This is a genomic window from Methylobacterium sp. GXF4, from assembly GCF_000272495.1.
Lineage (GTDB): Bacteria > Pseudomonadota > Alphaproteobacteria > Rhizobiales > Beijerinckiaceae > Methylobacterium > Methylobacterium brachiatum.
The window spans coordinates 1-111417 of the sequence record NZ_AKFK01000065.1; the positions used below are offsets into that span (position 1 = coordinate 1).

The 111417-nt window shown below is 70.9% G+C and carries 107 protein-coding genes, 1 pseudogene and 1 riboswitch (1 of these 109 only partly in view); of the genes and pseudogenes, 52 read left to right on the plus strand and 56 right to left on the minus strand.

Annotation, left to right across the window (positions count from 1 at the left end; translation table 11 throughout):
• The 7 genes and pseudogenes from WYO_RS29060 to WYO_RS16835 form a co-directional block, all read right to left on the minus strand.
• A pseudogene (locus WYO_RS29060) lies at positions 1–1669 on the minus strand (methyl-accepting chemotaxis protein); the annotation flags it as partial.
• A 356-nt stretch (positions 1670–2025) separates the two neighbouring features.
• A complete protein-coding gene (locus WYO_RS16810) occupies positions 2026–3240 on the minus strand; it encodes a carbohydrate porin (protein ID WP_007564638.1) in 1215 nt (404 codons plus the stop codon).
• A 632-nt stretch (positions 3241–3872) separates the two neighbouring features.
• Complete coding sequence (gene coaBC / locus WYO_RS16815; protein WP_007564640.1) at positions 3873–5141, minus strand: bifunctional phosphopantothenoylcysteine decarboxylase/phosphopantothenate--cysteine ligase CoaBC; 1269 nt, start codon at positions 5139–5141, stop codon at positions 3873–3875.
• Positions 5142–5192: 51 nt separating this feature from the next.
• Positions 5193–5915, minus strand: coding sequence for a di-trans,poly-cis-decaprenylcistransferase (locus tag WYO_RS16820; protein ID WP_007564642.1), 723 nt, complete (start codon positions 5913–5915; stop codon positions 5193–5195).
• Between the two features lie 77 nt (positions 5916–5992).
• Complete coding sequence (locus WYO_RS16825; protein ID WP_007564651.1) at positions 5993–6382, minus strand: transcriptional regulator; 390 nt, start codon at positions 6380–6382, stop codon at positions 5993–5995.
• On the minus strand, positions 6369–6986 hold the full coding sequence (locus WYO_RS16830) for a hypothetical protein (protein WP_007564652.1): 618 nt from the start codon (positions 6984–6986) through the stop codon (positions 6369–6371). Before WYO_RS16830 ends, WYO_RS16825 begins: the two co-directional genes overlap by 14 nt.
• A gap of 158 nt (positions 6987–7144) precedes the next feature.
• Positions 7145–7630 carry a VOC family protein gene (locus WYO_RS16835; protein ID WP_007564654.1) on the minus strand — a complete coding sequence of 162 codons (486 nt, stop codon included), beginning with the start codon at positions 7628–7630 and terminating at the stop codon, positions 7145–7147.
• An 81-nt stretch (positions 7631–7711) separates the two neighbouring features.
• Here WYO_RS16835 and uvrB point away from each other — a divergent pair, with 81 nt between their 5' ends.
• The gene (uvrB, locus tag WYO_RS16840; protein ID WP_007564656.1) at positions 7712–10453 is read left to right on the plus strand and encodes an excinuclease ABC subunit UvrB; all 2742 of its coding nucleotides are present in this window, start codon (positions 7712–7714) and stop codon (positions 10451–10453) included.
• A gap of 11 nt (positions 10454–10464) precedes the next feature.
• On the opposite strand, the gene WYO_RS16845 is transcribed toward uvrB, so the two are convergent.
• Positions 10465–10683 carry a hypothetical protein gene (locus tag WYO_RS16845; RefSeq protein ID WP_007564657.1) on the minus strand — a complete coding sequence of 73 codons (219 nt, stop codon included), beginning with the start codon at positions 10681–10683 and terminating at the stop codon, positions 10465–10467.
• 140 nt (positions 10684–10823) lie between these two features.
• On the opposite strand from WYO_RS16845, the gene WYO_RS16850 reads away from it, so the two are divergent.
• A complete protein-coding gene (locus tag WYO_RS16850) occupies positions 10824–11357 on the plus strand; it encodes an ankyrin repeat domain-containing protein (protein ID WP_007564659.1) in 534 nt (177 codons plus the stop codon).
• Positions 11358–11360: 3 nt separating this feature from the next.
• Here WYO_RS16850 and WYO_RS16855 read toward each other — a convergent pair whose 3' ends face one another.
• Together WYO_RS16855 and WYO_RS30000 are read right to left on the minus strand one after the other, a co-directional pair.
• A complete protein-coding gene (locus tag WYO_RS16855; protein WP_007564660.1) occupies positions 11361–11672 on the minus strand; it encodes an addiction module antidote protein in 312 nt (103 codons plus the stop codon).
• Positions 11673–11683: 11 nt separating this feature from the next.
• Positions 11684–11977, minus strand: a complete 294-nt coding sequence (locus WYO_RS30000) for a type II toxin-antitoxin system RelE/ParE family toxin (protein ID WP_047170856.1) — start codon at positions 11975–11977, stop codon at positions 11684–11686.
• Positions 11978–12138: 161 nt separating this feature from the next.
• Between WYO_RS30000 and WYO_RS16865 the strand changes: the two genes are divergently transcribed.
• Positions 12139–13857, plus strand: a complete 1719-nt coding sequence (locus tag WYO_RS16865; RefSeq protein WP_085985804.1) for a PQQ-binding-like beta-propeller repeat protein — start codon at positions 12139–12141, stop codon at positions 13855–13857.
• A 59-nt stretch (positions 13858–13916) separates the two neighbouring features.
• On the plus strand, positions 13917–14348 hold the full coding sequence (locus WYO_RS16870) for an acyl-CoA thioesterase (protein WP_007564665.1): 432 nt from the start codon (positions 13917–13919) through the stop codon (positions 14346–14348).
• 73 nt (positions 14349–14421) lie between these two features.
• Here WYO_RS16870 and WYO_RS16875 read toward each other — a convergent pair whose 3' ends face one another.
• A complete protein-coding gene (locus WYO_RS16875) occupies positions 14422–15459 on the minus strand; it encodes an aldo/keto reductase (protein WP_007564667.1) in 1038 nt (345 codons plus the stop codon).
• Between the two features lie 127 nt (positions 15460–15586).
• Here WYO_RS16875 and WYO_RS16880 point away from each other — a divergent pair, with 127 nt between their 5' ends.
• Positions 15587–16492: a LysR family transcriptional regulator gene (locus tag WYO_RS16880; RefSeq protein WP_007564668.1), complete on the plus strand. Its 906-nt coding sequence runs from the start codon at positions 15587–15589 to the stop codon at positions 16490–16492.
• 12 nt (positions 16493–16504) lie between these two features.
• On the opposite strand, the gene WYO_RS16885 is transcribed toward WYO_RS16880, so the two are convergent.
• Entirely contained in the window at positions 16505–17824 is a 1320-nt protein-coding gene (locus WYO_RS16885) for an O-antigen ligase family protein (RefSeq protein ID WP_007564669.1), read from the minus strand.
• A gap of 209 nt (positions 17825–18033) precedes the next feature.
• Here WYO_RS16885 and WYO_RS16890 point away from each other — a divergent pair, with 209 nt between their 5' ends.
• The 4 genes from WYO_RS16890 (at position 18034) to WYO_RS16905 (ending at position 20508) form a co-directional block, all read left to right on the plus strand.
• The gene (locus WYO_RS16890) at positions 18034–18276 is read left to right on the plus strand and encodes an AbrB/MazE/SpoVT family DNA-binding domain-containing protein (protein WP_007564671.1); all 243 of its coding nucleotides are present in this window, start codon (positions 18034–18036) and stop codon (positions 18274–18276) included.
• A complete protein-coding gene (locus tag WYO_RS16895; protein WP_007564672.1) occupies positions 18273–18662 on the plus strand; it encodes a type II toxin-antitoxin system VapC family toxin in 390 nt (129 codons plus the stop codon). Before WYO_RS16890 ends, WYO_RS16895 begins: the two co-directional genes overlap by 4 nt.
• A 151-nt stretch (positions 18663–18813) precedes the next feature.
• On the plus strand, positions 18814–19833 hold the full coding sequence (locus WYO_RS16900; protein ID WP_007564674.1) for an NAD(P)-dependent alcohol dehydrogenase: 1020 nt from the start codon (positions 18814–18816) through the stop codon (positions 19831–19833).
• A 54-nt stretch (positions 19834–19887) separates the two neighbouring features.
• A complete protein-coding gene (locus WYO_RS16905) occupies positions 19888–20508 on the plus strand; it encodes a GNAT family N-acetyltransferase (RefSeq protein WP_007564675.1) in 621 nt (206 codons plus the stop codon).
• Positions 20509–20530: 22 nt separating this feature from the next.
• Here the strand turns inward: WYO_RS16905 and WYO_RS16910 are convergent, their stop codons facing one another.
• Positions 20531–21433 carry an alpha/beta hydrolase gene (locus WYO_RS16910; protein ID WP_007564677.1) on the minus strand — a complete coding sequence of 301 codons (903 nt, stop codon included), beginning with the start codon at positions 21431–21433 and terminating at the stop codon, positions 20531–20533.
• 134 nt (positions 21434–21567) lie between these two features.
• Positions 21568–22539 (minus strand): lytic transglycosylase domain-containing protein, encoded by a 972-nt coding sequence (locus tag WYO_RS16915; protein ID WP_193375357.1) that lies wholly within the window; start codon positions 22537–22539, stop codon positions 21568–21570.
• A 435-nt stretch (positions 22540–22974) separates the two neighbouring features.
• Between WYO_RS16915 and WYO_RS16920 the strand changes: the two genes are divergently transcribed.
• From WYO_RS16920 to WYO_RS16930, 3 genes are read left to right on the plus strand one after another with little or no spacing between them, the layout of a single operon-like run.
• The gene (locus WYO_RS16920; protein ID WP_039903210.1) at positions 22975–24570 is read left to right on the plus strand and encodes a flavin monoamine oxidase family protein; all 1596 of its coding nucleotides are present in this window, start codon (positions 22975–22977) and stop codon (positions 24568–24570) included.
• Entirely contained in the window at positions 24567–24992 is a 426-nt protein-coding gene (locus tag WYO_RS16925) for a cytochrome c (protein WP_007564682.1), read from the plus strand. Before WYO_RS16920 ends, WYO_RS16925 begins: the two co-directional genes overlap by 4 nt.
• Complete coding sequence (locus tag WYO_RS16930) at positions 24989–25498, plus strand: RidA family protein (protein ID WP_007564684.1); 510 nt, start codon at positions 24989–24991, stop codon at positions 25496–25498. Before WYO_RS16925 ends, WYO_RS16930 begins: the two co-directional genes overlap by 4 nt.
• 134 nt (positions 25499–25632) lie before the next feature.
• On the opposite strand, the gene WYO_RS16935 is transcribed toward WYO_RS16930, so the two are convergent.
• The 3 genes from WYO_RS16935 to WYO_RS16945 all read right to left on the minus strand — a co-directional run bounded on the left by WYO_RS16935 (position 25633) and on the right by WYO_RS16945 (position 31847).
• Positions 25633–27417 (minus strand): EAL domain-containing protein, encoded by a 1785-nt coding sequence (locus tag WYO_RS16935; RefSeq protein ID WP_007564685.1) that lies wholly within the window; start codon positions 27415–27417, stop codon positions 25633–25635.
• A gap of 399 nt (positions 27418–27816) precedes the next feature.
• Positions 27817–30201, minus strand: a complete 2385-nt coding sequence (locus tag WYO_RS29065) for a hybrid sensor histidine kinase/response regulator (protein ID WP_007564686.1) — start codon at positions 30199–30201, stop codon at positions 27817–27819.
• Between the two features lie 260 nt (positions 30202–30461).
• Positions 30462–31847 carry a CoA transferase gene (locus WYO_RS16945; protein ID WP_007564687.1) on the minus strand — a complete coding sequence of 462 codons (1386 nt, stop codon included), beginning with the start codon at positions 31845–31847 and terminating at the stop codon, positions 30462–30464.
• Positions 31848–31933: 86 nt separating this feature from the next.
• Between WYO_RS16945 and WYO_RS16950 the strand changes: the two genes are divergently transcribed.
• The 5 genes from WYO_RS16950 (at position 31934) to WYO_RS29375 (ending at position 37232) form a co-directional block, all read left to right on the plus strand.
• Entirely contained in the window at positions 31934–33571 is a 1638-nt protein-coding gene (locus tag WYO_RS16950; protein WP_007564688.1) for an ABC transporter ATP-binding protein, read from the plus strand.
• Between the two features lies 1 nt (position 33572).
• Entirely contained in the window at positions 33573–34793 is a 1221-nt protein-coding gene (locus WYO_RS16955) for a phosphopentomutase (protein WP_007564689.1), read from the plus strand.
• A gap of 11 nt (positions 34794–34804) precedes the next feature.
• Positions 34805–34996, plus strand: coding sequence for a DUF1192 domain-containing protein (locus WYO_RS16960; protein WP_007564690.1), 192 nt, complete (start codon positions 34805–34807; stop codon positions 34994–34996).
• A 5-nt stretch (positions 34997–35001) separates the two neighbouring features.
• Positions 35002–36300 (plus strand): leucine-rich repeat-containing protein kinase family protein, encoded by a 1299-nt coding sequence (locus WYO_RS16965; protein ID WP_007564691.1) that lies wholly within the window; start codon positions 35002–35004, stop codon positions 36298–36300.
• Between the two features lie 98 nt (positions 36301–36398).
• Positions 36399–37232, plus strand: a complete 834-nt coding sequence (locus WYO_RS29375; protein WP_007564692.1) for a class I SAM-dependent methyltransferase — start codon at positions 36399–36401, stop codon at positions 37230–37232.
• A gap of 116 nt (positions 37233–37348) precedes the next feature.
• Here WYO_RS29375 and WYO_RS16975 read toward each other — a convergent pair whose 3' ends face one another.
• From WYO_RS16975 to fliL, 5 genes are all read right to left on the minus strand, one after another.
• On the minus strand, positions 37349–38179 hold the full coding sequence (locus WYO_RS16975) for an FkbM family methyltransferase (protein WP_007564693.1): 831 nt from the start codon (positions 38177–38179) through the stop codon (positions 37349–37351).
• Positions 38180–38486: 307 nt separating this feature from the next.
• Positions 38487–39386 (minus strand): hypothetical protein, encoded by a 900-nt coding sequence (locus WYO_RS16980; RefSeq protein WP_007564695.1) that lies wholly within the window; start codon positions 39384–39386, stop codon positions 38487–38489.
• Positions 39383–39892, minus strand: coding sequence for a DUF6468 domain-containing protein (locus WYO_RS16985; RefSeq protein ID WP_007564696.1), 510 nt, complete (start codon positions 39890–39892; stop codon positions 39383–39385). Before WYO_RS16985 ends, WYO_RS16980 begins: the two co-directional genes overlap by 4 nt.
• Positions 39893–39911: 19 nt before the next feature.
• Entirely contained in the window at positions 39912–41129 is a 1218-nt protein-coding gene (gene fliM, locus WYO_RS16990) for a flagellar motor switch protein FliM (RefSeq protein ID WP_085985802.1), read from the minus strand.
• Between the two features lie 52 nt (positions 41130–41181).
• A complete protein-coding gene (fliL, locus tag WYO_RS16995; RefSeq protein WP_007564698.1) occupies positions 41182–41748 on the minus strand; it encodes a flagellar basal body-associated protein FliL in 567 nt (188 codons plus the stop codon).
• Positions 41749–42005: 257 nt separating this feature from the next.
• Here fliL and flgF point away from each other — a divergent pair, with 257 nt between their 5' ends.
• Genes flgF through flgH form a run of 4 tightly spaced genes read left to right on the plus strand, consistent with a single transcriptional unit; the run spans position 42006 to position 45525 of the window.
• Positions 42006–42746, plus strand: a complete 741-nt coding sequence (gene flgF, locus WYO_RS17000; protein WP_007564700.1) for a flagellar basal-body rod protein FlgF — start codon at positions 42006–42008, stop codon at positions 42744–42746.
• 13 nt (positions 42747–42759) lie between these two features.
• Positions 42760–43551, plus strand: a complete 792-nt coding sequence (flgG, locus tag WYO_RS17005) for a flagellar basal-body rod protein FlgG (RefSeq protein WP_007564701.1) — start codon at positions 42760–42762, stop codon at positions 43549–43551.
• Positions 43552–43585: 34 nt separating this feature from the next.
• A complete protein-coding gene (gene flgA / locus WYO_RS17010; protein ID WP_007564702.1) occupies positions 43586–44743 on the plus strand; it encodes a flagellar basal body P-ring formation chaperone FlgA in 1158 nt (385 codons plus the stop codon).
• A 32-nt stretch (positions 44744–44775) separates the two neighbouring features.
• Positions 44776–45525, plus strand: a complete 750-nt coding sequence (gene flgH, locus WYO_RS17015; RefSeq protein ID WP_007564703.1) for a flagellar basal body L-ring protein FlgH — start codon at positions 44776–44778, stop codon at positions 45523–45525.
• Positions 45526–45531: 6 nt separating this feature from the next.
• On the opposite strand, the gene WYO_RS17020 is transcribed toward flgH, so the two are convergent.
• From WYO_RS17020 to WYO_RS17040, 5 genes are all read right to left on the minus strand, one after another.
• On the minus strand, positions 45532–46830 hold the full coding sequence (locus WYO_RS17020) for a Gfo/Idh/MocA family oxidoreductase (protein ID WP_007564704.1): 1299 nt from the start codon (positions 46828–46830) through the stop codon (positions 45532–45534).
• An 83-nt stretch (positions 46831–46913) separates the two neighbouring features.
• Complete coding sequence (locus tag WYO_RS17025) at positions 46914–47282, minus strand: PilZ domain-containing protein (RefSeq protein ID WP_039903186.1); 369 nt, start codon at positions 47280–47282, stop codon at positions 46914–46916.
• Positions 47283–47381: 99 nt separating this feature from the next.
• Positions 47382–48140 (minus strand): phosphatase PAP2 family protein, encoded by a 759-nt coding sequence (locus tag WYO_RS17030; RefSeq protein ID WP_007564707.1) that lies wholly within the window; start codon positions 48138–48140, stop codon positions 47382–47384.
• A 31-nt stretch (positions 48141–48171) separates the two neighbouring features.
• Positions 48172–48690, minus strand: coding sequence for a 2'-5' RNA ligase family protein (locus WYO_RS17035; RefSeq protein ID WP_039903188.1), 519 nt, complete (start codon positions 48688–48690; stop codon positions 48172–48174).
• Between the two features lie 27 nt (positions 48691–48717).
• Complete coding sequence (locus WYO_RS17040) at positions 48718–49824, minus strand: spore photoproduct lyase family protein (RefSeq protein ID WP_007564711.1); 1107 nt, start codon at positions 49822–49824, stop codon at positions 48718–48720.
• Positions 49825–50015: 191 nt separating this feature from the next.
• On the opposite strand from WYO_RS17040, the gene WYO_RS17045 reads away from it, so the two are divergent.
• Positions 50016–50966 (plus strand): hypothetical protein, encoded by a 951-nt coding sequence (locus WYO_RS17045; RefSeq protein ID WP_007564712.1) that lies wholly within the window; start codon positions 50016–50018, stop codon positions 50964–50966.
• On the opposite strand, the gene WYO_RS17050 is transcribed toward WYO_RS17045, so the two are convergent.
• On the minus strand, positions 50960–51184 hold the full coding sequence (locus WYO_RS17050) for a hypothetical protein (RefSeq protein ID WP_007564713.1): 225 nt from the start codon (positions 51182–51184) through the stop codon (positions 50960–50962). The genes WYO_RS17045 and WYO_RS17050 overlap by 7 nt on opposite strands.
• Positions 51185–51419: 235 nt before the next feature.
• Between WYO_RS17050 and WYO_RS17055 the strand changes: the two genes are divergently transcribed.
• From WYO_RS17055 to WYO_RS17080, 6 genes are all read left to right on the plus strand, one after another.
• Positions 51420–52394: a glutathione S-transferase family protein gene (locus WYO_RS17055; protein WP_007564714.1), complete on the plus strand. Its 975-nt coding sequence runs from the start codon at positions 51420–51422 to the stop codon at positions 52392–52394.
• 93 nt (positions 52395–52487) lie between these two features.
• A complete protein-coding gene (locus WYO_RS17060; protein ID WP_007564715.1) occupies positions 52488–52955 on the plus strand; it encodes a hypothetical protein in 468 nt (155 codons plus the stop codon).
• A 72-nt stretch (positions 52956–53027) separates the two neighbouring features.
• Positions 53028–53942 (plus strand): thioredoxin, encoded by a 915-nt coding sequence (trxA, locus tag WYO_RS17065; protein WP_007564716.1) that lies wholly within the window; start codon positions 53028–53030, stop codon positions 53940–53942.
• A 61-nt stretch (positions 53943–54003) separates the two neighbouring features.
• The gene (locus WYO_RS17070) at positions 54004–54669 is read left to right on the plus strand and encodes an LON peptidase substrate-binding domain-containing protein (RefSeq protein WP_007564717.1); all 666 of its coding nucleotides are present in this window, start codon (positions 54004–54006) and stop codon (positions 54667–54669) included.
• Positions 54670–54682: 13 nt separating this feature from the next.
• The gene (locus WYO_RS17075) at positions 54683–54889 is read left to right on the plus strand and encodes a Trm112 family protein (RefSeq protein ID WP_007564718.1); all 207 of its coding nucleotides are present in this window, start codon (positions 54683–54685) and stop codon (positions 54887–54889) included.
• A 434-nt stretch (positions 54890–55323) separates the two neighbouring features.
• The gene (locus WYO_RS17080; protein ID WP_007564719.1) at positions 55324–55713 is read left to right on the plus strand and encodes a hypothetical protein; all 390 of its coding nucleotides are present in this window, start codon (positions 55324–55326) and stop codon (positions 55711–55713) included.
• An 8-nt stretch (positions 55714–55721) separates the two neighbouring features.
• Here the strand turns inward: WYO_RS17080 and WYO_RS17085 are convergent, their stop codons facing one another.
• From WYO_RS17085 to WYO_RS17095, 3 genes are all read right to left on the minus strand, one after another.
• Positions 55722–56084 carry an STAS/SEC14 domain-containing protein gene (locus WYO_RS17085; protein WP_007564720.1) on the minus strand — a complete coding sequence of 121 codons (363 nt, stop codon included), beginning with the start codon at positions 56082–56084 and terminating at the stop codon, positions 55722–55724.
• Positions 56085–56160: 76 nt separating this feature from the next.
• Complete coding sequence (locus WYO_RS17090) at positions 56161–58347, minus strand: primosomal protein N' (RefSeq protein ID WP_007564721.1); 2187 nt, start codon at positions 58345–58347, stop codon at positions 56161–56163.
• Positions 58348–58412: 65 nt separating this feature from the next.
• Positions 58413–59579, minus strand: a complete 1167-nt coding sequence (locus WYO_RS17095; protein ID WP_007564722.1) for an MFS transporter — start codon at positions 59577–59579, stop codon at positions 58413–58415.
• A 243-nt stretch (positions 59580–59822) separates the two neighbouring features.
• On the opposite strand from WYO_RS17095, the gene WYO_RS17100 reads away from it, so the two are divergent.
• Positions 59823–60092: a hypothetical protein gene (locus tag WYO_RS17100; protein ID WP_128755030.1), complete on the plus strand. Its 270-nt coding sequence runs from the start codon at positions 59823–59825 to the stop codon at positions 60090–60092.
• Positions 60093–60256: 164 nt separating this feature from the next.
• Here WYO_RS17100 and WYO_RS17105 read toward each other — a convergent pair whose 3' ends face one another.
• The 4 genes from WYO_RS17105 to WYO_RS17120 all read right to left on the minus strand — a co-directional run bounded on the left by WYO_RS17105 (position 60257) and on the right by WYO_RS17120 (position 63741).
• Positions 60257–60514 (minus strand): hypothetical protein, encoded by a 258-nt coding sequence (locus WYO_RS17105; RefSeq protein ID WP_007564724.1) that lies wholly within the window; start codon positions 60512–60514, stop codon positions 60257–60259.
• 151 nt (positions 60515–60665) lie between these two features.
• Positions 60666–61766, minus strand: a complete 1101-nt coding sequence (locus WYO_RS17110) for an alpha/beta hydrolase (RefSeq protein WP_007564725.1) — start codon at positions 61764–61766, stop codon at positions 60666–60668.
• A 264-nt stretch (positions 61767–62030) separates the two neighbouring features.
• Complete coding sequence (locus WYO_RS17115) at positions 62031–63320, minus strand: phosphatase domain-containing protein (protein ID WP_007564726.1); 1290 nt, start codon at positions 63318–63320, stop codon at positions 62031–62033.
• Positions 63321–63342: 22 nt separating this feature from the next.
• Positions 63343–63741 carry a DUF3775 domain-containing protein gene (locus WYO_RS17120; protein WP_007564729.1) on the minus strand — a complete coding sequence of 133 codons (399 nt, stop codon included), beginning with the start codon at positions 63739–63741 and terminating at the stop codon, positions 63343–63345.
• A 228-nt stretch (positions 63742–63969) separates the two neighbouring features.
• Between WYO_RS17120 and WYO_RS17125 the strand changes: the two genes are divergently transcribed.
• Both WYO_RS17125 and WYO_RS17130 read left to right on the plus strand, forming a co-directional pair.
• Positions 63970–65511: a hypothetical protein gene (locus WYO_RS17125; RefSeq protein ID WP_244424205.1), complete on the plus strand. Its 1542-nt coding sequence runs from the start codon at positions 63970–63972 to the stop codon at positions 65509–65511.
• A gap of 60 nt (positions 65512–65571) precedes the next feature.
• Entirely contained in the window at positions 65572–66894 is a 1323-nt protein-coding gene (locus tag WYO_RS17130) for an HlyC/CorC family transporter (protein WP_007564732.1), read from the plus strand.
• 165 nt (positions 66895–67059) lie between these two features.
• Here the strand turns inward: WYO_RS17130 and WYO_RS17135 are convergent, their stop codons facing one another.
• On the minus strand, positions 67060–68448 hold the full coding sequence (locus WYO_RS17135) for an aminotransferase (protein ID WP_007564734.1): 1389 nt from the start codon (positions 68446–68448) through the stop codon (positions 67060–67062).
• 133 nt (positions 68449–68581) lie between these two features.
• Between WYO_RS17135 and WYO_RS17140 the strand changes: the two genes are divergently transcribed.
• Both WYO_RS17140 and WYO_RS17145 read left to right on the plus strand, forming a co-directional pair.
• On the plus strand, positions 68582–69142 hold the full coding sequence (locus WYO_RS17140) for a hypothetical protein (protein WP_039903197.1): 561 nt from the start codon (positions 68582–68584) through the stop codon (positions 69140–69142).
• A gap of 40 nt (positions 69143–69182) precedes the next feature.
• Entirely contained in the window at positions 69183–69677 is a 495-nt protein-coding gene (locus WYO_RS17145; protein WP_007564737.1) for a glutathione peroxidase, read from the plus strand.
• A 12-nt stretch (positions 69678–69689) separates the two neighbouring features.
• Here the strand turns inward: WYO_RS17145 and WYO_RS17150 are convergent, their stop codons facing one another.
• The 4 genes from WYO_RS17150 to WYO_RS17165 all read right to left on the minus strand — a co-directional run bounded on the left by WYO_RS17150 (position 69690) and on the right by WYO_RS17165 (position 72207).
• A complete protein-coding gene (locus WYO_RS17150) occupies positions 69690–69989 on the minus strand; it encodes a hypothetical protein (protein WP_007564738.1) in 300 nt (99 codons plus the stop codon).
• A gap of 146 nt (positions 69990–70135) precedes the next feature.
• Positions 70136–70924, minus strand: coding sequence for an ATP12 family protein (locus tag WYO_RS17155; RefSeq protein WP_007564740.1), 789 nt, complete (start codon positions 70922–70924; stop codon positions 70136–70138).
• A gap of 124 nt (positions 70925–71048) precedes the next feature.
• Positions 71049–71738, minus strand: a complete 690-nt coding sequence (locus tag WYO_RS17160) for an HAD-IA family hydrolase (protein ID WP_039903202.1) — start codon at positions 71736–71738, stop codon at positions 71049–71051.
• A gap of 31 nt (positions 71739–71769) precedes the next feature.
• On the minus strand, positions 71770–72207 hold the full coding sequence (locus tag WYO_RS17165; RefSeq protein ID WP_007564750.1) for a hypothetical protein: 438 nt from the start codon (positions 72205–72207) through the stop codon (positions 71770–71772).
• Between the two features lie 166 nt (positions 72208–72373).
• Between WYO_RS17165 and WYO_RS17170 the strand changes: the two genes are divergently transcribed.
• Positions 72374–73087, plus strand: coding sequence for an alpha/beta hydrolase (locus WYO_RS17170; protein WP_007564752.1), 714 nt, complete (start codon positions 72374–72376; stop codon positions 73085–73087).
• Here WYO_RS17170 and WYO_RS17175 read toward each other — a convergent pair.
• From WYO_RS17175 to WYO_RS29070, 4 genes are all read right to left on the minus strand, one after another.
• Positions 73054–74463: an RluA family pseudouridine synthase gene (locus WYO_RS17175; RefSeq protein ID WP_007564754.1), complete on the minus strand. Its 1410-nt coding sequence runs from the start codon at positions 74461–74463 to the stop codon at positions 73054–73056. The two genes, WYO_RS17170 and WYO_RS17175, sit on opposite strands and share 34 nt — an antisense overlap.
• 147 nt (positions 74464–74610) lie before the next feature.
• Entirely contained in the window at positions 74611–75573 is a 963-nt protein-coding gene (locus tag WYO_RS17180; protein WP_007564762.1) for a cysteine synthase family protein, read from the minus strand.
• A 68-nt stretch (positions 75574–75641) separates the two neighbouring features.
• Positions 75642–76070, minus strand: a complete 429-nt coding sequence (locus WYO_RS17185) for an NUDIX domain-containing protein (protein ID WP_244424207.1) — start codon at positions 76068–76070, stop codon at positions 75642–75644.
• Positions 76071–76323: 253 nt separating this feature from the next.
• Entirely contained in the window at positions 76324–76683 is a 360-nt protein-coding gene (locus WYO_RS29070) for a HigA family addiction module antitoxin (RefSeq protein WP_007564764.1), read from the minus strand.
• A 407-nt stretch (positions 76684–77090) separates the two neighbouring features.
• Positions 77091–77287: riboswitch (cobalamin riboswitch) on the plus strand.
• Positions 77288–77575: 288 nt separating this feature from the next.
• Here WYO_RS29070 and WYO_RS17195 point away from each other — a divergent pair.
• Entirely contained in the window at positions 77576–79759 is a 2184-nt protein-coding gene (locus tag WYO_RS17195) for a TonB-dependent siderophore receptor (RefSeq protein WP_007564765.1), read from the plus strand.
• On the plus strand, positions 79756–81216 hold the full coding sequence (locus WYO_RS17200; RefSeq protein WP_007564766.1) for a hypothetical protein: 1461 nt from the start codon (positions 79756–79758) through the stop codon (positions 81214–81216). The genes WYO_RS17195 and WYO_RS17200 overlap by 4 nt, the downstream gene beginning before the upstream one ends.
• A gap of 143 nt (positions 81217–81359) precedes the next feature.
• Here WYO_RS17200 and WYO_RS31630 read toward each other — a convergent pair whose 3' ends face one another.
• Complete coding sequence (locus WYO_RS31630) at positions 81360–81518, minus strand: hypothetical protein (protein ID WP_165486562.1); 159 nt, start codon at positions 81516–81518, stop codon at positions 81360–81362.
• A gap of 26 nt (positions 81519–81544) precedes the next feature.
• Here WYO_RS31630 and WYO_RS17205 point away from each other — a divergent pair, with 26 nt between their 5' ends.
• Positions 81545–82705, plus strand: a complete 1161-nt coding sequence (locus WYO_RS17205; protein WP_007564767.1) for a M20 family metallopeptidase — start codon at positions 81545–81547, stop codon at positions 82703–82705.
• 23 nt (positions 82706–82728) lie between these two features.
• On the opposite strand, the gene WYO_RS17210 is transcribed toward WYO_RS17205, so the two are convergent.
• A complete protein-coding gene (locus WYO_RS17210; RefSeq protein WP_007564768.1) occupies positions 82729–83724 on the minus strand; it encodes an aldo/keto reductase in 996 nt (331 codons plus the stop codon).
• Between the two features lie 107 nt (positions 83725–83831).
• Here WYO_RS17210 and WYO_RS17215 point away from each other — a divergent pair, with 107 nt between their 5' ends.
• Both WYO_RS17215 and WYO_RS30990 read left to right on the plus strand, forming a co-directional pair.
• Complete coding sequence (locus WYO_RS17215; RefSeq protein ID WP_007564769.1) at positions 83832–84752, plus strand: LysR family transcriptional regulator; 921 nt, start codon at positions 83832–83834, stop codon at positions 84750–84752.
• Positions 84753–84775: 23 nt separating this feature from the next.
• Entirely contained in the window at positions 84776–85267 is a 492-nt protein-coding gene (locus WYO_RS30990; protein WP_165486563.1) for a lasso peptide biosynthesis protein, read from the plus strand.
• 139 nt (positions 85268–85406) lie between these two features.
• On the opposite strand, the gene WYO_RS17225 is transcribed toward WYO_RS30990, so the two are convergent.
• Positions 85407–86195: an SDR family oxidoreductase gene (locus tag WYO_RS17225; protein WP_007564771.1), complete on the minus strand. Its 789-nt coding sequence runs from the start codon at positions 86193–86195 to the stop codon at positions 85407–85409.
• A gap of 108 nt (positions 86196–86303) precedes the next feature.
• On the opposite strand from WYO_RS17225, the gene WYO_RS17230 reads away from it, so the two are divergent.
• Positions 86304–86861 (plus strand): TetR/AcrR family transcriptional regulator, encoded by a 558-nt coding sequence (locus WYO_RS17230; RefSeq protein ID WP_039903222.1) that lies wholly within the window; start codon positions 86304–86306, stop codon positions 86859–86861.
• Between the two features lie 138 nt (positions 86862–86999).
• Positions 87000–87659 carry a response regulator transcription factor gene (locus tag WYO_RS17235; protein ID WP_007564773.1) on the plus strand — a complete coding sequence of 220 codons (660 nt, stop codon included), beginning with the start codon at positions 87000–87002 and terminating at the stop codon, positions 87657–87659.
• A 33-nt stretch (positions 87660–87692) separates the two neighbouring features.
• Here the strand turns inward: WYO_RS17235 and WYO_RS17240 are convergent, their stop codons facing one another.
• Complete coding sequence (locus tag WYO_RS17240; protein ID WP_007564774.1) at positions 87693–88247, minus strand: TetR family transcriptional regulator; 555 nt, start codon at positions 88245–88247, stop codon at positions 87693–87695.
• Between the two features lie 169 nt (positions 88248–88416).
• Here WYO_RS17240 and WYO_RS17245 point away from each other — a divergent pair, with 169 nt between their 5' ends.
• The 6 genes from WYO_RS17245 to WYO_RS17270 all read left to right on the plus strand — a co-directional run bounded on the left by WYO_RS17245 (position 88417) and on the right by WYO_RS17270 (position 93289).
• Positions 88417–89004, plus strand: coding sequence for a sugar O-acetyltransferase (locus tag WYO_RS17245; protein WP_007564775.1), 588 nt, complete (start codon positions 88417–88419; stop codon positions 89002–89004).
• 308 nt (positions 89005–89312) lie between these two features.
• Positions 89313–89798, plus strand: coding sequence for a MarR family transcriptional regulator (locus tag WYO_RS17250; protein ID WP_007564776.1), 486 nt, complete (start codon positions 89313–89315; stop codon positions 89796–89798).
• Positions 89795–91831 (plus strand): FUSC family protein, encoded by a 2037-nt coding sequence (locus WYO_RS17255; protein WP_007564778.1) that lies wholly within the window; start codon positions 89795–89797, stop codon positions 91829–91831. Before WYO_RS17250 ends, WYO_RS17255 begins: the two co-directional genes overlap by 4 nt.
• Positions 91828–92037, plus strand: a complete 210-nt coding sequence (locus WYO_RS17260) for a DUF1656 domain-containing protein (protein WP_007564780.1) — start codon at positions 91828–91830, stop codon at positions 92035–92037. Before WYO_RS17255 ends, WYO_RS17260 begins: the two co-directional genes overlap by 4 nt.
• Positions 92034–92966, plus strand: coding sequence for an HlyD family secretion protein (locus WYO_RS17265; RefSeq protein ID WP_007564782.1), 933 nt, complete (start codon positions 92034–92036; stop codon positions 92964–92966). Before WYO_RS17260 ends, WYO_RS17265 begins: the two co-directional genes overlap by 4 nt.
• Before the next feature lie 65 nt (positions 92967–93031).
• Positions 93032–93289, plus strand: coding sequence for a hypothetical protein (locus WYO_RS17270; RefSeq protein ID WP_007564790.1), 258 nt, complete (start codon positions 93032–93034; stop codon positions 93287–93289).
• Between the two features lie 46 nt (positions 93290–93335).
• Here WYO_RS17270 and WYO_RS17275 read toward each other — a convergent pair whose 3' ends face one another.
• The 6 genes from WYO_RS17275 to WYO_RS17300 all read right to left on the minus strand — a co-directional run bounded on the left by WYO_RS17275 (position 93336) and on the right by WYO_RS17300 (position 102131).
• A complete protein-coding gene (locus WYO_RS17275; protein ID WP_007564792.1) occupies positions 93336–94808 on the minus strand; it encodes an NAD-dependent succinate-semialdehyde dehydrogenase in 1473 nt (490 codons plus the stop codon).
• The gene (locus WYO_RS17280) at positions 94801–96813 is read right to left on the minus strand and encodes an acyl CoA:acetate/3-ketoacid CoA transferase (protein WP_007564793.1); all 2013 of its coding nucleotides are present in this window, start codon (positions 96811–96813) and stop codon (positions 94801–94803) included. The genes WYO_RS17275 and WYO_RS17280 overlap by 8 nt, the downstream gene beginning before the upstream one ends.
• 291 nt (positions 96814–97104) lie before the next feature.
• Positions 97105–98175, minus strand: coding sequence for a class III poly(R)-hydroxyalkanoic acid synthase subunit PhaC (gene phaC, locus WYO_RS17285; protein ID WP_047170865.1), 1071 nt, complete (start codon positions 98173–98175; stop codon positions 97105–97107).
• Between the two features lie 82 nt (positions 98176–98257).
• Entirely contained in the window at positions 98258–99085 is an 828-nt protein-coding gene (locus WYO_RS17290; protein ID WP_007564795.1) for a poly(R)-hydroxyalkanoic acid synthase subunit PhaE, read from the minus strand.
• Positions 99086–99260: 175 nt separating this feature from the next.
• Entirely contained in the window at positions 99261–100436 is a 1176-nt protein-coding gene (locus WYO_RS17295) for an iron-containing alcohol dehydrogenase (protein WP_007564796.1), read from the minus strand.
• A gap of 42 nt (positions 100437–100478) precedes the next feature.
• On the minus strand, positions 100479–102131 hold the full coding sequence (locus tag WYO_RS17300; RefSeq protein WP_007564797.1) for an acetolactate synthase large subunit: 1653 nt from the start codon (positions 102129–102131) through the stop codon (positions 100479–100481).
• A gap of 272 nt (positions 102132–102403) precedes the next feature.
• Between WYO_RS17300 and WYO_RS17305 the strand changes: the two genes are divergently transcribed.
• Entirely contained in the window at positions 102404–103894 is a 1491-nt protein-coding gene (locus tag WYO_RS17305) for a DUF2252 domain-containing protein (RefSeq protein WP_007564798.1), read from the plus strand.
• A gap of 317 nt (positions 103895–104211) precedes the next feature.
• On the opposite strand, the gene WYO_RS17310 is transcribed toward WYO_RS17305, so the two are convergent.
• Both WYO_RS17310 and WYO_RS17315 read right to left on the minus strand, forming a co-directional pair.
• A complete protein-coding gene (locus WYO_RS17310; protein ID WP_007564799.1) occupies positions 104212–105150 on the minus strand; it encodes a LysR family transcriptional regulator in 939 nt (312 codons plus the stop codon).
• A gap of 152 nt (positions 105151–105302) precedes the next feature.
• Entirely contained in the window at positions 105303–106946 is a 1644-nt protein-coding gene (locus WYO_RS17315) for a GMC family oxidoreductase (RefSeq protein ID WP_007564800.1), read from the minus strand.
• A gap of 191 nt (positions 106947–107137) precedes the next feature.
• Here WYO_RS17315 and WYO_RS17320 point away from each other — a divergent pair, with 191 nt between their 5' ends.
• The 4 genes from WYO_RS17320 to WYO_RS17335 all read left to right on the plus strand — a co-directional run.
• The gene (locus WYO_RS17320) at positions 107138–109174 is read left to right on the plus strand and encodes an ATP-binding protein (protein ID WP_007564801.1); all 2037 of its coding nucleotides are present in this window, start codon (positions 107138–107140) and stop codon (positions 109172–109174) included.
• Positions 109175–109326: 152 nt separating this feature from the next.
• Positions 109327–109608 carry a hypothetical protein gene (locus tag WYO_RS17325; RefSeq protein ID WP_007564802.1) on the plus strand — a complete coding sequence of 94 codons (282 nt, stop codon included), beginning with the start codon at positions 109327–109329 and terminating at the stop codon, positions 109606–109608.
• The gene (gluQRS, locus tag WYO_RS17330; RefSeq protein ID WP_007564803.1) at positions 109605–110468 is read left to right on the plus strand and encodes a tRNA glutamyl-Q(34) synthetase GluQRS; all 864 of its coding nucleotides are present in this window, start codon (positions 109605–109607) and stop codon (positions 110466–110468) included. Before WYO_RS17325 ends, gluQRS begins: the two co-directional genes overlap by 4 nt.
• A gap of 63 nt (positions 110469–110531) precedes the next feature.
• On the plus strand, positions 110532–111417 hold the 5' portion of the coding sequence (locus WYO_RS17335) for a methyltransferase domain-containing protein (RefSeq protein ID WP_007564804.1). Its footprint extends 38 nt past the window's final position; only the first 886 of its 924 coding nucleotides appear in the window; the start codon lies at positions 110532–110534; its stop codon lies beyond the right edge, outside the window.

The following is a 111417-nucleotide window of genomic DNA, read 5'->3' on the forward strand; positions in this document are numbered from 1 at the left end:
CGGGCCGCCTCGATGGTCGCGTTGAGCGCCAGCAGGTTGGTCTGCCCGGCGATGTTCGAGATCAGCCCGACCACGTCGCCGATCCGGCCGACCGCCGTGCTCAGCTCCTGAACCAGGGTTCCGGTCTGCCCGGCCTCGGCAGCCGCACCCACAGCCAGCTTGGCGGACCCGTCGACCTGCCGGCCGATCTCCTGAACCGACACGCCCAGCTCCTCGGCGGCCGCCGCCACGGTGTTGACGTTGCTGGCCGCCTGCTCGGCCGCGGCCGCCACCGTGGTGGATTGGCTGGCGGTCTGCGAGGCGGTCGCGGTCATCGCCTGGGCGGTGACCTCTCGGTCGCCGAGGACGACACCTGACCGATGATGCCGCCGACCGCCTGCTCGAACGCCTCGGCCATCTGGCGCATGCCGGCCTTGCGCTGTTCCTCGGCGGCGCGCCGCGCCCGGGCGGTCTCTTCCTCCAGGGTCCGGGCGCGGATCAGGTTGTCCTTGAACACTTGCACCGTCCGCGCCATCGCGCCGATCTCGTTGCCGCGATCGCGCAGGGGCACCTCCACCGATGCGTCCCCGTCAGCCAGGGCCTGCATGGTCCCGGTCATGGTCCGGATCGGCTGCAGCACGAAGCGGAACAGGGCGACCAAAGCGAGAGCGACGAGCAGGCCGGAGACCAACAGGGCCGCAACGTTGCGGATCAGGACGCTGCGCGCCTCCTGGGACAGGGCCTCGGCGCGCGCGATCATCTCATCGAGGGCGGCGCTGGCGAGGTCGACGATGGTGGCCTGTTCCGGCGTGTCGAGCTTGCGCGCCTCCTGCAGCGTGATCCGCGGCGGCTCGTTCCGGGCCAGCGCGTTGGAGACGGCGAGACGCCGGGCGAGGGGCGCCCCTTCGAAATTGCTGGCGCGGGCCTTCTCGAACGCGGCTCGGACCTTGGAAGACAGATTGGACGCGGTCTCCGTGGCCGCGTTCCACGTGGCGTCGAGCCGTCCGCGCTCCTCGGCGGCCGCTACGGTCTCGGCGGGCGACCAGGGGGTGCCGGCCGACAGGGAGGTCTGGATCCGCAGGGCGACGGCGCCGAGCGCCATCCGGGTTGCCCAGGCCGAGCGCTTGAGAGCGAGGTTACGCTCGAGGACGAGGTCCGTGCGCGGGATCGCGGCATCGACCGCGTCGGTGGTCGCCGTCAGGGTGTCGAGCATGGCCTGGAGGGCCGTCTGCGCCTCCGGAACGGTGCCGGCGTCGCGCTGGGCCTTGGACACCCGCAGGGCCGCATCGACCCGGGGGCGGAGACGTTCCACGCGCTCGCGGGCCGCCTGGAGCGGACCGAGCGTCGCCTTCACGGAGGGCAGATCCAGGTCGTCCACCAGGGCCGCCGCCTCGGCGATGCCGGCCACCGCCCGCTGCCGCTCCGCGTAGAGTCCCGACAGGGTGTCGGCATCCAGGGGTTGGTCGGCGGCGAGGAATTGCAGGCTGGCGCCCCGCTCAAGCCGCGTCGCGTACAAGGTCTGAAGCAGCGCCCGGCTCGCCCGCACCAGGGAGATGCCGGCCTCGGCCTGAACCGCCTCCGTCCGCGCCGCGATGAGCGCGTTTGTCGCATAGGTGAAGATGATCAGGCCCAAGACGAAGAACACGACGCTCATCGTCGTTCGGATTGAAATATTTTGCAGGCGGATCATCGCACAACTCCAACGGCCTGGTGATAGCGCGGTGATGTCTTATACGACCGCATTTGTCGATCGTTGTGACACGCGACCTGTTTGATCTGCATCTAAACTGCGCCGAACGCGATGTTTTGCTTGGCGCATTTGCCGAATTCAAGGCGTCATCGCCAGAGTTTTTTGCCGGCTTTGTTTCAGGCCAAAGCGATTTAACGCGGCCTTTACCTTCACGAGTCGACGGGTCACTGATCATCGCGCTGACAGACCGCGTGACGCCCGGCCAACGACAACAACGTCGCGGATGTCCGGTCCGCGACGATGCCTCGTGGGGTCGATCGCCCCGCGCGCCGGCGGGCGGCTTGCGGGGCGACGGGTCAGAAGGTGATGAGCGAGGTCAGGCCGAACACCACGACGTCGGGCTTGTGCTCCGGCGTCGCGCGCCGGGTGATGTACTGGATGTTGGGCCGCACGACGACGTTGTCGGTCACGGCGATGCTGTAGAAGGCCTCGACGAAGCGTTCCTGCGCCGGCATCCGGCGGTTGGTCCGGTTGATCAGGTTGCCCTGCTCGATGGCCTCGACCGCCCGGGGATTCGGGGTCGTCTGGCCGACGCCGAGCCCGATCCAGTCGTTCGGCCGCTCCGCGCACCAGCCCTTGTAGACGAGCCCGCTCGTCACCTGGGCGGAATACACCGACGTGTCCCGGTCGCTGGCGACGGCCCGGACGAAGGCCGAGACGTTGCGGACGGTGTTGGCGGGATCCGGGCGGTAGACCTCCTGGACGCCGACGACATACAGGCCGTTCCGGCCGTCATGGTGCAGCGGCTGGCCGCGATACTGGGCGAAGGGCAGGCGCCGGTCGTTCAGGTAGACGTCGTTGCCGCCGCTGGTCTCGTACCAGCCGCCGACCTTGTAGCTGCCGGCGTAGCCCGAGCCCCCGAATTTCGGGAACCATCCGGCCTCGGACAGGATCAGCGCGCCGGTGCCCTTGCTAAAGTTGAAGCTGAAGCCGTCGACGAGGTTGTCCGGATTGACCTGGTAGGCGCCGACCTGGACGTAGGCGGTGTCCGCCGTGCCGACGCGCAGGCGGGTCGCCCATTGGCTGACCGGGAAGTTGTAGATGTAGTTGCCGGCGATCTTGCCGGTCGGGGCGCCGCACAGGGCGTTGAGCTGGAACTCGCAGGCGAAGCCGGCGAAATCGTCGCCCGACGGCATCCGGCCGATCTTCAGGTCGATCCACGGGCCGAACTTCTGATCGTACCAGAACTGGCTCAACCGCCAGATGCGGCTGCGGCCGTAGATCTCCTCGACGCTGGTCTGCGTGCCGAGATGCGCGTCGAGAGTCAGGTCGCGGCCATGCCGCTGGCTCAGCGTGACCACACCCGAGCCGCCCTCCAGGCCGAACATCTTCTCGAAATCGAACAGGCCCTTGGCGGTGAACTGGGCGGCCCCGCGCGCCAGGGTGCGAGTCCCGCCGGCCGCGTTCGTGGCGCCCTCGTAGACGTAGCCGAGGTTGAGCAGGATCCCGTGCTCCCAGAGCGTGTCGCGGACGCCGCCGAGATTGCCGAGCAGGCCGAATTTCGGGCTCACGCTCCGCGGATCCGTAGACCCCACGGCGGGCTGCGTGGTCGGCGCGGGCGTCGACGGTCGATCGAGGGGCAGCCGCTGGGGTGCGTTCGGCTCCGGTATGATCGTTGATTCGTCCGCGTTTTGGGGTGCCGAAGGCTGTGCTTGAGCCAGTCCGATACACGGACTTGCACCGATGACCAGCAAAGCGGCTGCCCATCCCGAAAGAAGTCTACGGTTCATGATCCATAACGCCCCCGAGCCGACAGTTTTCTGTTCGGCGCCATGGGCTTACAGCCTCGTAAAACCGCAGATTTCAAGCCTTTACTATCGACTTATCTTCGATCGACAAAGCATTTGAATTCGATGTCGTGCTCTTATTTGGGAAGACTGGCAGATTTTGCGCACAGACAAACGGGTTTCAATACGATTTCTTCCATCAATACGGAGCTCGCACGACCCGATAGAGATGCGAGACGATCATTCGCCCGCGACAATGCCGGCCGTGACCGCATTCGCATCGGACATCGCCCGCACCGCCCCGATCGGCAGCCGGCTTTACAAAGCCCGAAGAGCCTCGCAACAAGCGAGGACTCGCAGCAACACCGGCGGCGAAATCGACGGCGATCGGTGCGTTCGGCGGGTCCGATTCCGGCTCAGCGCGTCAGCATGCCGGCTAAATGCGCGACGAGCCGGCGCGCGACCTCGTCCTTGCCGAGGCGCGGCCAGGTCTCCATCGCGCCGTCGCGATGGATCAGGTGGACCGTGTTGTCGGTCCCGCCCATGACGCCGCCCGCGGCGGACACGTCGTTGGCGACGATCAGGTCGCAGCCCTTGCGGGCGATCTTGGCCCGGGCATGGTCCAGCACCGTGTCGGTCTCGGCGGCGAAGCCGACCACCAGGGGCGGGCGCCCGGCCTCCAGATGCGACACGGTGGACAGGATGTCGGGATTCTCGACCAGGGGCAGCGGCGCCGGGCCGGTGCCGTCCTTCTTGATCTTCTTCGAGCCGGCCTCGACCTCCGGGCGCCAGTCGGCCACCGCGGCGGCGAAGACCGCGATGTCGACGGGCAGGGCCGCCTCGACGGCGACCAGCATCTCCCGGGCGGTCTCGACCCGGACGACGCGGACGCCCGCGGGATCGGGGATCGCGACCGGCCCGGAGACCAGCGTCACGGTCGCGCCGGCCTCGGCGGCGGCGGCCGCGATGGCGTGGCCCTGGCGGCCGGAGGAGCGGTTGGCGAGGTAGCGCACCGGGTCGATCGGCTCGTGGGTCGGCCCGGAGGTCACGAGCACGCGCCGGCCGGCGAGCGGGCGCGCCGCCGTACCCGGGCGGCCCGACAGGAAGCCGAGACCCGGCGCCTCGGCGCCGGCCTCCTCCAGCATCCGCTCGAGGGCGTCGGCGATCTCCTTGGGCTCGGCCATGCGGCCGGGACCGGTCTCCGCCTCGGCCATCTTGCCGGCATTGGGCCCGACGAGGCGCACGCCGTCGCCCTCCAGGATGGCGCGGTTGCGGCGGGTCGCCGGATGCGCCCACATCTGCACGTTCATGGCCGGGGCGATCAGGATCGGCAGGGTGGTCGCCAGCAGGATCGTGGTGGCGAGATCGGCGGCGTGGCCGCCGGCCATGCGGGCCATCAGGTTGGCGGTGGCCGGCGCCACCACGACGGCATCCGCCTGCCGGGCCAGCTTGATATGGCCGATATCGGCCTCCTCGGCCCGGTCGAACAGGTCGGTATGGGCCCGCTCACCGGCGAGCGCCGCGGCGGCCAGGGGCGTGACGAATTCCTGCGCGCCCGCGGTCAGCACCGGGCAGACGCTGGCGCCGCGCTCGCGCAGGCGCCGGATCAGGTCGAGGGCCTTGTAGGCCGCGATGCCGCCGCCGATGACGAGCAGGATGCGGCGGCGGGCGAGGGTCTCGGTCATGGCGGGAAGCCTCTGCCTGAGGCAACGCGCCCGTCAAGCGGGCGCGGGGGATCAGGCTGCCGCCGGGACCGCCGCGGTCTTCAGGCCGCCGAAGCGCCGATCCCGGCGGGCGAAGTCGGCCACGGCGGCGGCGAGATCGTCCGGTCCGAAATCGGGCCACATCCGGTCGGTGAAGTGGAGCTCGGCATAGGCCGCCTCCCAGAGCAGGAAGTCCGAGAGGCGCTGCTCGCCGCCGGTGCGGATCACGAGATCGACGTCCACCGGCGAGCCGTGCATCTGTCCGGCGACCAGGGCGCCGAAACTCTCGCGGGTGGCGTCGGCACCCTGGAGCGCCTGTGCGGCCGCGATGATCGCGTCCCGGGCGGAATAGTCGACGCAGATCCGCAGGTGCAGGCGGGTGCCGGCTGCCGTGGCTTCCTCGGCGGCGGCGATCGCCTCCGGGATGCCCCGGGGCAGGCGGTCGCGCCGGCCGACCACGCTCAGCCGGGTGCCGGTGCGCGCGAGCCGCTGGGTCTCGTTGCGCAGGTAGGAGCGCAGCAGGCGCATCAGGCCGCCGACCTCGTCGTCCGGCCGCTGCCAGTTGTCGGCCGAGAAGGCGTAGAGCGTGAGCGTGCCGATGCCGAGATCCGGGCAGGCCTCGGCGGTGCGCCGGATCGCCTCGACGCCGCGATGATGACCGGCGAGACGCGGCAGGCCGCGCTGCGTCGCCCAGCGCCCGTTGCCGTCCATGATGATCGCGGCGTGCAGCCCCCCCGGCCCCGCTTCGCTTTGCATCGTAAAGTCTCCCGGCATGGGCGTATCGCTGAGGTTTATTCGGTTTGCGTTGACAATCTCTGCGCGATCCGGCGGTCTCAGGCCGGTTTCGTGGCCGGATCGAGGCCGCGCACCCCGCCCTCGGGACTTCGCTCCGCCGCGGAGGCGGCGTCGCGAACGACCTGCTCGAGCACGCCGAGATAGCCAATGAAACGCCTGCGCCCGGTTGGCGTCATGCGGCAGATTGTCTGTGTGCGGTTGAGGGCGAAGCCCTTCTCCAGGCTCACCAGGTCGGCCTCGCTGAGCACCGCGAGGTGCCGGCTGAGATTGCCGTCGGTCAGCCCGCACAGGCGCTTGAGGTCGGGGAAGGGCAGGCCCTTGGGATGGGCCACCAGGGAGGTCAGCACGCTGAGCCGGGCCCGCTCGTGGATGATCCGGTCGAGCCCCTCGTAGGAGAAGCGGCCGTCGTCGCGGTCAGAGGTCATCATCGAAGGCCCGGGCGCCGCGATGGATGATGCCGGCCAGCCAGATCTGGCCGACCACGAAGGGAAGCCCCATGGCCCAGGGCGACAGGGCATGGCTCTCGGCCGAGACGGCGAGCACGGCCAGGCCGGTGAGGAGGTACCAGGCGCCGACCCCCTGGACCGCCCGGGGCAGGATCCGCGCCGAGGCGAACAGGCCGAGGCCGACCAGGACCTGCCAGAGGCCGGGCAGCATCCAGATCTCGGCCGGCGCGAAGCGGGCGATGACCAGGGCGAGGCAAGCCCCGGCGCCGGCGGCGGGCAGGAACACCTCGATGGCGTTCCAGACCATCGCGTCGGCGAGGCCGGAATGCAGCCGGCGGCTGCGCCGGACCGCCTCGACCCCGATCAGCGCGAAGGCCACCAGGGCGGCGGCGATCCAGAGGCCGAAGAACAGGACCGGCCGCACGGAAGGGTCGCCGAGCCAGAGGGCCTGGCCGACCGCGCAGGCCAGCGCCAGGCCGCCCGTCCCGGCGACGGTGGCGGCTCCTAACCCGCGGAACGCCGTGTCGCGGGCGATCTGCGAGCGGATCGCCACGATGTCGGCCAACGCCTTGTCCAGGTCCTGCATGAGCTCCAGCCCCCGCGCTGCATCATGCTTTGCACTGCAAAGTACCGGTGGGCCCCGGCCACCGCAAGCCAATTCGCCGGGTGATGATACCGTTTTTTCTCAGCATCGGACCGCCTGGTCGAGGCCAATGCCGGGTGAATTCTACCTAAGAGTTGTAATCACCCAATTTCGCGGCGGAGAGCATCGAGATCGAGCCGCGCCGTGACCATCCGCAGGGCGCCGTCCGGATCCCGCGGCCAGTCCGCCTCCGGCCGGTCCCGGTACAGCTCGACGCCGTTGCCGTCGGGATCGCGCAGGTACAGGGCCTCGCTGACGCCGTGGTCGCTGGCGCCCTCGAGCAGGATGCCGGCCGCCTCGATCCGGCGAAGGGCGTCCGCCAGGGCGGCCCGGGTCGGGTAGAGCAGGGCGAGATGGTACAGGCCGGTGGTGCCCGGCGCCGGCGGCGACCCGCCGAGGCTCTCCCAGGTGTTGAGCCCGATATGATGGTGGTAGCCCCCGGCGGCCACGAAGGCGGCGCGCTCGCCGTAGCGCTGGGTCAGGCCGAGGCCGAGCACGCCGCAATAGAAGCCCAGCGCCCGGTCGAGGTCGGCGACCTTGAGGTGGACATGCCCGATGCGGGTCTCCGGATGGATCGGTGCGGTCATCGGCGGTCCCGTCCGTGAAAGCTTGAAAACTCCGCGCCGCAGAGGGTTTCTCGCGGGACGTGCGGGGCCCATATTGATCGCATGCCCGCTCCGAAGAAACCGCGCGCCGCTTCCGTCTCGGCCTCCTCCGCCAAGGCGTCAAAGCCCGAGCTGAAGCCGCTCGATACCTATCTGGCCGCGTTGCTGAACCCGGCGCTGAACCGCAACCGGCCGCCGCCGATCGCGCCGGAGCCCGAGAAGCCGCGGCCGGGCAAGCCGAAAGGCCGGCCCGCCAAGGAGTCGATCAGCAAGGCCGCCACCCGCAAGGTCGAGATCGCCCGCGACGGCTTCGCCGAGGCGCCGCAGGCCGGCTACGCGCTCGGCGACGCGGCCGATGTCGATCCGCGCCTCGCCCAAGCCCTCGGGCTGACCCCGCCCGAGGACGGGCCCGTGCCCGAGGGCGCCGAGCTGCCGGATCCGGGCGGCGACGGCGGCGCCTCGGCGACCGTGACGGCCCTGGAGCGGCTGCTCACCGAGGGCAATCCGCTGTTCAAGGACGGCCAGACCTGGGTGCCGCACCGGCCGGACCGGCCGCAGAAATCCGAGGGCGGCCTCCGGTTCACCCTGAAATCCGAGTTCGAGCCGGCGGGCGACCAGCCCACCGCCATCGCCGAGCTGGTGAAGGGCGTGCAGGCCCACGAGCGCGACCAGGTGCTGCTCGGCGTCACCGGCTCGGGCAAGACCTTCACGATGGCCAAGATCATCGAGGAGACCCAGCGGCCGGCCCTGATCCTGGCGCCGAACAAGACGCTGGCCGCGCAGCTCTACGGGGAGTTCAAGGCGTTCTTCCCCGACAACGCCGTCGAGTATTTCGTCTCCTACTACGATTACTACCAGCCCGAGGCCTACGTCCCGCGCTCGGACACGTTCATCGAGAAGGAATCCTCGATCAACGAGCAGATCGACCGGATGCGCCACTCCGCCACCCGCGCCCTGCTGGAGCGGGACGACGTGATCATCGTGGCCTCGGTCTCGTGCATCTACGGTATCGGCTCGGTCGAGACCTACACGGCGATGTCGTTCACCGTGACGTTGGGCGAGAAGATCGAGCAGCGCCAGCTCGTGGCCGACCTCGTGGCCCTCCAGTACAAACGGATCCAGGCGGATTTCGCCCGCGGCACCTTCCGGGTGCGCGGCGATTCGATCGAGCTCTGGCCGGCCCACCTGGAGGATCGCGGCTGGCGGATCGGGATGTTCGGCGACGAGATCGAGTCGATCGTCGAGTTCGACCCGCTCACCGGCAAGAAGATCGCCGAGCTGAAATTCGTGAAGGTCTACGCCAATTCCCACTACGTCACGCCGCGGCCGACGCTGCAGCAGGCGATCAAGGGGATCAAGAATGAGCTGAACGCCCGCATCGAGGAGCTGACCAAGATGGGCCGGCTGATCGAGGCCCAGCGCATCGACCAGCGCTGCACCTTCGATATCGAGATGATCGAGGCCACCGGCGCCTGCAACGGCATCGAGAACTATTCGCGCTACCTCACCGGCCGCCGGCCCGGCGAGCCGCCGCCGACCCTGTTCGAGTACCTGCCCGACAACGCCCTGGTCTTCACCGACGAGAGCCACGTCACCGTGCCCCAGATCGGCGGCATGTACCGGGGCGACTTCCGCCGGAAGGCGACGCTGGCCGAGTACGGCTTCCGCCTGCCGTCCTGCCTGGACAACCGGCCGCTGCGCTTCGAGGAATGGGACGCGATGCGGCCGCAGACGGTCCACGTCTCGGCCACGCCCGGCAAGTGGGAGATGGAGCGCACCGGCGGCGTCTTCGCCGAGCAGGTGATCCGCCCCACCGGCCTGGTCGACCCGGTGATCGAGGTCCGCCCGGCCCGCGCCCAGGTCGACGACCTGCTGGGCGAGGTCAAGGCGGTCTCCCAGGCCGGCTACCGGACGCTGGTGACCACGCTGACCAAGCGCATGGCCGAGGACCTCACCGAGTACCTGCACGAGAACGGCGTGCGGGTGCGCTACATGCACTCCGACATCGACACGCTGGAGCGGATCGAGATCATCCGCGACCTGCGGCTCGGCGCCTTCGACGTGCTCATCGGCATCAACCTCCTCCGGGAAGGCCTCGACATTCCGGAATGCGCCCTGGTGGCGATCCTCGACGCCGACAAGGAGGGGTTCCTGCGCTCCGAGACCTCCCTGGTCCAGACCATCGGCCGGGCGGCCCGGAACGCCGACGCGCGCTGCATCCTGTACGCGGATTCCATCACCGGCTCGATGGAGCGGGCGATGGCCGAGACCGAGCGGCGGCGCACGAAGCAGCTCGCCTACAACGAGAAGCACGGCATCACGCCCCAGAGCGTGAAGCGCGGGATCAGCGACATCCTCAACAGCGTCTACGAGCGCGACCACGTCCAGGTCGATACCGGCCTGGCCAAGGACGCGATCACGGTGGGCCACAATCTCAAGGCGGTGCTGGCCGACCTGGAGAAGCGGATGCGCGCGGCCGCGGCCGACCTCGACTTCGAGGAGGCGGCGCGCCTGCGCGACGAGCTTAAGCGGCTCCAGGCCACGGAGTTGCTGGTCTCGGACGATCCCATGGCCCGGCAGGGCGATGTCGAGCGCGAGGCCGGCAAGTACGGCCGCAAGGCGCCCCGGGGCGCCGGCCCCACCCGGATCTCAAAGCCCGACCTCGACAATATGGGCCCGGGCACCGACCGCGAGATGCCGGCCGGTGCCGTACCGTGGCAGGAGCGGCCCAAGCCGCGCTCGACCCAGGGCCTCGGCGGCCAGAAGCCGAAATACAAGGGCGGGGGCGGCCGCAAGCGCGGCTGAGCGCTTCGGCTTCAGGCGGCCCGGTCGTCCCGCCCGGCATAGCGGCTCGCCACCGCCTCGCCCTCGTCCACGATCGCCTCGGCGATCCGGAGGGCGAGGGCGTTGCAGGCCTCGTCATAGGCGTGGGGATCCGCCTGGACGGCCGCCCGCGTCACCGCGCCGACCCGGTCGCGGACGATCTCACGGGCGATGCGCAGGGCATCGGCAAACGGCTCATAGGGGCGCGGCATGGTCGTCGCTCCGGCGGCATCGGGCCATGATGGCCCGGGTGGCGGCTGCAACGGCCTTGCGGGCGAAAGTGTTCCCGCCGACGCTGGACAGGGCCGCGACCGCGTCCCAGATCGGCTTCGGTTGAAGCAGGCGAGCGACGATGACTTCCGAGACGAACCCACCGCCGGTCCTCGACGACGAGACCCTGGCCTTTGCCGGCCGGGTCTTCCAGTATGCCCGGATGGGCCATGCCGATGAGCTGGCCGAGCTGTTCGGGCAGGGACTTCCGGCGAACCTGCGCAACGACAAGGGCGACAGCCTGCTGATGCTCGCCGCCTATAACGGCCAGACGGAGGCGACCCGGGTGATCCTGGAGGCCGGGGGCGACCCCGAACTCGCCAACGACCGCGGCCAGACCCCGCTGGCCGGCGCAGCCTTCAAGAACGACCTCGCCGTCGCCCGGCTGCTGCTCCAGCACGGCGCCGCGGTGGACGGGACCGGCACCGGCAGCCGCACGGCCCTGATGACCGCGGCGATGTTCGACCGTACCGAGATGGTGACGCTGCTCCTCGAGCACGGCGCCGACCCGGATTTTCGCGACGCCGCCGGCCAGAGCGCCGCCGACATGGCCCGGGCCATGGGCGCCCAGGCGACCCCGGGCCAGCTCGACGCGGCGGCGCGGAAGGCGGGGTGAGGGTCAGGAGTTTTCGGCGGGCGCTACGGGGAGGACCGCGAGGGTCAGCCCGAGGGCCGAGACCACGCGCTGAACCGTGTCGAGGCTCGGATTCCCGGTCTGCGAGAGTGCTTTGTACAGGCTCTCGCGGCCGAGGCCGCTGGCCTCGGCGACGGCCGCCATGCTTCGGGCGCGTGCCACGTCACCCAAGGCCCGCCGGAACGCGGCGGGATCGTTCTCCTCCAGGGCGGCGGACAGGTAGGCGGCAGCATCTTCGGGCGTGCGCAGATACGTCGCCACGTCGAAGGGCCGGGTGGATGTCTCGGAACCAGCCATAGGCGGTCTCCTCAAACCGTCAGCGCGAGTTTGTGAGCACGAGCGATGTCCCGGACCTGTGAGCTCTTGTCGCCACCACACAACAGGATCACGATCGCACCGTTGGCGCGTTCGACAAAATAGACGCGGTATCCAGGCCCGGTATCGATCTTCATCTCGCTGACCCCGCCGCCGACGGATGCCAGATGGCCGGGATTTCCCTCCTGAAGGCGCACGATCCGGCGAAGGATATGGGCGCGACCTGCAACGTCGCGCAGACCAACGATCCACCGATCGAACAGCTCCGTTGTGGAAACGTCGGGCACAGCTTCTGTATCCCATAAGATACAAATCGTCGCAAGCGCCTGCGATCGTCTTGCCAAACCGTCCCCATCACCGGATCGGGTGATCTCAAACGTTCGGGAGCCGAAACGCCGTGCCGCAATCGACTTGGATCGACAGAGGATTTCGCCTTGCTTGCGCGGCGCTGGTTGCGGCGGCGCCTTTCCCAACCATCGCCGCCGAGACCCCCTGGCCGGCCTTCGGGCACGATCACAGCAACCGCAACTTCTCCGACCTCACCCAGATCGATCGCGCCAGCGTCGGGCGGCTGCGGCCGGCCTTTCTGTTCCAGACCGGGGTGACGGGCTATTTCCAGGCGCAGCCGGTGATGGTCGACGGCGCGCTATACCTCTCCACGACCCAGAACAACGTCGCGGCGCTCGATGCCCGGACCGGCCGGCCGCTCTGGACCTACACGCACAGGCCGCGCACGGAAAAGATCTTCGGCCCGCCCTCCAACCGTGGGGTCGCGGTATCGGACGGCCTCGTGTTCGAGGCGACCATGGACGGGCGCCTGATCGCGCTCGATGCCAAGACCGGCCGGGTGGTCTGGGACAAGGAGGCGGTGCGCCCGGAGGAGGGCGAGAGCGAGACCGCCTCGGATCTCGCGGGCAAGCTCGGCGGCAAGGCGGTGCAGGGCTCGAGCCGGCTCGGCTTCAAGATGCCGCCCCTGGTGGCCGAGGGGCTGGTGATCGTCGGGGTCACCGGGGCGGGCTACGGCCTGCATGTCGAGGACGAGGCCGGCGGCCTCGATGGCGGCGCCGTGGTCGGGATCGAGGGCGGCTACGGCCGGCGCGGCTGGCTCGCGGCCTACGACGCCAAGACCGGCGCGGAGCGCTGGCGCTGGTACGTCACCCCGTCGGAGGGCTGGGAGGGCGGCTTCGTCGCGCAGACCGTGGACGGCGTGCCGCTCCAGCGGGACATCGCCGCCGAGAAGGCGGCGGCGCCGGCCAACCGCGAGGCCTGGCGGGTCGGCGGCGGCTCCCTCTGGATGACCCCGGCCTACGACCCGGATCTCGGCCTGATCTTCCTCGGCACCGGCAACCCGGCGCCGCAGAATTTCGGCCTCTCGCGCCCGGGGGACAACCTCTACACGATGTGCCTCGTGGCCCTCGACGTCCGCACTGGGCAGCTGCGCTGGTATTCCCAGCAGGTGCCGCATGACGAGTGGGGCTACGATGTCGCCGCGCCGCCCTTCCTGCTCGATGGGCCGAACGGCGCCAAGGCCGTGGCCTCGGCCAGCAAGACCGGCTGGATCTACGTCCACGACCGCGCGACCGGGAAGCTGCTCACCCGCTCGGCCCCGCTGATCGAGCAGAAGAACCTGTTCGCGCCGCCGACCCCGCAGGGCACCGTGGTGGCGCCGGGGCCGCTCGGCGCCGTCTCGTGGCCGCCCACCGCCTATGACGGGCGCCTCGCCTACGTGCAGGTCCGCCACGGCGCGACCACCTACACGGTCAAGACCGTGCCGGCAGCCGGGGACCGGCCGGAGATCCGCTACACCGAGACCGGCGAGGCTAAGGGAGAGCCGTCCTTCAGCACCCTGACGGCGGTCGACCTGGCGGATGGCGGCAAGATCGCCTGGACGATGCGCTCGGGCAGCCGGCTCTCCGGCGGCACGCTGGCGACGGCGGGCGGGCTGGTCTTCTCCGGCGAGGAGGATGGGCATCTCGACGCCCACGATTCCCGCGACGGGACGCTGCTGTGGCGCTTCCAATGCGGTGCCGGCATCAGCGGCCCGGCCATGACCTACGCGCTCGACGGCAAGCAGTACCTGGCGGTGGCGGCGGGCGGCGCGTCCTTCACCAAGGCTTCCGGGTTCGGCACCGGCGACGCACTGCTGGTCTTCGCGCTGCCCGATTGACGCCCACCGAGCTTGACTGGAGGAGTTCCAGCCTTTGGCGGCGGGGATTCGTCCGGACGATGACGCACGAGCAGGGCAGGGACGGCGGGATTGCGGATGGCCAGCCGACCCACCGCGGGGCGCCGGTGATCCGGACCATCGCGATGCCGGCCGACACCAACCCGGCGGGCGACATCTTCGGCGGCTGGCTGATGGCCCAGATGGATCTGGCCGCCGGCAACGTCGCGGCGCGGCGCTCGCGCGGGCGCTGCGCCACCATCGCGGTCGACGCGATCACCTTCCACCACCCGGTCTTCGTCGGCGACGAGGTCAGCCTCTACGCCTGGCTGATCAAGGTCGGGCGCTCGTCCCTGCGCATCCAGGTCGAGGTCTGGCGGCGGGAGCGGGCGAGCGAGACCACCATGAAGGTCACCGAGGCGACCTTCACCTTCGTGGCGATCGGCGACGACCGCCGCCCGCGACCGGTGCCGCCGGAGGCGGGCGGGATGTGACGCGCCTGCGCGGCGCGTCAGGGCTTTACGATGCCGGGGACGTGCTGCCGGGGCGGGGCGCCGGCATGACGGTCTACGCTACGAGCGGCGGGTTCAGGCGGGCGAACCCCTCCTGCCGGTAATACGGACAGTGCGGATAGGGCGCGGTGACGGCGCTGGCAGCGTCGAGCGCGGCGCTCTGCTCGGCGGTGAGCGTCCACCCGATTGCGCCGAGATTGTCGCGAAGCTGCGCCTCGTCGCGGGCACCGATGATGACCGAGGACACCGTCGGCCGCTGGATCAGCCAGTTGAGCGCCACCTGCGGCACGGTCCTGCCGGTCTCGGCGGCGACCCGGTCCAGCGCCGCGACCACGCGGTAGAGATGCTCGTCATCGACCGGGGGCCCGAAACGCGCCGTCTCGTGTAGCCGGCTGCCTTTGGGCAGCTCCGAGCCCCGCCGGATCTTCCCGGTCAGGCGGCCCCAACCGAGCGGGCTCCAGACCAGGGCTCCGAGGCCCTGGTCGGCTCCGAGCGGCATCAGATCCCATTCGTAGTCCCGACCGACCAGCGCGTAATAGACCTGGTTGGCGACGTAGCGGGGCCAGCCGTGGCGATCGGCGGCCGCCAGGGCCTTCATGATCTGCCAGCCCGAAAAGTTCGACACGCCGACGTAACGAACCTTGCCGCTGCGCACGAGTCCGTCGAGCGTGGACAACACCTCTTCCACGGGCGTCGCCGCGTCGAAGGCGTGCAATTGCAGCAGGTCGATGTAATCGGTGCCGAGCCGCCGCAGCGCGTCCTCGACCGCGCGGATCAACCGGAGGCGCGAGGTGCCGGACTCGTTCGGGCCGTCGCCCATCGGAAGCCCGGTCTTGGTGGAAATCAGCGCTCGGTCGCGCCGTCCCTGGAGCGCGGCGCCGAGAATCTCTTCGGACGCGCCGCCCGAATAGACATCCGCCGTGTCGAACAGGGTAATGCCGGCCTCCAAGCAGATATCGACAAGGCGGCACGCCTGCGCGACATCGGTGTTGCCCCAAGCGCCAAAGAGCGGCCCCGAACCCCCGAAGGTGCCCGCACCGAAGCTCAGGACGGGGACTTTGAGGCCGGATCGACCGAGAGACCGGTATTCCATGGGATCGTCCTTTTCCGGCGAAAGCCGCCCTCCGCGGCCCGCCTTCGCTCACGGGGTCTCGGGATAGACGGCGCCCGCAGAGCGACATAGCGTGCCGGAGCGAACATCATTTGTGACGTGAACGACCATGGCCCGCGCCGAGACCAACCGCTCCGGCGAGATGGAAGTGTTCGTCCAGGTGGTCGAACACGGCGGATTCTCGGCCGCCGCCAGGGCCGGCCGCATGACCCCGTCGGCGGTCAGCAAGCTCGTGGCGCGGCTGGAATCCCGGCTCGGCGCCCGCCTGGTCAACCGCTCGACCCGGGCGTTCCAGCTCACGCCGGAGGGCTGCGGGTTCTACGAACGGGCGACGCGTATTTTGGCGGATATCGCGGATGCGGAGCGGAGCGCGGGGGCCGGCGAGCACCCGGTCGGCCGCATCCGGCTCAACACCAGCGCGTCCTACGCAGCCCATATCCTAGCGGGGATCCTGCCGGATTTTCTGGAGCGGTATCCCCAGGTTGCGGTCGACCTGATGCAGACCGACCGGGTCGTCGACCTGCTTTCGGAACGGACCGACGTGGCGATCCGCGCCGGGCCGCTGAAGAACTCACGCCTCGTCGCCCGCAAGCTCGGTGAGACCGCGATGGTCATCGTCGGCGCCCCGGGATACCTCGAACGCTTCGGGATCCCGGCGACCCGCGAGGACTTGGACCGCCATACCCGGCTCAGCTTCGGCTATGCGCGCGCGGTCGATGGCTGGCCGGTGACGGAGGCTGGGGCCAGGACGGTCGTGGCGCCGGTCGGACGCGTGCAGGCGAGCGATGGCGAAGCGCTTCGCCACCTGGCGCTCGGCGGCAACGGGCTCGCGCGTCTCGCCGCCTTCACCGTGCAGGCGGATATCGCGGCGGGCCGCCTGGTGCCGGTTCTGGAACGCCTGAATCCCGGCGATCGGGAGGCTTTCCACGCCATCCATCTCGGTCAGGGCGGCCCGCTGCCGTCGCGGGTGCGGGCGCTGCTGGACTTCCTCGCGGAGCGCGGCCGGGTCTCGTAGGGTGTCCCGACCTCACCCCCGCGCGATCGCGTAGCGCGTCCGCAACCGCAGGCCGAACACCGCCATCATGAACATGCAGCAGGTGGCGTTGTTGCCGTTGTAGAGCACGGTCTCGAACGAGGCCGAGACGAGGCCCAGGAACCACAGGCGCAGGAACAGCAGCGTCTCCGCGTCGAGCTCCCGGCCGCCGCGCTGCAGGTCGCGCACGGGGGCCAGCACGAAGGCCCAGACGGTGAGCACCAGGAACGGGAAGCCGCCGATCAGAGCCGTGTCGAGATAGGCGTTGTGCGAGTGGTTGGCGGTGTTGACCCAGGTCAGTTCCTCGGAGCCGCCATACATGGTCCGCTCGGTCATCCAGAAGGCGCCGATGCCCCAGCCCCGCCAGGGGCGGACCATGATGTTGTCGAGGGCGAATTGCCAGATCTCGCTGCGGCCCGTGAAGGTCGCGTCGGTCAGGAGCGCGCCGATCGCGTCCTGGATCGCCGGGACCAGGATCGAGCCGATGGAGATCAGCGAGAACCCGAGGATCGGCCCGAGCAGCAGCAGGCCGCGCAGGCCGCCGCCGGTGAAGACCCGGCACAGGCCGGTGACCGCCAGGATCACCGGCAGAAGCAGGATCGCGGTCTTGGAGCCGCTCGCCACCAGCAGGCCGATCGCCAGGGCGACGATCGTCCAGCCGAGCACCCGGCTCGCCGCGGAGGCGACGTAGAGCCCGACGATCACCAGGATCACCATCGCGGCCCCGGCCTCGTTCTTGTGCGGGAAGATGCCCCGCCACAGGCCCGGATGGCTCGGATCGGAATTCACGTCGAAGGCCGAGTGGATCGCCAGGTTCGGCACCAGGGCCACCGCCAGATAGGACGAGATCAGGATCACCAGGGCCGCGCCGGCCAGGGTCAGGGCCAGCTGCCGCGGCGACCGGGCGACCAGCAGCACCCCGGCCGACAGCATCGCCGCGATGGCGAACAGCACGAGCCGCCGCAGCGACAGGCTCGGCTCCACCGACAGGAGTGCCGTGACCCCGAGCCAGCCGGCGCAGAGCGTCAACGGCCAGGTCACCAGCGGGCGCAGGTGGCGGAACCCAATCCGGTGGATCGCCGCCGCCATGCCGAGCCCGGCCGCGACGAACAGGATCTGGGTCAGCAGGCTGCCCGCCTCGGAGGCGGCGAGCGAGGAGCGGTCGGACAGGTCCTCGAACCAGACATGGTTCCACAGCAGGACGAACACCGCCCCGTTCAGGAGCACGCGCAGCACATCCGGCACGTCGCGCGCCGCCGCGCCGGGCCGAACCCTCCCGGCCGGGATCCCGATCGCCGCGTCCGCCAAAGCCATGCCGTTCCACCGCCGGGGCCGCGGGATGCGGCGCTCCCCATTGTAGCGGCTGCGGCCACCGGGGCGATGGGGGGATCTGCGGTTGCGGCGGAGGATCTGGCGATAACCTTAGCGGGCGCCCCCACGGTGACGGCGTAGACTGGTGGATCTGGCACTGGCGACACCTCCTGGCGTATAGATCCGCTTACGGCATATTGAGGAGTGACCCCATGAAGGCCAAGGTGATGCCTGATGGGCGGATGAGCCTGCCCGCCGACCTCCGCAAGAAGCATGGGCTCGGCAACGGCGGCGAGGTCATTGTCGAAGACATCGGGGACGCCATCGTGCTCCGGACGCTGGATCAGGTGGTGGCGCGCGCGCAGGAGATGAGCCGCCGGTTGATCGGCGGCAAAGGCGGCGCCTCGGTCGAGGATTTCCTGGCCGACCGCGCCCGCGAGGCCGAGCGCGAATGACACGCTTCGTCCTCGATGCCTCGGCGCTCCTCGCGCTCCTGCTCGGAGAGCGGGGGGCTGACACGGTCAAGGCTGGGCTCGACGGCTCCGTCATGACGACCGTCAACCTCGCCGAGGTGATCAGCTACTACGCGAAGCTTGGCGTTGGACGCCGCGACATCGAGATGCTGCTGCGGCCGCTGCCGATCCGCCTGTTTCCCGTCGATGCGGCATTGTCCTACGACGCCGGCCTCTTACGTTCGATCACGCTCGAAGGCGGCCTATCGCTGGGGGACCGCTATTGCTTGGCTCTGGCGAAGCGAGAAGGCGTACCCGCTCTCACGGCGGAGCGGCGCTGGCCGGACATCGCCGGGGCCGTCGGTGTGACGATCGAGCTGATCCGCTGAGACAGGAATGCGTTGCGGCAGGACTTCTAGGCTGTGACGTTTCGTCGGTCAGAATGTTTTCGCCGCCGCTCCTGCATCGGTCGTGGCGGTTAGTCCGGTCCGACCAGGCCTCATCGCAATACTTTCGGCCCGCGCAAGAAACAGGTGCATCATGACCCAATCGGCATCCCGGGCGGTCATCGTCCAGCCCGGCGGCGGCTTCGACAAGGTGGGGTTCGGCGAGCGGCCCGTGCCCGCACCGGGCCCCGGCGAGATCACCGTGCGGCTGCGGGCGAGTTCGCTCAACTATCACGATTATGCCGTGGTCAGCGGCACCTGGGGGCCGAGCGAGCCGCGGGTGCCGATGTCCGACGGGGCGGGCGAGGTCGAGGCGATCGGCCCCGGGGTGGACGGGTTCGCGGTCGGGGACCGGGTGGTCAGCACCTTTTTCCCGACCTGGCTCGACGGCACGCCGCAGGTCGAGGGGTTCGCCACCGTGCCGGGCGACGGAATCGACGGCTATGCCCGCGAGCGGGTCACGGCGCCCGAGACCGCCTTCACCCACGCCCCCCGGGGCTGGGACCATGCCGAGGCCGCGACCCTGACCACGGCGGCGCTCACCGCCTGGCGGGCGCTCCACGACGATGCCGGGCTCAAGAGCGGCGACGTGGTGCTGGTGCAGGGCACCGGCGGCGTCTCGCTGTTCGCGCTGCAATTCGCCAAGGCGGCCGGCGCGACCGTGATCGCCACCTCGTCCAGCGACGCGAAGCTCGAGCGCCTGCGCGGCCTCGGGGCCGACCACCTGATCAACTACCGCGCCGATCCGGCCTGGGGCGAGACCGCGAAGCGCTTGACCGACGGGCGGGGCGTCGACCACGTGCTCGATGTCGCCGGGCCGGGGACCCTGGAACAGTCGATGGCGGCGGTGCGGGTTGCCGGCCACATCTCGGTGATCGGGATCCTCACCGGCGTGGCCGGGCCGCTGCCGCTGGTCCCGGCGCTGATCCGCCAGATCCGGCTCCAGGGCGTGCTGGTCGGCAGCCGGAGCCAGCAGATCGCGATGATCCGCGGGATCGAGGCCTGCGGCCTGCGGCCGATCGTGGACAGCGTCTACCCGCTGGACGAGCTCGTCGCGGCGTTCCGGCACCAGGAGAGCAACCGGCATTTCGGCAAGATCTGCGTCCAGATCTGAGGGGCCGGGATCGGGTAGGGTGGCGGCCTTCGCGGTCGCCACCCCTCCGAGCCGATGCCCACAGACCCAGCCGCCCCTTTGCTGCCCGTCGGATTCGCGGCGGTGCCGCCGGGGCACATCGCCGCCATCGTCACCAGCCTCGAGATGCTCGGGCCGCCGGTCCCGCGCCCGGCCAAACCCTTGCCGGACGGGATGGCGCTGCACCCGCTCGTCCGACCCGATTGCGAGACCTATCGCGACCTCTATCGGGCGGTGGGCGCCGACTGGCTGTGGTTCTCGCGCCTGACCCTGTCGGACGCGGCGCTGCGGGCGATCCTCGATGACCCGCGGGTGGAGATCTACGCGCTCCGCCGGGACGGGGCGGATCTCGGCCTTTTGGAGCTGGATTTCCGCGAGCCGGAGACCTGCGAGCTCGCCTTCCTCGGCCTGATCCCGGACGCAGTCGGGCAGGGGCTCGGCCGCACACTGGTCAACGCGGCGATCGAGAAAGCCTGGTCGCGGCCGATCCGGCGGTTCTGGGTGCATACCTGCACGTTCGACCATCCCGGGGCGCTCGGCCTCTATCGCCGCTCCGGCTTCACGCCCTGCGCGGTCCAAGTCGAGGTCGCCGCCGATCCCCGGCTCACCGGCCTCCTACCCCGGACTTCCGCCCCGCACGTGCCGCTGCTGGCGTGACCGCCGTGGGTGGAGACTTACGCTAGCGCCGCATCGTGTACTGCGACCGCCCGGCCGCCTGGCGCATCAGGAACGCGGCCATTTCGGCGAGTTCGGGGGCCTTGGAGCGGAAGGTCACCGAGAGGGCGAGCAGCGTGTCCTTGTGGTCGAGCCCGGCATAGACCCGCTCCTGCACGGGCACGTGGGCGGCGCGCAGCTTGGCGGCGAGGCTCACCGTATGGCGGGGCTTCACCACCGTGTCGGCATCGCCGGTGGCCAGGAAGGTCGGGGGCGAGAGCGGGCCCGCGAAGGTCGTCGGCTGGGTCAGCGGCAGGTCCGGGGCCTTGCCGAACACCTTGATCGTGGTGTCCTGATCGAGCGGCAGGAAGTCGTAGGGGCCGGACAGGCCGGCCACCGCCTTGATCGCCTTCGGGTCGACCCCGGCGGCGTTGAGGTAGCGCGGGTCGAGCCCGAGCATCACCGCGTTGTAGGCCCCGGCCGAGTGGCCGGCGAGCACGATGCGCCGCGGGTCGCCGCCATAGGCCGCGATGTTGTCGCGCACCCAGGCGAGCGCGGCGGCGCCGTCCTCGAGGAAGCCCGGGAACGCCGTCTCCGGGAACAGGCGGTAATCCGGCAGCACGGTCACGAAGCCCTGCGCGGCCAGCGCGTGGCCGACGAAGGCGTAGTCGTCCTTGGAGCCGCTCTGCCAGGAGCCGCCGTAGAAGAACACCAGCACCGGCGCCCGTTCCGCCGCGACCGTGGGGACGTAGACGTCGAGCCGGCGCCGTTGCCCCTCGCCGAAGGCCTGGTCGCGCACCGCCAGGCGGCCGCCGGCATCGCGCGGGCCGATCGCGTCGAACAGGGTCAGCGGCGAGGCGGCGGTGAAGCCGAACGCCGCGAGCCCCAGGCCGAGGAGGCTGGCGAGCGCGATGAGGAGTCGTGTCATATCCCGTCCGGTTGCCCCGATTGGCCCATTCAAGGCGTCGCTCGGGGCGGTTTGATGACGGGAGCGGGGCGACAGGTAAAAAATCAGCGCCGCCGCGCGAAGGGTGGAGGCCGGCTTTCGGGTTGGAGGCGGCGCTAGGTTCGCAGCACGATGCAGGCGCCGCCGACCTTGCGGATGCGGCCGCACAGATCGTCGGCGGCCTGCCGGCTCTGGGCCGGAAGGCGGATCCGGTAGAACGCCCGGGTGCCGCGGTTGCGCAGGCGGGTGCCGATGATCATTGGCCGCGCCTCGCCGATCACCCCGGCATAGGCGTTGCGGGCGCGGTTGAAGCTCTGCAGGGCGAGCGCCTTGGAAAAGTTTCCGGCGAGCTGGATGCCCCAGGGCGCCGCCGGGCCCTCGTTCGGCCCGAGCGCGAAGCGGTCGCCGCGGGACGGGATGCGCAGGCTGGCGGTGACCTGCATGCAGGTCACCGGCGCTTCGGGCTTGGTCTCGGCTCTGGCATCCGGCTTGGGCTCGGACTTGACGTCCGACTTGGGCTCGGACTTGACGTCCGGCTTGGCCTTCGCCTCCGGCGCCCCGCTTTCGGGATCGGTGACCGTCGCGGCGGCGCCGCCGCGCCAATCCTCGGCCGGCGCCCCGGTGATGGCGGCGACGTAGGCCCGGGTCTCGGCGGGCAGGCCACCCTCGCCGGTGAGCCATTTGCTCACGCGGGCGGCACCGCCGTTATAGGCAGCGGCCGCGAGACCGAGATTGCCGAATTGCCGCTTCAGGTCGGCGAGCAGGTGGGCGGCGTGCGGGATCGCCTGCTCGGGATCGAACGGATCGAGCAACCCGCGCTCCCGTGCCGTGCCGGGCATGAATTGCGCGACGCCCTGCGCGCCGGCCGAGCTCACGACGCCGACGCGAAAGCTGCTCTCGCGCCAGATCAGCCGGGTCAGGAACGGCACCGGCAGCCCGCGCGCCTTGGCGGAAGCGTCGATCAGCCGGCAGAGCGCCTGCTCGACGGTCTCGGTCGCGCCCTCGGACGGGGCCGCGGCGGCCGGTCCGGCCCAGAGGAGCGGGAGAAGGGCGAGGAGCGCGCCGAAGCGCAGGCGGGGGGTGATCACACAACCGCTTGTAGCGGGGCGCACGGGCGGATCAATCCGTACGGTTGGGGGGTGATGACGCGGCGGGCAGAGCCGGCCCGCGCGGTGAGCGCTACGCCTCTCTCCGACGCGTCCCGCATCCTCAGGTGCTGCGCCGCAGCCTCGAACGAGCCCTCCGGGAACCGCGCAGCCGCTCAGAGCCCTTCTGCGCAGTCCCCGCTTTGCTTCGTCATCTCAGGGCCACGACTGAAACGGGATAGACCAATCCTGTGTGCCAAACCGCTATCCGAAGCAAACATCCAGATAACGGTCCGACTCTATCTGACCCGACTGCACAGGCTTAGCTTCCACCCGACAGTGCAAGCCACGTTTTTCCTCGCCGCGCTCCGCTTTGGCCCCCGGCTTGCTTAGCCGGAAGTGTCCTTAACGCATCCGGATCGGGGGATGGGGAGCGAGATGGCAGAGGGATCGGGATTCAGTCGACGCAACCTGATTGCCATGGTCGGCGCCGCGGCCGGGAGCGCGGCCGCCTATCAGGTCATGACCAGCCTCGGCTTTGCCGAGGAATCGCCGTATCGCGGGCCGATCCGGCTCGACGGCGACCCCAAGGGCACCTCGGTGCTGATCCTGGGGGCGGGGCTCGCCGGCATGACCGCGGCGTTGGAGCTGCACCGAGCCGGGTACCGGGTGCAGATCCTCGAGTACAACACCCGCGCCGGCGGCCGGAACTGGTCGCTGCGCGGCGGCGACACCTACACGGAGCTGGGCGGCGCCACGCAACGCTGCGAATTTGACGCCGGCCTCTACCTCAATCCCGGCCCCTGGCGGATTCCCTATCACCACCACGGCGTGCTCGATTACTGCCGCCGGCTGGGCGTGGCCCTGGAGCCGTTCGTCCAGCTCAACCACAACGCCTTCCTGCACAGCGCTACGGGCTTCAACGGCACGCCGCAGCGGATCCGCACCGTCAAGGCCGATTTCGATGGCGCCACCGCCGAGCTCCTGGCCAAGGCCACCCGCAAGGGCGCCCTCGACGCGCAGGTCTCGAAGGAGGACCAGGAGATCCTGATCGAGGCTCTGCGGTCGCTCGGCGGCCTCGACAAGGATCTCGCCTATCGCGCCGGCCCCGACAGTGCGGAGTTCCGGGGCTATGCCCGGGATCCCGGCGGCGGCCTCTCGGCCCGGCCGGTCGACGGCGAGCCGATGGCGCTGCACGACATCCTGACCGGCAGGCTCTGGCGCGGCCTGCAGAATTTCCTGCTCTACGAGTTCCAGACAACGATGTTCCAGCCGGTCGGCGGCATGGGGCGGATCGGCGAGGCCTTCGCCCGCGCCCTGCCGCCGGACACGATCCGGTACGGCGCCAAGGTCACGGGCCTCGCCCAGGATGCCCACGGCGTCACCGCCACCTACCAGGATCTCGGCCAGGGCGGCGCCATTCGGCAGGCCCAGGCGGATTGGTGCGTCTGCGCCCTGCCGCTGACGGTGCTCAGCCAGATCCCGACCCAGGTCGGCCCGAAGATGAAGGCCGCCATCGACGCGGTGCCCTACGCCTCGTCCGTGAAGGTCGGCCTGCAGTTCAAGCGGCGCTTCTGGGAGGAGGACGAGCACATCTTCGGCGGCATCTCCTACACGGACTTGCCGATCCGCCAGATCTCCTATCCCTCGACCGGCTACAATACCGGCGGCAAGGGCGTCTTGCTCGGCGCCTATACCTGGAACGGGCCGAATTCCTACGAATTCACCGCCATGAGCCCCGCCGAGCGGGTGCGCCGGGCGGTGGCCTACGGCAGCCAGATCCACCCGCAATACCGCACCGAGTTCGAGACCGGGATCGCGGTGGCCTGGCACCGGGTGCCGTTCACCCTGGGCTGCGCCGGCGATTGGACCGACGCGGCCCGGGCCGAGCATTACGACAACCTCTGCGCGATCGACGGGCGGATCATGCTGGCCGGCGAGCACGCCTCGTACATCCCGGCCTGGCAGGAGGGCGCGATCCTCTCGGCGCTCGACGCGGTCACGCGGCTTCACAAGAGGGTCTTGGCAGCATGAGCATGTCTTCGATCGCCCGAACCGCCGCTGTGCTGCTGGCGACCGGCGTCGCCGCCGCCGCGCAGGAACCGGCCACCAGTGCGGCGCTGCCGTCGGCCGGGCCCCCGATGAGCGAGGGCCAAGGCTTCACCGAGAGCGGGGGCGCGGCCCTCTACGCCCAGGTCTGCGCCGCCTGCCATCAGGCGGGCGGGGAGGGCGCGACCGGCGCGGCCGCCTATCCGGCCCTCCTGCACAACGAGAAGCTCGCCAGCGCCGGCTATCCCGTCACGGTGCTGCTGTACGGCCAGCGCGGCATGCCCCCGCTCGGGCGCATGATGAGCGACACGCAGGTCGCGGAGGTGGTGAACTACGTCCGCACCCAATTCGGCAATCGGTACGGCGACGCGGTCGCCCCCGAGGATGTGAAGGCAGCACGGCCATGACCGGACAGAGATTCATCCCGCTCGCCCGCCCGCTCGCCGTGGCGCTCGCCCTGTGGGCCGGGCCGGCGCTGGCCGAGGGCATCACCCGGCACCCGATCCCGGGCTCGGACTTCCCGATCTCGGAGGCGGTCGAGGTCCCGGCCGGGCACGCGACCGTCTATCTCAGCGGCTTCGGGCCTTCGGTGACCAACCCCAACGCCGAGAAGAACTCGGTCGCCGCCTTCGGGGATACCCGCGCCCAGACCGCCTCGACCCTGACCGCCATCGAGGCGGCCCTGAAGCGCCGGAACCTGTCGCTGCGCGACGTGGTGAAGATGACGGTGTTTCTGGTCGGCGACCCGGCCAAGGGCGGGCGGATGGATTTCGCCGGCCTGATGGAGGCCTACCGCGAGCAGTTCGGCACGGCGGCCCAGCCGAACCTGCCGACCCGTTCGGCGGTCCAGGTGGCGGCCCTGGCCAATCCGGGCTGGCTGGTGGAGATCGAGGTCACCGCCGTGCGGCCGTGACCGGGGGCGCCGGCCTCCGATCCCCTGCAACCTCCCATCCCGGTGCCACCCGGTCAGGCCGCCCCGTCATCGCGCGTGGCGGCCCGATCCTCGCGGAAACCGGTCTCCCGTTGCCGGGGGTGCCGGACGTCGCCTCACGCCGCGGCCCGGGCGACCCGTTCGTGGTCGACAAGCCAGGCCTGGAAGGGCTCGACCTCCAGCGGGCGCGCGAAGAAGTAGCCTTGCGCCTCGTCGCACTGCATCGCCAGGAGCTGATCGACCGCCTCGGCGGTCTCGATGCCTTCCGCGACCACGCGGTAGCCGAGATCGTGCGAGAGGCCGATCATCGAGCGGACGAGCGACATCTCCTTCTCGCCCTCGCCGAGCTTCAGCACGAAGCTGCGGTCGATCTTCACGACATGGGCCGGCAGATCCTGGAGATAGGCGAGGCTGCTGTAGCCGGTTCCGAAATCGTCGATGGCGAGGCGGATGCCGGCGGCGGCGAGCTCATCCAGCTGGCGCCGCGCATGGGTGGCATCCTGCATGATCGCGCTCTCGGTGATCTCCAATTCCAGCTGCGCCGGCTCGAGATCGTGGCGCCGCAGGGCGTCCCGGACGGAGGTGCCGAAATCCGTCTCGTGCAGGTTGGCCGCCGAGACGTTGACCGAGATCACGATCGCGCGGCCCGCCGCCCGCAACCGGCGCGCCTGCGCCAGGGCCGTCTCCAGGACGAAGGCCGTCATGGCGTGCGCATGGGGCGAATGCTCGATGACCGGGACGAACTCGCCGGGGGACACGGCCCCCAGATCCGGGTGGTTCCAGCGCAGTAGCGCCTCCGCGCCGATACACCGCCCCGTGGGCAGATCGATCCGCGGCTGGAACACGAGGCGCAGCTGGTCGCCGGCGAGCAGCGCCGGCCCGAAATCCCGCAGCAGGCGGTATCGGCGCCGATAGGCGGCATCGGCCACGGACGAATAGATGCCGACCAGATCGGGCGACGAGCGCGCCTCCTGGACCGCGCCGTAGAGGGCGCGCAGCACGTCCTGCGGTCCCGTCGCGCGGGGCACGAAGGCGGTGACGCCGATGGCGCTGGTCAGGAGCATTCCGGTGATGGAGCGCTGCTGCTCCTGCCGCTGTCCCTCCGTGAGGTAACGGACATACTCGTCCTGCACGACGCCCCGGGGCGCCAGGAAGGCGAATTGCGTGGCCGCGGTGTGGTAGAGTTTGAGCTCCGAGCCGATGGCCCGCTGTATGCCGAGCGCCGCGTCCCGGATCAGATCGTCGATCCGGCCCAGGCCCATGACGCGGGCATAGTCATTGACCTGCTCGGGACGCGCGAGATCGATCAGCACGGCGAGCCGCGACTCGTCGGGGCGCTCGGCCGCCAGATCGGCGAGGTCATCCAGGAACTGGTCCCGGCTCGGCAGGCCGCTCAGCGGGTCGATCCGCCCGAAGGCATGCTGCAGCTCGATCTGCGCCATGACCATTGCGGCGAGATCCTTGAGCGCGGCGATCTCGGACTCGATCACGGAGCGCGGCTCGGTTCCCAGGACGCACAGGGCGCCGAGCCCGTACCCGTCGCGGGTCACCAGCGGCGCGCCGGCATAGAAGCGGATGCCGGAGCGGCCGAGCACGCTGTCGGCGTAAGCGGCATCCTGCTGGAAATCGGGGATCACCAGGACGTCGGTGGTCTCGGCGACCTGCGCGCAGGGCGCGCCTTCCCGCGGGATCGACCCGTGGTCGACGCCGACGCGCGACTTGAACCATTGCCGGTCGCGGTCCGTCAGCGACACCGCGGAGATCGGCAGATTAAAGATCTGGCTCGCCATCCGCGTGATGCGGTCGAAGCTCTCGCTCGGCGGCGTGTCGAGGAGGTCGAGTTGGAGCAGCGCGCCCAGGCGCGCATCCTCACGACGGTCTCGGTGCAGGGTTTGGGACATCGAACGACGGCGTGCCTCCGTGCGGCGAAGCGACGGGCGGGATTGTCACCGGGTCCCGACCTCGGCTCGCCCAGGTCCATCTGACGGCTTAGACCTTGCCAATTCCTGTTTTCGACAGAACAGCCGCCGAAGAGGCTGAAAATTCCGTAACTTGTGGTTGATCTCCCGGGAGCGGATCGCCCGTTCGAGGCCGCATCGCGTTGGAGCTGGGTAACCTGACGTGGTCCGTCGAACCCCCTTCACGCGACCGCGAACACCCGCGCGCCTCGCGGGCGCTCTCCGGCGGGCCGCGCGCTCCCTGGCGGGCTCCTGCGCGGGCACCACCGGCTTCGCCGCCTGGAGACGATGGGACGGGTGAGAGAGCCGCGGGATGGATCGCTCCGGCTCGGGCGCGCCCGGTCATGCGGCCGAGCGTTCCTGAAGGGGCACCGCGCCGAGGCTGCGCTCGATGACGGCGCACAGACGGGCGCGATCGAACGGCTTTCCAACGTGCCCGTCCGCGCCCGCTGCCAGAAGGTTCTGGACCTGCTCCGGGAGGACGTGCGCGGTCATCGCGATAATCGGCACATGGCGCGCCGTCCCTTCCAGATCACGAATGTGCCGAATGGCAGTCATGCCGTCCATCACCGGCATCTCGACATCCATCAAAACCAGATCGTAGGCCTGCTCCCGGACCATGGTCACGGCCTCCTGCCCGTTGCAGGCCGTGGAGATGCGATAGCCCATCGCCTCCAGAACCATCTGGGCGATCTCACGGTTGATGGCCCCGTCCTCGACGAGAAGCAGGTGCGCGCGCCGCGGCGTGTCGCTCGCGCTCGAAACAGGCGGAGCCGTGCCGGTGACGTGATCGAGCGCCTGACTGCCCAGCGGCTCACGCGGAAGCGTGACGCTGAACCAGAACGTTGAGCCCTCGCCATCCCGGCTCTCCAGGCCGATCGTGCCGCCCATCGCCTCGATCAGGCCCTTGGCAATGGCCAAGCCCAGCCCCGTTCCGCCGAAGCGCCGGGTCGTGCTGCTGTCGGCCTGTACGAAGCGGGTGAAGAGCCGCGCCTGCGCCTCGACCGGGATGCCGATGCCGGTGTCGCGAACAGAGACGCGCAGATCGATCCCCGCCGCCGTCGCGGTCCGTGTCAGAACGACGGTCACGGAGCCATGTTGCGTGAACTTGACCGCGTTGTTGACGAGGTTGAGGAGCACCTGCCTCAGCCGCGTCTTGTCCCCCATGACGCGCGGCTCGTCGCTCGCGTCGCCCTCGCATCGCAGGTCGAGCCCTTTGCGCTCGGCGGTGCCGGCGACGAGCGCGACGGTTTCCTCCACGAGGGCGCGCGGCGAGAACGGCTCGGCCTCAAGCACGACGCCATCTGCTTCGATGCGGGCGTAGTCGAGGATGTCGTTGACGACACTCGTCAGGACCTCGCAACCGACCCGCATCTGATCGATGCAGCGTTTCTGGTGCGGGGTAAGGCTGGACTCGTCGCGCAGCAGGTCACCGAACCCGACGATGGCATTCAGCGGCGTGCGCACCTCATGGCTCATCGTCGCCAGGAAATCGCTCTTGGCGCGTTCCCCGGCTTCTGCGCGCGCCTGTGCCGCTTCGGCCCGGTCCCGTGCCTGGGCCAATTCCGCGGTCCGTTCGGACACCCGTCGCTCGAGATCGCAATTGGCCTGCGCGAGAGCGCGATCGCGTTCGCCCAGGCGCGCCAGCAATCCGGTCAGGGCGCCCGTCAGCTCGGAGATCTCCAGATACCCGCGCGGCTTCGGCAGATGGGCCTCGGCGGTGTCGTGGCCGATCGTGCTGGCGGCACCCGCGAGGGCGCGGAGCGGTCCGGCCAGGTACTCTGCCGCCCACCAACCGAGCAACGCGAAGAGCAGCGTGAAGGCCGCGCCGCCGAGCATCAGCCGGTTGACGATCGGACTGGAGATCGCCTTGGCGACCTCGACGGGCTGACGGACCAGGACGGTCCAGGGCAGCGTCGGTCGATCGACGGACGGTCGCGCGCGGCTCGCGCCGATGAAGTAATCGCCGCCTTCGGGCCATGTGCCGCGGGTGCTCGTGAGTTCGGCGCCGGCGGTCAAGGCCGGGAGCGTCGGCAGTTCGGCCTCGATCCTCCGGCCGGCCTGGTCGCCGGGGCCGAGGATGACGGTCCCGTCACCCGCGAGGATGAGCACCTCGACGCTCGGCTCGCGCTTCAGGGCCGTCGCGATGGCCGCCCGGCTCATCTCGCGCATCCACGTCACGCTGAGATGCCCGCCGACAACGCCGACATGGGCACCGGTCGAATCGCGCAGCGGCACCGCTACGTCGACGAAGCGTCGGGGCTCACCGTAGAGCAGCGCCGGCAACCGCGTCGCGAGAAGTTTGGCCTCATGGATGTCGATGACGGTCGGCGCCCGGATGCCTTGCTGGAACCACGGGCGCGCCGCGACGCTCTCGCCTTCCAGCATGCCGCCGGTGCTGGCCACGACCGTGCCGGCCTGGTCTGCGAAACCGATCCAGGCATAGGCCGGGTAGCTTTGGCGCAGGGCATCCACCCAGGCGCGCCGTGTCTCGGGCGTCGTGGCGTTCGTCCGCGCGACCGAGGACAGCACGGCCATGTCGCCGAGCCGCTCGGTCATGTTCGCGTCGATGATCTGGCGCAGGTGCTCGGCGAGCTCGGCCGCGTGAGCCTCGGCGCGGATCTGGACACGTGCGGAGACGAATTGCGAGACCACGGTCGTGGCGGCAGCGGTGAGCAACAGGGCTCCGACTGCGAAGATGAGGGCGAGGAGCGTGCGCAGCCGCATGACGATAACAGACCTGAGACGCGCGGTGATGGCACGAGGCGGTTAATTCGAAACTCTCTGCGCCCAGAAAATCTTGCGAATAGGTCTATTCCCAGCGCCGTCCGGTCCGCCTCCGGTCTCTCCGGGGGAGCCGGGAAGCGAAGGCTGGATTTCGAAAACGGGATCTGAGGACGGCGCGCCACGGGCCGGAACCGGGCGCGGCCGGGCAGCAGGCCGGCCCGCGCCACCGGCCCGATCCCGATCCATCGCGAACCCGCTGTCTACCGCACGCGGCTCCCCGGCTCCGACGCCCAGGCCGGCGCGTCATCTCCGAGGTTGCGGGCGGCCCGGTCCCAGCGCAGCGCGGCACCGGCCACCGTCAGCGGCGGGCGCAGGCGACGGGCCGGGCCCCAGGAGGTCGGCTCGACTTCCGGGGCGCGATCCTCCGGCGTCTCGGGGGCGAACGCCGGCTCCGGTCCGGCCGGCCCGGCCGCGATCAGGAACGCCGCCGTCCGGGCGAGCGACAGGCGGGCTTGGCCGCCGGTCCCGTCCGAGAGGCGCCGGGCCAGCAGGCGGAGCACGGAAGCCGCCATGAGGTAGCCGGTGGCGTGGTCGAGCGCCTGGACCGGCAAGGGCACCGGCCCCTCGGCCTGCCGCCAGGCCTGGCCGGCCTGGGCGAGGCCGCAGCTCATCTGGACCAGGCTGTCGAAGCCGCGCCGTCCGGCCCAGGGGCCGGTCCAGCCATAGGCGTCCAGCGACACGTCGATCAGGCCGGGGGCGAGCGCCCGCCGCGCCGGAGCGTCATAGCCGAGGCCGTCCAGGGCGCCGGGACGGTAGCCGTGGACCAGCACGTCCGCCCCCGCCAGCAGCGCCTCGAAGGTCGCCCGGTCGGCGGCCCGCCGCAGGTCGAGACGGGAACAGGTCTTGCCCAGCGTCATCTCGGGCACCAGGGCCGGCTCGTCCCAGTCGGGCGAATCGATCCGCAGCACGTCGGCGCCGAACCCGGCCAGGAACCGGGTCGCCACCGGCCCGGCGAGCACCCGGGTCAGGTCGAGCACCCGCAGCCCCGCCAGCGGCCGCTCCGTCCGGGGCCGCCAGCGCGACGCGCTCCGGTCGGATCCCGGCGCGAACGCCACCAGGGGCTCGGCCGAAACCGCCCGGCCCTGGGGATGGGAGGCCCATTCTTCCAGCCCGCGCATCTCGGCCGCGCAGCCGCCCTCCGCCAGGATCGCCGCCTCCAGTTCCGCCTTGGCCCAGCCGGCCACGGCCCGCGCCATGCCGGCCCGGTCGGCCTGGGCGCCGAGCACCCGCTCGGCCGCCGCCCGGTGATGCGGGGCGTTGGTGTGGAGCCGGATCCAGCCATCACGGGTCCGGTAGTCGCCGGCCACCGGATCCCAGGGCGCCGGCACAAGCCAGCCGTCCGGCCGCAGGGAGGTCGCGAACCAGGCGGAGGCGAGCCGGCGGTCGACCGCGACCTCTCCGTCGAGGCCCGCAACTTCCGCGAGCGCCACGCCGGCGGTTGCGATCGAGGCCGCGGCGAGCTCGGTGACCCGGAACGCGGAAGGGAGGGCGCCGGTCCCGGTGATGCGCGGGGTGGGCGGACGCTGCGCAGAACCTGCGCCGGGAAGGCGGGTCTGCGCGGCCAATGCGTCGACGAGATCCGGCATGGCGAGTCCCCGGGCTGCTGGCGACGCGCATGATCGCGCATCCGCGGCCGGGTAGGCTAGGGTGCCGGCCGCGCTATAAGGGTGCCATGTCCGAGGCCGAAACCCCGCCGCTCCTGTCCGTCGAGGGCCTGTCCGTCGCCTTCCGCTCCCGCGAAGGCGAGACGGCGGCGGTCGATTCGATCGGCTTCACCATCCGCCGGGGCGAGACCGTGGCGCTGGTCGGCGAATCGGGCTCCGGCAAGTCGGTGACCGCCCTGGCAATTCTGCGGCTGCTCGACGGCGCGGCGCGCCAGAGCGGAAAAATCCTGTTCAAGGGCCGGGACTTGTCCAGCCTGCCGGAGCGCCAGATGCGCGACGTGCGCGGCGCCGACATCACCATGGTGTTCCAGGAGCCGATGACCTCGCTCAACCCGCTCCACACGATCGAGCGGCAGATCGGCGAGGTGCTGGGGCTCCATCGCGGCCTGTCCGGCAAGGCCGCGCGGGCGCGGATTCTCGAGCTTCTGGAACTGGTTGGCCTGCGCGACGCCGAGCGCCGCATGGGCGCCTACCCGCACGAGCTCTCCGGCGGCCAGCGCCAGCGGGTGATGATCGCCATGGCGCTCGCCTGCGAGCCGGACCTGCTGGTGGCCGACGAGCCGACCACCGCCCTCGACGTGACGGTCCAAGCCCAGATCCTGGCGCTGCTCGCCGACCTGCAGAAGCGCCTCGGCATGGCGCTGCTGTTCATCACCCACGATCTCGGCATCGTCGAGCGCATCGCCGACCGGGTCTGCGTGATGCTGAAGGGCAAGATCGTCGAGGCCGGCGAGACCAAGGCGGTCTTCGCCAACCCGCGGCACGACTACACCCGCCGCCTCATCGCCTCGGAGCCGAAGGGCCGGGCCAACCCGGTCCCGGCCGACGCGCCGCCCCTCGTCGAGGCCGGGCCGCTCAAGGTCTGGTTCCCGCTGAAATCGGGGGCGTTCCGGCGCGTCACCGGCCACGTCAAGGCGGTGGACGGGGTGTCGCTCACGGTCCGGGCCGGCGAAACCGTCGGCGTCGTCGGCGAATCCGGCTCGGGCAAGACCACGCTCGGCCTCGCCCTGCTGCGGCTCACCGGCTCGGAGGGACCGATCGTGTTCCTCGGCCAAGCCATCGACGGCTTCACCGTCAGGCAGATGCGCCCCCTGCGCCGGGACATGCAGGTGGTCTTCCAGGACCCCTACGGCTCGCTCTCGCCGCGCATGTCGGTGGCCGACATCGTGGCCGAGGGGCTGATCGTGCAGGGCGCGGCGCGCTCCCGGGCCGAGCGCCGGGCGGTGGTCGCCAAGGCGCTCACCGATGTCGGGCTCGACCCGGCCGCCATGGACCGCTACCCGCACGAATTCTCGGGCGGCCAGCGCCAGCGCATCGCCATCGCCCGGGCCATGGTGCTCAATCCCCGCTTCGTCGTGCTGGACGAGCCGACCTCCGCGCTGGACCGCTCGGTCCAGGCGCAGATCGTGACGCTGCTGCGCGACCTGCAGCGCGAGCGCGGCCTGGCCTACCTGTTCATCAGCCACGACCTGAAGGTGGTCCGGGCGCTCGCGAACTACGTGGTGGTGATGCAGAACGGTCAGGTGGTCGAGGAAGGCCCCGCCGAGACGATCTTCGCCGATCCGCAGACGCCCTATACGCGGGCGCTGTTCAAGGCGGCCTTCGCCCTCGACAGCGATGTCGCCACCGAGCTGGAGCCCGCCTGACGTGGCCCGCGCCCTCCTCATCGTCCTCGATTCCGTCGGCATCGGCGGCGCTCCGGATGCCGCCGCCTACGGCGATGCCGGCTCCGATACGCTCGGGCACATCGCCGAGGCCTGCGCGGCCGGACGCGGCGACCGGGCGGGCCTGCGCGCCGGCCCGCTGCGCCTGCCTCATCTCGCCGAACTCGGCCTCGGCCTCGCCGCCGCCGGAGCCTCCGGGCGCATCCCGCCGAACCTCGCGCCTGAGGGGGAGCCGCGCGGCGCCTACGGCCATGCCGTCGAGACGGCCGCCGGCAAGGATACGCCCTCCGGTCATTGGGAGATCACCGGCCTGCCGCTGCCCGAGCCCTGGGGCCATTTCCCGGACACGCGGCCGGCCTTCCCTCCCGCGCTGGTCGAGGCGCTGATCGCCGAGGGCGGCCTGCCCGGCATCCTGGGGGACCGGCACGCGCCGGGCGTCGCCATCATCGACGCGCTCGGGGCCGAGCACGTCCGGACCGGCAAACCGATCTGCTACACCTCGGCCGACAGCGTCTTCCAGATCGCCGCCCACGAGGAGACGTTCGGGCTGGAGCGGCTCTACGCGCTTTGCCGCGTGGCGCGCCGCCTGTGCGATCCCTACCGGGTCTGCCGGGTCATCGCCCGCCCGTTCGTGGGCTCGGCGGAGGCGGGCTTCCGCCGCACCGGCAACCGCAAGGACTTTGCCGTTGAGCCGCCCGGCCTCACGCTTCTCGACCGGGCCGAGGCCGAGGGCCGGGCCGTGGTCAGCATCGGCAAGATCGGCGACATCTTCGCCCACCGCGCCACCGGCCGCGAGATCAAGCCCGGCGCCAACGCGGCCTGCCTGCAAGCCGGGCTCGACGCCCTGGCCGACCTGCCCGAGGGCGGCCTGATCTTCGTCAACCTCGTGGATTTCGACACGGAGCACGGCCATCGCCGGGATGTGCCCGGCTACGCCGCCGAGCTGGAGGCGTTCGACGCCCGCATGCCCGAGATCCTGGCGGCGCTTCAGCCCGGAGACCTCGCGGTGATCACCGCCGATCACGGCAACGATCCGACCTGGACGGGGACCGACCATACCCGCGAGCAGGTGCCGGTCCTGGCCTTCGGCCCCGGCATCGCCTCCCGTTCGATCGGCCGGCGCGACACGTTCGCCGATATCGGCGCCACCCTGGCGGCTCATCTCGGGCTTTCCTGGGACGGCGCCGGCCGCGTCTTCCTGTAGGGAGCTGCACCATGCGCGACGACGACGACAGGCCCCGCAAGGCCGTGGCCCACGAGATCGGTCAGCCGCTCGATACGCTCTCGCTGGCCGACCTCGACGCGCGCATCGCGCTGCTGCAGGCGGAGATCGCCCGGATCGAGGCGGCGCGGGCGGCCAAGCACGCGGCGCAGGGCGCGGCCGACGCCTTCTTCAAGCGGGGCTGACGCTGTTGGACCGCACCGAAACCCTCGCGGCCCTCCGGCGCGGCGACCTGGCGGGAATGGGAGAGCTGCGGCTGCCCGACGGGCTCTCGGAATTTCCCCGCGAGATCTTCGGCCTCGCCGACACCCTGGAGGTGCTGGATCTCGGCCGGGGCAGTCTGACCGACCTGCCGGACGATCTCGGGCGGCTGAGCCGCCTGCGCGTGCTGTTCTGTTCCGGCAACCCGTTCGAGCGCCTGCCGCCGGTGCTGGGCGCGTGCCCGACGCTGAGCCAGCTCGGCTTCCGGGGTTGCGGCATCCGGGAGGTTCCGGCGGACGCCCTGCCGCGCGATCTGCGCTGGCTGACCCTCACCGACAACCGGATCGAGACCCTGCCCGACGCCCTCGGCGCGCGCCCGCGTCTGCAAAAGCTGATGCTGTCGGGCAACCGGATCGCGCGCCTGCCCGAGGGCCTCGCGGGTGCGGACAACCTCGAACTGATCCGCCTGTCCTGCAACCGGCTCGACGCCCTCCCGCCCTGGCTGGCGCGCCTGCCGCGCCTGGCCTGGATCTCCTACGCGGGCAATCCCGCCGAACCGGCGACGGAGCCCACCGTCTCGACATCCGTGCCGTGGTCGGCGCTAGAGGTCGGCGACCTGCTCGGGGAGGGGGCCTCGGGCCGGGTCCACCGGGCGGTCTGGCACGCGCCTTCGAGCATGCAGGCGGTGGCGCTCAAGTTGTTCAAGGGCGCGATGACCAGCGACGGTCTGCCGGAGCGCGAGATGGAGGCCTGCCTCGCCGCCGGCACCCATCCGGCCCTCACCGGCGCCCTCGGCCGGCTCGCCGACCATCCCGACGGCGCCCAGGGGCTGCTGCTGCGGCTGCTCCCGGCGCAGTGGCGCGTGCTGGCCGGCCCGCCGAGCCTGGCGAGCTGCAGCCGCGACGTCTACGATCCGGCCCTGCGGCTCAGCCTGGACAAGGCCCTGCGGATCGCTCGCGCCGTTGCCGAAGCCGTGGCCCATCTGCACGGGCGCGGCCTGATCCACGGCGACGTCTACGCCCACAACACCTTGTGGGATGCCGAGACCGGTGCGGCCGTGCTCAGCGATTTCGGCGCCGCCTCGGCACTACCCAGGGGCGCGGTCGGCGCGGCGTTGGCGCGGGTCGAAGTGCGGGCGGTTGGCATCCTGCTGGGCGAGGTGCTGGATTGCTGCGACGCGGCGCCCGATGCGTTGCGGGCTCTGGCAACGGCTTGCCTGCAGCCTGATCCGGCGCAACGACCCGACATCGAGGACGTGATCGCCGAAATCGGACGGGCGGCAGAGTAAAGTTTCGTAAAAGTTCTCGCCGCCAGCGATGTTCCATTGCAAGCAGCGCCGCCGAGGGGCGATCTTGATCGTCCTCTCAGGTGACGGCAGCGCGTGTCATGGACGATCTCAGCATCAAGTCTTTAGGAACCATTCCAGAAACACTGCTGATCCCGCTCGCGGCCCGGATGACCGCGCCCGATCGTCACCCGGATCTTCAGTTCCGGGACGCCGAGGCAATGCGGATCGGGACGGCGCTCGGCTTCGATCCCGCGCGTTTCGCCCGGGATACCGGAAGCATGCGCGGGTCGGTGCTCCGGGCCCAATGGTTCGACCGGATCACTGAAACCTTCATCGCGTCCCACCCGGCCGGCCTGTGCGTCAGCATCGGCTCCGGGCTGGACGACCGCCCGTCGCGGATCCGCTTGCCTGCCACCGTGGACTGGGTCGACGCGGATTTCGCCGACGTCGTCCGTCTGCGCGAAGCCTTGGTCGCCCGGCGCGCCAATGTCCGGACCATCAGGGTCACGGAAACGGAACCGCTTGCCTGGATGGACGAGCTCGGCTGGACGCCCGGGCGGCCGACCCTGGTTCTGGCGGAAGGCGTCTCGATGTATCTATTGCCGTCCGTGGGCGAAAATCTGTTGCGCGGGCTCGTCGACCGTGCGGCGCGCAACGGCGCCTTGCTCGAACTGGCTGCCGACTTCGCATCCCCGATCATGGTGCGGCAGTCGCGGCGAAACCCGAGTCTCGCCAAGACCCGGGCGTCGTTTCGCTGGGCGGTGCCACGCCCCGAAACCGTCGGCGACATCGCCCCCGGCCTCGCTGTGATCGAGGCGGTCGATATCACCCGGCGCTGCGGCGCGCTGGCTCGGACCATGGCGAGCCTGCACCGGCTTCTGACCGGCCGCCCCGTCTATTTCTGCGGCCACTACCGCTTCCGACCCCGTTGAACACGCCTGGCGGGTCCGCCGACCCACCGGGCGGCAATCATGCCGGTTGAACCCGAAGACACCGCCGGAAGCTGCCCGTCCCGATCTTTCGAGCCGATCGCAAGCACAGACGACGCTCACGCATCGGGCGCCGCGACGATCACCGGCGTCTCCTGCCTCAGTTCCTTGGAGACATACCAACTGTCCCACTGAGAGAAGTGCCGATAAACCCTGACATAGCCGTTCGACGCGAGAAGCGCGTCGATCGCGGCCTCGTTCCTGGGATTGTTCTCGACCGATATGACGTTGAATCTGCGGCTGAAACTGTAGGCCGACAGGATGTCGAGCTCGCTGCCCTCCGTGTCGATCGACAGATAATCGATGCGTTGCGGAGCCCCGTGCTCATCGAGCAGATCATCCAGGGATATGGTCTCGATCTCGATCCGTTGGCCGCGGCTGCGCGTGTCAGCGAAATGATCGGCATCGGCATAGCGGGCGATACCGCTCAATTCGGGATCGCTGTCGTTGGTCGCGAGGAAGGTCACGGTCTCGTGCGATTTCGAGGAGACGCAACGGTGTTCGATCGCCGCGTCCCGTTCGGCCGCCAATGCGGAATGCCAGATCGGATTCGGCTCCGCGAGAATGCCGGTCCATCCGAGCGTCTTCTCGAGCAGCCACGTGTTGCTGTTCTTGATGCCGTTCGTCGCACCGAATTCTACGAAATAACCGCCCGTCTTCTCATCCAGCTCGAAACAGACCCAGAGATCCTGGAGGATCTGCGATTTCGAACGGGCCCTGCGCGCCAGACAATACCCGAGGAACGCAGCATCACGACTCAGTATGAGGCGCCGAACCTCTTTTCTATTGAGGCGAAGAGCGTTGAATAAAAGTCTTTGGACGGAGGCATTGTCGAACAGCTTGTTGCCAAGACCTGCAACGCCAGACAGGATCAATTCCTTTGGAGCCATCACTATCCGGCCTAGATACATGAGTATACGCAGCGAGATAATGGCCCTTACTGTAATGTCAAGGACATGATCCTACCGCGTCCGGAAAGGTCCCAACCGGCTCGGCCCTGTCCTGGACCGATGGTTCAAGTGGCCGCCCTGAAACGTTTGTGATCTTCAGCTGCTCGGCCCCGGGGCGCCTCGACCAGCGCCCGCTTCGTGCGGGTCCGGATGCCGGGCGATCGGGCGTCGTCACCGCCGGACCGGACAGAGGGCCCACGCTCCGCGGCCGCCCGGCACCGTTCCGAAGACCCTGCAGTCGCCCCGCCTATCGAGCCGGCGGCGGCCCCGGATCGATCGCCGGCAATTCGTTCGCTGGCAGCCCTCCGCCGGCCTGGACCTGGGCGCCGCCGACGCCGCGGGCGCGGTTGGCCAGGGTCACGGTCAGGCGCTCGGCCGCTTCCGGCTGCATCGCCGAGAGCACTTCGGACATCTTGCGCGGGTTCATGGCCAGGACGATCGGCACCAGGACGTCGTGCCCCAGGCGGTCGAACACCCGGGCGGCATCCTTGGGCTTCATCGTCTCGTACATCGTGACGATGTTCTTGAGCCCCTGCTTCTCGGCCTCCTCCCGGGCCTTGGCGGCCGCGTCGACCTTCTCCTCGGCCTGCTTCAGGTCGCCGAGCCCGGTCTCGAGCTTGCGCTCGGCCTCGTTGAGCATCTTCTCGCGCAACTCCAGCTCGTCGTTCCTCTGGCGCAGCGCGTCGCGACGGGCGCCGAGCTTCTCCAGCAGCGCGCGCTCGGTCGGGGAGCCCGACCCCGCCTTCGCCGGCTCGGGGGCGGGCGGCTCCTGGGGCTTCTCGGCCGGCGCCGCGGGCGCCTCGTCCTTGGCCCCGACCGAGCCGGTGGTCAGAGGATCGATCGGCTCGTAGCCGGTGCGGGCGCGGGCCACCGCCCGGCTGTACTCTGGCAGGGTGCCGGCCCCCGGCAGGCCGACCTGCACCAGGGTGAGCAGCTTGAGCACCAGCAGGCCCCCGGCCGCGATCGCCACGGCATCGATCAGGCGCAGCCGCATCGTCCGCGTCGGCTTCAGGCGCGGGCGGCGCAGGGCCGTGGCCGGCCGCTGCGCCGCCGTCGACGTGGGCTTGGGCTTGGGCGCCGGCGGGATCTTCGGGGCCGGCGGGATCTTCGGGGCCGGCGGGATCTTCGGGGCCGGTACGCCGGTCATGCGGCGCGCGCCCGAACACGGGCGAGGGCGCGCTCGCTCATCGCGAGGGCGGCCGCGGCGGCGGCGCCGAGGCGCTCGCCGTTCGGGCTCGCGGGCTCCGGCCGTTGCGCCGCGGGCGCCACGGGCGCCTCGGGGACCGGCCGCGGGGCGGGCGGCGGCTCGGCGCGGACCGGCACCGCGCGCATCTGCGCCACGATCGCGCCGATGCGCATCACCACGGTCTCCCCGGCCTCGACCTGGGCAGCCAGCTCGGCCGCGCGGGCGGTGGCGGCGTCGATGCGCGTGGTGAGCGTGCGGTCGCCGTCGTCGATCGCCGAGCGCAGGCCCGCGATGGCGCGCTCGGCCGTGCCGGTGGCCACCATCAGGTCGCCGATGGTCTGGCGCAGCGCCGCCTCGTCGCCCTTAAGCTGGCTGATCCGGCGGGACAGACGCAGGCACGTGACGATCGTGGCCGCCAGAAGGACGGCGACCAGGATGTCGGCGGCGAGCGTGACGAAGAGACTCATGATCCGGACCTATCGCACGCTAAACGTCAGTGTGGCTGTTCATCGAGGCCTCGTAGGCCTGGATGGTCGTGCGCGAGCGGCGCAGGGGCCGCGTGACCTGGACGGCGATATTGCCGTCGACCTGGCCGATCCGCCCCTGGGTAAGGGCCCAGTCGCCGCAGCGCACGGCGATCAGGTCTGAGGGCTTGGCGTCGAACATCAGGGTATCGCCGACCTTGAGGCGCATCACCTGCTTGAGCGGCAGCATCATCTCGTGAAGCACCGCCTCCATGGTGACGTCGGCCTGCCAGATCTCGGTGGCAAGGTGCCCCTCCCAGACATGGTCGCGACCGAGCTTCTCGCCCATGAAGCTCTGGGTCAGCAGCTCCCGGATCGGCTCGATGGTCGCGTAGGGGAACAGGATCTGCAGCATGCCGCCGCGCCCGTCGACGTCGAGGCGCAGGCTGATCAGGATCGCGGCGTTGCCGGGTCGGGTGATGGTGGCGAAGCGCGGGTTGGTCTCGATCCGGTCGATGCCGAAGGTGACGGGCGAGAGCGGCTGGAACGACTGCTCGAGGTCGCCCAGGATGATCTCCACGAGCCGGCGCACCAGCGTCATCTCGATGGATGTGAACGGCCGCCCGTCGAGGCGGCTCGACGAGCCGCCGCGCTTGCCCCCGAGCAGCAGGTCGAAGGTCGCGTAGGCGAGGTTCGAATCGACCGTGACGAGGCCGGAATTCTCCCATTGCTCGGCGCGGAACACGCCCAGCAGGGTCGGCAGCGGGATCGCGTTGAGATAGTCGCCGAAGCGCACCGAGGTGATGTTGTCGAGCGTCACCTCGACGTTGTCCTGGAAGAGGTTGCGCAGGGAGGTCGACAGCAACCGGATCATCCGGTCGAAGACGATCTCCAGCATCGGCAGGCGTTCGTACTGGACGACGCCCGAATCGACGATGGCCTGAACGCCCCCGGCCCCTGAGGCCGAAAGCTCGCGCATGGAGAAGCCGAGGACGCCGTCGATCTCGTCCTGGTTGAGCACCCGGTCGTTGCCGGCGAGCTCGGGGAGGTTGTCGCTCTCCCCGTCCTCGATCATCGTCGCCCATTCGGCGGCGACGTCTCCGGCGTTGCGCGTGGTGCCCTGCTCGGCGAGGGCCGCACCCCATTCCTCGGCGAGCGACGTGTCGCCGCCTTCGGCGCCCTGCTCCAGAAGGGCGGCCGACCAATCGTCTTCGGGAAGTTCGTCCTCGGGTTCCATCAGGCGCGTCCGCTCAAGGCCTGGCTCTCGGTGACCGTGGGGGTCATCGGGTCGATCACTGGACGATCACGTCCTTGAACAGCACCGCCTCGACCTTGGCGGGGTAGACGGCGACGTTGACGCGCCGCAGCAGCTCCTCGCGCAGCCGGTAGAGACCGGCTGAGCCGGTGAGGTCGCTCACGCGCAGCTCGCGCATGTAGACCTGGAGGGTATCCTCGATGCGCGGCATCAGGGGCTTCACCTCGTCCTCCACCCCGGCATCCTTCAGCTCCAGGGCGAGACGCAGCTTGGCGTATTTGGCCTTCTCCTGCGGCATGTCGGGGCTGAGGTTCAGCAGCATCTCGCGCATCTCGACGAACACGATCGGCTTCTTGCCATCGGGACCGGCGCCCTTGGCAGCCGGACCGTGACCGCCACCATGGCCCCCGCCATGGCCACCACCCCCGGCGGCCTCCTGGCCCTCGGCGCTTCCGCCCCGGCCCATCATCAGGAAGGCGCCGCCGCCGGCGCCGACCGCCAGGACCGCGGCGGCCACGATGATCATGAGCTTCTTCTTGCCCTTGGGGGCGGCGTCGGCGCCGGCCTCGCCGTCTTCGGCGGCCTTCTTGGGCTTCTTGGCCATGGGAAATAATGCTCTTTCGCGGATATCCGCGCGCCGGGTACGCTCGGATATCGAAGCATTACGGTTAACGTGTCGTTAAGCGGGCAAATCCTGCCGGGCCAAGATTGCCGCCACGCAGCTCCGGCCTGTCGGCAGCGTTACCGGACCAACGCCTAACACCCTACATTTAAAAGAAAATTCGACGCCCGACACGTTGGCACAGCGGATGCTGAATGGATCGTTGCCGCCACCGCGGCACGCGAGTGTCAGAGTCCACGATGCAGAATGCCCTCTTCGTCGGCGTGTCGAGCCAGATGGCGCTCCAGCGCGAGCTGGACGTGATCTCCAACAACATGGCGAACGTGTCGACCACCGGCTTCAAGGGCCGGAGCACGCGCTTCCAGGAATACCTGATGCCGGTGGCGAGCGCGGATTCCTTCGCGCGCCCCGATCGGCGGCTCTCCTACGTCATCGACCAGGGCACCACCATCGATCTGGGGCAGGGCCCGATCGAGCAGACCGGCAACCCGCTCAACGTCGCCGTCAAGGGCGCGGCGTTCATCGCGGTCCAGTCGCCCCAGGGCGAGCGCTACACCCGCAACGGCGCCTTCGAGATCGACCCGACGGGCGCGCTCGTCACCAGCGACGGCTACAAGGTCGCCGGCGATGGCGGGCCGATCACCATCAACCCGCAGGAGACCGGGCTCACGATCGGCCTCGACGGCACCGTGTCGACCAATCTCGGCATCCGCGGCAAGATCAAGCTCGTCACCTTCGCCAACCCGCAGCGCCTGACCAACGAGGGCGGCAACCTCTACGCCTCGCCGGAGCCCGCGCGCCCGGCCGGGATCGAGGGGCGCCTGGAATCCGGCGCCCTCGAGCGCTCGAACGTCCGCCCGGTCATCGAGATGACCCGGCTGATGGACGTCAACCGTTCCTACGCGATGGTCTCGAGCATGATCACCCGCCTCGACGACCTGCGGGGCACCGCGATCCGCCGCCTCGCCGACGTCGCCTAAGGGGGCCTGAAAGATGCGCGCCCTCTACTCAGCCGCCACCGGCATGGCGGCCCAGGAACTCAACGTCCAGGTCATCTCCAACAACATCGCGAACCTGCGCACCACCGGCTACAAGCGCCAGCAGGTCCATTTCCAGGATCTGCTCTACCAGAACCTGCGCCGGGCCGGCTCCTCGACCTCGGAGCAGAACACCCAGCTCCCCGCCGGCCTCGCCCTCGGCTCGGGCGTGAAGACCACCTCGACCGCCCGCGTCATGTCGCAGGGCACGCTGAGCTCGACCGAAAAGGATTACGACGTCGCGGTCCGGGGCGAGGGCTTCTTCCGGGTGACGCTGCCGGACGGCCGCACCGCCTATTCCCGGGACGGCTCCTTCGACCTGTCGGCCACGGGCCAGCTCGTGACCCGCGACGGCTACCTGCTCGATCCGGCGATCACCGTCCCGCAGACGGCGACCGCCGTGACGATCAGCGCCACCGGCGCCGTCCAGGCGACGCTGCCCGGGCAGACCGCGCCGCAGGCGCTCGGCCAGTTCCAGCTCTCGCGCTTCGTCAACAAGGTCGGCCTCGAATCGATCGGCGACAACCTGTTCATCGAGACGGCGGCCTCGGGGCCGGCGATCAGCGGCCTGCCGGGGGCGGAAGGGTTCGGTAACCTTCAGCAGAGCTACCTGGAAGAGGCGAACGTGAACGCGGTCACCGAGATCTCGTCGCTGATCGCCGCGCAGCGCGCCTACGAGATGAACTCGAAGGTCGTGACCGCCGCCGACCAGATGCTCTCCACCACCTCGCAGATGTTCCGCAGCTGACCGCGCGTCCTGCCATCAACCCAGGTCTCCGCTCATGTATGCCGGTTTCCAGACCCACGGCGCCCGTGCCGACCTGCCCCTCGTCAGCACGGCTGCGGACGAGAGCGACCTCAGCCCGCTCGTCCGCCGGGGCCGCCCGCGGGTGGCGCCGCCCGGCGCCGCGGTGCTCTTGCGCGCGGCGCTGGCCTTCATGACCTTCGCGGCCATCGGCGCCCTGGCGATCCCCGCCATGGCCGAGCCCGGCCTGCAGCAGGGCGAGACTCAGAAGTCGCAGCCCCGGCTGCGCGGCGACGTGACGGCACGGGGCGACATCCTGGTCCTGGCCGACCTCGTCGAGGGCGCGCCGGACAGGCTCTCCGCGCGCCCGCTGTTCCGCGCGCCCGCTTTGGGCGCCACCGGCACGATCCAGACCCGGCGCATCGTCGAGGCCGCGGCCGCGCTCGGCATTGCCGGCCTGGAGACCGGGGGGCGGATGCAGATCGCCGTGCAGCGCGCGGCCCGGCGCCTCGGGCCGCCGGAGCTCGAAGCGGCGCTCAAGCGCGGCCTGGAATCCGGCTACGGCCTCGATCCGCGCGGCGTCGCGGTGCGCTTCGACGGCGACGGCCCGACCTTGCTGGCGCCGGTGGACCTCGCCGGCCAGGCTGCGGCCCTCGACCTGACCTACGATCCGCGCTCGCGCCGGGTCTCGGGCCTCGTCAGCCTCGGTGAGCGCCAGGCCTCGCTGCGGGTCTCGGGCGTCGTGATCGAGCTGCGCGAGGTGGCGGTGCTGACCCGGGCGCTCAACCGGGGCGATCCGGTGCGGGAAGGCGACCTCGTCGTGGAGCGCCGCCCCCGCGAGGCTGTCGCGAGCGATGCGCAGGCCGGGGCCGCCACGGTCCTGGGCGAAGTCGCCCAGCACGCGCTGCCGGCCGGAACGGTGCTGCGGGTCTCGGATACCGCCCTGCCCGAACTCGTGGCCCGGGGCGAGAGCGTGACCATCGTGTACGAGACCGCCAGCGTCAGCCTGTCGATGCGCGGCCTCGCCAACGAGGCCGGCCGGATGGGCGCCGTCGTCAACGTCGTGAACGTCGCCTCGAAGAAGGTGCTCCAGGCCACCGTGATCGGCCCCGGCCGCGTCTCGGTCGGCCCCGGCCCGGTCGCCCAGCAGGCCGCCGCGGCCCCGCAAGTCCAGGCGACGGCGTCCCTGCGCTGATCGCCCACCCGATGCGTGAACGAGTTTCCCCGATGGCCAGCCGCCTTGTCCTGAACCCGCTCGCCGCCGCGTTGATCGCGGGTGCGCTCGGCGCCTGCAACACCGCCGACCGGCTGTCCCAGGTCGGCGCCACCCCGGCGCTGTCGGCGATCGAGGATCCCACCACCCAGCCCGGCTACAAGCCGGTGCGGATGCCGATGCCCGACGTGCAGCCGGTCTCCTACGCGCCGAACTCGCTCTGGCGCACCGGCTCGCGGGCGTTCTTCAAGGACCAGCGCGCCGCGCGCCTGGGCGACCTGCTGACCGTGAAGGTCAACGTCACCGACCAGGCCAACATCAGCAACGAGACCAAGCGTTCCCGGGCCAACACCGAGAGCTTCGGCCTGCCGAACGCCCTCGGGCTAGAGAACAACGCCCTCGGCAAGTCCTTCGGCGTCGGCAGCACCGCGCTCCTGTCGGCCACCTCGGCCACCGCCAACGATGGCGCCGGCTCGGTCCAGCGCGCCGAAACCGTGACCACCAACGTCGCCGCGGTGGTCACCCAGGTCCTGCCCAACGGCAACCTCGTGGTCGAGGGCAAGCAGGAGATCCGGGTGAACTTCGAGGTCCGCGAGATGGTGGTGGCCGGCGTGGTCCGGCCGGAGGACATCGAATCCGACAACACCATCGACTCGACCAAGATCGCCCAGGCCCGCATCGCCTATGGCGGCCGCGGCCAGATCACCGACGTTCAGCAGCCGCGCTACGGCCAGCAGATCGTCGATATCCTGCTGCCGTTCTGACGCGGCTCAGCTCGGCTCCTCCGGCTCCGGTCCGCGGGTCACGTCGAGGCCGGATCCGGCCCCGGCCGGTGGGCCGACCTTGACCGGGGCGCCGGTGCGGGCGGATTCGTAGATCGCCTCCATCAGGACCTGATCCTGCAGCCCCTCCTCGCCGGGGGTGCGGGGGCGCAGGTTCTCCTGGATGCACCGGGAGAAGTGGTCGATCTCCAGCGCGAACTGGTTCTTCGGGCTCAGGACCTTCTCGTCGCGGGCGCCGGACTTGCCGTCGCGATGGGACACGAACAGGCGCTGCCCCTCGTACGCGAAGGCGTTCTGCAGATCGATCGCGGCGTTGCCGGTGTGTAGGGTCAGGCTGCGCGCCTCGTAGACGCCGTAGCTCGACGTGCATTGCGCGATCACGCCGGACGGGAAGCGCATGGTGAAGCTCACCGTCTCCTCGACCTCGCGGAACTTCGGATCGTCGGGCGGCGAGTAGATCTGAGCCTGGATCAGCTCCGGCTCCTCACCGAGCACCGCCCGGGTGGTGTTGAGGCAGTAGAGCCCGATATCCGGCAGCGACCCGCCGCCCGCCAGCGCCTTCTTGAGGCGCCACTGTTCCGGCAGCCCGGTGGTCTGGCCGTTGAACGCCTGGATCATCCGCGGGCGCCCGAACTCCCCCGAGCGGGCGAACTTGATCACCGCGCGGTTATGCGGCTCGTACTGGCAGCGATAGGCGATCATCAGCTTGACGTTGGCCTGGTTGCAGGCCGCGATCATGTCGCGGCATTCCTGCGACGCCACCGCCATCGGCTTCTCGCACAGCACCTGCTTGCCGGCCCCCGCCGCCGCCAGGACGTTGTCCCGGTGCACGCTGTTGGGCGTGACGATGTAGACCGCCTGGATCGCGGGATTGGCCTTGAGCCGATCCCACTCGTCGTAGCCGTAGACCGCGTCCTCGGGCAGGCCGTATTGCCGGGCCACGAGCTTGGCCTTGTCGGGGCTGCCCGACATCACCGCGGCCAGCCGCGAGCGCTTGGTCGCCCCGAAGGCCGGGAGGATCTCGTCGAGGCTCAGCCGGCCGAGGCCGACCACGCAATAGCCGATGCGCTGGCCCGGGGGCTGGGGCGCCGGGCTCGGCGCCGGCGGCCGGTCGGCCTGACCGCGCCAGTTCGGGAACATCACGCGCCCGCCTTGAACCGCGCCGGTATCGGCCGGGATCGCCGGGCCGGGCTGGGCCGCCTGGGCGGCACCGCCGAGGCTCGCGCCGGCCAGCGCGCCCCCCGCGGCCAGGAGATTGCGTCGTGAGAGCCGGATGTCGTCCGCCATGAGCCTCGCCGTGTCCCTGAATCCAGGCCGCGGCACCGAATCGCCGCGACGTGGGGCGAGCGTCCGCTATCGGCGCTGTCCCGTCAGTGAACGCAAGCCGGCGCCGGGTCGTTTCCGCCGAGCAGCGCGGCGCGCAGACGCGCGACGTCGGCCTCGCTGTCGGCGAGGCGGCGGGCGAGGGCGTCCGGCTCGGACGCCGCCTGGGTCTGCGCGAAGCCGAGGCCGATCGTTGCGCCCGCGCGCCAGGCGACGAAGGCCCGCCGGGTCTCGTTCCGGCAGGGAATGAACAGGTCGAAACAATCCGGCAGCATGGCGGTGGGCGGGACGCCGATCCGGGCGCCGCCGAGCGAGACGTCCCGCACCACGCAGGCGATCTCCGGCAGGAAGGCTGCGACCCGGACGCGTCCGCCGAGGCAGACGCGGCGGCGGGCGGTTTGGCGACGCTCGATCACGATCGTGGTCCTCGGCTCCCGGTCGCTCCGACAACCGCCCTCGCGCCCGGATCGTACCCGGAGGTCCATCTTAACCTCCGGTTTACCTTAATTGCCCCGTCAGGCCGGGGGCGGCGGGTCCGGCGCCTCGACCTCGCCCCGCCGCTGGAGCTGGAGGGCGACGAACCAGCACAGCGACGCCCAGGCCGCGCCGATGCACCAGCCGGCCAGCACGTCGCTCGGCCAGTGGACGCCGAGATAGATCCGGCTGAGACCGACCAGCAGCGTCAGGCCGACCCCGAGCCCGAGGGCCAGGGCCTTCGCGCCCCGATTGCGATCGACCCGGGCGACTAGGGTCGCGAGGGTCAGGTAGGCGATGGCCGACATGGTGGCATGGCCGCTCGGGAAGCTCGCGGTGAACACCTCCATGCCATGGGGCACGAGATCCGGCCGCGGCCGCTGGTAGAACAGCTTCAGCACCGTCGAGACCAGCTCGCCGCTGCCGACCGCGACAAGCATGAACAGCCCGATCCGCCGTCGCCCCGAGACCGCCAGATAGGCCGCCGCCGCGCAGGTCAGGAACAGCACCGTGAAGACGCTGCCGAGCCCCGTGATGTCGCGCATCGTCTCCTCGAGCCAGGGCGGCCCGATCGGGTCGGAGAGGTCGGCCGGGTTGCGCAGGGCGAGCAGGATCTTGCGGTCCAGCGCCGCGGTCGAGCCCTCGCCGACCTCGTGGGCGAGGTAGAAGAAGCCGTAGCCGAGGATGCTTACGCCCAATAGGGCGACCAGCGGGCCGACCTCGTTCAGCCGCAGGCGCAGCCAGACGGCCATCGCGCGCCCGGTGATGGGGTTGTGCTGGAGTCGAACCGGCGCCCTCATGGCGCTCCCTCCCCGGTCAGCGTGACACCCATCAGGCATTCTCCCCGAAAGCCAGCGTGGCGACGGCCTCCCAGGGGCCGCCGAGATAGCGCCACAGCCGCGTCGCGGGGGCGGTGAAGTGGAACGGCGCGAAACCGGCCGCCAGGTCGGCGTGGAGGGCGCGCGCCTTGTCCGGGGTGACCTTGTTCTGCACCGTGACGTGCGGGCGCCAGCCCTGGCGATCCTGCGCGGTGAGGTAAGGCTCGAACGTGCTGGCGAGCCGGGCCCGGAAGTTCGCCAGCGATGGGGATTCGAGGATGTAGGCGACGCCGCGACCGGTGAAACGCAGGCCCGTGACCGCGACGCCGGGAGCCGGCACCGTGCGCGCCAGGCTCGTCACCGCCTCGATCACGCCGCGCTCCCGATCCCCCGGCAGGTGGTGGAACAGCGTCGCGTGGGCCGGGATGAAGTTCAGGGCTTCGGGGAAGTTGCGTCGGCGCTCGCCGTCGAAGCGCGCGAAGGTCGGCTCGTCGAAGGCGAGCGTCAGGATCAGGGGGGCCGCGTCATGCATGCGAGGCGACATGGCGCCCGAACCCGCTCAGGTCCAGTACAGCACCCGCGCGGCCGGCAGATCGCGGGCCAGGCGATCGGTGAGATGCGCCCGCATCGCCTGCATCAGCGGCTTCGGGAAGACGTGCTTGACCGTGCCGAACTTGGTGCGCTTCTCGACCCGGTCGGCCTCGTCGAGCGGAAGGTCCGAGCCCGGATACCACCCACGCAGGACCGTCTTCGAGATGGGCGTGAACCGGTGGGTGATGAGTTCCACGGTCAGGTCCAGATCGGGGATCCCGGCAAGCGCGTCGGCGGCGTCGCGGATCAGACCGGCATAGGCCGCCTCCCAACCCGCCACCGGGATGATCGGCGCGATGGTCAGGCCCACCGGATAACCGGCCCGCGCCATGGCGCCCATCGCGGCGAGCCGCGCGTCGAGGGGATCGGTGCCGCCCTCGTAGCGCGCGGCGGGCCGGGCATTGACCGAGAAGCGGATGCGCGTGCGCCGGTTGTGCGGCAGGTCGAGGAGCGGCGCGACGGCGGCGAATTTCGTGGTGAAGCGCAGCTGCACCGGCGCGTCCCAGGCGCCGAAATGCCGGATCGCCGCCGAGAGCGAGCCGGTGAGGTGCTCGATGCCCAGCGGATCCGTGTAGCACGACGCCTCGAAGGTCGTGCCCTCATGCGCGCGCTCGGCCGAGGCCGAGGTGACGGCGCCCTGTCCGGCATAGGCGGCGAGATTGTCGAGGATCGCGTCGAGATTGGCGTAGGCGCGGGTCACCGGCGGCCCCTGGAGCGAGCCGGCGAGGTAGCAATACTGGCAATGGGCCGGGCAGCCTTCCGCGAGGTCGAAACGCCAATCGGCCGAGGGCGGGATCGGCTGGAGCCTGAGCTTGGTCGGCGGCGCCACCGTGATGGCGAGCGTCGCCTTGGCCGCGATATAGGCTTGGCGCGGATCGGCGTCGCGCAGGCCGGTGAGGCGGTTGGCCGAGAGCCGTTCCACCGGCAACCCCATCGCCTCGGCCCGGGCGACCATGGCCCGGCCATGGGCGAAATCCAGCGCGGCCGGGGTCACCAGCACCCGGCGCGGGCGCCAGAGCCGGGCCGGACGGGGGCGGTGGTCCGGATCGGGCCGTTCGGCCGGCGGGGCGGGCATCAGGGCTGGGGACGACGACATGCTTGTCGAACGCGTGCCCGCCGCGCCGGGTCCGGCCTAGGCGCCCCGGCCCGGTGCGGCGGAAGCGCTCGCCGCCGTGGCGGAGGCAGGCGCGGTGGGGCTCAAGCGCGCGCGAGGCGCGGAGCCGTTCCCGATTGCAAGCCGGTCCGGAACGGCTCTAAAGCACGGCCATGGCTGCAGGCAGGGAGAGCGTACATGTCGGCCGCGACGGATGGCTGTTCCTCACCGGCGGCAGCAACCGCGTCATGGACCGCTACCGGGGCGGCCTGCGGCACTGGCTGCTGCTGCGCGGCTGGACGCGGCTGATCGCGGCCCGGGCCCGGCGGGCCGAAAGCCTCGGGATCCGCTGCCTGCACGTGATCGTGCCGGAGAAGCTTTCGGTCTACGACAACAAGGTCGAAGGGCTGCGCTACGACCCGGCTAAGGCCTCGACCCGGCGCCTGGCCCGGCGCCTCGCGCGGCACCCCGCCTATCTCGACCTGCTGGCCCCGCTCCGGGCGGGGCGCGACGGCCCGGTGCCGCTCTACCTGCGCACCGACACCCATTGGACCATCCAGGGCTGCCTGCTGGCCTATCGCGAGATCATGCGCGCCCTCGGGGCCATCCCGCCGGCCGATATCGGGGCGCGGCCGCAGGTCGTCTCGGAGGAGGTCATGGATCTCGGCGAGAAGCTTCGCGAGAAGCCCCGGGAACGGCTGGCCCGCTTCATGCTGCAGCGCGACGCGAAGCGCGTCGAGGTCGGTCCGATGCTCGCCGCCTACGAGGCGCAGGGACGGGACCGGGAGGCCCATGTCGGCGCCCATGTCGTCTACCGGAACGAGGCGGACGGCGCCGATCCGCGCCGGCTCGTCCTGTTCGGCGATTCCTGTGCGCATTTCGACCCGTTCCTGCTGACCGGGCTCCTCGCCGAAAGCTTCCGCGAGGTGCACTTCGTCTGGTCGGCGAACCTGGACTGGGCCTATATCGAGCGCGTGCGCCCGGACATCCTGCTGTACGAGCTGGCCGAGCGCTTCCTGGCCCGGCTGCCGAAGGACGATTTCGACGTGGCGGTGGCGGGCCAGCGCGGGACTGGCGGGCGCCTCGCGCAGGTCAGCGGCGGGACGGTCGCCCCGGCTCAGTAGATCGCCGGATCCAGCCGGGCGAAATCCGTGACGCTCGCCGCCTGATATTTGGCGAACGTCTCCGGCGCGCAGGCGATGCCGATCATCAGCAGGAGCAGGGTCGCGAGGCAGGCCAGCGTCGCCGTGACCACGTCCGCGTGCCGCCGAAGGGTGTGGATGATCAGGCACCCCAGGGTGAACAGGGCCGCCTCGGCGACGGGCACCAGCACGAACGACATCTCTCAGCTCCATCCAGTCTCCCGCCGGGCCGGGGTCGCTGCGGACGCGCAGCGGCGGGCGGGTGACCGGACGATGGTCGATTATGTTGCACTGCAACAGAAGCGCGGGCGCAAGCCTGCATTGCGCACAACTCGTAAGCGGGCCGGAACCGAACCCAAGGACCGGGCGCACCCCTTCCCGCGGGCGGCCGGGCTCCCATCTCGCCACGATCCTCTCCTGGAACGGAACATCACCATGGGCCTCCTCGTCGACGGCGTCTGGCGCGACCAATGGTACGACACCGCCTCGACCGGCGGGCGATTCGAGCGCAAGGCCTCGTCCTTCCGCAATTGGGTGACCGCGGACGGCGCGCCGGGCCCGTCGGGGAAGGGCGGCTTCAAGGCGGAGCCGGGGCGCTACCACCTCTACGTCTCGCTGGCCTGCCCCTGGGCCCACCGGACCTTGATCGGGCGCGCCCTGAAGGGATTGGCGGAGGCGATCACCGTCTCGGTGGTCGATCCGCATATGGGCTCCGAGGGCTGGGTGTTCGGGGACACGCCCGGGGCGACGTCGGACCCGATCCACCACGCCAGCCGTCTCTACGAGGTCTACCGGGCAGCCGACCCGTCCTATACCGGCCGGGTCACCGTGCCGGTGCTGTGGGACCGGGAGCGCGCCACCATCGTGTCGAACGAATCCGCCGAGATCCTGCGGATGCTGAACGGCGCCTTCGGGGGCACCGGCCCGGACCTTTACCCCGAGGACCTGCGCGCCGAGATCGATGCGATCAACGAGCGCGTCTACGACCGGGTCAACAACGGCGTCTACAAAGCCGGCTTCGCCACCGCGCAGGATGCCTACGCCGCCGCCTTCGAGGCGCTGTTCGCCGAACTCGATGCGCTCGAGGAACGCCTCGACCGCGGCCGCTATCTCTGCGGCGACAGGCTGACCGAGGCCGATATCCGGCTGTTCACGACGCTGGTGCGGTTCGATGCGGTCTATGTCGGGCACTTCAAGTGCAACCGCCGCCGGATCGCCGATTATCCGAACCTGTCGAACTACCTGCGCGACCTCTACGCGCTGCCGGGCGTGGCCCCGACCGTGAACCTCACGCACATCAAGCGCCACTATTACGAGAGCCACCCGACCATCAATCCGACCCGGATCGTGCCGCTGGGGCCGGATCTCGACTTTTCCGCGCCCAACGACCGCGCCCTGCGCTTCGGCTAGGGTGCCGTCCGGTCCGGACCGATCGGCGCGCCTCCCTCGACAGGCCGCCCCAGACGCCTAGTTCGACGGAAAACGGAGGAGACCCGGCCCGCCATGACCATACGCCTGCGCCTCGCGCTGCTCTGCGCCCTGTTCACCGTGCCGAGCGCGGCGCATGCCCAGGCGGCGCTGCGGCTGGAGGGGACCTGCGAGAAGCTGGTCGTCGACGGGCGCGATCTCACCGCCACCTGCAGCACCGTGCTGGTCAACGCGGTGAGCCGCAACCGGACGAGCTTCGACTTCAGCGCCGCGGACGGCCAGACGCTGAGCTTCAGCGGCAACGGCGCCCAGCAGGAGGCCACCGAGGAGACCGACCCGCTGCAGCCGATCAACCTCGTGATGGTCGGCAAGGACGGCGCCCCGACCCTGGCGATCGGCGCCTGCCGGTTCTCCACGCCGGAGCCCGGCCGCACCGCGATCACCTGCGAGGCCAGCACCGCGGATGGCCATGCCTATGCGGGGACCTTCGTGACCGCCGCCAAACCTGCGGAGAAGGCGGCCCCGGGGGCACCGGCACGATGAGTTTGGGCTGGTCAGACACGGTCCGAAGCCCCATCTAAGGCGCTCCACGTAAAAAGTTCCGAAGCCAGGCCAATGCTGAATGACACCCTCGCCGGCGGCGCCGCCCCGGGCGGCGACGCCGATGCCCTGATCAAGGACACGACCACCGCGGGCTTCCGTCAGGATGTCATCGCCGAGTCGATGCACCGGCCGGTCCTGGTCGATTTCTGGGCGCCGTGGTGCGGCCCCTGCAAGCAGCTCACCCCCGTTCTGGAGAAGGTGGTCAAGGCGGCCAAGGGCGCGGTCGCCCTGGTCAAGATGAACATCGACGACCATCCCTCGATCGCCGGCCAGCTCGGCATCCAGTCGATCCCCGCCGTGATCGTCTTCCAGAAGGGCCAGCCGGTCGACGGCTTCATGGGCGCGGTGCCCGAGAGCCAGATCAAGGAGCTGATCGATCGCGTCGCCGGCCCGGCCCAGGATCCGGTCGAGGCGGCGCTCGCCGATGCCGCCGCCCTGATCGAGGAGGGCGACCTCGCGGGCGCCTCCGAGATCTACGCGGCCGTGCTCGAGCAGCAGCCCGACAACGTGACGGCGCTCGCCGGACTGGCGAAGATGCAGCTCGATGCCGGCGAGATCGAGAACGCCAAGCGGGTGCTGGCCATGGTGCCGGAGGCGAAAGCCGCCGACCCGGCGCTTGCGGGCATCCGCGCCGCCCTCGAACTCGCCGAGCAGGCGGCCTCCCTCGGCGACCTGTCGGGCCTGCAGCGGGAGGTCGAGGCCAACCCGGACGCGCATCAGGCGCGGTTCGACCTCGCCCTCGGCCTCGCGGCCGCCGGCGAACGCAGCCAAGCGGTCGATCACCTGATCGAGCTGCGCAAGCGCGACAAGGATTGGAACGACGACGCGGCGCGCAAGCAGCTGCTGCAGTTCTTCGAGGCGTGGGGCGTGATGGATCCCGACACGATCCGGGGACGGCGCAAGCTCTCGGCGCTCCTGTTCTCGTGATGCGTCAGCTCGCCCTGGGGCGGAGCTTCCGGCCCAGCTTTAGGCCCATCCGGGAGGCGCCATGAGCACCCATGCGAGCTACAAGGGCCCGGCGGATTGCCCCGCCGTCATCCCGGTCTTTCCGCTGCCCGGCGCCTTGCTGCTGCCGCGCGGCCAGATGCCCCTCAACATCTTCGAGCCGCGCTACCTGTCGATGATCGACGACGCGATGCGCACGGACCGGATCATCGGGATGATCCAGCCCGATCCGGAAGGGTCGGGCGCGGCGAATCCGAAGCTCTACCGGGTCGGCTGCGCTGGACGGATCACGCAATATGCCGAGACCGGCGACGGCCGGTATCTGGTCTCCCTGACCGGGGTCAGCCGCTTCCGGGTCGAGAGCGAGCTCGCCTCGACCAGCGCCTACCGCCGCTGCCACGTCTCCTACGACGCGTTCGCGGTGGACTTCGAGCCGCGGGCGGGCGAGGAACAGGTGGACCGCGACGGCGTGCTCAAGGCGCTGCGCGACTTCGTGGAATCGAACGATCTGAAGGTGGATTGGGCCGGGATCGACGAGGCGCCCGACGAGGCGCTGGTCAATGCCCTCTGCATGATGAGCCCGTTCGGCGTCCGCGAGAAGCAGGCGATGCTGGAGGCGCCCGACCTCAAGACGCGGGCGGAGATCCTGATCGCGGTCACGCAGATGGAACTGGTTCGCGGCTCCGGGCCCGAGCCGACGATGCAATAGGTTCGCACGACCGATGACCAACGACCTGACACAGACCGTCGAGGCGACGCGCGTGGATCCCAAGCTCCTGGAAATCCTGGTCTGCCCGCTGACCAAGGGCACCCTGGAATACGATTCCGCCCGGCAGGAGCTGATCAGCCGCTCCGCCAAGCTCGCCTACCCGATCCGCGACGGCATCCCGATCATGCTGCCGGAAGAGGCGCGCCCGCTGACGGATTGAGGGGCGAAGGGGGTCGCGCCAGGTCGAAAGGCGGCCTTCAAACGCTTGCCGTAGGGGCACCCGGCTTCGCACGACAGTTTTCGCATCGTCCGTAGAGCGCCGACACAAAGCCCGCTCCAACGATGGCGCGCGTGTCCCTCCCCCGCAAAGGGGGAGGGCGCGGCGCATGGGTCTGGCGGCCATGCTCATCCAGCGACGATCCGAATACGATCTTCGAGCGAACGCCCGCCCGATCCGCCAACACCGCCAAGCAATCGCAAAACGCAGCGTGGCTATTCCCGTCTCGGTCGCGCGCGGATCCTGATCTCATCGCGAAAACCGCGCGGCCATACTCTTGCCGCTTCCTGCGTTCAGCATGGAGTCATCCTCCATCGACGAGTGTGACCCGGCGCGCCATCACGGGCGGCGCGCGCTTTGCTGAAAGAGATTCCCGCATGATCAAGCTGGTCGCCGCCGCGGCGCTCGCCGCCGGCCTGTCCTCCGCCGTGTCGCTGTCGGCGCATGCCGAGCCGGGCGTCAATAACGGGACGTGGTCGGTGGAGCTCGTGACGGAGAGCGGCCTGTGCAGCGCCCGCTACTCCTACGCGCTGGCGATCCGCCAGGGTCAGGTCCAGCTGGTCTCGGGCGAGGCGGGCGCCCGGGTGAGCGGCCATGTCGGTGCCGACGGCAGCGTCGGGCTCGCCGTCAGCAACGGGACGGCGAGCGGTACCGGGACCGGGCGGCTTCAGGCCGGCACCGGCTCGGGCACCTGGAAGGTCGCCTCCCTGTGCTCCGGCCGCTGGACGGCGCGGCGCAGGAACGACCGCACCGCGCAGGCCGACTGAGCGGCGCCTCAGGCGGCGCCGGCGAGCCAGGTCCGTGCCTCGGCGAGGCGGGCGCGCTCGAACACCTTGATCTGGGTCGGCGAGACGAAGTTGAAGGTCTCGGCCAGCGCCTTCAGCCAGGGCGCATCGGTCACCAGGGCGACGTGGCTGACGCTCTTCATCATCGAGATGCCGAAGCGGGGATCCTTGAAGAAGGCCGCCGGCTCCATGCCCTCGAAGGCGCGGATATCCTCGAGCAGCTTGAGCTTGCCGCCCTTGTCGAGGTCCGCCTTCATGGCGGTCATGGCGGCGTTCATCTCCTCGTCGGAGATCTTGCCGTCGACCACGATCTCGGCGACGTTCGAATCCGGCGTCTTGGTATAGGTCAGCACTGATCGCTCCTCCGGGAACCGCACGCGTCCCGCCGCCGGTCTCCGGCCGCGGGTCCGCCGCCCGTGCCGCAGTGTCTTACAAAAAGCTCTGCGGGTCGACATCGATCGCGACCTTGACGTTGCCGCGCACCTTCGGGCCGCGGGCGATCCAGGCGCGCAGATAGGCCTGCATGTCGACGTTGCGCTCGGTCTTCACCAGCAGCCGGAACCGGTAGCGGCCCCGGACCAGGGCCAGGGGCGCCTCGGCGGGCCCCAGCACCATCACGCCCTCCGGCGGGTCGGCGGCGCGGGCGAGCGCCTGGCCGTGGGCCTCGGCGACCTCGCGCTCGGCGGCCGAGACGATCAGCGCGGCGAGCCGTCCGAACGGCGGCAGCCCGGCCGCCTCGCGGGCCTGGATCTCCTCCTGGTAGAAGCGCTCGGCATCCCCGGACAGCAGCGAGGCGATCACCGGATGCTCGGGCTGGTAGGTCTGGACCAGCGCCCGCCCGGGCTTGTCGCCGCGCCCGGCCCGGCCGGTGACCTGCTGGAGCAGCTGGAAGGTGCGCTCCGCCGCCCGGGGGTCGCCCGAGGTCAGGCCGATATCGGCGTCCAGCACCCCGACCAGGGTCAGGCTCGGGAAGTTGTGGCCCTTGGCCACCAGCTGCGTGCCGATCACGAGATCGCACTCGCCGGCCGCCACCGCCTCCAGCTCCTGGCGCAGCCGGTCGGCGCCGCCGGGAAAGTCGCTCGACAGGACGACGATGCGGCGGTCGGGAAACAGCCCGGCGGCCTCCTCGGCGATCCGCTCGACGCCGGGGCCGCAGGCCGTGAGGTTGTCGAAGGTGCCGCACTCGGTGCAGGCGTCGGGCCGCCGCTCGGTATAGCCGCATTGGTGGCAGACGAGCGCCCGCCGGAACCGGTGCTCCACGAGCCAGGTCGAGCAGTTCTTGCACTGGTAGCGGTGGCCGCAGGCCCGGCACAGGGTGAGCGGCGCGTAGCCCCGGCGGTTGAGGAACAGCAGCGCCTGCTCGCCGCGCTCCAGGGTGTGCTTCACGGCGTTGACCAGCGGCGGGCTCAAGAAGCGGCCGCGCTCGGGCTGGTCCTTGCGCATGTCGATGGCGGCGATGTCGGGCAGACGCCGGCCGCCGAAGCGCTCCGGCAGCAGGACGTGGCGGTAGCGGCCCCGCGCGGCGTTCACCCGCGTCTCGATCGAGGGCGTCGCCGAGGCCAGGACCACCGGGCAGCCCTCCAGGCGCCCGCGCACCACCGCCATGTCGCGGGCGTGGTAATGGACGCCGTCCTCCTGCTTGTAGGCGGCCTCGTGCTCCTCATCGACCACGATCAGCCCGAGGCGGGCAAAGGGCAGGAACAGGGCCGAGCGGGCGCCGACCACCACCAGCGCCTCGCCGGCCGCCACGGCCGCCCGCAGGCGCTCCCGCCGCTTGCCGCCGACGCCGGAATGCCAGGCCGCCGGGCGGACCCCGAAGCGCTGGGCGAAGCGGTCGAGGAACTGCGCCGTCAGGGCGATCTCGGGCATCAGGATCAGCGCCTGCCGCCCGGTGCGGATGCAGGCCGCCACCGCCTCGAAATAGACCTCGGTCTTGCCCGATCCGGTGACGCCCTCGAGCAGGATCGGCCGGTTGTCGGCGGCCTCGGCCTCCGGATGCAGCCAGGGGAAGGGCTCGACCAGTTCGGTCACCGCCTCGGCCTGGGCGGGGGAGAGCGGTGTCCGCGGGAAATCGGGGTCGGGCGGCGGGGCGACCGGCTCGGGCTCGACCGCGACGGCCTCGAGGACGCCGTCGTCGATCAGGCCGTCCACCACCGAGAGCGAGACCCCGGCCTCCTTGGCGAGCGCGCTCTTGCCGCGCAGCGCGCGGTCGGCCGCCGCGGCCAGGACCTTGGCCCGCGCCGCGGTCGGCCGGGTCGGCTGCTTGTCGGTGAGGCGCACCGCCACCCGGGCGGTCTCGGCGGCCGCGGCCTCGTCGGGCAGGCGCAGGACCATGGCGAGCGCCGAGCCCTTCGGGGCCAGGGTGTAGCGGGCGATCCAGTCGACCAGGCTGCGCAGGGGCTCGGAGAGCGGCGCATAGGGCAGGCGGCCGGTGACCGGGCGCAGGTTCGAGCCGCCGGCGGTCTCGGCCAAGCCCCAGACCACGCCGACGATCTCGCGGGGGCCGAGCGGGACCTGCACCACGTCGCCGACCGAAAGGTCGAGGGTGCCGGGCACGACGTAGCTGTAGGGCGCATCGAGCGCCAGCGGGATCAGGATCTCGGCGACAAAGGGCATGCGGGGCGTATCGGGCGGGTCCGTTCCGGGTCCGTACCACAGGGCCGGGAAAAGAACCCGCGGCTTCAGCGGTCGCGCAGGCCCGGCACCAGGGGCAGGGCGGCGAGGCTGAGCGCCGCCATCGCCCAGAAGGCCGAAGCGCCCAACGCGCCGTAGAGCGCGCCGGAGGCCAGGGTGGCGAGCACGCCGGACAGGCCGAGCGCCACGGTGCCGTAGAGCGCCAGGGCGGTGGCCCGGAGCTCCGGAGGCGCGGTCGCCTCGATCAGGCCGAGACAGGCGAGGTGCAGGAGGGCAAAGCTCAACCCGTGCAGGGCCTCCGCGGCGGCCAGAAGCGGGATCGCGGTCGTGGAGGCGAGCACCGCCCAGCGCAGGGCGCCGGCGCAGGCCGCGACCGCGATCCCGGCGGGCAGGCCGATCCGGGCCAGGAGCGGGGGACCGGCCAGCAGAAAGACCAGCACCTCGGCGGCCACCGATCCCGACCACAGCAATCCGGCGGTCCCGGCTCCGATCCCCGCGTCGCGCCACAGGATCATCGCGAAGGCGTCGTGCAGCGCATGGGCGCCGATCACCAGCGACGCCGCGACGAGGATGCGACGAAAGCGCGCCAGCCGCAGCAACGCGGCGAAGTTTTCGCCGAGCCGCGGGCCGGTCTTCGCCGGACCGCCCCGGACCGGCAGGGCCAGGGCCGCCCCGGACGCCGCGATGAAGAGGAGGCCGCTCGCCACCAGGGCGGCGGCCAGGCCGTACGATCCGATCAGCCAGCCGGCGGCGCCGGCGGCGGCGATGAAGGCGGCCGAGCCGGCGGCCCGGACCCAGCCGTACTGGAACACCGCGCCACCCCGGGCGGCGGCGAGCGCCAGCGCGTCGGCGAGCGGCGGCGGGGCGGCGGTCCCGGCGGCGTACAGGAGGGCCGGCCCGAGGAGCTGCCAGAAGCCCGCGCCGGGCAGGTGCGCCAGGACCGCGAGACCGGCCAGCGCGACGCTCGCCGCCAGCACGGGGCGGGCGGCCCGGCGCCGATCGGCGAAGGCCCCAGCCAGGGGGCCGACTCCGAGCCGCAGGGCGCCGGCGGCGGCGAGGAGGGCGCCGATCTGGCCGGGGCTCAGGCCCCGCGCCGCCAGGAAGCCGGGCAGGATCGGCGACAGGAGGCCGTAGGCGCCGTAGAGGGCGGCGTACAGGACGAGGAAGCGGGTGAGACCGCCCCGCCACCCTTCGCTACGCGCGCCCGGATCCATCGCGGCGCCGGATCAGGAGGCCGGCGGAGGGCAGGGGGGCATCGGAATCCGATCGGTCGGGCGGCGCGGCGACGGCCCAGACAACCGTATTCGAGTTGACGAATCAAATCACGAGGTCGGATGCATAACAGATCCGGCCGTCGCAGCCGCCAAGATGGGGTCAGGCGCATGTATGCACCGAAGGTCATCCGGTCGCGGACCATCCGCCGGCATGACCTCGGCCCCGACCATGTCGGGGTGCTGATGACCGATATCCTCGCCGAAGGCTCGATCCGATACGCGTATCTGCTCGCGATCCTGCGGCGGGGTATCGACGCGCCGATCGCCTATGTCAGCTCGGAACCGAAACCGCGCCGACGCTATGTCCCGCCTGGATTCGAGGACAATACCGGCAGCCATTTCCTGTGCAGCTTCACGCCGTCCGGGCACATGAACTACGGCGTAAGCGATGACTGGGGCGACGAGGCCAGGTTCGAGGCGCGGGCGCTAGAGATGGCGAGAACCCTGATCTGACGCGGCGGCGCGCGCCCACCGCCCATCCCACAGCGCCCTGTCGTAAGGTGCCACCGTGGCCTCGGAGGCGGGTTCGAGATGCCCCGGCGATCTCCGCTGCACTCCGCCGCCTCAGGATGAGGGCGTGTCTCGGAGAGAGCGTCGGATTGCGAGCCGCGGCCCCCTCACGAATGCCGGCGCACCGCGTAGCGGTAGCGGCGGCCTTCCGCGTCCAAAAGCTCGCTGTCCGAGCCCTCCTGCCAGACGACCTCGTCCTTCGGGCCCTTGGCGTTGGTGAGCGTCGCGCCGCGGACGATGTCGAGGTTGAGGCCGAAGCCGTAATTGGTCGCGGTGGCGTCCGTGATCGCGGCCGAGATGTCGGCGTCGTCGGGCAGGCAGGCGAACAGGACGCCGTCGGCGATGGCCAGGGTGTAGGTTTGCACGGATGGGCTCCGGAGATCGAGGCGAGTGGGGGCCGGCACGCGAGCGACCCAAGCTAGGAGGCCCATTCGGGAAGTGAAGCGCGTTCTCCGAAATGCTGCATTGCAACATGGGGAGAACGCGCTCCATCACAAGGTGTCGAGCCCCGGGCTCTCAGCGGGCCAGATGCGCGTCCAGGAACCGGGCCATCTCGCCGAAGACCTCCTTGGTCTCCGGCGCGTTCGGCGCGCCGAGATACTGGGCGTGCGACATCGCCTCGAACACTTGGAGATCCGCTTCGATCCCGGCCGCACGCAACTTCCGGTGGGTGCGCACCGTGTTCGACAGGAACAGGTCGCGGGTCCCGCTGATCAGGATCGCGGGCGGCAGGCCGGCGAAGTCGCCGTTGATCGGCGAGAGCTGCGGATCCTTCAGGTCGCGCCCGGCCGCGTAGAGCTTGGCGGCGGGGGTCAGATAGCCGGAATAGCTCACCAGCACGTTGTCGAGCCACTCGTTGGTCCGGTAGGTGTCGCCGGTCTCGGTCATGTCCGACCAGGGTGTGCCGAGGCCGATCGCGGCCGGCAGGGCCAGGCCCTCCTGCTTGGCGCGCAGCATCAGCGCCAGGGTCATGCCGCCGCCCGTCGAGGTGCCGAACACGCCCATGGTCTGGGGCTTCTGCAGGGCCAGCATCGCCTTCCAGACCGCGGTCGCGTCGTCCATGGCGGCCGGGTAGGGGGCATCGGGCGGCATGCGGTAATCGACCGAGATCACCTTGTAGCCGCCGATCCCGGCCATCAGGATCGCCTCCAGGGTGCCGGCCTCGCCCGGATTGTAGACGTAGCCGCCGCCATGGATGTGCAGCAGCAGCCGGTTGCGGTTGGCCTCCGGGATCGTCTTCGGCTGGACCACGAACACCTTCACGCCGCCGATCACCGTGGCCTCGCTGGTGACGCCGAGCTTGTCGCGGAGCGCCGGCAGGGTCGCGGCGCCGGCCGCCGCCAGCCGGTCGATCAGGGCCTTCCAGCCGGCGGCATCCGACGGGTTGGCGTTCCAGGCCGGCACCCGATAGGGCGCCGCGACGGCGTTGCGGAGTTCGGGGCTGATCGTCTCGGGCACGGGGATCACCCGGCCCGGCACCGTGCGGGGACCGGGCGCGGCATTGGCCGCCCCCATCTCGGCTTCCAGGCCCTTGAAATCGGCCCCAGGGGCCGCTTGCCCGAAGGCGGCGTGCGTGCCGAGTGCGATCATCAGCAGGGCGGAAAGGCTCAAGCGCATCGGGTTTCCTCCAGCGAACAGCCCTTCGCGACGGCCCGTCATTGCGGGCGGGGGCGTTCGGCCGTCAGGGATACAGGGGTGCGGGCGGGATGGGGCCTGTTTTTCGTGCCCCGTGTCGGGCGTCGCACGAACCCATTGCCGTCATTGCGAGCGCAGCGAAGCAACCCAGTGATGCGCAACGTTCTGAGATCGCGCGTTGCCCTGGGCTGCTGCGCTCCGCTCGCAATGACGATGTGGGGGACAGCTCGCTCCCCCCAAAAAGAATCACCCGGCCACCCGGGGCAGGGCGGCCGGGTGTTCCGGCTCGACCACCACGGTGGCGGGCACGGTTCCATCGCTGACCAGTGCGTCCGCGACGGCGTCGGGGGAAATCGTGGCCTCGGTGGCGGCCTCGCCCGGGGCTTTGGGCTCGGCGGTGATGCGGGCGGTCTCGCGGCGGGGTGCGGCCTCGGCGCCGGCATGCTCGTCGGCGACGCGGGCCACCGCCTCCGGGGTGATCAGCCCGATCCCGGCGGCGTGCTCGGCCATGGCGACGCTGTCGGCGGCCAGCACCAGGCTGGAACCGGACCGGGCGACCGCTCCGGCGAGCCGGACGATCTCCTCGACCCGGGCGGAATCGTTGGAGACGTTGCGGATATAGACCGCGAGCACCCGCCCGGGATGCTCCTCGACGATCTGGGCGTAGACCTCCGGGTCGTGCTGGCCGCTGTCGCCGATCAGCACGAAGGGCAGGTCGCGGTAGAGGGCGAGCATGTTGCGGATCAGCGCCTGCTTGTGGTCGGTGGCCCGGCGCGGCAGCGGGTGCGTCCAGGACAGGCCCCATTCCCGCAGGAACAGCACCGGCCCGACCGGGATGCCGTGCCGCTGGAAGAACTCGGACAGCATCTCGTAGAGGCCCCAGGGGGCCCGGGAGACGTAGAGCATCGGGTTGCCCTCGGCCCCGCCGGCGCCGTCGTGCAGGGCGCGGTACAGGGCGGCGACGCCCGGGAAGGCGACGCGGCTGTCGGCATCCTCGACGAACAGCCGCCAGAGCATCTTCAGCTTGTTGGCGACGCCGGTATGCATCACCGTGTCGTCGATATCGCTGATGACCACGCAGCGGCAGCCCTCGGGCGGGATGAACACCGCACCCTCGGCGGAGATCGGCGGCTCGTCCTCCAGGACCAGTTCCACCGTCTGCCAGGCCCCGGGGCGTCCGGGCAGGTCCCGCGGATGCAGGCGGAGGCGGAAATAGCCGTCGCGGTCGGTCTCGGTCCGGGCCGCGTCCCCGCCGAACCGGGCCGTGATCGCGGCACCCGCAACCGTGCGCCGGGCGATGCGGCGGCGCAGGTCCCGCCACTGCGCCCGCAGGGAATCCGGATCCTCCCCGGGAATGCCGGGGGATTGCCGGAACACGCGGCCGATCAGGAAGATCTCGTCGCGCGAGCCGTAGCCGCGATAGGGCTCGACCACGAGCCCGCCCGGGCCCGTGCCACCATGCCCCTGAGCCCGGCGGACCGGGCGGGTGAGGACCCGCACCGCCTTGTTGACGGCTCGGCGAACCCGGGAAGCCATGCCGCCGGTCTCCGGTTCGGGGTCAGGCTTGCGGCAATTCGGGGCTGAGCCCCATCGCGTCGAGGCCCTCCTCCAGCAGGTCGCCGGCATCCGGCGCGCTCAGCAGCTCCTTCACGGCGCCCTCGCCGACGGATTCGCGCTCCCGGGCGAAGCGCACCGCCTCGCCCCACTCCTCCGGCTCCATGTCGCCGCGGCCGATATAGAACAGCGCCAGGAGCTCGGCCCGGGCGTCGTCGTCCAGCCCGGCGATGGCGCCGCGCACCTCGGATTCCGTGGCGTCGTCGGTGCCCGAGATGAGGACGTCGGTGGAGCCGTCGTCGATCGGGTTCGAGCCGGAATCCGGATCGGTGTTGCCTTCCTTCACCTCGATGGCGCGCAGCCGCAGAACGATGTCGGTGACGGTCTCGACGGCGATATCCATGCGTTGGTCTCCGGACGCTGACTGGGTCGGGCGTTTCGCCCCCTCAAGCCGCGACAACGGGCGAGCGGGCGCCGGGTTCGCCTCGCCGAACGCGGCGGTGGCGCGGGCGGGCCGAACATGCGTGGTCCGCGCCACTTCCCGGTGGCCGGACCATCGGCTAGAGGCTGCCGAACATTCCGAACAACCGGATCGACAGCGGCGATAGACGTGACATCTTTGAACGCCGCCGTGACGATATCTGCCGATAGCGTCGAACTGCAGTCTAACAGAACCGACACGCCCCGGCGCCCTGCGGCCCGGGCCGCGGTCGTGCTGGCGGCCTCCGCCCTCGCGCTCGGCCTGGCCGGGGCTCCGGTCGAGGCCCGGCCCGCCGGCGCCGAGACCAGCGCGCCGAGCTGCTACGTCACCGGCGGGGGCGGCCTGGAAATCTGCCGCGATGGCGCCGAGGCCGAGGGCGTGCTGATCGCGCCGGTGCCCTGCGCGTTCGTGCGCGGCGTCCAGATCCTGCGGCTGCCGCGGGCGGAAGCGCCGGGACCGCTGCAGATGATCTTCCAGGGCCAGAGCCCGCTGCCGTCGCGCCGCCGGGACGAGCCCTGCCCGGAGCGGCGCGCCACCGACAGCCGCGACGGCGGCTCGCTCCGCACCGGCCGCAGCCCGGAGGCGCTGGCCACGACGCTGCCGCCCTCGGCCGACCGGTTCTGGGTCGATCTCCCGGAGGAGCGTGCGGCCAGGCGCGGCTCGTCCGAGCCGGCCCCCGCCCTCGAGGGTATCGGCCCCCGCGACCCGATCGCGGTCTCGGGCCGCGACTGGGCCGGGGAAGCCTACAGCTACGTCTTCCTGCTCGGCCAGGAGCGCGTCGGCGGCAATACCGATCAGGACGAGGAGCCCACCGGGCGGCGGCGCGGCCGCCGGGCCGAGCGGGACGAGCCGGCGGCGCAGCCGGCCGACATCCGGCGCCGGGTGCAGATCGCAGCCCGGACCCTCGACTTCCAGACCTTCGAGATCCGCACCCGCACCCCGGACGGCTACGGGCTCGCCTGGACGCCGTTCGTGCCCGGCGGCCGCGGCACGCCGCCGACCCCGGCCCCGGTGGCCGACGAGGCCGGCAAGCCGATCGCCTCCGCCTGCCCGGCCCCGGCCTTCGAGACCCACGGGCTGTCCGGCTCGATCAGCATCGTCGACCGCACGTATCACTACGTCTACACCGACGTCCTGCCCGAGGATTGCGGCCTCGCCCCCGAGAAGCGGCGCACCGCGCTCTACCTGCGCACCGCGAAGGATCTCTCGGCCGCGAAGGTCTGGTCGGCGGCGAGGAAACTCGCCGGGCCGCTGCCGCCGGGGAGCGTCGTCCGGGTGGCGCGGGCCAAAGGCATGCAGCGCTGGGCGGTGTCCTATACCTGCCAGCGCCCGGCCAACGCTCCGGGCGGCCCGGTGGCCGATATCTGCCTGCAATACACGCCGGACCTCAACCTCGACGGGATCGGGGCGCTCACCCTCTACGCCGACCCGGTGGAGGCCGGGCGCTCGCCGTCCTATCTCGGGCTGCGCTCGGGGGGCGACGGCAGCGGCCGCTTCGACCGGAGCGCGCATTTCTGGATGACCGACGCGCAGGGCAACCTCGACACCCCGGCGGTCTATCCGGGCAAGGCCGGGTTCCTGACCTGGCTCGACCGGCTCGCCCCCTCGGCGGCCGGGCGGGACGCCTCGACCCTCTACGGAAGGCCGGTCTACTGGGCGACGTGGACGGTGCGTCGGATCGGCGCGCAATAACCGACGCGAGGCGCTATATGGGCGGCCTCCCCGCCGCACGAGTCGTGCCTCTTGGAAACGATGGACACCCATATCGACCTGTGGTTCGCCGCGAGCATCGTGGTGATCTCATTGCTGCTCTCGGCCTTCTTCGCGGGCGCCGAGACCGCCTTCACCGCCGCCTCCCGGGCGCGGATGCACGCCCTCGAACAGGCGGGCGACCCGCGCGCGGCGATCGTCAACCGGATCCTGGCGATCCGCGAGCGCTTCATCGGCGCGATGCTGATCGGCTACAACATCGTGGCGATCGGCGCCTCGGCATTCACCACCAGCGTGCTCACCGCCCTGTTCGGCAAGAACGGCGTGATCTACGCGACCGTCGGCATGTCGGTGCTGGTCATCGTCTTCGCCGAGGTGCTGCCGAAGACGCTCGCCATCTCCAAGCCCGACAAGGCGGCTCTGCTGATGGCCCGGCCGGTGGCCTTCGCGGTCGCCATCATGGGCCCGGCGGCGATCTCCATCGAGCACCTCGTGCGGCTGATGCTGAAGCCGTTCGGCATCACCATCGGCGAGCACCAGTCGATCCTCACCGCCTCCGAGGAGCTGCGCGGGCAGGTGGCGCTGATGCACCGGGAGGGCGGCGTCGCCAAGGCCGAGCGCGACATGCTCGGCGGCCTGCTCGACCTGTCGAACCTGTCGGTCTCGGACGTGATGGTCCACCGCACCAAGATGCGGGCGATCGACGCCGACCAGCCGTCCGAGGACATCGTCCGGGCGGTGCTGGCCTCGCCCTATACCCGCATGCCCCTGTGGCGCGGGACCCCTGAGAACATTGTCGGCGTGCTCCACGCCAAGGACCTGCTGCGAGCGCTCGACGCCGCCGGCGGGGACGCCTCCGGGCTGAAGGTCGAGGCCCTGGCGCTGGAGACCTGGTTCGTGCCGGGCACGACCTCGTTGCGCGCCCAGCTCAAGGCGTTCCTCACCAAGAAGACCCATTTCGCCCTGGTGGTCGACGAGTACGGCGAGGTGATGGGCCTCGTGACCCTGGAGGACATCCTCGAGGAGATCGTCGGCGAGATCGCGGACGAGCACGACGTCACCGTCTCGGGCGTGCGTCCGCAGGGCGACGGCTCGGTCAATGTCGATGGCGGCGTGCCGATCCGCGACCTCAACCGCGCCATGGACTGGAACCTGCCCGACGACGAGGCCACGACCATCGCGGGCCTCGTCATCCACGAGGCACGGACCATCCCCGACCAGGGCACGGCCTTCAACTTCCACGGCTTCCGCTTCCAGGTGATCCGCAAGGCCAAGAACCGGATCACCACCCTGCGGATCACGCCGCTGACCGCGACGGGCATCCAGACCACCGCGCAGGTGGAGGCGCAGCGCGACCCGGTGTGAGGCGGCGACGGTCCGAAACCGGTTTCGATCGTCGGCGGCGGTCATGCCGTGGGCGCTTGAGCGCGGGCCCCCTCTCCCGCACGGGAGAGGGGGCGCGTCGCAGCTCGGAACAGCGGCCCGTGTCCGAATATGGTGTCGCCGCTGGGCGGGCCGTCCCGGCTCGCCTCAGCTCGGCATCGCCTCCAGCCCCTCGGCGCGGATCCAGTCGCGGGTGCGATCGAGCGCCCGGCCGAGCCGGTCGAACAGCGCGTCGATCTCGTCCGGGCTGATGATCAGCGGCGGACAGAGGGCGACCCGGTCGCCGGTGAGCGCGCGCACGATCAGGCCCTCAGCCTGCGCGAAGGCGACGCAGCGGGCGGCCACGCCCGCCTTCGGCTCGTACTGGCGCTTGCTGGCCTTGTCGGCGACGATCTCCAGCCCGCCGATCAGCCCGATGCCCCCGGCCTCGCCGACGATGTCGTGCTGGGCCAGCGCCGCGAGCCGACGCTGGAAGTGCGGCGCCTTCTCGGCCGCGCCCTCGATCACCCGGTCGCGCCGGTAGATCTCGATCGCCTTGAGCGCCACCGCGGCCGCCACGGGATGGCCGGAATAGGTGGTGCCGTGGCCGAAGGTGCCGAGCTTCTCGCTCTGGCCGATCATCGCTTCGTAGAGCGGCTCGTCGATGCTGACGCCGCCGAGCGGCATGTAGGCCGAGGTCAGGGCCTTGGCGAAGGAGATCGAGTCGGGCCGGATCCCCAGCGCCTCGCTGCCGAACCAGGTGCCGAGCCGGCCGAAGCCGCAGATCACCTCGTCGGCGATCATCCGGACCTCGTATTTCGTCAGCACCGCCTGGATCGCCGCGAAGTAGCCGCGCGGCGGCACGATTGCCCCGCCGGCGCCCATCACCGGCTCGGCGATGAAGGCCGCGACGGTCTCGGGCCCCTCGCGCAGGATCGTCTGCTCCAGATCGGCGGCGAGGCGGGCCGAATAGGCCTCCTCGGTCTCGCCCGGCTCGGCGCCCCGATAGAAATGCGGGCAGGCGACGTGCAGGAAGCCCGGCAGCGGCAGGTCCCAGTCGGCATGGTTCGCGGTCAGCCCGGTCATCGAGGCGCTGGCCACCGTGACGCCGTGATAGCCCTTCTGCCGCGCGATGATCTTTTTCTTCTGCGGCCGGCCCAGCGCGTTGTTGTAGTACCAGGTCAGCTTGACCTGGGTGTCGTTGGCTTCCGACCCGGAAGACGTGAAGAAGATCTTCGAGGTCGGGACCGGCATCAGCTCCTTGAGGGTCTCGGCCAGCTCGATCCCCGGATCGTGGCTGCGGCCGGAGAACAGGTGGGTGAAGGGCAGCCTTCCCATCTGGACCCGGGCGGCCTCGACCAGCTCCGCGTTCGAGTAGCCGAGCGCCGTGCACCACAGGCCCGACATGCCCTCGATATAGGACCGGCCCTCCGTGTCGTAGACGTGGACCCCCTCGCCGCGCTCCAGCACCAGCGGGCCGGTATGCCGGTGGGTCGACAGGTTGGTGTAGGGGTGGAGCAGGGTTTCGACGTCGCGGGTCGCGAGATTCGAGAGCATCGTTCGCACCGTCCTCATGCCCAGGGGATCCGCCACACTACCGACCCGATGCCCGTGCAGGTAGTCCCGCGGCCCTGCGCCCGGCTCATCCCGGATGCATGCCCCCGTGTTTGACCCGCGCGACGCACGATTCATGCTTACTTCCGGTCCCTCGCCCGTCCTGGCGCCCGAAACCTTCGTGGCGCAGCCGGCCCCCGGGCGCGCCTGCGGCGCCTGCACCCTGTGCTGCAAGGTCTACGACGTGCCGGCGGTGGAGAGCGTGGCGGGCCAGTGGTGCCGCCACACCAAGGCCGGCCAGGGCTGCGCGATCCACGCGACGCGCCCCGACCATTGCCGGGCGTTCCACTGCCTCTGGATGACCGAGAGCTGGCTCGGGCCGGAATGGAAGCCCGACCGCGCCAAGATGGTGCTCACCCTCGACCCGCTGTCGCGCAACATGAACGTGCAGGTCGATCCCGGCCAGGCGAATGTCTGGCGCCGGGAGCCCTATTACGGCCAGCTCAAGCGCTGGGCGGCGGCCTCCGTGCCCCTGCGCCGCCACGTGCTCGTGCACGTCAACAAGACCACCACGGTGGTCCTGCCGGACCGGGACGTCAGCCTCGGAGTGGTCGCACCGGACGAGCGGATCGTCTCGCACGACCGGATGACCCCGCAGGGTCCGAGCTTCGACGTGCAGAAGGTCAAAGCCGCGTAACACCCTTGCGGCGATCGCCTGTTTGCCCGAGTGATCGCGCATGACGACGATCCACGATTTCACCGTTCCCGCGGCCGACGGGAGCCCGTACCCCCTCGCGCAGCATCGCGGCGAGGTGCTGCTCATCGTGAACACGGCCTCGCGCTGCGGCTTCACCCCGCAATATGCCGGGCTGGAGACGCTGTGGCGGGCGCATCGCAACGCGGGCCTGACGGTCCTGGGCTTCCCCTGCAACCAGTTCGGCGCGCAGGAGCCGGGGGACGCCGCCGAGATCGCCAAGTTCTGCTCGCTGACCTACGACGTCAGCTTCCCGGTGCTCGGCAAGGTGGCGGTGAACGGCCCGGAGGCCGAACCGCTGTTCGACCACCTCAAACAGGCCCGCTCGGGCCTGTTCGGCACGAAGGCGATCAAGTGGAACTTCACCAAGTTCCTGGTCGGCCGGAACGGTCAGGTGATCGCCCGGTTCGCGCCGTCGGCGAAGCCGGCCTCGCTGGAGGGGAAGGTGCGGGCGGCGCTGGCCCAGCCGGCGCGGTAGGAGGTTGGCGCCTCAGACCGGATCGGCTTCCGCGAGCCGGCGCGGCTCCGCCGCCAGCCGCAGCAGGCTGCGCAGCGGCGCGATCCGCGACGGGCGCATCGAGTCGCGCAGGATCCCGACCAGGAACCGGGCCTCGGCGATCTTCCCCAGGGTCGAATCCGCGGCGCCGGCGATCAGCGCCTGACGTTCCAGCCGCGACAGGGCCGCGAACAAAGCCTCGCGCGCCGCCTCATCGTCGGAAGACTGCTTGGTGGCAAGAAGCGCGGCCAATTCGCCGGTGAAACGACTGTCATGGCAAGGATCGGCGCGCATGGATGATCCGACGACTGGAATAGCCCGACCCTAAGTCAATCCTCGCGGCATGTCAGCCGGCTACGCGGCCTCGCGACAGCGAGTCCGGGCATGTTGCGCAAGCGCATCTGCGCAATCCACCCTGCCAGGCGGGCACAGCCGAATGGTCAGACGCTGGCGATCAGCTCGGCCGCGGCCTCGAATTCCGTCCGGCGGATCGCCAGCCGCGCCTCGGCCTCGGCGTCGCTGCCCCAGATTGCCGCCTGGTAGGTCTCGTCGACATGGGCCGCGTCCCAGGCCTCGGCCGGGCTGAGGCGGCCGCGCAGGACCGCGAGCGCGATCAGCAGCGAGCCGGTCAGCGTGGTCAGGGTGTGCAGGCCGGCCAGCCGGAACGGGCTCTCGACCGCGGCGACCGCGTCGGACAAAGCCCGCACGGTATCGGGCGGCTGCTCCACATGCATCACGCCCTCGCTGAGGATCACTCGGGCGCCAAAAGTCTCCCGCGCCCAGTCGAGGATCGGGTCCCAGGACGCGGCCTGGGCCGAGACCAGCCGCTCCGGATCCCCGGCTCGATAGGCGAGCAGATCGGTGCCGGCATAAGCGCAGAGATCCTCCACCACGGCGGCGTGCCGGGGGGCGACGCCGTCGATGCTGGTATTGGCCAGCCGGGTCAGCGGCATCCTGGCCGGATCGATCACCGTGTCCTGGGCCGCCCATTCGGCCGCGACCTTCTCGGCGAGCGCCCGGGTCGGCAGGCTCAGCGGGTTGCGGGCGGGGGTGTTCGCCGGACGGCCGTCGAGGGTCAGCCGGAACCCGTCCGGGCCCTCGGCGAAGCCGGCCTCCTGGTAGAACCGCCGGGGCAGGGCGGGCTTGGCATGCCCGCGGGCCGCCCGCACCGGATCGGGTCGCTCCCCGTCGCCCGGTTCGCCGAGCCACTCGTTCGTCACATCGCTCATGGATGCCAGATAGGAGCTTTCGGGTTCGTCGGCGAGCCTCGTCGGAAGTCGCACCGTTATCGCGCGCGGAGCGACACAGGATGGGGCGCGTTCTCCGAGCGGTGCGATTCCCAGGATCGCTGCGCTATGCCCGCGATGACGGCGCAGCGGGCGGGCCCGGCCGCTCCCCCCCGGACAACAGCCCTTCCAGCGCGCCCGCGCTCGACACCACCGTGACGGCGCCCGCCCCGTAGAGGGCCCCGGCCGGGTGATAGCCCCAGCCGACCCCCACGGCGACGGCCCCGGCCGACACGCCCATGCCGATGTCGAAGGTGGTGTCGCCGACCATGACGGTCGCCTCGGGGGCGCAGCCGGCCTCGGCCATCGCCTGGAGCAGCATGGTCGGATCGGGCTTCGACGGCGCGTCGTCCGCGCTCTGCGTGGTCACGAACCAGTCGGCCCAGCCGTGATGCGCGATCAGGCGGTCGACGCCGCGCCGGGACTTGCCGGTGGCGAGGCCGATCAGCACGTCCTCGCGGGCATGCAGCCGCGCCAGCAGCTCGCCCATGCCCGGGAACAGCGGCTCCTCGTAGGCGGGATCGACCCGCAGGCGGTTGTAGGCCTGCTTGTAGCTCTCCGAGAGTTCGACGATCGGCCCGTCCTCGCCCACGAGGCGGCGGAACGCCTGCGGCAGCGACAGGCCGACCACCGAGAGCGCCTCGCGCCGGCCCGGGGCCGGCAGGCCGTTCTCCGCGAAGGCGAGGCCCTGGGCCGCCACGATCAGGTGCTGGCTGTCGACCAGCGTGCCATCGACGTCGAAGACGATCAGCTTCATCGCCCGGGCGCGCCCGGCGCGGCGCGGCCGGTCACGGCTTGCGGCCCGGCTGCACCGGTTGGCCGGCGCTCGGCTGCGCCGGCTGGCCATGCGTGCGCTCGTAGCCGAGGCGGCAGCGGATCAGGAACCGCCGGCGCTTGCCGCCGCGCAGCCCGCGCTGGTGCGAGGCGCGGTTGCAGGCCGCGTAGGACCGCCGCCGGCGCTCGGCCCGGGCGCTCGAGGCCGGCCGTTGGGCGGCTTGAGGCTGGGCGTTCGACGGCGCGGGGGAGGGGGCTGGCTGCTGGGGCGCCTCGGCGGCGGGGGCGGTCTGGGCCGGGGCGGGCGTGGCCGGTGCGGTCTGCCTGGGCGCGTTGGCCGACGGCGCCGGGTTCGCCGGCGCAGCCGGCTTGGCCGCCTCGCCCGGCGCGGCATAGGCCGCCGGCCCGACGAGGCAGAGGGCGGCGAGGCAGGCCAACGTCGCGAGCTTCATGCGTCAGGGTCTCGAACCGCGGGAAATCGGCCCCGCGGCGGAACGGCGGGTCACGGATCAGCATATGAGGCGAGTCGGCCGATTGCCAAGGCGTGGCGGACGCGAGACCTATGGGCCGCGGGCGGCGCTGCACCGGGATATCGGGGCCGGCACGCGTGAGAGCCCCATGACCCTCGTCCTGCTCCCCGGCTTCATGACCGATCCCGACCTCTGGGCGGATATGCTCCCGCGCCTGGCGCCGGTCGGCCCGGTCCTGCACGGCGACCTCACCCGGGATTCCGGCATCGACGCCATGGCACGGCGGGTCGCCGCGGCGGCGCCCGAGCGATTCGCCCTGCTCGGCTTCTCGATGGGCGGCTACGTGGCGCGGGAGATCGCGCGGCTCGCGCCGGAGCGGGTCCGGGCGCTCGTGCTGATCGCCACCTCGGCCCGGGCCGACACGCCGGCCCAGGCGAGGCGGAAGGCGGCGGCCGTGGAGAACGTCCGCCGCCGGGGATTTTCGGGGCTCAGCCGGGCCGCGATCCTCGGCTCGGTCCATCCCGACCGGGCCGGCGACGCGGCGCTGATCGCCCGTATCCGCGCGATGGGCGACCGGCTCGGCGGCGACGTGTTCCTGCGCCAGGCCGGTGAGGACCGGACCAGCGACCTGGACCGGCTCGGCGCGATCGCCTGCCCGACCCGGGTGGTGGCCGCCGCCCAGGACGGCCTGCGCAGCCTCGACGAGGCCCGGGAGCTGCAGGCCGGCATCCCTGGCGCCGCCCTGACGGTGATCGACGGCTCCGGCCACATGCTGCCGATGGAGGCCCCCGACGCCCTGGCGGAGGCCGTCGTGCCGTGGCTCCGGGCTCAGCTCTCCGGCGCCTCGACGATCGGGTCGTAGCGGGAGGCGTCGAAGCCCAGGAGGTTCCAGCTCTGGGCCATGTGCGGCGGCAGCGGCGCGCTGACATCCACCGGCCGGCCGGTGCGCGGATGCGGGATCACGATCCGGCGCGCGAGCAGGTGCAGCCGGTTCTGGATGCCGCCGGGCAGCTCCCAGTTCTCCACCGAGAAGTATTTCGGGTCGCCGACGATCGGGTGGCCGATATGGGCCGCGTGGGCGCGCAGCTGGTGGGTGCGCCCGGTGACGGGCTTGAACGACAGCCAGGAGAGCTTCTGGGCGGCCTGATCGACCATGGCGTAATAGGTGAGCGCGTGGCTCGCGCCCTCGTCGCCGTGCTTGGCGACCCGCATGCGCGCGTCGGCATCGGTCGGCTCGTCCTTGGCGAGGTAGGTCGAGACCCGCCCCTGCCGCACCCGCGGCACGCCCGCGGTGAGCGCCCAGTAGATCTTTCGCGCCGCCCGCGAGCGGAAGCTCTTGGCGAGCGTCGCGGCGGCCAGCCGCGTCTTGGCGATGATCAGGCAGCCGGCCGTATCCTTGTCGAGCCGGTGGACGAGACGGGGCTTCTGGCCGTCCGGCCCGGTCAGCGCCGCGAGCAGCCCGTCGACGTGGCGGACCGTGCCCGACCCGCCCTGGACCGCGAGGCCGAAGGGCTTGTTGAGGATCATCATGTCGGCGTCCTCGTAGAGGATCAGCGAGCGGATGAACTCGGCATCGTCCTGCTCCCGGGCGGCGCTGCGCGGGCGCTCGGTCGGCTGGTCGAGGCGCAGCGGCGGGACGCGCACGCTCATGCCCGGCTCCAGCCGGTCGTTCGGCTTGGCGCGCTTGCCGTCGACCCGCAGCTCGCCCTTGCGGACGATGCTCTGGACCCGGGTGAAGGGCAGGAGCGGAAAGCGTGCGGTGAGGAAGCGGTCGATGCGCATGGCCGCCTCGTCCGGTTCGACCGTCAGGGTCTGCACCCCGGAGGCGAGGGTCGCGGAGGCGGCGGCGCGCTGCTCGCGCCGGGTCGGGCCGGCCGGCGGCGCCGAGGGCTCGGGCCGCGACTCGACGGACCGGGCCTGCGCCTTCGCGGCCGGCCTGGCGCTGGGCCGGGGCGGCGCCTTGCGCGGGGGCGGCGCATCCTTGCGCTCGTCCCGGGCCGGCCGGGGCTTCGGCTTGGCGGCAGCCGCCGCGGCCGCGGCGACGGCGTGGGGCGTGCCCGCCGCAGTCCAGGGATCGCGCGCGCCGGCATCGTCGCCGCGGTTGCGGGCGGCGCGCTCGGCGGCGTCGCGGGCGCTGGTGCGCGGGCCAGTGCGGGCGCGCTCGCCATACGGCTGAAACTTACCGGCCGGGGTCTTGCGCCCCTTCGGGCCGCCGCGTGGGGGTGGTCGTGTCGTCATGATTCCGCCAGCACCCGTCTCCGCTTCGGACGGAACGTCCGGGCGCATCGGCCGCGGCGTCGCGGAGGACCCGGACCGATGGGGTCGCCCGGCTCTAGCATCGCGGGGGCGCAGCGGCAAAGGCGGTGGTGGTCGGCGCCACAACCGTCAGTACTTGAGACCGGTGTCGCACAGCACCGTGACGGCGATCGCGTCCGCCGGCAGGCGGCCCGAGGCGAGCAGGGATGCGGCGGCGCAGACATTGGCGGCCGCCGAGTAGCCGACATGCAGGCCTTCCCGCGTCGCCAGCAACCGGCGCCAGCGCGCGGCCTCGTCGTCGGACACCGCGAGGGCCAGATCCATGAGCCCAGGATCCCAATGCGGTGGCACGCTGCCGTAGCCCGTCCCCTGCAGGACATGGCGCGGCTTGGCGACGGGCTCGCCCGCCAATGGCCGGCAGCCCTCGGGCTCCACCGCCGCACAGAGGACATGTGGGTTGCGCGCCCGGAGCGCCGCCGCGACCCCGAGGAAGGTCGCACCCGTTCCCACCGACGCGACCCAGGCCTCGATCCGCCCGCCGCATTGCGCCCAGATCTCCGGGCCGCTCGTATCCCGGTGGATCGCGACGCCTTCCGGAGCGTGAAACTGGTCGACGTAGAAACCGCCGCGCTCCCGGGCGGTGTGCCGCGCCGCCTCGGCGGCGGCCGCGACATCGGCCCCGGTCACCTGTCCCGGCACCCCGTCGACCTGCGGGACCAGCACGACCTCCGCCCCGAGCGCCTCCAGCATCCGCGCCCGCTGCGGGCTGTTCCCGGCCGACAGGGTGACGACCAGCGGGTGCCCCAGCGTCGCGCAGGCCACGGCCAGGCCGGCCCCCATATTGCCGCTCGACATCTCCACGACCGGGGCGGCCGGGGCGAGCCGCCCATCCGCCCGGGCGGCGCGCAGGATCGCGCGGGCCGCCCTGTCCTTGACGCTTCCGCCGGGCTGCATGAACTCGGCTTTCGCCAGGATGCGGCCCGGTCCGGGATGGACCCGGTCGAGGGCGATCAGGGGCGTGCGGCCGATGAGATCGAGGGCGGACGCGGCGATGGTCGATGGCACGGTCGCGGACTCGGCGCGGGTGATCACGCCGCACAGCCTAGCAGCGGCTTCCGGGCCCCGACAGGGCCGGAACCGAGGACGCGCCGCATTCGCGGCTACGGCCGCTCCTCGGCGAGAAGCCGCGCCTTGAGCCCGACCGGGTACAGATCCGGCCCGCCCGCGCGATCCAGTTCCTCCAGATCGCACCAGCGGGCGATGCAGGGCGTGCCGCAATCCTCGTGGAAGACCACCCGCTCCTGCCTATCGAGCGCGCTCGGCGGCAGGGCAACCGGGAACAGGAACAGCACCTCGTGCCCCGGGCTGCCCTCGTGCGTGTACAGGTTCTCCATCACGAACGGGGCACCCAGAACCCGCACGGTGAGGCCGAGCTCTTCCCGGAACTCCCGCACGAGCGCCGCCTCCGCCGGCTCGCCGAACCCGACGCTGCCCCCGAGGGGGCGCACGCCCTTGAGGCGCCCGTCATCGGTATAGACCTCGGCGACGAGCAGCCGGCTTCCCCGCCAGGGCAGGCCGAGCGCCTTCACGCGGATCTCCGAAGGGGGGCGCCAGACATGCATGGGGCTCGGTATTCCGCGCCGCCGGGGGGCGCAACGGCCTGCACTGGCCTCGAGAGCGCCAAGCTGCGCGGCGCCGTGTCGGACTGTCCGGCCCAGCGCGGCGCAGCTTTCATGGGGTGGCGCGTTTCGACATCTCGGCCGGCGCGCACCGCGCCCGCCGTGGAACCTCGGATCGTCCCAGCGGCTCAGGCCAGGTTATCCGCGCCGCCGAGGACGAATCTCACCCGATCGCGTATGCGCGCTTGACGATCGGTTCGGGCCGATCGACGGGCTCCTGGACGCGCGGCGCGGCGGCGAGTTCGCTCTGGATCTCGGCCTGGTGCTTGCGCGCATTGGCGATCTCGAAGCGCGTCTGCAGCTCCATCAGCGTTTCCATGCTGCACCCGAACACCGTCTCGATGCGCAGGGCCAGCTCCGCCGTGAGTGCCGTCTTCTCGTTGAGAAAGTCGGACAGCGCCTGACGGGTCACGCCGAGCAAGCTGGCCGCGGCCATGACGGTCAGGTTGCGCGCCTCCAAAATATTGCGCCTTACGAACCCGCCGGGATGACCCGGATTTTCCAGTTGATACGTGATACTCATCGCGTCCCCCTTGTCTACGTCAGCCCTAGACCATCATTTTAAAGAGATGCCTCGTCCGTCTCTTGAGACGATCTTATTACCCCTTTCCATCAGCTTGGCCGATATACGCGGCAGATCACCAGTGGTTCCACCGATCACGATCCTGCGTAACCTGTGATGATGCTCGACATTGGGCAAATCCTCGGGAAATTTATCTCGTAAGCGTTTCGATTTTTGCAATAAATGGGGTGAATGGCTGATATGATCAGCCATCTATACAAAGAAGAGCCACAAAAAGACTTGCTATCACATCCGCGCCCGGCGAGCCCACCAATGCCCCTGACGTGCAGCCGGTCGTCCAGGCCGGTGCGGAAGGGACCCGCCCACAACCGAAGATATCCAGACGCTTGACGTCCCAGTGGCACACGGCCAAGCTGATCACCGACGGTTCCCCTCGGGGATCAAAAGGGAACGCGGTGAGGGCTCTTGTCCCGATGCCGCGGCTGTCCCCGCAACTGTAAGCGGTGAGCCCTTCACCACCACGTCACTGGGTTTCGGCCCGGGAAGACGGTGCGAGGGCGGCGACCCGCGAGCCAGGAGACCTGCCGTCAGCCGTGGTCACACGCGAAACGCGCCGGGCGGGGTGTCCTGGCGGGTGTCGAGACGCCCGTGCGCGAGCGCGGTCGGAGAGGCCTCGTTCGCGGTGACGTGCCACAGCAAGCGCGCCCGCGTCCCGGTTCCCGATGTCCTCCCTTGTCGTGCTGATCCCGGCCGCGTCTCCGCGCGACCCGATCCTCCGCCCGAGCCCTTGCGCTCGACGCGCGCGAGGCCCGGTCGCCACGGATAGCAATGTTATAACATTGCTTATAGGACATCCGGGCCGGCGGCCGCCGCGCACGGATTCACGCACGCTATGTCCCGACCGAAAAATCCTCTCCGCAGCCGGCGCGCGCCGCTCTGCGGAGCCCTCCTCACCCTCCTGGCGAGCCCGGCCGCGTCCCAGGAGAGCGTCGCCCTCGACCAGCTCTCCGTCGAGGGGGAGGGCGGGGTCAGCCTGACCCGGGCCGCCCCGACCGGGCTGAACCTGCGCACCCCCGACCGGACCGCGAGCCGGCTCGGCCTGACGCCGCTGGAGACGCCCGCGAGCGTCGACATCGTGTCCGGCGAGACCGCGCAGCTGCGCGGCCAGGATACGATCGCCGAGGCGGTGACCCAGGACGCCACCGGCATCACCACGATCGCGGCGCCGGGCAACGGCAACGGCGCGTTCACGTCCCGCGGCTTCGCGGGGCCGAACTCGATCCAGCAGCTCTACGACGGCACCCGCTTCTATGTCGGCGCCAACACGGTGACGTTCCCGTTCGACACTTGGAACGTCGAGCGCATCGAGGTGCTGCGCGGGCCGTCCTCGGTCCTCTACGGCGACGGCGCCATCGGCGGGGTCATCAACGTCGTGCCCAAGAAGCCGGTCTTCGTGCCGATCAACACGGCCCGCGCGGTGATCGGCACCGACGGCGTCGCGCGGCTCGCACTGGATTCCGGCGGGGCGCTCGGCCGGGAGGAATTCGGCGAGACCTTCGCGTATCGCCTGAACGTCAGCGGCAACCGCGCCGACGGGTGGATCCGGCCGGAGGGCGATTTCCGCAACCTCGCGGTCTCGGCCGCCCTGCTGTTCCAGCCGAGCCCGGACCTCGCCTTCACGGTGAGCCACGATCTCGGCTACCAGGAGCCGGCGCGCTACTGGGGCACGCCCCTGGTCGAAGGCAGAATCCCGGACCTGATCCGGTTCAACAACTACAACGTCCGCGACGCGAAGATCACCTGGGCAGATAACTGGACCCAGTTCAAGACCGAGTGGACGCCCTCGGCCGACATCATCGTGCGCAACACCGCCTATCGGCTCACCAGCCGGCGGCACTGGCTCGATGTCGAGCAGTACAGCTACAACCGCGGGACGGGACTGGTCGATCGCGGCGATTACCTCGAGATCTATCACAGCCAGGAACAGGTCGGGAATCGCCTCGACGCCAGCGTCAAGGGCAGCCTGTTCGGCCTGCCGAACGCGTTCGCGGTCGGGTTCGACGTGAACCACATCGACTTCCGCCACACGAACAATTTCTATTTCGACCAGATCACCAGCGTGCCACTGACCGGCTACGATCCGGGCTACTTCCCGCAGAATGGGCGGGCGCGGCCGGCCTACGCCACGCAGACCAGCCAAGCCTCAGTCTTCGCCGAGGACCGGGTGATCCTGTCCAACAAGCTCTCGTTCCTCACCGGCATGCGCCTCGACGTGCCGACGCTCCAACGCGAGGACCTGCAGACCGGATCGCAGTTCGAGAAGACCTACCGCGCCCTCGGTTACCGGTTCGGCCTGGTCTACAACCCGACGCCGGACAGTGCGCTCTACGCGCAGTACAGCTTCGCCACCGACCCGGTGAACAGCCTCATCACGCTCAATCAGTCGCTGGCGGGGTTCCAGCTCGCCACCGGCACGCAGGTCGAGATCGGCGCCAAGGGGCTCGCCTTCGACGGTACCCTCGAATGGACGGTGGCCGGCTACCGGATCGTCAAGGACAACCTGATCTCGGCCGTGCCGGGCCAGCCGACCCTGTCGACCCAGGTCGGGAGCCAATCCTCGCAAGGCTTCGAGCTGGCGCTGGGCTGGCACTTCGCCCCGGGCTGGCGGCTCGACGGCAACCTCGCGCTGCTGCACGCGCAATACGACGCCTTCGACCAGAACGTGAACGGCGCCACCGTCTCGTATGCCGGCAACCAGCCGATCGACGTGCCCGAGCGGGTCGCCAATCTCTGGCTCACCTGGGAGGTCTCCCGGGACTGGACCGCCCGGGTCGGGCTCCAGAATGTCGGCCAGGTCTACAGCGACTTCTCCAACACGGCCCGGCGCCCGGCCTACAACCTCGTCAACCTCGTCCTCGACCATCAGGTGACGGTGGATTCGCGCCTGAGCCTGCGGGTCTACAACCTGTTCGACAAGGTCTACGCGATCAGCGGCAACGCCGTGAACGGCGTCGGCACCAACTGGCTGCGGGGCCGGCCGCGCTCGGTGGAACTCGCCTACACGGTGACTTGGTGAGGCGCTGGGCCGGTAAGGCGGCCCGCCGCTGGCTGCTCCTGTTCCACCGCTGGGCCGGGATCGCCACGGCCCTGTTCTTCGCGCTCTGGATCGGCTCCGGGCTGGTGATGCTCTACGTGCCGTTCCCGGCGCTCACGCCGCCTGAGCGCCTCGCACGCCTCGCGCCGATCGCCTGGGGCGAGGTCGCGGTCGCGCCGGATGCGGCGCTCGCGGCCGCGGGCGTCGCGGGCGTGCCGGCCGCGTTCGCTCTGGAGATGGGCGGCGCCGAGCCGGTCTACCGGATCACCGGCCGCGACGGGTCGCGGGTGACGGTCTCGGGCCGGACTGGCGCGCGGCTCGGCCCGGTCGACGCGGAGGCGGCCCTACGGCTCGCCGCCGGGGACCGGCCAGGCGCCCGCGTCGAGCCGGTGGAGCGGGACCAGTGGACCGTCACCGCCCGCTACGACCCGCTCCGGCCGTTCCACAAGGTCGCCCTCGGCGATCCCGCAGGGACCGAGCTCTACGTCTCGCAGGTCACCGGCGAGATCGCCCTCGACACGACCCGGTTCGAGCGCGCCTGGAACTGGCTCGGCTCGGTGCCGCACTGGATCTACCTGACGCCCCTGCGCGCCCGGGCGGAGCTGTGGCGCACGGTCCTGCTCTGGCTCTCGGGGCTCGCCGCCCTCGGGGCGCTCAGCGGCCTCGCCATCGGGATCTGGCGCCTGCGCCTGCGCCGTCGCTACGCCAGGGGCGCCGTGACGCCCTATCGCGGGCTGGCGCGCTGGCACCACCTGTTCGGCCTCGCGGGCGGGCTCGGGCTCGGGGCGTTCATCGTGAGCGGCTGGATCTCCATGAACCCGAACCGCTGGTTCGCGTCGAGCATTCCGCCCGCCGGGATGAGGGCCGCCTATGCCGGGACGCCCGGCGCCATCGGGGTCGATGCCGGTCGGCTCCCCGATCTCGCCGGACCGGACGCCCGGGCCGTGCGGTTCACCGCCCTCGGCGGCCGCTGGTGGCTGGTCGCCGAGGCGCCGGACGGCCTGCGCACCGTCGCCTCGGACGGTGGCACCGGCCCCGACGTGGCCACCCTGGCGGAAGCCGCCATCGCGGCGATCCCCGCGGGACACCTCCGCGCGGCCCGGCAGCTCGAAGCCTACGATTCCTACTGGTACCCGCACGAAGCGGACCCGCGGCCCCTGCCGGTCCTGCGCCTCCGCTTCGACGACCCGGCCGCCACCTGGCTCCACATCGACCCGCGCGACGGCACGATCCTCCAGCGCCTCGACCGCTCGGGCCGCATCAACCGCTGGCTGTTCGACGCCCTCCACCGCCTCGACCTGCCGATCCTGACCGGCCGCCCCGCTCTGCACGACGCCGCGCAATGGCTCCTGAACCTGCTCGCCGCCGGGATCGCGCTGACCGGCCTCGTCGCGGGCTGGAGAAGGCTGGGCCGGAGTTTGTCGACGCGGGCTCGGTGAGCGGAGGCGCGCGACAGCGCAGCAACCCCCACCGCCATTCCAGGCCCGCGACGCGGTGTTCGGACATGAACATTGGTCGATTTGTTGCCGCCCGCCCTGCACGCGCGGCGTGCCAGGCCTTGCGACAGGGACTTCCCGTCACATCACCAAGCCGCTTGCAGATTGGCGGAGAAGACCCGGGCGCTGGCGCCGGGGCGGACCTTGCCGGCGTAGCGCGTCGACAGCTCTCCGGCGGCCAGGATCTGCGCCGCTTCAAGCCGGCGCGCAGACGTGGAATGATGGATGTCGCGGGCTGTTTTCACCCGCCAGATTTGCCGAGCACAGTTCGATGACCGAGAGAGACGCCGCCGCGATCCGCTGGCTCGAAGGGCAGGAGGGCGCGATGCTGGCCCTGCTCGAGGAGCTGGTGAACATCGATTCCGGCTCCTACGACAAGGCCGGGGTCGACGCGGTGGGCGCCCGCATCGCGTTCTTCCTGGCCGAGCATGGCGTCTCGGTCACCACCATCCCGGTGGAGGATTACGGCGACGCGCTCAAGGCCCAGATCGCCGGGTCCGGGGGCGCCAACCGGCCGATCGTGCTGATGGGCCACCGCGACACCGTCTTCCCGAAGGGCGAGGTCGCCCACCGGCCGTTCCGGATCGCGGAGGGCCGCGCCTACGGGCCGGGCGTCGCCGACATGAAGGCCGGGCTGGTGATGAACGCCTTCGTGCTGGCGGCCTTCCACAGAGCCGGCGGCGCGCCGGTGCCCTTGGTCGGCCTGTTCACCAGCGACGAGGAGATCGGCTCGCCGGCCTGCCGGCCGATCATCGAGGAGACCGCCCGCGGCGCCCGCGCAGTGCTGAACGCGGAGCCCGGCCGACCGACCGGCAACGTCGTCACCGGCCGCAAGGGCGGCGTGTTCATGCATCTGGAGGTCCTGGGCAGGGCCGCCCATTCCGGCGGCAACTACGCCGAGGGGCGCAGCGCCATCGGGGCGCTCGCCCACAAGATCATCGCGCTCCACGCGATCACCGATCTCGACCGCGGCATCACGGTGAATGTCGGACTGATCTCGGGCGGCCAGTCGGTCAACACCGTGGCGCCCCGGGCGACCTGCGAGATCGACCTGCGCTACGTCACCCCGCCCGATCGCGACGACGCCATGAACCGGATCGCCGCGATCGTGGCCGACACGCATGTGCCTGAGACCCGCGCGCAGCTGACCATCAAGGGCGAGTTCCTGCCCCTGGTGCAGGACGCGGCCTCGCGGGCACTGTTCGAGACCTACGCACGGGTCAGCGCGCAGCACGGCGCCCAAATCACGGGCGAGTTCGCCGGCGGCTGCGCCGATTCCGGCTTCACCGCGAGCGTCGGCTGCCCGACGCTCTGCGCGGTCGGGCCGGTCGGCGGCAAGGCCCACTCGCCCGAGGAATATCTCGAGGTCGCGAGCCTCGTCCCGCGGGCGCGGGCCATCGCCGAAACCGTCGCGGCGGCCGCGACGGCCTGAGGCGCCGGCTTCCCGGACCGCGATCAGCCGTCCACCAGCGCCAGGGCGGCGTCGGTGTAGCGGCGGCCGCTGACCGCCTCGGGCGGCATCGCGGCGTCGATCGCGGCGAGGTCGTCCGCGCTCAGCACGATCTCCGCGGCGGCGGCGTTCTCCTCGAGGTGCCGGATCTTGCGGGCGCCCGGGATCGGCACGATGCCGTCGCCCTGGTGGAGCACCCAGGCCAAGGCGAGCTGGGCGGGCGTGACGCCCTTGTCGGCCGCAAGGGTCGCCAGCGCGTCGAGCAGCCTCTGGTTGGCCGCGAGGTTCTCCGCCTCGAAGCGCGGCAGGGTGCGGCGGAAATCGTCTGCCGCGAGGCTGCCGCGGTCGCGGATCGCCCCGGTGAGCAGGCCGCGCCCGAGGGGGCTGTAGGGCACGAAGCCGATGCCGAGCTCGACGCAGGTCGGCAGCACCGCGGCCTCCGGCTCGCGGCTCCACAGGGAATACTCGCTCTGCACCGCGGCGATCGGATGGACCGCGTGGGCGCGCCGGATCGTGGCGGCGCCGGCCTCGGACAGGCCGAGCGCCCGCACCTTGCCGGCGCGCACGAGATCCGCCATCGCGCCGACCGTGTCCTCGATCGGCACCGCCGGATCGACCCGGTGCTGGTAGAACAGGTCGATGACCGCGACGCCGAGGCGCCGCAGCGAGGCGTCGCAGACGGCGCGGACATGCTCGGGGCGGCTGTCGACACCGACGATCCGGTCCCGGCCCTGGCCGGTCTCGGCGATCTTGAAGCCGAACTTGGTGGCGATGACGACCCGATCGCGGAACGGCGCCAGCGCCTTCCCGACCAGCTTCTCGTTCTCGAACGGGCCATACATCTCGGCGGTGTCGAAGAACGTGATGCCGCGCTCGACCGCCCGGTGCAGCGTGGCGATGGCCTCCGCCTCCGGCTGGCCGCCATAGGCGTAGCTCATGCCCATGCAGCCGAGGCCGATGGCGGAGACGGAGAGTTCGGAACCGAGTCGACGCTGTTGCATGTGATTCCCCTGTGAGTCCCCAGGCCGAAGCCGCCGGGACTCTGCGCAGAGAGGCGAGGTAGGATAATACGTCTTTCCCGGCGCAGCCTGTCCTATCCGGCTCAACAGTGAGACGCACCGACCTTCCCGCCCTGGCGATCTTCGCCGCCGTCGCGGCACGCCGCAGCTTTCGCGGGGCGGCCCGCGATCTCGGCCTGTCCGTGTCGGCGGTGAGCCACGCGATCAACGGCCTGGAGGCGAGCCTGGGGATCCGGATCCTGGCCCGGACCACCCGCAGCGTCGCGCCGACCGAGGCCGGCCGGCGCCTGCTCGCGGGGCTCGAACCGGCGCTGGCGGCGATCGACGAGGCGGTCGAGGCCGCCACCGCCTCGCAGAAGCGGCTCTCGGGGACCCTGCGCTTCTCGGTGCCGCACTCGGCCGCCGAGATGCTGATGCTGCCGCTCGCGGCGTCGTTCACCCGCGCACATCCCGATGTCGCGATCGAGATCCGGGCGCAGGACGACCTGCGCGACATCGTGGCGGAGGGGTTCGACGCCGGCGTCCGCTTCGAGGAGAGCCTGGAGCAGGACATGATCGCGGTGCCGCTCGGCCCCGCCCAATGCGCGGCCATCGTGGCGGCGCCGTCCTATTTCGCGCAGCGTCCACGGCCGCTGACGCCGCAGGATTTGCACGACCACATCTGCATCAACCGCCGTTTCGCCGGCGGCGCCCTGTTCCGCTGGGAGTTGGAGAAGGACGGCGCGGCCGTGGCCGTCTCGGTCTCGGGAAACCTGATCCTCGACGATATGCGGCTGGTCGCCGAGGCGGCCCGGATGGGCGCCGGCCTCGCCTACCTGTTCGAGGCGCAGGTGAGTGACGACCTCGCCGCCGGCCGGCTGGTCCGCGTGCTGGAGGATTGGTGCCCGCGCTTCCCCGGCTTCTTCCTCTACTACCCGAGCCGCCGGCTGATGCGGCCGGTGCTGCGGGCGTTCCTCGATGCCGTGCGGGCCGAAGCGGTGGGCGCACGGTCGCCCGGGGCGGTTGCATGAGCTCTACCCCCGATCCCGCTTCAATGGCCGCGCTTGATGCGATCGTGCATGCCGCGCGGGTCTTCCTGGAAGCACGCTGGCCTGCGTGGCACCGGCGGTGGGGGCCGCCTCATCCGGCTTGCGCGTCTCAGTGGACTTGCATTCGGTCCAGTCTGTTCGTTCAGAGGGCGCTCGGCCAAGCGGGGATCGGAGCCACGATCGCGAGCGGCGTTCCGAACGCCGGGGCACGATGCGGGTTCTTCGACGGCGTGTCTTGGAACAGCCATGCCTGGGTACGCACCGCCGGTGCGATCGTCGATGTGACGGCAGATCAATTCTCCGCCGCGGATGTGATCATCACGCCGATCTCGGATTCTCGCTACCGTGCCGGCCTCGAACCCGACGCGCGCCTCTCGGCCGGACAATCGGCGATCGCCGCGGTGGATGCAATCTGGCCGGACTGGATCGAAGAAACGGGTTCGGCGCGATATTCAGCCCTGCAAATCCGTCCCGGAACCGCCCATCGACGCCGATGAGCGTGTCGCCGCTGTCGAGCGCACCGAAGGTCGGGGCCCGCAATTCGGGTCTGGTCGTCGGGCCGCCGGCGATCGACCCGGGATGGGCAGCCGCTCGCCGGCGTCAGCAAGCGGCCGAGCGCACTGCCCCCGAGCCGCCTCACGCGGCGGTGCGGTAGCGCTCCGCCGGCTGCACCTGGCCGAGATTGGGGATCATCGCGGTCCGCGCCCGGTCATAGGCGGTCCACTGGGCGTCGTCGGGCAGGGGCGGGATGGTCACGGTCTCGCGCCGGTCGAAGCCGACCAGGGCGGAATCGACGAGGGCGTCGGTCTCCATGACCGCCGGCAGGGCGTTCACGTCGATGCCGGCGCGCTGCCAGATCTCCGTCCGGGTCGCGGCCGGCAGGACCGCCTGCACGTAGACGCCCTTCGGCCCGAGCTCGATGTGGAGCGCCTGGCTGAGATACTGCACGAAGGCCTTGGTGGCACCGTAGACCGCCATACCGAATTCCGGGGCGAAGCCGACCACCGAGCCGATATTGACGATGGTGCCGGTGCCTTCGGCCGCAAAGCGCGGGGCGACCGCGGCGGCGAGCCGGGTCAGGGCCGTGACGTTGAGGGCGATCAGGTTGCCGATCTGATCCGGGCCTTGGCCGACGAAGCTGCCGTTCAACGCGGCGCCGGCATTGTTCACCAGCACGCCGATCCGGGCATCCGCGCGCAGGCGCGTCTCGACCGCGGTGAGGTCGGCTGGCTGGGTCAGGTCGGCCTGGACGATGTCGACCGCGACGCCGGCCTCCCGGCGCAGGCGCTCGGCCAGAGCCTCGAGGCGGGCGGCGTCCCGGGCGACGAGGACGAGGTCATGGCCGCGCCGGGCGAAGCGGTCGGCGTAGACCGCACCGATACCCGAGGAGGCGCCGGTGATCAGGATGGCAGGCTTGCTGGACATGGGCGGGATCCCTATCTCTAAACATGATCGCTATCATGTAACGCAAACATGATGGCGATCATGATTGGGGTCAAGCCGACCCTGTCCCAGAGGCGTGAGATTGCGCACATGAAGGTCAGCCGCGAGCAGATGGGCGAGAACCGGCGTCGGATCCTCGACGCGGCCGGGCGGCTGTTCCGCGACCGCGGCTTCGAGGCCGTGACGGTCGCGGAGGTGATGCGCGAGGCCGGACTCACCCATGGCGGGTTCTACGGCCATTTCCGGTCGAAGGACGATCTGATCGCCGCCGCGCTGGCCGAGCTCGTCGTGGCCTCGGAGCCGGGGCCGCTGGCACTGCCGGCTTTCGCGGCGCGCTATCTCAGTCCCGCCCATCGCGACGATCCGGCGAGCGGCTGCCCAGTGGCGGCGCTCGCCAGCGACACGATCCGGCAGGCGCCGGAGGCCCGGGCGGCGATGACCGAGGGCCTGCGTCGGCAGATCGCCCGGCTCACCGACGGCGCCGCGGAGCCCGAAAGCGCCCGCCAGGCCGCGATCGGGAGCTGGGCCGCCATGGTCGGGGCGATGATACTGGCCCGGATGAGCGACGATCCGGCGCTCTCCGACGAGGTCCTGGCGCAGACCCGCGCCTGGATCGACCGGGCCTCACCCTCCACGCCGGCCGAATAAGCCGGTCCGCGCAAGGGGCCGGGATGGGGCCGGCGGCGGCAAGTTCAGCACCCGCTTGCGCCGCGGGGCCGCATCGATCAGTTTTCAGGCATCCAGCGAGCCCCGAAGCTGGATCTCGAGCAAGAAACCGCCCCGTCCGTGCATCTCCTGATCGTCGACGACCACCCGCTGTTCCGCGATGCCCTGGCGGCCACGATCCGCCTGGCCCATCCGGACGCCGTCCTGCACGAGGCCGACGGGATCGAGCCCGCCTGCGCGGTGCTCGCCGAGAACCGCGGCATCGACCTCACGCTGCTCGACCTGTCCATGCGGGGCGTCACCGGCTTCGACGGGCTGATCACGATCCGGGCCCGCTTCCCGCGCATCCCGATCCTGATCGTGTCCGGCCACGAGGATCCGCGCATCGTCCGCGAGGCCCTACAGCACGGGGCTGCCGGCTTCGTGCCCAAGGCCATGGACAAGACCACCCTGACCCGGGCGATCACCGAGGTGATGAGCGGCGCCCTGTTCCTGCCCCCGGGCCTCGCCGAGGCAAGCGCGCCGGCGCCGCAGGCCAAGAAGAAGCCCCTGGCCGAGCGCCTCGCCCGGCTCACGCCGCAGCAATTGCGCGTGCTGATGATGATCCGCCAGGGCAAGCTGAACAAGCAGATCGCGCACGAGCTGCAGGTCGGCGATTCGACCGTGAAAGCCCATGTCTCGGAGATCCTGCGCAAGCTCGAGGTGATCAGCCGGACGCAGATCGTGATCGACACGGCGGCCCTGGATTTCGACCAGATCCACAACACCCATCCGGCCTGACGGGCGGGATTTCGCCGCCGGGACAGAATCCCGTCAGCCGTCCGCCCCGACGAGACGCCCGACCAGCGACCGGATTTCGGCGCGGTCCATCGGCGCGACATCCACCGAACGGTGGATCGACAGGCCCTCGATCATCGCGTCCAGCACCTTGGCGGTGTCGGCCGAGAAATGCTGCTGCAGGGCCGCGCGGCTCTTCTCCATCCAGCCCTGCATCACCAGGCGCAGCGGCGGATTGCGGGCGGCGAAGGCGTAGAGCTCGTAGCTCAGCAGCATGGTCCGGGGGGTCGCCCAGCTGTCGTCGACGACGAGGTCGACCACGGCCTCGCAGGCCTCCGCGCGGTTCGAGGCGGCGGCCAGCCGCTCCGTGAAACGCGCCGACACCGTGTCGGCCAGGAGCGTGAAGGCCTCGGTCAGCAGCTCGACCAGGCCGGTGAAATGGTAGGTCATCGAACCGAGCGGCACGTCGGCCGCCGCCGCGACCCGGCGATGCGTCGTCCCGGCGACACCGTGCTCGGCGATCACGTCGAGGGTCGCCTGGACGATGCGGGCGCGGCGGTCCGGGTCGTAGCGGCGCTGGGACGGGGGCACACGGAACTCCTGGAAACGGTCATCGCCGCCGGGCGACGGTTGGCATCCGCGTCCGATGCGTACATATGTACGCATCGCCGGGAGCGCTGGGAAGCGCCGCACCGGCGCCGATGCGGGTCGACCGGTACCGGCCCCGCATCGATGCAGCGCGAAGACCGGGAGGATGCCGATGCGGACCGAGCGTGAGAAGATGCTGGCGGGCGAGCTTTACGACGCGCTCGACCCGGAGCTGGTCGCGGCCCGCGCCCGGGTCCGGGATCTCTGCCAGGCGCTCAACGCCACGCGCGATGCCGAGGAGGACTGCCGCCGGGACCTGTGCAAGCAGATCTTCGGGGCGGGCGGCGACACGGTGTGGATGCAGCCGCCGTTCTTCTGCGACTACGGATCGAATATCGAGCTCGGCGAGCGGGTCTATTTCAATTTCAACTGCGTGGTCCTCGATGTCTGCCGGGTTCGGATCGGCAGCTTCACGCTGTTCGGCCCGGCGGTTCAGATCCTGACGCCGCTCCACCCGTTCAACGCCGCGCTGCGGCGGGTGCAGGAATACGGCAAGCCGATCGAGATCGGCTCGGACGTCTGGGTCGGCGGCGGCGCCCTGATCCTGCCCGGCGTGACCATCGGCTCCCGCACCGTCATCGGCGCGGGCAGCGTCGTCACCCGCGACATCCCGGACGGGGTGCTGGCCGCCGGGAATCCCTGTCGGGTCATTCGCCCGATCAGCGACGACGAGCGGCAATCCTACGGCTCCGCGCCCTGACGCGTGACGCCCGCCGCTCTTCCGGACGCCCGAATCGCTGAACGGATACGGGTACGGCGTGAGCGGGTTGGAGCGATCCCACCCGCGCAATCAGCCCGGTGACAAGGAGCAGTCGCAATCGCCGGGGCATAAGGGAGCGCTTTCGGGCGATTCCCGGCGGCGACGGGAGCCGGCATGCAGTCGCCGCAACCCTGGGTTCGCCAAACTCGTTCGCATGCAAATCGATATGATACTATCTATAAGCTTACGAGCTTAACCACCCGCGATCGCCTCGTCGTGGGCCTCGTCGTGGCGGGAGACCCGGCCCCATGCCGATCGCAGATGATCCGGAGGCGCAGATGCGTCTGCGGCAAGCCTATACCCATGCCCTGCAGACCGGTGCCCGCACCTGGCGGCGCGCCGCCAACGCGGTCGCGGAGGTGCACGGCCTGTCCGACGCCACCGCGTATCCCCTGGTGATGATCGGCCGGCTGGCCGGCGAGCCGCGCCAGAACGCCCTGGCGGAGGCGGTGGGGATCGAGGGCCCGTCGCTGGTGCGGCTCCTCGACCAGCTCACCGCCGCCGGGCTGGTGGTGCGCCGCGAGGACCCGTCCGACCGGCGCGCGAAGGTGATCACGCTGACGGCGAGCGGGCGCGCGATGGTCGCGCGGATCGAGACCGAGCTCGCCACCCTGCGGGCGCGCCTCTTCGCCGAGATCAGCGCCGCGGATCTGGAGGCGAGCCTCCGGGTCTTCGCGGCGCTCCAGGCCCATATCCGCGATCCGGGCGAGACAACGCGGGAGTCGGCGGCGTGACCCTTCCCGGATGGCGTGACTGGGCCTTCGCCCTCAAGACCTGCGCGGCGGCTCTGCTCGCCCTGTTCCTGGCTCTCTGGATCGACCTGCCGCGGCCCTATTGGGCGGTGGGCACGGTCTACATCACCAGCCAGGTCCTGTCGGGAGCGACCCGGTCGAAGGCGATCTACCGGGTCTGCGGCACCGTGCTCGGCGCCGCGATGACCGTCGTCCTGGTGCCGAACCTGGTGAACGCTCCGATCCTGCTCAGCCTCGCCATCGCGCTCTGGGTCGCGCTCTGCCTCTACGTCGCGATCCTCGACCGGACGCCGGCGAGCTACCTGCCGATGCTAGCCGGCTACACCGCGGCCCTGATCGGCTTTCCCGCGGTCGACGACCCGGGGACGATCTTCGACACCGCCGTGGCCCGCGCGGAGGAGATCTCCCTGGGCATCCTCTGCGCCGGTCTCGCGGCCACGCTGGTCCTGCCGCAATCGGCCGCGCCGGTCATCGCCGGCCGCCTCGACCTCTGGCTGGCGGAGGCGCAGGAATGGACGCTCGCCGCGCTGACCGGCGCCCGCGCCCCGCAGGCCGGCGACAACAACCGGGCCCGGCGCCTGCGCCTCGCCTCGGACGCCATCGCCCTTGACGGGCTCGGGCTCGCCTTGCGCAACGAGGCGAGCGGCGCCGAGCGCGCCGCCGCCGCCTTCGCGCCGTTGCGCCAGCACATGCTGATGGTCCTGCCGATCGTCGCCGCGCTGGCGGACCGCGTCTGCGCCCTCGACCGGGCCGGCGCCCTGCCGGCGCGGGTCCGGGCGCTCCTGTCGGACATCGCGCTCTGGCTGGCGGGGGAGGGGGATTGTGCCGCCGAGGCCGCACGGCTGCGCGAGCGGGTCGACGCGGTCGAGCCGTCGCTGGGCCGTGCCCCGGACTGGAACACGCTGCTGCTCGCGAGCCTGACAGCGCGGCTGCGCGACGTGATCGACCTGCGGCTCGATCTCCGGGCGCTGCGCGGTCACCTCATGGCCGGAACGAAGCCGACGCCGCTGGCCTTCACCTACACGGCGCAGGTCCACCGCGTCCGGCATCGGGATCACGGGCTGGCCGCGCTCTCGGCCTTCGGGGCCTTCGCCAGCATCCTGGTCTGCTGCGCGGTCTGGATCGGCACCGGCTGGCCCGACGGGTCCGCGGCGCCGATGATGGCGGCGGTGACCTGCTGCCTGTTCGCCGCCCTGGACGATCCGGCCCAGCCGATCCTCGGCTTCGCCAACTCGGCCATCGTCGGCGCGCTCGTCGCCGGCTTCTACCTGTTCGCGGTCCTGCCGGTGGTGACCACCTACGAGATGCTCGCCCTGGCGCTCGCCCCGCCGCTGATCCTGTGCGGGCTGATGATGACCCAGCCCCGGACGATGCCCATGGGGATGGGCGCGGCGGTGAACGGGGCGACCCTTATCGCGCTCCAGAACGGCTACACCGGCGAGTTCGCGCCCTTCGCCAATTCTGTGCTCGCCTCGGTGGCCGGGATGTGGATCGCGGCCGTCGTGATCCGGCTGGTCCGGTCCCTCGGGGCGGGCCGGATCGCCCGCCGGCTGCTGCGGATCAACCGGCGCAGCCTGGCCACGGCCGCCGAGGGCGGCGGCGCGGGGCACGGCCTCGAACTCGCCGCCCTGATGCTCGACCGGGTCGGCCTGATCGCGCCGCGTCTCGCCGCGATCCCGGCGGACGATGCCGCGGCGGCCGGCGACCTGCTGGCGGATGTCCGGGTGGGCATCAACCTGGTCGAGGTCCGGCGGGTCCGGCGGCGCCTCGCCGGCGCCGCGCGCCGCAGCATCGACGAGGTCCTCACCCTGGTCGCGCGGCAGACCCGCAGCCGCGCGGCCGTCCCCGGCCCCGACCTGCTCTCCGCCCTCGATGCCGGGCTCGACGCCGTCGCGGCCGCCGCGGACTCGCCAGAGCGCAGGGCCGCACTCATCGGCCTGACCGGCCTGCGCCGGGGCCTCTTCCCCGACGCGCCGGCCTATCGGGCCCCGGCCCCCCAGGAGATCGCGGCATGAGGGGCGAATTCGATCTCTACGGCGTGTTCGTGCCGACCGTGGCCTTGTGGATGGTCGCAGCCTTCCTGCTCAGCGTGCCCGTGCGCCGCCTGCTCGCGGCGACCGGCTTCTACCGCCTGGTCTGGCACCGGCCGCTCTTCGACCTCGCTCTCTACGTCCTGCTTCTCGGGGGCGTGATCGCCCTCGCCCATCGGATCCTGTCATGACCCGCCTGCTCTCCCTCGTCGGCCGCCTGGCGGTCACGCTCGGCATGGTCGCCGCGGCGGCGATCGTCGGCCTTGCCCTGTGGGATTATTACATGAACGCCCCCTGGACCCGGGACGGGCGGGTGCGGGCCGACGTGGTCGCGGTGGCGCCCGACGTGTCCGGCCTCGTCACCGAGGTGCTGGTCGAGGACAACCAGAACGTCCGCAAGGGCGACGTGCTGTTCCGGATCGACCCGGACCGGTTCCGTCTCGGCCTGCGCCAGGCCGAGGCGCTGGTGGAGGGCCGCAAGGCCATGGCCGAGCAGGCCGCGGCCGACTACGCCCGGTACAACAAGCTCAGCGACGCGGCCGTCTCGCAGCAGAAGGTCGAGGCCGCCCGGGCCACCGACCTCAACGCCAAGGCCGCCTACGAGCAGGCCGTGGTCGACCGCGACCTCGCCAAGCTCAATTTGGAGCGGTCGGCGGTGCGCGCCTCGGTCAACGGCCGGATCGCCAACATGGAGCTGCGCCCCGGCGCCTACGTCACCACCGGCCGGGGCGTGATGGCGCTGATCGACCGCGATACCCTGCGGGTCGAGGGCTATTTCGAGGAGACCAAGCTGCCGCGCATCCGCGTCGGCGCCCCGGTGACGATCCAGCTCATGGGCGAGGGCGCCCCGCTGCGCGGCCATGTCGAGAGCATCGCCGGGGGCATCGCCGAGACCGGGCGGACCGACGGCTCGAACCTTCTGGCCAGCGTCAACCCGACCTTCGCCTGGGTGCGGCTCGCGCAGCGCATCCCGGTGCGGATCGCGCTCGACGGCGCGGCGAGCGACCCGCGCCTCGTCAGCGGCCGCACCGCCACCGTGGCGATCACCCCGGCGGACGGCAAACCCGACCCGAGCCTGCGCTGGCCCTGGACCGGGTGGCGCGCGGCGCTGGCCCGCTGAACCATTCCGGCGGCGCCGGGGTTTGCCTCCCACGGGATCCGAGCGATCCAGCCAGAGGACCATCCATGCCGAAGACCAAACTCGCCCTCGCCGCCGCCCTGACGCTGGCGCTCTCCGGAGCGGCGCTGGCCCAGGCCCCGACCACCGGCGGCGCCGGGCAGGGCAACGTGAACAAGTCCGGCGCCGTGGGCGGCACCGGGCAGGGTTCCCTGGAACAGACCGCCCCGGCCCGTCCGGGCGCGACGACCGGTTCCACCACTGCCCCGCGGACCGGCACGCCCGGCGCGCCCGCCGGCGGCAGCACGGCGCCGAGCGCCCGCTGAGCCTGGCCGGGCCGATCCCGGGTGCGCCCGGGATCGGCGTTCCGGCTCAGGCGCCGAGGCCGCCGACGCAGAGGTACTTGGTGTTCAGGTAATCCTCGATGCCCTGGTAGGAGCCCTCGCGGCCGAGGCCGGATTCCTTCACGCCGCCGAAGGGCGCCACCTCGGTGGTGATGATGCCCTCGTTGATCCCGACCATGCCGTATTCCAGCGCCTCGGCGACCCGGAAGGTCCGGCCGAGGTCGCGGGTGTAGAAGTAGCAAGCGAGGCCGAACTCGGTGTCGTTGGCCATGCGGATCGCCTCCGCCTCGTCGCGGAACCGGAACAGCGGCGCCAGCGGCCCGAAGGTCTCCTCCCGGGCCACCGCCATGTCGGGGGTTGCGCCGGTGATCACGGTCGGCTCGAAGAACTGGCCGCCCAGCGCGTGGCGATGCCCGCCCGCGACCACCCGGCCGCCCTTCTCGACGGCGTCGCGGATATGGGCCTCGGTCTTCTCCACGGCCGCCATGTCGATCAGCGGCCCCTGGGCGACGCCGTCCTCGATGCCGTTGCCGACCTTCAGGCGGTTGGCCGCCTCGGCCATCTTGTCCGCGAAGGCGTCGTAGATCCCGTCCTGCACCAGGAAGCGGTTGGTGCAGATGCAGGTCTGGCCGGAATTGCGGTACTTGGCCAGCATCGCCCCGGCCACCGCCCGGTCGAGGTCGGCGTCGTCGAACACGATGAACGGCGCGTTGCCGCCCAATTCCATCGAGACCTTCTTCACCGTGTGCGAGGCCTGCTCAAGCAGCACCTTGCCGACCTCGGTGGAGCCGGTGAACGTGATCTTCTTCACCAGCGGGTTGCCGGTCATCTCGCCGCCGATGGCCCGGGCCGAGCCGGTGAGGATGCTGACCGTCCCGGCCGGGAAGCCGGCCTTCTCGCACAGCACGCCCCAGGCGAGGCCGGAGAGCGGGGTCTGGGAGGCCGGCTTGATCACGATCGGGCAGCCGGCCGCGAGCGCCGGCGCGATCTTGCGGGCGATCATCGAGGACGGGAAGTTCCACGGGGTGATCGCCGCGACCACGCCCACTGGCTCCTTGGTCACGAGGATCTTGCGGTCGCCCCAGGGGGAGGGGATCACGTCGCCGTAGACGCGCCGCGCCTCCTCGGCGAACCACAGAACGTAGGCCGCCGACATCGCGACCTCGCCGCGGGATTCGGTCAGCGACTTGCCCTGCTCGGCGGTGAGGATCTGGGCCAGGTCTTCCTGATTCTCGGTCACCAGGGCGGCGAGCTTGCGCAGCAGCGCGGCGCGCTCGTTGGCCGTCTTGGCGCGCCAGGCCGGGTAGGCCGCGTGGGCGGCCTTGATCGCTTGGGCCGTCTCGTCGGCGCCGGCATTCGGCACCCGGGCGATCACCGCGCCGGTGGCCGGGTTGGTGACGTCGATCGTGCCGGACCCGGCCTTCGACCATTCCCCGCCGATCAGGCAGGATTCGACCAGGAGGCTGCGGTCCTTCAGGGTGAGTGTGTCGGACTCAGGCATTCAACGGTTCCTTCGGCGGCTGCGGCCTGTCCGGCTGAGACAGTTCCGTCCGCGACTTGAGGGGCGCGCTCTGGGCCGTATTCCTCGCCTGCGCCTCGGCTTTTGTCTCGAAAACATGGGGAGCCAGATCGCGGCTCGCCAACGAGGCGCCGAGTTTCAATCGCAAGAACGCGCTCGTCGTGTAGCGCGAGGCCGTCTCGTAGTACCGGTTCTCCAGATAAGCGATCGCCGAGAAATAGGCATCGCTCACCGTCGGGTCGATCTCGAACCCATCGTAATTGGCGATCAGGTGGACCTTGCGGCCGATCTCCTGGCAGGCGCGCTCGTATTCCCGCCGCACCAGCTCGACGTCGTCGATGGTCCGGACCTGGAAGCCCTCGAGGTTCGAGAACAGGATGTTGCGCTCCCGGTCGTAGGTGATCCGCTCCGACAGGGAGAGCCCCAGGAGCCAGGGCTCCAGCCCCATCACGGCATCGCGGAACAGCCGCGGATCCATGGGCTTGGGATCCTGCACGATCGGCACGAAGCCCATCTGCCCCAAAATGTCCCGCTCGATGTCGATCCCGGGGGCGACCTCGGCCAGCTCCATGCCGGCCTTGGTCCGGCGGAACACGCAGCGCTCGGTCACGTAGAGCACCGGCTGGCCGCGCTCGGCCGCGTAGGCGCCCGAGAAGGTCACCTGCTCCACCGCGGCGATGAACTTCCGCGAGCGACCCTCGGTGACGATCCGGATGCCGTCGCCCTCGACCACCACCTCCAGCCCGTCGGCCGTGAAGGTGCCGGCGAAGACCAGGCTCTTGGCGTTCTGCGAGATGTTGATGAAGCCGCCCGCGCCGGCGAGCCGCTTGCCGAAGCGGCTGACATTGACGTTGCCCTCGGCGTCGCATTGCGCGAGCCCCAGGCAGGCGAGGTCGAGGCCGCCGCCGTCGTAGAAGTCGAATTGCTGGTTCTGGTGCAGCACCGCCGCCGGGTTGAGGGCGGCGCCGAAATCGAGCCCGCCCTGCGGCAGGCCGCCGATCACCCCGGGCTCGGCGGTGAGCGTCAGGTAGCGCAGCACCCGCTCCTCGGCGGCCACTGCCGCGACCCCCTCGGGCATGCCGATGCCGAGATTGACCACGCCGCCCGGGGGCAGCTCGAAGGCGCAGCGCCGGGCGATGACCTTGCGGGCGTCGAGCGGGATCGGCGGGATCCGGTCGAGGGGCACGCGCTGGCGGCCCGTGAAGGCGTGGTTGTAGGCGGTGCCGTAGGTCTGGCGGTGGTTCTCCGGCTGGCTCAGCACGACGCAATCGACCAGCACCCCGGGCACCTGCACCTCGCGGGGGGCCAGCGAGCCGGCCTCGGCCAGCCGTTCCACCTGGGCGATGACGAAGCCGCCGGAATTCTTGGCCGCCATGGCGGCGGCGAGATTGTCTAGGGTCAGCGCCTCGCGCTCCATGGTGATGTTGCCGGCCGGATCCGCCGTGGTGCCGCGGATCAGCGCGATGTTCACCGGGAACGCCTTGTAGTGCAGCCAGGACTCGCCGCCGAGCTCGACCACGCTGACGAGATCCTCCTGGGTGACGGCATTGAGCTTGCCGCCTTCGAGCCGCGGATCGACGAAGGTGCGCAGGCCCACCTTGGTGATGTGGCCCGGCGTGTGGGCGGCGATCTCCCGGTAGAGATGCGACACGACGCCGAGCGGCAGGTTGTACGCCTCGATCTGACCGTCGATCGCCATCTTGGCGAGCTTGGGCACCAGGGCCCAATGGCCGCCGACGACGCGACGCACCAGCCCCGGGATCGCCAGCCGGTTGAGGCCGCGCTCCTTGCCGTCGCCCGGCGCCGCCGCGAACATCAGCCCGAGCCCGTGCGGCCCCTGGCCGGCCTCGAACCGCCGGGCGAGCGCCAGGATCAGCTCGTCCGGCGTGCCGATGCCGACGAACCCGGAGACCGCGACCATGTCGCCATCCTGCAGGATGGCGAGCGCCTCGTCGGCGCTGACGATCTTGTTCTTCAGGCTGCCCATGCCGTCACCCTCGGAGCCTGGAAGTTGAGATCGCCGCCATCGAAGCAGCAGTTGAGCAACCGCCCGATCCCACCCATCCTCCTCATCCTGAGGTGCCGGGCGATCGCAGATCGTTCGGCCTCGAAGGAGCCCCCCAGGGATCGCGGCGGCCTCTGGAGGGCTCCTTCGAGGGCAGCGCTGCGCGCCGCCACCTCAGGATGAGGGGGAGATTTGGATCGGCCACAGGCAGCGAGCCCGCGTCTCGGCGAGCCTCGGACCGCGCCGATCCGATCCGTGGACCATGACACACAGCTACCCACGCGCACCCAGCCAATCGGCGATGCCGGAGCCCAGCAACTTCTGCGCCTTGCCACCGACGAAGACGCCGACATGGCCGCCGGGCAGGCCGAGCTCGGTGTAGTCGTCGGTGCCGATCTTGTCCTTGAGCGCCTGCGAGGTGGCGGGCGGGATGATGTGGTCGTCCTGGGCGAAGACGTTCAGCACCGGGCAGGCGATGCGCTTCAGGTCGACCGTGCGGCCGCCGAGCACGAAGGTGCTCTGGACCAGCTTGTTGTCCTGGTAGAGGTCCTTGAGCCACTGCTTGGCCGCTTCGCCAGGATGGTCCGGCCGGTCGGCGATCCACTTCTCCATGCGCAGGAAGTTCAGGAACTTCTTCTTGTCGTCGAGGGCGTCGAGCAAGTCGAGGTTGTACTTGGTCATGGTGCGCATCGGCGTCATCATCGAGAACACCGAGCCCATGAACGCCCCGGGCAGCGAGCCCTGCGCGTCGATCAGGCGGTCGACATCCTCGGGCGACAGGGAGCGGGTCCAGACGTTGATGAAGCCGTGGCCGGCCCGGGTCTCGCGGGTGTCGGCGTGGAAGTCGATCGGCGTGATGGTCAGCACCATCGCGTTGACCCGCTCCGGGTACAGCGCGGCGTAGCAGGTGGTGAAGACGCCGCCCTCGCAGATCCCGAGCAGGTTGATCTTTTCGCGCCCCGCGGCCTGGCCGATGAAGGCGACGCATTCGGCGAGGTAATCGTCGACGTAATCGTCGATGGTGACGTAGCGGTCGGCCCGGCCGGGATTGCCCCAATCCACCACGTAGAGGTCGAGGCCGAGATTGAGCAGGTTGCGGACCAGCGAGCGGTCCTCCTGCAGGTCGGCCATCGTGTAGCGGCCGATCAGCCCGTAGACGATCAGCACCGGCGGCAGGCCCTTGCTCTCGGTGAGCGGCCGGTAGCGGTAGAGCGAAACCTTGTCCTGGCTCCAGACCAGGTCCTTGGGCGTGGTGGCGATCTGCACGTCGGCGTCGCGCACGTCCGAGAACAGCTTGGCCCCCGCGCTGATCCGGCGGCCGAGCTCGGCGACCTCGGCCAGCATCTCGGCGGGGTTGAGCGGAAGCGGCGCGGTCGGAGCCTTCGGGGCGTCCCGGCCTGCGGCCCCCGTGTCGGTGGTGCCCTTGTCACCCATGCGCATCCTCCGTTGCCGGCGCGGCGGTGCCGTTCGTCTTGGAGACCCGGGCGGCCTCCCGGCGTTCCCGGCGCAGGGCCCGGACCTCACGGCGCAGCTCGGTCAGGCTCTTGTGCACGTCGTCGAGCTCGGCCCGGGTCGGCTGCCCGTAGAAATCCGACAGGAAGGCCGAGAGGTCCTGCTGGGCGAGCCGCAGGTCGGTCGACGCCTTCAGCACCACCCGTTGCGAGGCCAGGAACGCCTCGGAACGCTGGACCTCCAGCAGCACGGCGTTGGCGGTCTCGGTCCAGCGGGTCATCATCTCGCGGGCGGAGCTGAAACCCTCGCCGCGCTCGGCGCGGTCGTTGGCCTCCTTGGCGAAGGTGCCGGCCGCCCGGGTCCAGGCGTTGAGCATCACCGCCTGGTGCTCGGCCTGCGCCCGCCGCAGCGCCGCCCAGGCGGTGAACAGCGCGCCGTAGCGCCGCTCGGTCTGCCACAGGTCGGCGAGCTGCGGGCCCTCGGCCATCCGGGTCAGCGCCGCGTCGAACTCGGCCGAGCCGCCGAGCCAGGCCTGCGGATCGAAGATCCGGGTCAGCACCGCCCCGGCGGTCGGGTCCGGCGCGCCGGCGCCGCCCTGCAGCGACGCGGTCAGGGTCTGCGACAGGGCGGTCGCCGAGGCCCAGGCCTGGGCGAGGTGGCTCTGCGCCGTGGCGAGGCCGGAGAGATCGGCCTGCGGCGGGTTCGGCCAGGAGAAGCCCGGCGCGGCCCCGGGGGCGAAGAACCCCGCGCCGGCGCGGGTCCAGAATTCGCCCATCGCCTTGAACGCGTCGAACTGGTCCATGACGGCGTCTCTCCCGGCCGGTCCGGCTTCGCGATGCCGGTATGAGCGTTCAAGTCCAGCGTATGCCGGTCGGACCCCACCGAATCCCGAACCCGCCCCTCTGCCCAAGGTGCCGGACGCTCGGAGATCGTCCGGCTTCAGGGGATGCGGTCGCGGGTCGGCGGCCCTCCGGGGATCAGGCCGCCGGGCGCGCCGCGCCGAGCGCCTCGGCGTAGATCGCGTAGGCGTCGTCGTAGGTGACCTCGCGCGGATTGTTCACGAGGAGTCGCGTCTGCTTCATCGCGTCGGTGGCCATCCGCTCCAGATCCTTCTGGGCCACGCCGACCTCGGCGAGCGAAGCCGGGACCTTGCAGTCGCGGCAGATCGCGTCGAGGCATTCGACGAACCGGGCGGCGGCCTCGGCCGGCGGCAGGTCGGCGGCGGCCGGGTCCAGGATCGGCGCCAGCTCGGCGTAGAGCGCCTCCGCGTGGGACAGGTTGAAGCGCATCACCCCCATCAGCACCAGGGCGTTGGAGAGCCCGTGGGGCACGTGGAAGATCGCGCCGACGGGATAGGCCAGCGCGTGCACCGCCGCCACCGGGGCGTTGGCGAAGGCCATGCCGGCGAGCATCGAGCCGAGCAGCATACCGGAGCGCGCCTCGAGGTTGCGGCCATCCGAGCAGGCGGTGCGGATATTGGCCGAGAGCAGGGCCAGGGCCTGCTTGGCGAGCTGGTCCGAGATCGGGTTCTTCTTGTTCTTGCTGGTGAACGCCTCGATGGCGTGGACCATGGCGTCGATGCCGGTGGCCGCCGTCACGTGCGACGGCAGGCCCAGCGTCAGCTCGGGATCGAGCACCGCCCAGTCAGGCAGGAGTTTCGGCGCGACGACGCCCTTCTTCTCGGTGGTCGGCGTCGTGACGATGGAGATCGGCGTCACCTCGGAGCCGGTGCCCGCGGTGGTCGGCACCAGGATCAGCGGCAGCCGGTCGCCCTTGGCGAGGCCCACGCCGTAGATCGAATCCAGCGCCTCGTCGGATTTCGCCAGATAGGCGACCAGCTTGGCGGTATCGAGCGCCGAGCCGCCGCCGATCGACAGGACGAGATCCGTCCCCAGCTCCCGGGCGCGCTTGGCCGCCGCCTCGATCACCGTGGAGGGCGGGTCGGCGACCACGTCCTCGTAGACGTCGATGGCGATGCCGGCGGCCGCCAGCGCCGCCTCGGCGGCCTCGGTCAGGCCGGCCTTGCGCACGCCCTTGTCGGTCACGAGCAGCAAGCGCTTGGCCCCGAAGGTGGCGACGATCTCCGGCAGCTTCTTGGATGCGCCGGCCTCGAACAGGACGTTCGGGGTGGTCTGGAAAGTGAACGGGTTCATCGCGCTGCCCTGTTGTCGTGCCGGATCACTTCGTCGACGGGATCACTCGGCCGGCTCGAAATCCTTCACCTTCTCGCGCAGCTCTTCGACGAGAACGCGCGTGTTCTCCGAATAATCGATCGGTACGGCGACGAGATGAACGCCGCCTTCGGCGAAGGCGCGATCGAGCGTCGGCACCAGATCGTTCACCGCTTCGACCCGGTGACCCTTGGCGCCGTAGGATTGCGCGTAGAGCACGAAATCCGGATTGCCGAAGGTCATCCCGTAATCGGCGAACTTGTCGACCGCCTGCTTCCAGCGGATCATGCCGTAGGCCGAGTCGTCGAGGATCAGCACCACGAGGTTGAGCTTGAGCCGCACCGCGGTCTCCAGCTCCTGGCTGTTCATCATGAAGCCGCCGTCGCCGCACACCGCCATGACCCGGCGGCGGGGATAGAGCATCGCCGCCATCATGGCCGAGGGCAGGCCCGCGCCCATCGTGGCGAGCGCGTTGTCGAGGAGCAGCGTGTTGGCGACGTAGGTTCGGTAGTTCCGGGCGAACCAGATCTTGTACATGCCGTTGTCGAGGCACACGATCCCGTCTTCCGGGATCACCCGGCGGACGTCGCGCACGAGCCGCTGCGGCGTCACCGGGAAGCGGTCCTCGCCGGCCCGGTCGGCGATGTGGCCGAGGATGTGCTCGCGCAGGTGCAGCAGGGCGCCGGCGTTGGGCAGCTTGCCCTCCAGCTTGTCGGCGAGCAGCTTGAGGGTCGGCCCGAGATCGCCGACCACCTCGGCGTCGGGGTAATAGACCTGCTCCACGTTGGCCGGCATGTAGCCGATATGCAGCACCTTCTGGTCGGCCTGGCCCATGAAGAAGGGCGGCTTCTCGATCGTGTCGTGGCCGATGGCGATGATCAGGTCGGCCTTGTCGATCGCCTCGTGGACGTAGTCGCGCTCAGAGAGCGCGGCGGTGCCCATGTAGAGGTCGGTGCCGCTGGCGACCGTGCCCTTGCCCATCTGGGTGGTGAAGAACGGGATCTGGGTGCGGTGGACGAAGCCGCCGAGGTCGCCCGTGGCGCGGGGCCGGCTGGCGGCGGCGCCGAGCATGACCAGCGGCCGCTTGGCCTTGAGGATCATGGCGGCGGCCCGCTCGATCGCGGTCGGGTGCGCGACCGGGATGTCGATCGGGTGCGGCGGCACGACGTAGGCCTCGGCCTCCTCGGCGGCGATGTCCTCGGGCAGCTCCAGCAGCACCGGGCCGGGCCGCTCCTCGGTGGCGACCCGGAAGGCGTCGCGCACGATGGTGGGGATCGACGAGGCCGAGACGATCTGCCGGGCCATCTTGGTGATCGGCTTCATCGAGCTGATCACGTCGACGATCTGGAACTTCGCCTGGCGGGAGGACAGGATGCCCTTCTGGCCGGTGATGATGATCATCGGCATCGCGCCGAGATGGGCGTAGGCGGCGCCGGTGGAGAAGTTGAGCGCACCCGGGCCCAGGGTCGAGAGGCACACGCCCGGCCGGCCGGTGAGCCGGCCATGGGTCGCCGCCATGAAGCTCGCCGCCTGCTCGTGGCGGGTCAGCACCAGCTCGATCTTGGAGGTGCGCAGCGATTCGACGACGTCGAGATTCTCCTCGCCGGGGATGCCGAAGATGCGGTCGACGCCCTCGTTCTCGAGAGCCGCAACGAGAAGATCTGAGCCCTTGGGCATGTGATGTCCCACCTGATGCGACGCCTGGCGGCGCCGTCCGGTCCATCCCCGATCCGTCCATCACCGACGCGGTCTGATCCGCGCGGCGCGGACCGGGAAGGACTCTCTTCGAATACGCGACCGGTTAGATGGCGGCCCTGTAGAGGGGTCAAGACCCGCCGGGGGCTGAATGGTCACAGAGCCCGGCCAATCCTATCGTGTACGGGGATTGGTCCGTTTCGGAACGACTGAGTACGGTCAAGGTTGTCAGGCACACGGTTCGGCGGGAGATCATGGACCAGGTGCGAAGCGACGACACGCGCGCTGCGGCGCCGCTCCCGGCCTCCGACCCCCCGGCCGACGATGTGGTCCTGGCGCCGCTGGCGGATTTTCCGCGGATCGATCTCCGGGCCGGCGTCGAGCCCTGGGACAAGCGCCGGCAGGCCGGCAAGGCCCTGCGGGCGGCCGTTCCGCACCACGCGCACGCGTCCTTGGATTCGGAGCCGGATCGCCCCGATCCGATCAGCCTGATCGAGGCGGCCCATGACGGCCGGCAGGCCCATCTGATCCCGCTCCGGGTCGCCCGGATGGCGACGGGCCCGTTCGCGTTCCTCCGGGGCGCCGCCCACGTCATGGCCTGGGACCTGTCGCGCGGCCCGCGCAGCGGCATCGACGTCGTGATGAACGGCGACGCGCATATCGACAATTTCGGCCTGTTCGGCACGCCGCAGCGGGAGATCGTGCTCGACCTCAACGATTTCGACGAGGTCACGGTCGGCCCGTGGGAATGGGACCTGAAGCGGCTCTGCGCGGGCATCGCAGTCGCCACGGCCGATGCCGGCAAACCGCCGGAATCCTGCCGCGCGGCCGTGATGACGGCGGTTTCGGGATACCAGCACACGATGCGGCGGCTGGCCCCGCAGGGCTCCCTGGAGGTGTGGTACCAGACCACCCCGGCGGATACGGCCCATCTCGGCGGGATCCGCATGGATTCGGAGGCCCGCGCCGTGGTCCGCCGCGCGGTCGACAAGGCGCGGCGCAAGAACAACCGCAGCCTCCTCGCCCAGGTCGCCGAGCGGCGCATCGACGGCGGCTGGCGGTTCCGGACCGACCCGCCGATCCTCACCCCGGTCGACGCCGCCACGCGGCAGAGGATCGTCACCGGGCTCGAGCGCTACGCCGAGACGCTGCCGCGCGAGCGGCGGTTCATGCTGAACCGCTACCAGGTCATCGACGTCGCCCACCGGGTCGTCGGGGTCGGCAGCGTCGGGACGCGGGCCTACGTGGCGCTGCTCTGCGGGAATTCCGACCGGGACGCGCTGTTCCTCCAGGTCAAGGAGGCGGTCCGCCCGGCCCACGCGCCGTACCTGCCCGGCATGCCCGAGCCCTATGCCGGCCACGAGGGCGAGCGCGTGATCTATGGCCAGCGCCTGCTCCAGGCGGTCGGCGACCCGCTGCTCGGTTGGACCAGCATCGATGGCCGACCCTACTACGTACGCCAGATGAAGAACCTGAAGGGCGCGATCCCCCTCGCCGAGATGTCCGGCCCGCCGCTCCTGACCTTCTCGTATGCCTACGGGGCACTCCTGGCCCGGGCGCATGCCCGGACCGGCGACGCGGCCGCCATCGCCGGCTATTGCGGCAGCGGCAAGAGCCCGGACCTGCGCGAAGCCCTGGCCGATTGGGCCGGGGCCTATGCCGAGCGCAACGCCGCGGATTTCGCCCTGTTTCGCGAGGCGATCGCCAGCGGCCGGCTCGAGGCGGCGGACGATCCTTGTTTGTGAGGTCCGGTGAAGGTCATACCGCCTTCTTCGTCATGGCGAGCGCAGCGAAGCAACCTAGGGCGGCGCGCGATCCCCGAACCGTGGTGCATCACTGGGTTGCTTCGCTGCGCTCGCCATGACGGTGTGAAACAGGAGATCGGATCGCATCCCGCTGACGGCTCATCCCAACCCGTCCCCTCATCCTGAGATGCTGCGGAGCAGCCTCGAAGGAGGCCTCCAGCCAGCAGCGCGATCCCTGAGGCTCCTTCGAGGGCTCCGCTTCGCTGCGCCACCTCAGGATGAGGGGGGTGGGTTGGTGAGGCGCATCAAAGCAACCGTCACGGCATCCCGAAGGTCGGGGCCTCGTTGGCGAGCCGCACCAGCAGGTCGCGCAGCCAGCGATGGGCGGGGTCGCGGTCATAGGAGGCGTGCCACAGCATCGACACCGCCACATCATCGAGCAGCACCGGCACCGGACTGACCGCGAGCGACAGGGCGCTGCCGAAGGCGGTGGCGAGCCGCGCATGCATGGTGGCGATCACCGGCGCGGCGCGGACCATGAACGGCACCACGAGGAAGCGCGGCGTCGTCACCGCGAGGATTCGCGAGCGCCCGATCAGGGCCAGGGCGTCGTCGACCACCCCGTGGGCGGTCTCCCGCAGGGAGGTCAGGACGTGCGGGAAGCGCAGGTAATCGTCGAGCCCGATCGGCGGCTGGATCCCGATGAGGTCGGCGTTGAACAGGACCACGTAGCTGTCCCGATAGAGCAGACGCTGCTTGTGGTGGATCTGCCCCTCGGAGAATAACCCGATGGCGAGGTCGACCCGGTCGGCATCGAGCTCGTCGAGGATGCGGGTGCGGTCGACCGAGCGCAGGAGCAGCCGGATCCCGGGAGCCTCCCGGCGCAGCTGCGCGATCAGCCGCGGCCCGAGCAGGACCTCGACGCTGTCGGGCAGGCTCACGGTGAAGCTGCGCTCCACGGTGGCCGGGTCGAAGCGCTCCTCGCGATGGACCAGGGCCTGGACCTGCCGCAACGTCGCCCGCAGGGGCTCGGCGAGCTTCAGGGCCCGGGGCGTCGGCCGCATCCCGTCGGGTGCCCGGGTGAGGAGCTCGTCGTCGAACAGGCGGCGCAGCCGGGCCAAGCTCGAGCTCATCGCCGACTGGCCGACGCCGATCCGGGCGGCCGCCCGGGTGACGCTGCGCTCGTCGAGCAGCGCGTCCAGGGCGACCAGCAGGTTCAGGTCGATCCGGCTGAGATCGATGTGGTCAATGGCCAAGGTCGGGGCGATCGGTTCGAGGTCGGTCGCGCTGCATAGCAGAGCCGCGCGGCGAGAGCGCTCTCCGACGACGTGGCTCCGGTTCGACGCGAGAGCGCGCGTCACATCAAGACGTTAAAGCCGTGCCCGACCCGACGTGGTCGGGTACGGCTCTAGGCGGGCACCGGCTCCCGCGGCTCCGTGTGGTCGAACAGGCGCGGCGGCGCGATCTCGTCCTTGGCGCCCATCCGGTCGATCAGGTGATCGGCCACGCGCAGGGCATTGGCGATGATCGTCAGGGTCGGGTTCACCGCGCCGATTGATGGGAAGAAGCTCGCATCGGTCACGTACAGGTTGTCGAGCTCGTGCGCCTTGCAGTTCCGATCCAGCACGGCGGTGTTGGGATCCTCCCCGAACCGCAGGGTGCCGGCCTGGTGGGCGGTGCCGCCGATCGGGATGTTCTTGCCGAGATAGAGCGAGCGGTCGAACAGGTGCGGGTGCATGTCGGTGAAGCTGCAGATCTCCTGGAGCTTGCGCCGCAGCCGCTTATGCGCCTCGACATTGGTCTCGATGAGGTCGAGATGGACCTTGCCGTCCTTGTAGTAGACCCGGTTCTGGGCGAGCGGGATATCCTCCGAGGTCAGCCAGAAATCGACCGAGTGCTTCGCGATCCAGTCGAACGGCTTGTTGGGGAACCATTGCAGGAAGCCCGGCAGTCCCTCCCCATGGATCTGGGCGCCGTCGGACTTGCCGACCATCTGGATGTGACCGAGCGGGAAGTCCCAGCCGTCCTTCGGATCGGGATCGCCGAAGTAGAAGTCGTTGAGCCCGAGGGTCTTCTGGAAGCGGGTCGGGTTCGGGATCTTGGAGATCGCCAGCACCGTCGAGTTGTTGTGGCGCATGTAGTTGCGCCCGACCTGGCCGGAGCCGTTGGCGAGGCCGTCCGGGTGGCGCGCGTTTGCCGAGCGGAGCAGGAGCAGCGCCGAGGAGAGCGCCCCGCAGGCCACCACCACAAGGTCGGCCGAAGCCTCGAACGGCGCGTCGTCGCGCGTGCCGACCACGCCGGTGACGGTGCGGCCGCTCGGGTCGGTGACCAGCCGCTCGACATAGGTGCGGGTCAGCAGCGACAGGTTCGGGCAGTCGCGCAAAGCCGGATCGACCACCATGGTCTGCGCGTCGGACTTGCCGTTGGTCGGGCAGGGGAAGCCGTCGAAGGATTCGCACTTGATGCAGGGCGAGGTCGAGACGGCGCGCCCGTCCTTCTCCACCAGCCGCACCCCGACCGGAAGGTGGAACGGGTGGTGGCCGGCACTCTTCAGGTTGTCGAATAGCTGCTGGATCCGCGGCTCGTGCGACACCGGCGGATGCGCGTAGGGCTTGCGCGACCACGGCTCGGTCGGGTCCTCGCCGCGCTGGCCATGGACGTGGAACAGCTCCTCGGCGGCCTGGTAATGCGGCTCGAACTCGTCGTAGCCGACCGGCCAGGCCGGGGCGATGCCGTCCTCGTGCCGGATCGCGCCGAAATCCTTCTCGCGTAGGCGAAACAGGACCGAGCCGTAGAATTTCGAGTTGCCGCCCACGTAGTAGTGCAGGCCCGGCCGGAAGGTGCTGCCGTCGGAGGAGTGCCAGGTCTCCTTGGTCTGGTAGGTGCCGTCGACGATCACCGCCTGGCTGTCCCAGTTGCGCGGCTCGCGCAGGAGGTAGTCGCCGCGCTCGATCAGCAGGATGCGCTTGCCCGTCTGGGCCAGGCGCCACGCCATCGTCCCGCCGCCGGGGCCCGATCCGACGATGATCACGTCGTAATGCTCACCCGGCATATGCTCTATCTCCGTCCGGACCGATTGTCCTGGCAGGCAACTCGCGAGCCGGATTTCGGATCGCGCTGCGGCGACGTTTAGCATTCCGTGCCGACGATCCGTGCAACAGGCGGTTAAGGGCTTTTCCCAACCCGGCCTTCAGCTTCGCCTGCGATCCTGCACCGAGCCGGCCTGCAGCCGGGGAGGCAGCCATGGTCGTCAACGATATCGCGCTCGTGCTGGCGCTGCTGATCGCGGCGGCGCTCGCGCTCGGCCACTGGCGCGCCCGGCGCTCCGTCGCGGACGAGGCCGAAGCCGAGCGGCTGCAGGATCGCATCTGGCGGATCAGCGAGAGCGAGGACCGCTATCGCGCCCTGGTGGCGGCCACCACCGAGGTGATCGTGCAGCGCGACGCCCGCGGGCGCATCACCTACGCCAACGACGATTACGCCCGGCTGCTCGGTCGCCCGGCCATCGACCTGCTCGGCGCGCAGATCGATCTCGAGATCCTGGAGCGGAGCGAGATCGAGGTCGGCGAGGACGGCGTCCGACGCATGGAGGCGCAGATCCGTTCGGTGGACGGCCAGGTGCGCTGGTTCGCTTTCGTGGAGATGCCGGTCGCGCATGGCGACGCGATGCATTGGCTGCGCGCCGGCCGCGACGTGACCGCCCGGGTCGAGGCGCTGCGCAGCCGCGACGCGGCGCTCGAACGCGCCGAGGCCGCCAGCGTGGCGAAGTCGCGCTTCCTCGCCACGGTCAGCCACGAGATGCGGACGCCGCTCAACGGCATCCTGGGCATGGCCGATCTGGTGCTCGGCACGAATCTCGACCTGGAGCAGCGGACCTATGTCGAGGCCGTGCGCACCAGCGGACAGGCCCTGCTGGGGCTGATCGACGGCGTCCTCGATTTCTCGCGGATTGAGGCCGGGCGCCTCGACCTCGCGGCCGAGCCCTTCGACCTCCCGGCCCTGGCCGAGAGCGTCGTGGAGCTCCTGGCCCCGCGCGCGCAGGACAAGGGTATCGAGATCGCCCTGGACGTGACGGAAAGCTTCCCCCGGGGGCTCGTCGGCGACGCCGACCGCGTCCGGCAGATCCTGATCAATCTCGCGGGCAACGCGATCAAGTTCACCGAGCGCGGCGGCGTCGGCGTCAGCCTCGGCTTCACGCCCATCCAGGACGGGGGAGGGGAGGTGACCCTGGCCGTCTCCGATACCGGCTCCGGCATTCCCGAGGACCGTCTGCCGATCCTGTTCGAGGAGTTCGAGCAAGGCGACGGCAGCGCCAGTCGCAGCCACGAGGGCACCGGCCTCGGCCTCGCCATCACCCGCCGCCTGGTCACCCGCATGGGCGGCCGGATCGAGGCGGATTCCCGCGTCGGGCGCGGCTCGACCTTCCGGGTCGTCCTGCCCCTGCCGGAAGCCGAGGGCGCCCAAACCGGTCCGGCCCCTCTGCCCCGGCTCGAAGGGCGCCGCTGCCTGATCGTGGCGGATTCGCCCTACCAGGCGCCCTACCTGGCGCGCAGCCTGTCCCGGGCCGGCGCGGCCACCGTGATCGTCGGCACCCTGGAGGACGGGCTCGACGCGCTCTCGGGCGCCGCCTTCGACGCGGTCCTGGCCGACCGGGCTTTGGGCGATGCGGTTGTGCGCCAGATCGCCGATGCCGCGCGCGGCTGCGGAATCCGCTCGAGCCTCGTGCTGCTCTCGCCGTTCGACCGCCGCGGCTTCGGGGCGCCGGGCGCAGCCGGCTTCGACGGCTACCTGATCAAGCCGGTGCGCGCCCGCTCACTGTTCGAGCGGCTGCTCGCCCCACCGGTGGCGGTCGAATCCGCAACCATCCCGGCGCCGGCCCCGGCCCGGACGGGAACGGGCCTGCGGGTCCTGCTCGCCGAGGACAACCCGATCAACGCGCTGCTCGCGACCCGCGCCCTGGAGCGTCTCGGCGCCGAGGTCGTCCACGCGGTCGACGGGGTCGAGGCGCTGGAGCGGCTGCAATCGAGCGGCCCGTTCGACCTCGCCCTGATCGACGTGCGCATGCCCCGGCTCGACGGCCACGAGACCGCCCGCCGCATCCGCGCCGCGGAAGCGGCCGGGGAGGGGACCCGGCTGCACCTCGTGGCGCTCACCGCCAATGCCGGCCGCGCGGACGAGATCGCCGCCCGCGCCGCCGGGTTCGACGGGTTCCTGGCCAAGCCGCTCAATCTGAAGCTTCTCCCGGCCCTGCTGCAGCGCCGAACCGCGCAGGCCGCCTAGCGCGTCGTGCCGGGCCCTGGAACCGGCACGACGCGCGGGCTTTCTGTTTCGCATCGTCTTTCCGACATCCAGCGCTCACCTTTCGCGGCGAAGCGCTCGGCCCGCCGAACCCGCGTTGACAGCCGGCCGCTCCCCGCGCCAACAGAAAGCCCATGTCGACAGCCGCCACCATGCCGCCTGCACCGCGCTCCGCGACCGGCGCCCTCGCCGCCTGGGGCATCGCGATTCTCGTGATCGCGACGGTGCTGCTCGGCGAGCTGCTGCCGGCCCGGCACCCGGCACCGGCGCGCTCGGTCGCCGACGATCCGGCCTGCCTGGAATGGACCGACGGCTGCCGCGTCTGCCAGCGCTTGGCCGAGGGTCCGGCCTGCTCGCTGCCCGGCATCGCCTGCCAGCCCGGCACGCCGCACTGCCTGCGCCACCGCGACGGGTGAGGCCGGGCGCACCGATCCTGCGGTTCGCGCCGAGCCCCAACGGACGGCTCCATCTCGGCCACGCCTATTCGGCTCTGCTCAACGCCGACCTCGCGCGGCGGATGGGCGGCCTCTGCCGCCTCCGGATCGAGGATATCGATCCGGTCCGGTCGAGGCCGGACCTGGTCGCGGCGATCGTCACCGACCTGGCCTGGCTCGGCCTGACCTACCCCGAGCCTTTGCGGCATCAATCCCGCCACCTCGATTCCTACCGGGCCACGCTCCAAGGCCTGATCGCGAGGGGGCTGGCCTATCCGTGCTTCTGCTCGCGTGGCCAGATCCGGGCGCGGGCGGCCGCCAGTGCGGGCAACCCGCACGATCCGGACGGCGCACCGCTCTATCCCGGCACCTGCCGCGGGCTCGATCCCGGGATCACGGCCGAACGCCTCGCCCGGGGCGAACCGCATACCTGGCGCCTCGACATGGCCGCCGCGCTGCGTTGCGCCGAGGCCCCGCTCAATTACGAAGCTTTCGACGAGGCCGAGACGCGCCGGGTCGCGGCCGATCCGGCCAGATGGGGCGATGCGGTGATCGCCCGCCGCGACGTACCGACCAGCTATCACCTCGCCGTGGTTCACGACGACGCGGAGGAGGGGATCACCCACGTGGTCCGTGGTCGCGACCTCGAAGCGGCCACCGATCTCCACGTGCTGCTGCAGCGCCTGCTCGGCCTGCCGACGCCGCGCTACCATCACCACGCCCTGATCCTGGACCCCGACGGCGAGAAACTCGCAAAGACCCGGGGTTCGCAGAGCCTGGCCGACCTGAGGGCGGCGGGCGTCACCCCCGAGCAGATCCGCGCGCGTCTCGGCTTCGCCTGAGCGGATGGCCGTTGCCGTAGCCAGCTTCGGCCAACACCATGGCGGGCGAACCGGGGGATTCGCATGCCGGACGAAGCGACGCGGCGCATGCCGCACTCGGCCGAGTATTTCGGCGCCGAGCGCGACTATTTCTGGAACGCCGATTATCTCGATCTGCTCTTCGGGCGGCTTGGCCTGCCGCGGCCGGCCGCGATCCTCGACGTCGGCTGCGGCGAAGGCCATTGGGCGCGCCTGATCGCCGGACGCCTGTCGCCCGGCTCATCCGTGACCGGCGTCGATCGGGAGGCCGTGCATCTCGCCGCGTTCGAGCGCGCGCTCGCGACGACCGAAACGGCCGGCCTCTCCGTCAGCACGCTGCAGGCGAGCGCGTACGATATCCCGGCCCCGTCCGCCACGTTCGACCTCGTCACCTGCCAGACACTGTTGCTGCATCTCCGGGAGCCCGCGAAGGCGCTTGGCGAGATGAAGCGCCTGGTGAAGCCCGGCGGTCAGATCCTGTGCGTCGAGCCGAACAACCTCGTCGGGCGCTTGCCGATATCCAGCCTCATGTCGGTGATGCCGGTGGACGAGGTCGTCCGCCTCGCCGAATTCGCTCTCCGCTACGTCATCGGCCGGGCACGCCGGGGCCTGGGTGATGAAACCATCGGCGAGTCGCTGCCCGGCCTTCTCGCCGAAGCCGGCCTCCAGGATATCCGCGTCTGGCTCTGTGACCGGGCGGCGGCCGTCTTTCCACCCTACGACACGGCCGAACAGGCGGCCCTTCTCGACGCCGGGTGGCGCTGGCGACGGGAAGGTCTCGGCCCCTTCGACAAGGCGGAGATGCGCAGCTGCGTCCTCGCCGGGGAGGGAAGCGAGGCGTTCTTCGAACGCGCCTGGGCCGATTACCTCCGCCTCGACGATCGCATCGCGGAAGCTGCCGCAAACGGCCGATGGCACACGGCGGGCGGCA

Excerpts from the sequence above, each read along its gene's own strand:
- coaBC (WP_007564640.1), bottom strand. The coding sequence starts at position 5,141 with ATGACCGAGACCCTCGCCCGCCGCCGCATCCTGCTCGTCATCGGCGGC.
- WYO_RS16820 (WP_007564642.1), bottom strand. The coding sequence starts at position 5,915 with ATGCAAAGCGAAGCGGGGCCGGGGGGGCTGCACGCCGCGATCATCATG.
- WYO_RS16825 (WP_007564651.1), bottom strand. The coding sequence starts at position 6,382 with ATGATGACCTCTGACCGCGACGACGGCCGCTTCTCCTACGAGGGGCTC.
- WYO_RS16830 (WP_007564652.1), bottom strand. The coding sequence starts at position 6,986 with ATGCAGGACCTGGACAAGGCGTTGGCCGACATCGTGGCGATCCGCTCG.
- WYO_RS16835 (WP_007564654.1), bottom strand. The coding sequence starts at position 7,630 with ATGACCGCACCGATCCATCCGGAGACCCGCATCGGGCATGTCCACCTC.
- uvrB (WP_007564656.1), top strand. The coding sequence starts at position 7,712 with ATGCCCGCTCCGAAGAAACCGCGCGCCGCTTCCGTCTCGGCCTCCTCC.
- WYO_RS16845 (WP_007564657.1), bottom strand. The coding sequence starts at position 10,683 with ATGCCGCGCCCCTATGAGCCGTTTGCCGATGCCCTGCGCATCGCCCGT.
- WYO_RS16850 (WP_007564659.1), top strand. The coding sequence starts at position 10,824 with ATGACTTCCGAGACGAACCCACCGCCGGTCCTCGACGACGAGACCCTG.
- WYO_RS16855 (WP_007564660.1), bottom strand. The coding sequence starts at position 11,672 with ATGGCTGGTTCCGAGACATCCACCCGGCCCTTCGACGTGGCGACGTAT.
- WYO_RS16870 (WP_007564665.1), top strand. The coding sequence starts at position 13,917 with ATGACGCACGAGCAGGGCAGGGACGGCGGGATTGCGGATGGCCAGCCG.
- WYO_RS16875 (WP_007564667.1), bottom strand. The coding sequence starts at position 15,459 with ATGGAATACCGGTCTCTCGGTCGATCCGGCCTCAAAGTCCCCGTCCTG.
- WYO_RS16880 (WP_007564668.1), top strand. The coding sequence starts at position 15,587 with ATGGCCCGCGCCGAGACCAACCGCTCCGGCGAGATGGAAGTGTTCGTC.
- WYO_RS16885 (WP_007564669.1), bottom strand. The coding sequence starts at position 17,824 with ATGGCTTTGGCGGACGCGGCGATCGGGATCCCGGCCGGGAGGGTTCGG.
- WYO_RS16890 (WP_007564671.1), top strand. The coding sequence starts at position 18,034 with ATGAAGGCCAAGGTGATGCCTGATGGGCGGATGAGCCTGCCCGCCGAC.
- WYO_RS16895 (WP_007564672.1), top strand. The coding sequence starts at position 18,273 with ATGACACGCTTCGTCCTCGATGCCTCGGCGCTCCTCGCGCTCCTGCTC.
- WYO_RS16900 (WP_007564674.1), top strand. The coding sequence starts at position 18,814 with ATGACCCAATCGGCATCCCGGGCGGTCATCGTCCAGCCCGGCGGCGGC.
- WYO_RS16905 (WP_007564675.1), top strand. The coding sequence starts at position 19,888 with ATGCCCACAGACCCAGCCGCCCCTTTGCTGCCCGTCGGATTCGCGGCG.
- WYO_RS16910 (WP_007564677.1), bottom strand. The coding sequence starts at position 21,433 with ATGACACGACTCCTCATCGCGCTCGCCAGCCTCCTCGGCCTGGGGCTC.
- WYO_RS16920 (WP_039903210.1), top strand. The coding sequence starts at position 22,975 with ATGGCAGAGGGATCGGGATTCAGTCGACGCAACCTGATTGCCATGGTC.
- WYO_RS16925 (WP_007564682.1), top strand. The coding sequence starts at position 24,567 with ATGAGCATGTCTTCGATCGCCCGAACCGCCGCTGTGCTGCTGGCGACC.
- WYO_RS16930 (WP_007564684.1), top strand. The coding sequence starts at position 24,989 with ATGACCGGACAGAGATTCATCCCGCTCGCCCGCCCGCTCGCCGTGGCG.
- WYO_RS16935 (WP_007564685.1), bottom strand. The coding sequence starts at position 27,417 with ATGTCCCAAACCCTGCACCGAGACCGTCGTGAGGATGCGCGCCTGGGC.
- WYO_RS29065 (WP_007564686.1), bottom strand. The coding sequence starts at position 30,201 with ATGCGGCTGCGCACGCTCCTCGCCCTCATCTTCGCAGTCGGAGCCCTG.
- WYO_RS16945 (WP_007564687.1), bottom strand. The coding sequence starts at position 31,847 with ATGCCGGATCTCGTCGACGCATTGGCCGCGCAGACCCGCCTTCCCGGC.
- WYO_RS16950 (WP_007564688.1), top strand. The coding sequence starts at position 31,934 with ATGTCCGAGGCCGAAACCCCGCCGCTCCTGTCCGTCGAGGGCCTGTCC.
- WYO_RS16960 (WP_007564690.1), top strand. The coding sequence starts at position 34,805 with ATGCGCGACGACGACGACAGGCCCCGCAAGGCCGTGGCCCACGAGATC.
- WYO_RS29375 (WP_007564692.1), top strand. The coding sequence starts at position 36,399 with ATGGACGATCTCAGCATCAAGTCTTTAGGAACCATTCCAGAAACACTG.
- WYO_RS16975 (WP_007564693.1), bottom strand. The coding sequence starts at position 38,179 with ATGGCTCCAAAGGAATTGATCCTGTCTGGCGTTGCAGGTCTTGGCAAC.
- WYO_RS16980 (WP_007564695.1), bottom strand. The coding sequence starts at position 39,386 with ATGACCGGCGTACCGGCCCCGAAGATCCCGCCGGCCCCGAAGATCCCG.
- WYO_RS16985 (WP_007564696.1), bottom strand. The coding sequence starts at position 39,892 with ATGAGTCTCTTCGTCACGCTCGCCGCCGACATCCTGGTCGCCGTCCTT.
- fliL (WP_007564698.1), bottom strand. The coding sequence starts at position 41,748 with ATGGCCAAGAAGCCCAAGAAGGCCGCCGAAGACGGCGAGGCCGGCGCC.
- flgF (WP_007564700.1), top strand. The coding sequence starts at position 42,006 with ATGCAGAATGCCCTCTTCGTCGGCGTGTCGAGCCAGATGGCGCTCCAG.
- flgG (WP_007564701.1), top strand. The coding sequence starts at position 42,760 with ATGCGCGCCCTCTACTCAGCCGCCACCGGCATGGCGGCCCAGGAACTC.
- flgA (WP_007564702.1), top strand. The coding sequence starts at position 43,586 with ATGTATGCCGGTTTCCAGACCCACGGCGCCCGTGCCGACCTGCCCCTC.
- flgH (WP_007564703.1), top strand. The coding sequence starts at position 44,776 with ATGGCCAGCCGCCTTGTCCTGAACCCGCTCGCCGCCGCGTTGATCGCG.
- WYO_RS17020 (WP_007564704.1), bottom strand. The coding sequence starts at position 46,830 with ATGGCGGACGACATCCGGCTCTCACGACGCAATCTCCTGGCCGCGGGG.
- WYO_RS17030 (WP_007564707.1), bottom strand. The coding sequence starts at position 48,140 with ATGAGGGCGCCGGTTCGACTCCAGCACAACCCCATCACCGGGCGCGCG.
- WYO_RS17035 (WP_039903188.1), bottom strand. The coding sequence starts at position 48,690 with ATGCATGACGCGGCCCCCCTGATCCTGACGCTCGCCTTCGACGAGCCG.
- WYO_RS17040 (WP_007564711.1), bottom strand. The coding sequence starts at position 49,824 with ATGCCCGCCCCGCCGGCCGAACGGCCCGATCCGGACCACCGCCCCCGT.
- WYO_RS17045 (WP_007564712.1), top strand. The coding sequence starts at position 50,016 with ATGGCTGCAGGCAGGGAGAGCGTACATGTCGGCCGCGACGGATGGCTG.
- WYO_RS17050 (WP_007564713.1), bottom strand. The coding sequence starts at position 51,184 with ATGTCGTTCGTGCTGGTGCCCGTCGCCGAGGCGGCCCTGTTCACCCTG.
- WYO_RS17055 (WP_007564714.1), top strand. The coding sequence starts at position 51,420 with ATGGGCCTCCTCGTCGACGGCGTCTGGCGCGACCAATGGTACGACACC.
- WYO_RS17060 (WP_007564715.1), top strand. The coding sequence starts at position 52,488 with ATGACCATACGCCTGCGCCTCGCGCTGCTCTGCGCCCTGTTCACCGTG.
- trxA (WP_007564716.1), top strand. The coding sequence starts at position 53,028 with ATGCTGAATGACACCCTCGCCGGCGGCGCCGCCCCGGGCGGCGACGCC.
- WYO_RS17070 (WP_007564717.1), top strand. The coding sequence starts at position 54,004 with ATGAGCACCCATGCGAGCTACAAGGGCCCGGCGGATTGCCCCGCCGTC.
- WYO_RS17075 (WP_007564718.1), top strand. The coding sequence starts at position 54,683 with ATGACCAACGACCTGACACAGACCGTCGAGGCGACGCGCGTGGATCCC.
- WYO_RS17080 (WP_007564719.1), top strand. The coding sequence starts at position 55,324 with ATGATCAAGCTGGTCGCCGCCGCGGCGCTCGCCGCCGGCCTGTCCTCC.
- WYO_RS17090 (WP_007564721.1), bottom strand. The coding sequence starts at position 58,347 with ATGCCCTTTGTCGCCGAGATCCTGATCCCGCTGGCGCTCGATGCGCCC.
- WYO_RS17095 (WP_007564722.1), bottom strand. The coding sequence starts at position 59,579 with ATGGATCCGGGCGCGCGTAGCGAAGGGTGGCGGGGCGGTCTCACCCGC.
- WYO_RS17100 (WP_128755030.1), top strand. The coding sequence starts at position 59,823 with ATGACCGATATCCTCGCCGAAGGCTCGATCCGATACGCGTATCTGCTC.
- WYO_RS17110 (WP_007564725.1), bottom strand. The coding sequence starts at position 61,766 with ATGCGCTTGAGCCTTTCCGCCCTGCTGATGATCGCACTCGGCACGCAC.
- WYO_RS17115 (WP_007564726.1), bottom strand. The coding sequence starts at position 63,320 with ATGGCTTCCCGGGTTCGCCGAGCCGTCAACAAGGCGGTGCGGGTCCTC.
- WYO_RS17120 (WP_007564729.1), bottom strand. The coding sequence starts at position 63,741 with ATGGATATCGCCGTCGAGACCGTCACCGACATCGTTCTGCGGCTGCGC.
- WYO_RS17130 (WP_007564732.1), top strand. The coding sequence starts at position 65,572 with ATGGACACCCATATCGACCTGTGGTTCGCCGCGAGCATCGTGGTGATC.
- WYO_RS17135 (WP_007564734.1), bottom strand. The coding sequence starts at position 68,448 with ATGCTCTCGAATCTCGCGACCCGCGACGTCGAAACCCTGCTCCACCCC.
- WYO_RS17140 (WP_039903197.1), top strand. The coding sequence starts at position 68,582 with ATGCTTACTTCCGGTCCCTCGCCCGTCCTGGCGCCCGAAACCTTCGTG.
- WYO_RS17145 (WP_007564737.1), top strand. The coding sequence starts at position 69,183 with ATGACGACGATCCACGATTTCACCGTTCCCGCGGCCGACGGGAGCCCG.
- WYO_RS17150 (WP_007564738.1), bottom strand. The coding sequence starts at position 69,989 with ATGCGCGCCGATCCTTGCCATGACAGTCGTTTCACCGGCGAATTGGCC.
- WYO_RS17155 (WP_007564740.1), bottom strand. The coding sequence starts at position 70,924 with ATGAGCGATGTGACGAACGAGTGGCTCGGCGAACCGGGCGACGGGGAG.
- WYO_RS17160 (WP_039903202.1), bottom strand. The coding sequence starts at position 71,738 with ATGAAGCTGATCGTCTTCGACGTCGATGGCACGCTGGTCGACAGCCAG.
- WYO_RS17165 (WP_007564750.1), bottom strand. The coding sequence starts at position 72,207 with ATGAAGCTCGCGACGTTGGCCTGCCTCGCCGCCCTCTGCCTCGTCGGG.
- WYO_RS17170 (WP_007564752.1), top strand. The coding sequence starts at position 72,374 with ATGACCCTCGTCCTGCTCCCCGGCTTCATGACCGATCCCGACCTCTGG.
- WYO_RS17175 (WP_007564754.1), bottom strand. The coding sequence starts at position 74,463 with ATGACGACACGACCACCCCCACGCGGCGGCCCGAAGGGGCGCAAGACC.
- WYO_RS29070 (WP_007564764.1), bottom strand. The coding sequence starts at position 76,683 with ATGAGTATCACGTATCAACTGGAAAATCCGGGTCATCCCGGCGGGTTC.
- WYO_RS17195 (WP_007564765.1), top strand. The coding sequence starts at position 77,576 with ATGTCCCGACCGAAAAATCCTCTCCGCAGCCGGCGCGCGCCGCTCTGC.
- WYO_RS17205 (WP_007564767.1), top strand. The coding sequence starts at position 81,545 with ATGACCGAGAGAGACGCCGCCGCGATCCGCTGGCTCGAAGGGCAGGAG.
- WYO_RS17210 (WP_007564768.1), bottom strand. The coding sequence starts at position 83,724 with ATGCAACAGCGTCGACTCGGTTCCGAACTCTCCGTCTCCGCCATCGGC.
- WYO_RS30990 (WP_165486563.1), top strand. The coding sequence starts at position 84,776 with ATGGCCGCGCTTGATGCGATCGTGCATGCCGCGCGGGTCTTCCTGGAA.
- WYO_RS17225 (WP_007564771.1), bottom strand. The coding sequence starts at position 86,195 with ATGTCCAGCAAGCCTGCCATCCTGATCACCGGCGCCTCCTCGGGTATC.
- WYO_RS17230 (WP_039903222.1), top strand. The coding sequence starts at position 86,304 with ATGAAGGTCAGCCGCGAGCAGATGGGCGAGAACCGGCGTCGGATCCTC.
- WYO_RS17245 (WP_007564775.1), top strand. The coding sequence starts at position 88,417 with ATGCGGACCGAGCGTGAGAAGATGCTGGCGGGCGAGCTTTACGACGCG.
- WYO_RS17250 (WP_007564776.1), top strand. The coding sequence starts at position 89,313 with ATGCCGATCGCAGATGATCCGGAGGCGCAGATGCGTCTGCGGCAAGCC.
- WYO_RS17260 (WP_007564780.1), top strand. The coding sequence starts at position 91,828 with ATGAGGGGCGAATTCGATCTCTACGGCGTGTTCGTGCCGACCGTGGCC.
- WYO_RS17265 (WP_007564782.1), top strand. The coding sequence starts at position 92,034 with ATGACCCGCCTGCTCTCCCTCGTCGGCCGCCTGGCGGTCACGCTCGGC.
- WYO_RS17270 (WP_007564790.1), top strand. The coding sequence starts at position 93,032 with ATGCCGAAGACCAAACTCGCCCTCGCCGCCGCCCTGACGCTGGCGCTC.
- WYO_RS17275 (WP_007564792.1), bottom strand. The coding sequence starts at position 94,808 with ATGCCTGAGTCCGACACACTCACCCTGAAGGACCGCAGCCTCCTGGTC.
- WYO_RS17280 (WP_007564793.1), bottom strand. The coding sequence starts at position 96,813 with ATGGGCAGCCTGAAGAACAAGATCGTCAGCGCCGACGAGGCGCTCGCC.
- phaC (WP_047170865.1), bottom strand. The coding sequence starts at position 98,175 with ATGCTGGCCGAGGTCGCCGAGCTCGGCCGCCGGATCAGCGCGGGGGCC.
- WYO_RS17290 (WP_007564795.1), bottom strand. The coding sequence starts at position 99,085 with ATGGACCAGTTCGACGCGTTCAAGGCGATGGGCGAATTCTGGACCCGC.
- WYO_RS17295 (WP_007564796.1), bottom strand. The coding sequence starts at position 100,436 with ATGAACCCGTTCACTTTCCAGACCACCCCGAACGTCCTGTTCGAGGCC.
- WYO_RS17300 (WP_007564797.1), bottom strand. The coding sequence starts at position 102,131 with ATGCCCAAGGGCTCAGATCTTCTCGTTGCGGCTCTCGAGAACGAGGGC.
- WYO_RS17305 (WP_007564798.1), top strand. The coding sequence starts at position 102,404 with ATGGACCAGGTGCGAAGCGACGACACGCGCGCTGCGGCGCCGCTCCCG.
- WYO_RS17315 (WP_007564800.1), bottom strand. The coding sequence starts at position 106,946 with ATGCCGGGTGAGCATTACGACGTGATCATCGTCGGATCGGGCCCCGGC.
- WYO_RS17320 (WP_007564801.1), top strand. The coding sequence starts at position 107,138 with ATGGTCGTCAACGATATCGCGCTCGTGCTGGCGCTGCTGATCGCGGCG.
- WYO_RS17325 (WP_007564802.1), top strand. The coding sequence starts at position 109,327 with ATGTCGACAGCCGCCACCATGCCGCCTGCACCGCGCTCCGCGACCGGC.